At 54.7% G+C, this 109,785-nt stretch carries 83 protein-coding genes, 6 tRNA genes, 1 other RNA gene and 11 pseudogenes; 49 read left to right on the plus strand and 52 right to left on the minus strand.

Annotated elements, in window-relative coordinates:
* Window positions 1-183: 183 nt before the first annotated feature.
* The gene (locus HA48_RS04430) at window positions 184-1,440 is read left to right on the plus strand and encodes a tyrosine-type recombinase/integrase (protein ID WP_128599961.1); all 1,257 of its coding nucleotides are present in this window, start codon (window positions 184-186) and stop codon (window positions 1,438-1,440) included.
* 268 nt (window positions 1,441-1,708) lie between these two features.
* A complete protein-coding gene (locus HA48_RS04435; RefSeq protein ID WP_244182798.1) occupies window positions 1,709-2,212 on the plus strand; it encodes a plasmid partitioning protein RepB C-terminal domain-containing protein in 504 nt (167 codons plus the stop codon).
* Window positions 2,213-2,528: 316 nt separating this feature from the next.
* Here the strand turns inward: HA48_RS04435 and HA48_RS04440 are convergent, their stop codons facing one another.
* From HA48_RS04440 to HA48_RS04470, 7 genes are all read right to left on the minus strand, one after another.
* A complete protein-coding gene (locus HA48_RS04440; protein WP_158086956.1) occupies window positions 2,529-4,718 on the minus strand; it encodes an AAA family ATPase in 2,190 nt (729 codons plus the stop codon).
* A 79-nt stretch (window positions 4,719-4,797) separates the two neighbouring features.
* The gene (locus tag HA48_RS04445) at window positions 4,798-5,079 is read right to left on the minus strand and encodes a hypothetical protein (RefSeq protein ID WP_128600037.1); all 282 of its coding nucleotides are present in this window, start codon (window positions 5,077-5,079) and stop codon (window positions 4,798-4,800) included.
* Between the two features lie 56 nt (window positions 5,080-5,135).
* Window positions 5,136-5,774 (minus strand): His-Xaa-Ser repeat protein HxsA, encoded by a 639-nt coding sequence (hxsA, locus tag HA48_RS04450; protein WP_128599963.1) that lies wholly within the window; start codon window positions 5,772-5,774, stop codon window positions 5,136-5,138.
* Window positions 5,771-6,883 (minus strand): His-Xaa-Ser system radical SAM maturase HxsC, encoded by a 1,113-nt coding sequence (gene hxsC / locus HA48_RS04455; RefSeq protein ID WP_128599964.1) that lies wholly within the window; start codon window positions 6,881-6,883, stop codon window positions 5,771-5,773. Before hxsC ends, hxsA begins: the two co-directional genes overlap by 4 nt.
* Window positions 6,876-8,270 carry a His-Xaa-Ser system radical SAM maturase HxsB gene (gene hxsB, locus HA48_RS04460; RefSeq protein ID WP_128599965.1) on the minus strand — a complete coding sequence of 465 codons (1,395 nt, stop codon included), beginning with the start codon at window positions 8,268-8,270 and terminating at the stop codon, window positions 6,876-6,878. Before hxsB ends, hxsC begins: the two co-directional genes overlap by 8 nt.
* Window positions 8,267-8,539 carry a His-Xaa-Ser system protein HxsD gene (gene hxsD, locus HA48_RS04465; RefSeq protein WP_128599966.1) on the minus strand — a complete coding sequence of 91 codons (273 nt, stop codon included), beginning with the start codon at window positions 8,537-8,539 and terminating at the stop codon, window positions 8,267-8,269. The genes hxsB and hxsD overlap by 4 nt, the downstream gene beginning before the upstream one ends.
* 552 nt (window positions 8,540-9,091) lie before the next feature.
* Window positions 9,092-9,955, minus strand: a complete 864-nt coding sequence (locus HA48_RS04470) for a helix-turn-helix transcriptional regulator (RefSeq protein WP_128599967.1) — start codon at window positions 9,953-9,955, stop codon at window positions 9,092-9,094.
* Window positions 9,956-10,136: 181 nt separating this feature from the next.
* Here HA48_RS04470 and HA48_RS04475 point away from each other — a divergent pair, with 181 nt between their 5' ends.
* Window positions 10,137-11,036: a DMT family transporter gene (locus HA48_RS04475; RefSeq protein ID WP_128599968.1), complete on the plus strand. Its 900-nt coding sequence runs from the start codon at window positions 10,137-10,139 to the stop codon at window positions 11,034-11,036.
* 34 nt (window positions 11,037-11,070) lie between these two features.
* On the opposite strand, the gene HA48_RS04480 is transcribed toward HA48_RS04475, so the two are convergent.
* Window positions 11,071-11,310, minus strand: a complete 240-nt coding sequence (locus HA48_RS04480; protein ID WP_128599969.1) for a hypothetical protein — start codon at window positions 11,308-11,310, stop codon at window positions 11,071-11,073.
* Window positions 11,311-11,592: 282 nt separating this feature from the next.
* On the opposite strand from HA48_RS04480, the gene HA48_RS04485 reads away from it, so the two are divergent.
* Together HA48_RS04485 and HA48_RS22165 are read left to right on the plus strand one after the other, a co-directional pair.
* The gene (locus tag HA48_RS04485) at window positions 11,593-12,810 is read left to right on the plus strand and encodes an L-lactate MFS transporter (protein ID WP_128599970.1); all 1,218 of its coding nucleotides are present in this window, start codon (window positions 11,593-11,595) and stop codon (window positions 12,808-12,810) included.
* Between the two features lie 281 nt (window positions 12,811-13,091).
* Complete coding sequence (locus HA48_RS22165) at window positions 13,092-13,238, plus strand: hypothetical protein (protein ID WP_167377137.1); 147 nt, start codon at window positions 13,092-13,094, stop codon at window positions 13,236-13,238.
* Window positions 13,239-13,305: 67 nt separating this feature from the next.
* Here the strand turns inward: HA48_RS22165 and HA48_RS04490 are convergent, their stop codons facing one another.
* From HA48_RS04490 to HA48_RS04505, 4 genes are all read right to left on the minus strand, one after another.
* Window positions 13,306-13,587 (minus strand): putative periplasmic lipoprotein, encoded by a 282-nt coding sequence (locus tag HA48_RS04490; protein ID WP_128599971.1) that lies wholly within the window; start codon window positions 13,585-13,587, stop codon window positions 13,306-13,308.
* Between the two features lie 252 nt (window positions 13,588-13,839).
* The gene (locus HA48_RS04495) at window positions 13,840-14,643 is read right to left on the minus strand and encodes a hypothetical protein (RefSeq protein WP_128599972.1); all 804 of its coding nucleotides are present in this window, start codon (window positions 14,641-14,643) and stop codon (window positions 13,840-13,842) included.
* Between the two features lie 9 nt (window positions 14,644-14,652).
* A complete protein-coding gene (locus tag HA48_RS04500) occupies window positions 14,653-15,105 on the minus strand; it encodes a universal stress protein (RefSeq protein WP_128599973.1) in 453 nt (150 codons plus the stop codon).
* 7 nt (window positions 15,106-15,112) lie between these two features.
* Complete coding sequence (locus HA48_RS04505) at window positions 15,113-15,898, minus strand: IclR family transcriptional regulator (RefSeq protein WP_128599974.1); 786 nt, start codon at window positions 15,896-15,898, stop codon at window positions 15,113-15,115.
* Between the two features lie 148 nt (window positions 15,899-16,046).
* Between HA48_RS04505 and HA48_RS04510 the strand changes: the two genes are divergently transcribed.
* From HA48_RS04510 to ypdK, 3 genes are all read left to right on the plus strand, one after another.
* The gene (locus tag HA48_RS04510) at window positions 16,047-17,648 is read left to right on the plus strand and encodes an MFS transporter (RefSeq protein WP_128599975.1); all 1,602 of its coding nucleotides are present in this window, start codon (window positions 16,047-16,049) and stop codon (window positions 17,646-17,648) included.
* A gap of 5 nt (window positions 17,649-17,653) precedes the next feature.
* A complete protein-coding gene (locus tag HA48_RS04515) occupies window positions 17,654-18,679 on the plus strand; it encodes an HlyD family secretion protein (RefSeq protein WP_128599976.1) in 1,026 nt (341 codons plus the stop codon).
* Window positions 18,680-18,881: 202 nt separating this feature from the next.
* The gene (gene ypdK, locus HA48_RS04520) at window positions 18,882-18,953 is read left to right on the plus strand and encodes a membrane protein YpdK (RefSeq protein WP_006120362.1); all 72 of its coding nucleotides are present in this window, start codon (window positions 18,882-18,884) and stop codon (window positions 18,951-18,953) included.
* 42 nt (window positions 18,954-18,995) lie between these two features.
* On the opposite strand, the gene alaC is transcribed toward ypdK, so the two are convergent.
* Window positions 18,996-20,231 (minus strand): alanine transaminase, encoded by a 1,236-nt coding sequence (alaC, locus tag HA48_RS04525; protein ID WP_128599977.1) that lies wholly within the window; start codon window positions 20,229-20,231, stop codon window positions 18,996-18,998.
* Between the two features lie 118 nt (window positions 20,232-20,349).
* Window positions 20,350-20,873 (minus strand): annotated as a pseudogene (locus HA48_RS04530) (GNAT family N-acetyltransferase).
* 203 nt (window positions 20,874-21,076) lie between these two features.
* Between HA48_RS04530 and HA48_RS04535 the strand changes: the two are divergent.
* Complete coding sequence (locus tag HA48_RS04535; protein ID WP_128600038.1) at window positions 21,077-22,768, plus strand: sensor histidine kinase; 1,692 nt, start codon at window positions 21,077-21,079, stop codon at window positions 22,766-22,768.
* Window positions 22,765-23,490, plus strand: coding sequence for a LytR/AlgR family response regulator transcription factor (locus HA48_RS04540; protein WP_128599978.1), 726 nt, complete (start codon window positions 22,765-22,767; stop codon window positions 23,488-23,490). Before HA48_RS04535 ends, HA48_RS04540 begins: the two co-directional genes overlap by 4 nt.
* 32 nt (window positions 23,491-23,522) lie before the next feature.
* On the opposite strand, the pseudogene glk reads toward HA48_RS04540, so the two are convergent.
* Together glk and HA48_RS04550 are read right to left on the minus strand one after the other, a co-directional pair.
* Window positions 23,523-24,487, minus strand: a pseudogene (gene glk, locus HA48_RS04545) (glucokinase).
* A gap of 153 nt (window positions 24,488-24,640) precedes the next feature.
* Window positions 24,641-26,302 (minus strand): alpha-keto acid decarboxylase family protein, encoded by a 1,662-nt coding sequence (locus HA48_RS04550; protein WP_128599979.1) that lies wholly within the window; start codon window positions 26,300-26,302, stop codon window positions 24,641-24,643.
* Between the two features lie 213 nt (window positions 26,303-26,515).
* Between HA48_RS04550 and mgrA the strand changes: the two are divergent.
* Window positions 26,516-27,504: pseudogene (gene mgrA / locus HA48_RS04555) on the plus strand (L-glyceraldehyde 3-phosphate reductase).
* Between the two features lie 156 nt (window positions 27,505-27,660).
* Window positions 27,661-28,017, plus strand: a complete 357-nt coding sequence (locus tag HA48_RS04560; protein WP_128599980.1) for a DUF2502 domain-containing protein — start codon at window positions 27,661-27,663, stop codon at window positions 28,015-28,017.
* 51 nt (window positions 28,018-28,068) lie between these two features.
* Here HA48_RS04560 and HA48_RS04565 read toward each other — a convergent pair whose 3' ends face one another.
* A complete protein-coding gene (locus tag HA48_RS04565) occupies window positions 28,069-29,349 on the minus strand; it encodes an Nramp family divalent metal transporter (protein ID WP_279626734.1) in 1,281 nt (426 codons plus the stop codon).
* 331 nt (window positions 29,350-29,680) lie between these two features.
* Between HA48_RS04565 and HA48_RS04570 the strand changes: the two genes are divergently transcribed.
* Complete coding sequence (locus tag HA48_RS04570; RefSeq protein ID WP_128599982.1) at window positions 29,681-30,871, plus strand: NupC/NupG family nucleoside CNT transporter; 1,191 nt, start codon at window positions 29,681-29,683, stop codon at window positions 30,869-30,871.
* 314 nt (window positions 30,872-31,185) lie between these two features.
* Here HA48_RS04570 and HA48_RS04575 read toward each other — a convergent pair.
* Window positions 31,186-31,261, minus strand: a tRNA-Ala gene (locus HA48_RS04575).
* 44 nt (window positions 31,262-31,305) lie between these two features.
* Window positions 31,306-31,381: transfer RNA gene (locus tag HA48_RS04580), tRNA-Ala, on the minus strand.
* Window positions 31,382-31,743: 362 nt separating this feature from the next.
* Between HA48_RS04580 and HA48_RS04585 the strand changes: the two genes are divergently transcribed.
* Together HA48_RS04585 and HA48_RS04590 are read left to right on the plus strand one after the other, a co-directional pair.
* Window positions 31,744-32,532: a formate/nitrite transporter family protein gene (locus HA48_RS04585; protein WP_128599983.1), complete on the plus strand. Its 789-nt coding sequence runs from the start codon at window positions 31,744-31,746 to the stop codon at window positions 32,530-32,532.
* 111 nt (window positions 32,533-32,643) lie between these two features.
* Window positions 32,644-32,997, plus strand: a complete 354-nt coding sequence (locus HA48_RS04590) for a YfeC-like transcriptional regulator (protein WP_128599984.1) — start codon at window positions 32,644-32,646, stop codon at window positions 32,995-32,997.
* 78 nt (window positions 32,998-33,075) lie between these two features.
* Here the strand turns inward: HA48_RS04590 and gltX are convergent, their stop codons facing one another.
* Entirely contained in the window at window positions 33,076-34,497 is a 1,422-nt protein-coding gene (gene gltX, locus HA48_RS04595) for a glutamate--tRNA ligase (protein WP_128599985.1), read from the minus strand.
* Window positions 34,498-34,781: 284 nt separating this feature from the next.
* On the opposite strand from gltX, the gene HA48_RS04600 reads away from it, so the two are divergent.
* From HA48_RS04600 to HA48_RS04625, 6 genes are all read left to right on the plus strand, one after another.
* Window positions 34,782-34,857 (plus strand) — tRNA-Val (locus HA48_RS04600).
* 37 nt (window positions 34,858-34,894) lie between these two features.
* Window positions 34,895-34,970: transfer RNA gene (locus HA48_RS04605), tRNA-Val, on the plus strand.
* Between the two features lie 41 nt (window positions 34,971-35,011).
* Window positions 35,012-35,087 (plus strand) — tRNA-Val (locus HA48_RS04610).
* A gap of 4 nt (window positions 35,088-35,091) precedes the next feature.
* A tRNA-Lys gene (locus HA48_RS04615) sits at window positions 35,092-35,167 on the plus strand.
* 44 nt (window positions 35,168-35,211) lie between these two features.
* Window positions 35,212-35,348: non-coding RNA, RtT sRNA (locus HA48_RS04620), on the plus strand.
* A 179-nt stretch (window positions 35,349-35,527) separates the two neighbouring features.
* Window positions 35,528-35,878, plus strand: coding sequence for a FlxA-like family protein (locus tag HA48_RS04625; RefSeq protein ID WP_128599986.1), 351 nt, complete (start codon window positions 35,528-35,530; stop codon window positions 35,876-35,878).
* Here the strand turns inward: HA48_RS04625 and HA48_RS04630 are convergent.
* A complete protein-coding gene (locus HA48_RS04630; RefSeq protein ID WP_128599987.1) occupies window positions 35,875-36,795 on the minus strand; it encodes a LysR family transcriptional regulator in 921 nt (306 codons plus the stop codon). The two genes, HA48_RS04625 and HA48_RS04630, sit on opposite strands and share 4 nt — an antisense overlap.
* Window positions 36,796-36,894: 99 nt before the next feature.
* Here HA48_RS04630 and HA48_RS04635 point away from each other — a divergent pair, with 99 nt between their 5' ends.
* A complete protein-coding gene (locus HA48_RS04635) occupies window positions 36,895-37,896 on the plus strand; it encodes a bile acid:sodium symporter family protein (protein ID WP_128599988.1) in 1,002 nt (333 codons plus the stop codon).
* 31 nt (window positions 37,897-37,927) lie between these two features.
* Here HA48_RS04635 and HA48_RS04640 read toward each other — a convergent pair.
* The 3 pseudogenes from HA48_RS04640 to zipA form a co-directional block, all read right to left on the minus strand.
* A pseudogene (locus HA48_RS04640) lies at window positions 37,928-38,145 on the minus strand (DUF3820 family protein).
* Window position 38,146: 1 nt separating this feature from the next.
* Window positions 38,147-40,164: pseudogene (gene ligA, locus HA48_RS04645) on the minus strand (NAD-dependent DNA ligase LigA).
* Between the two features lie 68 nt (window positions 40,165-40,232).
* Window positions 40,233-41,224: pseudogene (gene zipA / locus HA48_RS04650) on the minus strand (cell division protein ZipA).
* 217 nt (window positions 41,225-41,441) lie between these two features.
* Here zipA and cysZ point away from each other — a divergent pair.
* The 5 genes from cysZ to crr all read left to right on the plus strand — a co-directional run bounded on the left by cysZ (window position 41,442) and on the right by crr (window position 46,393).
* Complete coding sequence (cysZ, locus tag HA48_RS04655) at window positions 41,442-42,203, plus strand: sulfate transporter CysZ (protein ID WP_128599989.1); 762 nt, start codon at window positions 41,442-41,444, stop codon at window positions 42,201-42,203.
* A gap of 140 nt (window positions 42,204-42,343) precedes the next feature.
* Window positions 42,344-43,315 carry a cysteine synthase A gene (cysK, locus tag HA48_RS04660; protein WP_128599990.1) on the plus strand — a complete coding sequence of 324 codons (972 nt, stop codon included), beginning with the start codon at window positions 42,344-42,346 and terminating at the stop codon, window positions 43,313-43,315.
* 387 nt (window positions 43,316-43,702) lie between these two features.
* Window positions 43,703-43,960 carry a phosphocarrier protein Hpr gene (gene ptsH, locus HA48_RS04670; protein ID WP_007889063.1) on the plus strand — a complete coding sequence of 86 codons (258 nt, stop codon included), beginning with the start codon at window positions 43,703-43,705 and terminating at the stop codon, window positions 43,958-43,960.
* Window positions 43,961-44,119: 159 nt separating this feature from the next.
* A complete protein-coding gene (ptsI, locus tag HA48_RS04675; RefSeq protein WP_128599992.1) occupies window positions 44,120-45,847 on the plus strand; it encodes a phosphoenolpyruvate-protein phosphotransferase PtsI in 1,728 nt (575 codons plus the stop codon).
* 42 nt (window positions 45,848-45,889) lie between these two features.
* Entirely contained in the window at window positions 45,890-46,393 is a 504-nt protein-coding gene (crr, locus tag HA48_RS04680; RefSeq protein WP_128599993.1) for a PTS glucose transporter subunit IIA, read from the plus strand.
* 146 nt (window positions 46,394-46,539) lie between these two features.
* Here crr and HA48_RS04685 read toward each other — a convergent pair.
* From HA48_RS04685 to HA48_RS04730, 10 genes and pseudogenes are all read right to left on the minus strand, one after another.
* Window positions 46,540-47,900: pseudogene (locus HA48_RS04685) on the minus strand (ATP-binding protein).
* Window positions 47,897-48,577, minus strand: a complete 681-nt coding sequence (locus HA48_RS04690) for a response regulator transcription factor (RefSeq protein WP_128599994.1) — start codon at window positions 48,575-48,577, stop codon at window positions 47,897-47,899. Before HA48_RS04690 ends, HA48_RS04685 begins: the two are co-directional and overlap by 4 nt.
* 175 nt (window positions 48,578-48,752) lie before the next feature.
* Window positions 48,753-49,634 carry a cysteine synthase CysM gene (cysM, locus tag HA48_RS04695; protein WP_128599995.1) on the minus strand — a complete coding sequence of 294 codons (882 nt, stop codon included), beginning with the start codon at window positions 49,632-49,634 and terminating at the stop codon, window positions 48,753-48,755.
* Between the two features lie 72 nt (window positions 49,635-49,706).
* Window positions 49,707-50,795, minus strand: a complete 1,089-nt coding sequence (cysA, locus tag HA48_RS04700) for a sulfate/thiosulfate ABC transporter ATP-binding protein CysA (protein WP_128599996.1) — start codon at window positions 50,793-50,795, stop codon at window positions 49,707-49,709.
* Window positions 50,785-51,657, minus strand: a complete 873-nt coding sequence (gene cysW / locus HA48_RS04705; protein ID WP_128599997.1) for a sulfate/thiosulfate ABC transporter permease CysW — start codon at window positions 51,655-51,657, stop codon at window positions 50,785-50,787. Before cysW ends, cysA begins: the two co-directional genes overlap by 11 nt.
* Window positions 51,657-52,490, minus strand: coding sequence for a sulfate/thiosulfate ABC transporter permease CysT (gene cysT, locus HA48_RS04710; RefSeq protein ID WP_128599998.1), 834 nt, complete (start codon window positions 52,488-52,490; stop codon window positions 51,657-51,659). The genes cysW and cysT overlap by 1 nt, the downstream gene beginning before the upstream one ends.
* Window positions 52,490-53,506, minus strand: coding sequence for a sulfate ABC transporter substrate-binding protein (locus HA48_RS04715; RefSeq protein ID WP_128599999.1), 1,017 nt, complete (start codon window positions 53,504-53,506; stop codon window positions 52,490-52,492). The genes cysT and HA48_RS04715 overlap by 1 nt, the downstream gene beginning before the upstream one ends.
* Window positions 53,507-53,917: 411 nt before the next feature.
* The gene (locus HA48_RS04720; RefSeq protein WP_128600000.1) at window positions 53,918-54,814 is read right to left on the minus strand and encodes a Dyp-type peroxidase; all 897 of its coding nucleotides are present in this window, start codon (window positions 54,812-54,814) and stop codon (window positions 53,918-53,920) included.
* 100 nt (window positions 54,815-54,914) lie between these two features.
* On the minus strand, window positions 54,915-55,535 hold the full coding sequence (locus HA48_RS04725; RefSeq protein WP_128600001.1) for an RpoE-regulated lipoprotein: 621 nt from the start codon (window positions 55,533-55,535) through the stop codon (window positions 54,915-54,917).
* Between the two features lie 99 nt (window positions 55,536-55,634).
* Entirely contained in the window at window positions 55,635-56,060 is a 426-nt protein-coding gene (locus tag HA48_RS04730; protein ID WP_128600002.1) for a GNAT family acetyltransferase, read from the minus strand.
* Between the two features lie 210 nt (window positions 56,061-56,270).
* Here HA48_RS04730 and amiA point away from each other — a divergent pair, with 210 nt between their 5' ends.
* Window positions 56,271-57,122 (plus strand): N-acetylmuramoyl-L-alanine amidase AmiA, encoded by an 852-nt coding sequence (gene amiA, locus HA48_RS04735; RefSeq protein ID WP_128600003.1) that lies wholly within the window; start codon window positions 56,271-56,273, stop codon window positions 57,120-57,122.
* Between the two features lie 47 nt (window positions 57,123-57,169).
* The gene (gene hemF / locus HA48_RS04740; protein WP_128600004.1) at window positions 57,170-58,090 is read left to right on the plus strand and encodes an oxygen-dependent coproporphyrinogen oxidase; all 921 of its coding nucleotides are present in this window, start codon (window positions 57,170-57,172) and stop codon (window positions 58,088-58,090) included.
* 112 nt (window positions 58,091-58,202) lie between these two features.
* On the opposite strand, the gene maeB is transcribed toward hemF, so the two are convergent.
* The gene (maeB, locus tag HA48_RS04745) at window positions 58,203-60,482 is read right to left on the minus strand and encodes an NADP-dependent oxaloacetate-decarboxylating malate dehydrogenase (protein WP_128600005.1); all 2,280 of its coding nucleotides are present in this window, start codon (window positions 60,480-60,482) and stop codon (window positions 58,203-58,205) included.
* Between the two features lie 347 nt (window positions 60,483-60,829).
* On the opposite strand from maeB, the gene tal reads away from it, so the two are divergent.
* From tal to ampH, 3 genes are all read left to right on the plus strand, one after another.
* Window positions 60,830-61,780, plus strand: coding sequence for a transaldolase (gene tal / locus HA48_RS04750; protein WP_128600006.1), 951 nt, complete (start codon window positions 60,830-60,832; stop codon window positions 61,778-61,780).
* A 69-nt stretch (window positions 61,781-61,849) separates the two neighbouring features.
* Window positions 61,850-63,859 (plus strand): transketolase, encoded by a 2,010-nt coding sequence (gene tkt / locus HA48_RS04755; protein WP_128600007.1) that lies wholly within the window; start codon window positions 61,850-61,852, stop codon window positions 63,857-63,859.
* A gap of 145 nt (window positions 63,860-64,004) precedes the next feature.
* Window positions 64,005-65,174 (plus strand): D-alanyl-D-alanine-carboxypeptidase/endopeptidase AmpH, encoded by a 1,170-nt coding sequence (ampH, locus tag HA48_RS04760; protein WP_128600008.1) that lies wholly within the window; start codon window positions 64,005-64,007, stop codon window positions 65,172-65,174.
* A gap of 159 nt (window positions 65,175-65,333) precedes the next feature.
* On the opposite strand, the pseudogene HA48_RS04765 reads toward ampH, so the two are convergent.
* Window positions 65,334-66,382: pseudogene (locus HA48_RS04765) on the minus strand (DUF1176 domain-containing protein).
* A 490-nt stretch (window positions 66,383-66,872) separates the two neighbouring features.
* Between HA48_RS04765 and HA48_RS04770 the strand changes: the two are divergent.
* The 8 genes and pseudogenes from HA48_RS04770 (at window position 66,873) to HA48_RS04805 (ending at window position 74,794) form a co-directional block, all read left to right on the plus strand.
* Complete coding sequence (locus HA48_RS04770; protein WP_128600009.1) at window positions 66,873-67,703, plus strand: DeoR/GlpR family DNA-binding transcription regulator; 831 nt, start codon at window positions 66,873-66,875, stop codon at window positions 67,701-67,703.
* 12 nt (window positions 67,704-67,715) lie between these two features.
* Window positions 67,716-68,699: a substrate-binding domain-containing protein gene (locus HA48_RS04775; protein WP_128600010.1), complete on the plus strand. Its 984-nt coding sequence runs from the start codon at window positions 67,716-67,718 to the stop codon at window positions 68,697-68,699.
* A gap of 1 nt (window position 68,700) precedes the next feature.
* A complete protein-coding gene (locus tag HA48_RS04780; RefSeq protein WP_128600011.1) occupies window positions 68,701-70,206 on the plus strand; it encodes a sugar ABC transporter ATP-binding protein in 1,506 nt (501 codons plus the stop codon).
* Window positions 70,199-71,188 (plus strand): ABC transporter permease, encoded by a 990-nt coding sequence (locus HA48_RS04785; RefSeq protein ID WP_128600012.1) that lies wholly within the window; start codon window positions 70,199-70,201, stop codon window positions 71,186-71,188. Before HA48_RS04780 ends, HA48_RS04785 begins: the two co-directional genes overlap by 8 nt.
* A gap of 16 nt (window positions 71,189-71,204) precedes the next feature.
* Window positions 71,205-72,254 (plus strand): ABC transporter permease, encoded by a 1,050-nt coding sequence (locus HA48_RS04790; RefSeq protein ID WP_128600013.1) that lies wholly within the window; start codon window positions 71,205-71,207, stop codon window positions 72,252-72,254.
* Window positions 72,254-72,946, plus strand: coding sequence for a D-allulose 6-phosphate 3-epimerase (gene alsE / locus HA48_RS04795; RefSeq protein WP_128600014.1), 693 nt, complete (start codon window positions 72,254-72,256; stop codon window positions 72,944-72,946). Before HA48_RS04790 ends, alsE begins: the two co-directional genes overlap by 1 nt.
* Window positions 72,943-73,835, plus strand: a pseudogene (gene alsK, locus HA48_RS04800) (allose kinase). The gene alsE and the pseudogene alsK overlap by 4 nt, the downstream one beginning before the upstream one ends.
* Window positions 73,835-74,794 (plus strand): ribokinase, encoded by a 960-nt coding sequence (locus tag HA48_RS04805; RefSeq protein ID WP_128600015.1) that lies wholly within the window; start codon window positions 73,835-73,837, stop codon window positions 74,792-74,794. The pseudogene alsK and the gene HA48_RS04805 overlap by 1 nt, the downstream one beginning before the upstream one ends.
* 122 nt (window positions 74,795-74,916) lie before the next feature.
* Here the strand turns inward: HA48_RS04805 and nudK are convergent, their stop codons facing one another.
* From nudK to HA48_RS04845, 8 genes and pseudogenes are all read right to left on the minus strand, one after another.
* Entirely contained in the window at window positions 74,917-75,495 is a 579-nt protein-coding gene (gene nudK, locus HA48_RS04810) for a GDP-mannose pyrophosphatase NudK (RefSeq protein ID WP_128600016.1), read from the minus strand.
* A 125-nt stretch (window positions 75,496-75,620) separates the two neighbouring features.
* Window positions 75,621-76,205, minus strand: coding sequence for a cytochrome c-type protein NapC (gene napC / locus HA48_RS04815; RefSeq protein WP_128600017.1), 585 nt, complete (start codon window positions 76,203-76,205; stop codon window positions 75,621-75,623).
* 8 nt (window positions 76,206-76,213) lie between these two features.
* Complete coding sequence (gene napB, locus HA48_RS04820) at window positions 76,214-76,645, minus strand: nitrate reductase cytochrome c-type subunit (RefSeq protein ID WP_128600018.1); 432 nt, start codon at window positions 76,643-76,645, stop codon at window positions 76,214-76,216.
* Between the two features lie 11 nt (window positions 76,646-76,656).
* A pseudogene (napA, locus tag HA48_RS04825) lies at window positions 76,657-79,142 on the minus strand (nitrate reductase catalytic subunit NapA).
* Window positions 79,139-79,417 (minus strand): chaperone NapD, encoded by a 279-nt coding sequence (locus tag HA48_RS04830; protein ID WP_128600019.1) that lies wholly within the window; start codon window positions 79,415-79,417, stop codon window positions 79,139-79,141. The pseudogene napA and the gene HA48_RS04830 overlap by 4 nt, the downstream one beginning before the upstream one ends.
* Window positions 79,407-79,877, minus strand: coding sequence for a ferredoxin-type protein NapF (napF, locus tag HA48_RS04835; protein WP_128600020.1), 471 nt, complete (start codon window positions 79,875-79,877; stop codon window positions 79,407-79,409). The genes HA48_RS04830 and napF overlap by 11 nt, the downstream gene beginning before the upstream one ends.
* A gap of 164 nt (window positions 79,878-80,041) precedes the next feature.
* A complete protein-coding gene (gene ansP / locus HA48_RS04840) occupies window positions 80,042-81,544 on the minus strand; it encodes an L-asparagine permease (RefSeq protein ID WP_128600021.1) in 1,503 nt (500 codons plus the stop codon).
* A gap of 290 nt (window positions 81,545-81,834) precedes the next feature.
* Window positions 81,835-82,107 carry a YdgH/BhsA/McbA-like domain containing protein gene (locus tag HA48_RS04845; RefSeq protein WP_128600022.1) on the minus strand — a complete coding sequence of 91 codons (273 nt, stop codon included), beginning with the start codon at window positions 82,105-82,107 and terminating at the stop codon, window positions 81,835-81,837.
* 241 nt (window positions 82,108-82,348) lie between these two features.
* On the opposite strand from HA48_RS04845, the gene narQ reads away from it, so the two are divergent.
* From narQ to acrD, 3 genes and pseudogenes are all read left to right on the plus strand, one after another.
* Window positions 82,349-84,037 (plus strand): nitrate/nitrite two-component system sensor histidine kinase NarQ, encoded by a 1,689-nt coding sequence (gene narQ, locus HA48_RS04850; RefSeq protein ID WP_128600023.1) that lies wholly within the window; start codon window positions 82,349-82,351, stop codon window positions 84,035-84,037.
* Window positions 84,038-84,076: 39 nt separating this feature from the next.
* Window positions 84,077-84,709 (plus strand): response regulator, encoded by a 633-nt coding sequence (locus HA48_RS04855; RefSeq protein ID WP_128600024.1) that lies wholly within the window; start codon window positions 84,077-84,079, stop codon window positions 84,707-84,709.
* 196 nt (window positions 84,710-84,905) lie between these two features.
* Window positions 84,906-88,021: pseudogene (acrD, locus tag HA48_RS04860) on the plus strand (multidrug efflux RND transporter permease AcrD).
* Between the two features lie 187 nt (window positions 88,022-88,208).
* Here the strand turns inward: acrD and HA48_RS04865 are convergent.
* From HA48_RS04865 to HA48_RS04885, 5 genes are all read right to left on the minus strand, one after another.
* The gene (locus HA48_RS04865; protein WP_128600025.1) at window positions 88,209-88,691 is read right to left on the minus strand and encodes a hypothetical protein; all 483 of its coding nucleotides are present in this window, start codon (window positions 88,689-88,691) and stop codon (window positions 88,209-88,211) included.
* 15 nt (window positions 88,692-88,706) lie between these two features.
* Window positions 88,707-91,106 carry an RHS repeat domain-containing protein gene (locus tag HA48_RS04870; RefSeq protein WP_128600026.1) on the minus strand — a complete coding sequence of 800 codons (2,400 nt, stop codon included), beginning with the start codon at window positions 91,104-91,106 and terminating at the stop codon, window positions 88,707-88,709.
* A gap of 107 nt (window positions 91,107-91,213) precedes the next feature.
* The gene (locus HA48_RS04875) at window positions 91,214-95,368 is read right to left on the minus strand and encodes a SpvB/TcaC N-terminal domain-containing protein (RefSeq protein ID WP_158086957.1); all 4,155 of its coding nucleotides are present in this window, start codon (window positions 95,366-95,368) and stop codon (window positions 91,214-91,216) included.
* Window positions 95,369-95,575: 207 nt separating this feature from the next.
* Window positions 95,576-101,041, minus strand: coding sequence for a Tc toxin subunit A-related protein (locus HA48_RS04880; RefSeq protein WP_128600028.1), 5,466 nt, complete (start codon window positions 101,039-101,041; stop codon window positions 95,576-95,578).
* Between the two features lie 161 nt (window positions 101,042-101,202).
* A complete protein-coding gene (locus HA48_RS04885) occupies window positions 101,203-102,852 on the minus strand; it encodes a Tc toxin subunit A (protein ID WP_128600029.1) in 1,650 nt (549 codons plus the stop codon).
* A 662-nt stretch (window positions 102,853-103,514) separates the two neighbouring features.
* Between HA48_RS04885 and HA48_RS04890 the strand changes: the two genes are divergently transcribed.
* The 3 genes from HA48_RS04890 to HA48_RS04900 all read left to right on the plus strand — a co-directional run bounded on the left by HA48_RS04890 (window position 103,515) and on the right by HA48_RS04900 (window position 104,689).
* Window positions 103,515-103,904 (plus strand): helix-turn-helix domain-containing protein, encoded by a 390-nt coding sequence (locus HA48_RS04890; RefSeq protein WP_128600030.1) that lies wholly within the window; start codon window positions 103,515-103,517, stop codon window positions 103,902-103,904.
* Window positions 103,905-103,991: 87 nt separating this feature from the next.
* Window positions 103,992-104,294: a phage holin family protein gene (locus HA48_RS04895; RefSeq protein WP_158086958.1), complete on the plus strand. Its 303-nt coding sequence runs from the start codon at window positions 103,992-103,994 to the stop codon at window positions 104,292-104,294.
* A 5-nt stretch (window positions 104,295-104,299) separates the two neighbouring features.
* Window positions 104,300-104,689, plus strand: a complete 390-nt coding sequence (locus HA48_RS04900) for a M15 family metallopeptidase (RefSeq protein WP_128600032.1) — start codon at window positions 104,300-104,302, stop codon at window positions 104,687-104,689.
* A 625-nt stretch (window positions 104,690-105,314) separates the two neighbouring features.
* On the opposite strand, the gene ypfM is transcribed toward HA48_RS04900, so the two are convergent.
* Window positions 105,315-105,374, minus strand: a complete 60-nt coding sequence (gene ypfM / locus HA48_RS22910; protein ID WP_128600039.1) for a protein YpfM — start codon at window positions 105,372-105,374, stop codon at window positions 105,315-105,317.
* 393 nt (window positions 105,375-105,767) lie between these two features.
* Here ypfM and HA48_RS04915 point away from each other — a divergent pair, with 393 nt between their 5' ends.
* The 3 genes from HA48_RS04915 to HA48_RS04925 are packed head-to-tail and all read left to right on the plus strand — an operon-like array spanning window position 105,768 to window position 107,477.
* Window positions 105,768-106,136 (plus strand): ArsC family reductase, encoded by a 369-nt coding sequence (locus HA48_RS04915; RefSeq protein WP_128600033.1) that lies wholly within the window; start codon window positions 105,768-105,770, stop codon window positions 106,134-106,136.
* 1 nt (window position 106,137) lies between these two features.
* The gene (gene dapE / locus HA48_RS04920) at window positions 106,138-107,265 is read left to right on the plus strand and encodes a succinyl-diaminopimelate desuccinylase (protein ID WP_128600034.1); all 1,128 of its coding nucleotides are present in this window, start codon (window positions 106,138-106,140) and stop codon (window positions 107,263-107,265) included.
* A 23-nt stretch (window positions 107,266-107,288) separates the two neighbouring features.
* The gene (locus tag HA48_RS04925; protein WP_128600035.1) at window positions 107,289-107,477 is read left to right on the plus strand and encodes a YpfN family protein; all 189 of its coding nucleotides are present in this window, start codon (window positions 107,289-107,291) and stop codon (window positions 107,475-107,477) included.
* A 73-nt stretch (window positions 107,478-107,550) separates the two neighbouring features.
* Here the strand turns inward: HA48_RS04925 and ypfH are convergent, their stop codons facing one another.
* Together ypfH and HA48_RS04935 are read right to left on the minus strand one after the other, a co-directional pair.
* On the minus strand, window positions 107,551-108,246 hold the full coding sequence (gene ypfH / locus HA48_RS04930) for an esterase (protein ID WP_128600036.1): 696 nt from the start codon (window positions 108,244-108,246) through the stop codon (window positions 107,551-107,553).
* A gap of 73 nt (window positions 108,247-108,319) precedes the next feature.
* The coding region (locus HA48_RS04935) for a GNAT family N-acetyltransferase (protein WP_139807975.1) at window positions 108,320-109,785 on the minus strand (1,466 nt) is incomplete at its 5' end.

Consider the following 109,785-nt stretch of genomic DNA (forward strand, 5'->3'; position numbering starts at 1 on the left):
ACCAAATGTTAGCCCACCTAAGTATCTCAAAGTCTAGTCAAATCTTTAACTTCAAACACTTACCTCAAGTTAATAGCCCATTAACGTTCACCACTGTATTTCAAAATCCACTCTGTTTAGTTGGTACATATGTTGGTATGTTAAGTTCGATATTGCAGATACCATCATCTGAGGGTTTTTAGTATGGCGCTCACAGAGTTAAAAGTAAGAAATACAAAGCCTTCTGATAAACCTGTCAAAATGACCGACGGTAATGGTATGCACCTGTTGATCACCACAAGTGGTTCCAAGTACTGGCGTTTTCAGTATCGCTTCGCTGGTAAACAGAAAATTCTCGCACTGGGAGTTTATCCAGAGGTTTCATTGTCAGAAGCCAGACGAAGAAGAGATGAAGCCCGTCAGCTCGTTGCAAACCATGTAGACCCAAGTGAAAAGCGCAAAGCAGAAAAGATTGAGAACAAAGGCTTGCTAACATTTGAGCAAGTTGCACGACAATGGCATACCAGTAACAGAACCTGGTCAGACAGTCATAGAACCACCGTATTGAACAGCCTTGTTACCCATTTGTTCCCTGTCATCGGCAAACGTTATCTTAGCGATCTAAAGACTCGTGATTTGTTGGTTCCGCTGAAAAAAGCAGAAGCATCAGGACACAATGAATTAGCTTCCCGATTACAACAACGCATTACGGCGGTGATGAGGTATGCCGTTCACAATGCATTGATTGAACAAAATCCTGCAAACGACCTCGCTGGTGCAGTTGTTTCCGCTAAAAGTGTCCATCGCCCTGCCCTTTCTCTGGAACGATTGCCAGAGCTTATGAACCGTTTGGAAGCATATAAAGGAAGAGGCATTACCCAAATTGCAGTGCAGTTAACACTCCTGACCTTTGTCCGTTCGAGTGAACTGCGATTTGCTCGCTGGTCAGAAGTTGATCTCAAAAATTCACTGTGGACTATCCCCGGAAAGCGACAACCTATGAAAGGGGTCAAATATTCTGCAAGAGGGGCAAAAATGAAAACGCCTCATTTGGTTCCATTAAGCTCACAAGCCAAAGCACTTATGGAAGAGCTTCATACGATCAGTGGTAACAAAGAACTTATGTTCATTGGTTTTACCGGGGACGACAAACCTATCAGTGAAAACACTGTCAACAAAGCACTTAGGGCGATGGGCTACGATACGAAAGCTGAAGTCTGCGGGCATGGTTTCAGGACTATGGCATGTAGTGCCTTAATCGAATCGGGATTATGGTCGAGAGATGCTGTGGAAAGACAAATGAGCCACCAGGAACGCAACAGTGTCCGGGCTGCTTACATACATAAAGCGGAGCATTTGGAAGAACGGAAACTCATGTTGCAATGGTGGGCTGACTACTTAGAAGCTTGTAAAGAAGAAGCACAGACACCTTTTTCCTTCTCTATTCAGCATTCAGAATAGTGAGTAACAAACGATACGTATTTAATATTTTATAATCGAGAACTCGATGTAGGCTGCGAATATCTATTAAGAATTCAAAGCTTCCTTTTGTAATATAAGTTCAATGGGGTTATTCATTAGCATATCGAAACAAATCTGAAATTTGTGGTAAGAAACTCCGCGATTTGGATCAATAAGTTCAAACCGTATAAGAGCCAGCAATCAATTCCTGGCTTTTATATTTTATAAAAAAATTACAGATATTGTTCGAGTAGGTGTCCCTGAAGACATGCTTTGTTCAGCTTTGAACATAAGTTCAGATTCATTAAAAAGTGATCTATCAGTTCTTAAAGGCATATGCCCTGAGGTTATAGAATTATTTAATGATAGAGATATACCTAAAAACACATTTATGATCATAAAAAGAATGTTCCCTTTTAGGCAAATAGAATGTGCAAACCTAATGATAAAATTTGATAATTATTCAAGGATTTTTGCTCAATCGCTTTATCACAGTTCATCACCTGGGCTTTTAAACGACAAAGGTAAACCTAACATTGATGAGAGATCTGGTAATAGAAAAGCAATTGAAAGGCTTGAAAAAGAGATGACTCAGGTCCATTTCGATACACAAAAGATAAAAGAAAACTACGGTTCCAATAGCTTGAAGCTAACGATCGTTATCTCTCACATAAAAAAATACTCGAAAACCCTAAGGTTTTCCATTGGCTTCTTAGGAATAAACAAGATTAACTTAGTGAACTTACCAAGATATCTGACATTGAGAAATTAGCTTAAAAAAGCATGATCATTCAGTTTAGTTAGTTCGAATCGAAAAATGCTTGCTTTCGTAATTTATTTTATTAAAATGCAGTCTACCACTGAGGCACTCTTTCCTGCCAACTCCCATAGTATGCTTGCTTTGCACATGGGGTGTAAAGGCTATCAGTAGCTGACTGAGATAAGATTGAGTAAAAACCATGAATAACAAATGTGTGCTGGTATGCCAGTATCAACGTTTTCGGTTTGGACGGTGGGAAACGGTGTGTCAGCACCTCCGTTCCCTACCTAACCGTTAATGATTGATGGTGCCTCAGTGGTAACCCTTTTTATTCTGCAATTTCTTTGTCAATTTCCACTCCAAACATTCGGTTGTAATGCGGTAAATCATCGGTTTTATTAAAGACATCCTTAAAGATATCGAAATATTTTTCAGTACTTCCCCTGCCTAAGTTATTTATATTTGAAGAATCTAAATGTGACCCTCTGTGCATATACCGACAGAAGGACTTATAAGTAATATCATTTTCTGATTCTGCAAGTTGTTCCAATGCTATTTTAAGGTTATCCAGCTTACAAGAAAAAGAAAAATAATACTCAAGGATGTTTCGCATTACATTCGGAAGAATAACAGGATTTACAATACCATCCTTCACATTTTTTAATAACTCCCAATAGGATTCATATTCATTTTTTATATCACCTTTAGACATAGTAATAACATCACTAAATTCATTCTTCACCACTCTCAATAAACTGTATTGCTTTTCAAAATTCTTCACTTTAGGAGGCGCTAACTTTAGAAGCTCCTGAAAGAAGAACAAATTATGTGTGAGTATCAGAATTTTAGCATCTGATGGCATACCTTGAATAATTCGATAATGTATTAATGACGATATCTCATAAATGTAATCATGTGATAAACTTGATATAGGGTCATCTATGACAATTATTTTATCTTTAAGATCTCCTTCTTCGAATTGACCTTCGCAACACTCTAAGAAATACAGGAAGGTTATTATTGTTTTCTCCCCTTCACTTAAAGATTTATAAATTTCAACATTGTCATTTCCTCTGTGTATTTGAAAGAAATTCCTTTCGTGTGCTTTTTTAATCTCTAAACCACTTAGGCCTAATCTTTTGAGTGAAGAATTTATTTTATCTACAGTTTCATCCATATTAGAAACTTGTTTTCTAAGTTCTGAAAGCCTATCTTTTTCCTGCTGAACTTCTCTTTCAATGACTGCCTTTCTTTCAAGCATTAAACTCTTATCACCATTCAACTCATCCATATTGACTTTATTATTATCAATTAAATCACCGCATAAATTCCTTAAGACCATCCAGAGTTTATTTGAAAGGTTAGAAACACTTATTTCATATTCATTTAATCTTTCATTGATTTCTTTTATTTCTCCATTCAAACTTTTTATTCTTGCATTTAACTTATCATGAATATTTGATGAATCAATAAGTGATATTACTGCTGATGGCTTTTCGATCTTTTCTTTGAGGGCGCTTTTGTTCAGTACAAGTGATTGCCCGATCTGTTTGATGAGGTTCCAGATACTATCGTCATTAGAAATATAACCCGAGCCATTCAATGAATCTTCTAAGTTTTTTATGTATTCATCACAAGCATTGGAGTAGTTATTATGGATACCTTTCAGATCATTTAATTTTTTTTCATATGTTTCGTCAAAGACATCTCTTATTGCTTTTAAGAAATCATTATTAACTGTATCACTTTGGCAAAATGGGCATCTCGTGTCACTAACATAACCTAATCCTAACTTGACCCAATCAGCATTGCCTAACTCTTCAATAACATTTGAAAGGTAACTATTAGATGATGGGATTAATGGCGTTAGGAGTAATTCTTCCTGCTGTATATTTAAGATAGGCATTGATGGGTGATAAATTGAACTGAAAGAAGAAGTTTTATTATTTTTTAATTTTTTATATTCATTTAAAACATCACCTGAACTATCCTCATCTTTTTTATCCTGTATGCATATTTTACTATACAGGCTATCTTTTCTTAAACTCTTTGTCATCAACTCAGTGAGTTCAGTTGTTCTAATGTGTGCTGTTTTTTTCCATACAGCTTCTTTGCAGCTATTCTCAAGCTTTATAAGCATTTCATCTTTTTCTTTAACTTCATTATCCAGACGAATTAGCCTACCTTTCAAACTTGCTATTTTTTTATCTGAATGTTTTATCTCCTCCATCACTTCTTTGTTACTTTGGCTTAGAGTAAAAACTCCTGGTTGTTCTGATTTATGATAAAAAGAGTCTTCTACGAACTGACTATTATAAACGATATAATTATAGTCACCTTCTCTACTAAAAGAGCATTCATTGTATGCCACATTAGATGGACTGTAAAAATATCCTGAGATAGTTGATTTACCACTTCCATTCTGTCCATAAATAAGATTAACTTTCTTACTCAAATCTATGTTAATGCTTCTTTCTTTAGAGTAGCTTCTTACATTTTTAATTACTAACTGTGCCATTGATACCTTCCTTTTATCCTGCAGGACACAAATATAATATTCAAAATGGCTCATTAATGAGCCATTTTATTGATAAGTATCAATAGTTATTCCAGTTATCTTGAAGCCACGAAGTGACATTCTTGTGACTTCTGACATCTCCCGGTAAATATTCTCTTATCATTTTCTCTGTTTTAAGTGCTGACTCTTTACTTTTAAAAGAATGCTTTTCTGCAAACCTATTTATGAAATGAAGAACTTCATATCCTTCGTTTCTGCTGAGCAATGTGCTGTCAGGCTTACCTGTTTTTTTAGGATCGTCATCACCTATAGCAGTCCAACTATATGTATATTGTAAATCAGATTTATTTATAAGGGTCATAATAACCTCCAAAATATAATTGATGATATTATCGGTTTGAGCACTATTTACTTCTTTCAACGAGCTAAAATACTTAATGAATTCAACAACTGAGTATCCAAGGTTTCCCTTACCGGTGTAGGCAATCCATTTGCAACTCTATAATTCTTAATAGCAGTTCGTGTCGCAGGTCCCATGCTCCCGTCAATATTACCGTTGTAAAAACCTTTATCGAGCAAGGCGAACTGCACTCTCATGATCAACCGCTTACGTTTTTCTGTATCCGAAGTCAGCCCACTACTTGCTCGATTAGCACCTGTGGTTCCTGCTGAGTTTGTTGTGGTTGTGCTATCTGTGTCATTAGAGCGAAGTGAACGGACAGAGGAGGAGGAGGAAGACGACGAACGAGTTCCTGAACTGGATGAGTCTGAAGTGCTAGGGGAACTGTATGTTTTTGGATAATAAGGAGTGCTTCCACCATAGTAGCCACCGCCTGATGAGGAACGGTGTGAGCTGTGGCTACGGTGAGAACTGTGACTTCTGTGTCCTGCAATGTAGAACGGCACTTCGGTGTTGAGCGGGGCTATCACCAAATCATGTTCGTTCAATGTCATACCAGGTAAGTCACTGGCACCAGTAGACGAATCACTTGCCCAAACAGAGTTATTAAGAGCCAAAAAACCAGGAAGGAGAGCCGCGAAATTAAACTTTTTCATATTATTGGTCTCGGAGGTTGATGAAAACGGCCTTTTGATGAACTGAAATAACCAGCACAGGAAGACTTCTGAGTGCATTCATCACATTCTTTGGGATAGTAATTTTTCCAGTCAGAAATCGACTGAGTTGCAAAATTCCATGCCCTTTCAGGAAGGTGGCATAGTGGGTAATTGAAGATGGTAAGAGGGATACCTGACCTGTGTGCAGTGTTTACAGCCGAAAGGATTTGTTCGCTGTAGTTGTCGTGCTCTATGAAGATTGATGACCAGTTCTTACGGGCCCATCCAATCGACTCCAGTCCCATCAGAGAGATTTGGTTAATGTTCGAGAACACACGGCCAGCAAACTCTACAAGGTCATCAAGCTCTGTATAGTTCGCCTGAGTAGGAATGACTCTCAGTTCGATGTTGATACCTGAGTTACCGGCATTGATCAGTCCCCTGACTGTTTCATCAAAGGCTCCCTCGCTTCCGACCAGATAGTCGTGCACTGATGCTCTTGAAGAATAAAGCGGTATCCCAAACGTGATTTTGATCTTATCGCTTCTTTCCTTCATCTGCTGGGTAAAGCTGACATCCGCAAACTTCCTTCCGTTGGTTAGAACATGCAGTGCTGTGTCAGGGGAGTTTTCGATTATGAAGTCCAGAAAATGCAGGAAGTCTTCGCCATAGAGCAAAGGCTCTCCCCCGCTCACTCCCACTACTCCATTCAGAGAGAAAGAAGCTATAGCCAGAGCTGACTGGTTAAGAAGCCAGTCATCGTTTCCAGCTTTAGGAGGCTGAGAACAAAACAGGCAACTGTTGTTGCACCTTTCAGTGACCAGCACAGTGTTATGGTTTGCTCTACGGGACAGTATCACCCGGAGCATGTTGCCGTTGTTAATGATCCCAATGTCACCATCTTCTATGGAATCGAACAGTTCCTGGCTCACAATCGAGTCTGCAAAATATGCAGGCAGTCTGGAATTGAGTTGTGTCGCAGTGACAAGCAAATTTGGCAGATAGAATTGAGGATTCTCGGGCTTGGTTTTACATAGGCAATAGAAGCCTTGCTGAACTGGCAAGTCTGATGAAAACCGGAAAATATCGTTTCTCAGCACCTCAAACATAAGCCCACCTTTTGAGCATCTCAGCCATTGGTCCATTCTGAGAGATTTCATTCAGCAGGAAGCGGAACATCCCTTTGTGATACTGGCAGAAGGTAGACCGACTCTTGTCACCCACAGGCTCGCCCTGAACACTGATGTTCTGACAAGGATCTGCTCCACAGAAAGGTTGGTAAGCACAGGTATCACAACCGGGCATGGCGAAATTAAATGAAGATGAGAGAGCGGAACGGTAGTATTCGTTGCTACTGAATGAGAGTGAAGCAAACTCTCCTGCACTGAAATCTGCTTCGGGATTTACTTTCTGGAGCATACGGCTTTCGTCGCTGCCGTAGATCTTGCCGTCATAGTTAAACAGGATGCAGTTCAGCACGACTCCGCTTGGTGATTTCAGATCTGCATAACCACTGAAGCCCGAATTGAAAATTCGCTTTAGATGGATTGAAGCCGAATGCTCAACGACAGGTATGCCCTTCAGGTTCTGAAGCAACACTTCCTGCATTAACTTCTTATAAAACTCAAAATATTCAGGCATTGAAAAAGTGAAGCTCTGCTTCTGAGCAAACCCATAAGGACTCACTGGCCTGATAAACATGTCGGTTAGGCCAAGAGACAGATGAGCATCCACTATGGAGGCTGGCTCTTTTGTTAGCTCTTTTGTAACTGTGGTTACCGTAGCTACCCGGTTTGCTCCCAGCTCTTCTGTGATTTTTCTAATGCCCGTGACAGCTTTGTTGTGAGCCTGAGAGTCGGTGAGGATACGATTCTTGTTGTGGACGGCTTCATTACCATCCAGCGAGACGGAGAAAGTGATGTTCCGTCTTTTAACCCAAGAGAGGATGCTTTCATCGAGTATTGAGAGACTGGTGGCAATAACCATTTCGAAAGCATCACTACCTAATGAACTCTCGCATTCCTCATAAATTGCCCGAACAAGATCGAACCTGAGAAGCGGTTCTCCGCCCTGCACTTCTATCTTATATGGCGGAGTGCCAAGTTTCTTAATAGTGCTGACGATTTGCGGTATCAGTTCTGGGTTGAGGTCATAACCATCAGCGGTAACCGATGCTCTGCTGACCTGGCAATACTTGCATGTATGATCACACCTGAGAGTCGGCACAATCATAAAGATTGGTCTGACGGCCAGTTCGTTCATCAGTCGCTTGGCAAAGGCAGAACTCAGTGAGGCTTTTGAAACTGCCTGAGTTGCATCGTCTGCAATGAACAATCTGCTTTTGAGTAGCCGGGAGGTTGTTTGTTCTGGAGGGAATTTGTTATCGACAAGAAGATGTAGTTCTTCGTTATCGATGAAGCTGTGAAAGCCAGCAAGGTTGCTGATGAAGACTTTGCCATTGCTCAGGCGGTCAAAATTGAATGGCATCGTATTCATTCGGCAAGTCTCGAATCGATGCTCCTCAGAACATTGTCGATAATTGAAGTCCTTACCTGCACGGTATGGACCTGAAGCTTTTCTCTGAGCTTATAATCATTTAGCAGTCGCGCGAACTCGAACTCAATCTCGTCGTTCAAATGTTCGAACGACACCAGCCAATATTTATCGTCTTCATCAAGCTTCCAGTGGGCAATAGAACTCATCCAATAGAGGCTGTTTCGAAGCACCCATTCAGAATACATTGTTTTTAATATGTTTTTTTGCATAACATTACCACCCAGAAAGTATCAAAGTAGAAATACAATAGTTTTAATTACCTTTCAAAGAATGTAGCTAACCGCGAAAAAAATTATCAAAAACGGCAACAATCCATAAGCTGCTGTTTTAAAATGATTTTATTATGGCAGGATACAGAATATTCTTATTTCGCAATAATAATCATCGCGTATTGGAATGTAAATTTGTTTTGTGGATTTTTATGATACTTACCAAAGTGTTTACATTAATTTATAATTTGATTAAATTTCGAGCATCAAAGCTCATCAGCTAACTTATTGATTTAAAATCTAATAATGGATAATCGATCAACTGTCTGAAAAACCAGCGGAAGAGGTATGTTCAATATGTTAACAGTCACTTCATGATTGGGTGATCATTGAGAAAGGTGAAAGCCCTTGATTTAAATAATGAATTTAATGAAGGCTCACAAGATATCTAAAATATCCCGTGTTAGCTTTATCACTTCATATAAATTTTTGCTATCACACGGAGTAGATCACCTTACTGGTGCAATTCGATTCAGTCGCCACGAAACGATGTCAGCACTGCCGCCATACCGAAGGCGCAACGCCGTGCTGCTGGCGAAAGCGGTTACTGAAGTGGCTGGAGGAGTGAAAACCGCAGCGCAGTGCGATCTCGGTGACGGGCAAGGTGCTGAATTTAAGCAGTTGCTGTGCGGTCTCCATGCGGCGACGCATGACATATTGATGCGGCGCTTCGCCCATGCTGCTACGAAACATCCGCGCAAAGTGGTATTCGCTCAGCGCCGCCTCGGCTGCCAGCTGCGCCAGGGTGAGCGGCTGGTCCAGCTGCGCATCAATGTATGCCACTATCCGGCGCAGCACTGCCGGGGCCAGACCGCCGCGCACCTGCGGAGCCTGCCACTGCACATCGCTGTAACGCTGAAGCAAATGCGTCATCAGCAGCGTTGAGGCGCTGCTCAGCATCAGCTGATTTGCCGGCTGCTGCCAGTCAGCGCTGAGCAGAAAATGGCGATACAGCTGCGTAATGCGATCGTCATCCGCAAAGATCTTCTCATGCAGCGTGAGCTGTGCCGGGCTGCGATCCCACACCTGCTCGCCGAGGTGGCGCAGATGGGCATCCGTGCAGTAGAGATGAACAAAGGAGAGATCGGCGCGCAAATCCCAGGTGGATTCGGTGCCCGATGGCATCAGGCAGAAGCGATCCGGCGCGCCGCCGTTACGCCAGCCGTGCGGCGTTTTGTGCCAGGTGTCGTAACCATCCGCCGTATAGAGGCTCAGCGTGTGGTGATCGCTCAGGTTGGTAACCCGATCGCCACTGTTGAACCACGCCGCCAGTTTGATACCGCTCGACAACTGTACGCTGTCACGTAGCTGTGCTTTGTGGCGTTGCAGTAGAGTGAAGGTTTGGTATTCAGGCATGAGGCGGCATCGCAGTAACCAGATGAGCCTACAGTTTACGCATCCTCACGGACAGAGAACAGGCCAGTGCCGGACATCCGCGGAAAAAGCGCAAGATTTTGCAAGTCGCGCGCAAACCTGTGCAAGCGGCGCTGCCCGCTGCCGGTCACACTGTTCGCCTGTTTTTGCCGGAGAGCGCATGATGAATCTGATGTTATACCTCGCCGTGGTGCTGATTTGGGGCACCACCTGGATTGCTATTTTTTTACAGCAGGAAGCCGCTGCTACGCCGGTCTATGTCGCGGTGTTCTGGCGCTTCCTGCTGGCGTCAGTGGTGATGCTGGTAATATTGAAACTGTTCAAACGGTTACGTTCACTCGATAGACGCGATCACCTGTTTTGCATGGCGCAGGGCTGCTGCGTCTTCGGCTTCAATTTTGTCTGCTTTTATCATGCGGCCGCGCTAATCAGCACCGGACTGGAGTCGGTCATTTTTTCCATGGCGGTACTGTATAACGCGCTGAACAGCTGGATCTTCTTCCGTCAGCGCCCCTCAGCGCGCCTGCTGCCCGCCGCCGTGCTCGGCCTTGGCGGCATTGTGGCGCTGTTCTGGCATGATATTCAGGCGGCGCACCCGGCACCGCAGCTGCTGTGGGGCGTGGGCTTGAGCGCACTGGGCACGCTGGGCTTCTCATTCGGCAACATGATCTCAACGCGTCATCAGCGGCGGCAGCGTGATGTGCTTACTACCAATAGTTACGCCATGCTGTATGGGGCAATAGTGATGCTAATGATGGCGCTGCTGCAGGGCGATGCGCTGGCCCCGGCGCTCAATCTGCAGTGGCTGGGCGCCATGAGCTATCTGGCCCTGTTTGGTTCGGTATTAGGTTTTGGTGCGTACTTTACGCTGGTGGGACGTATCGGAGCCAGCCAGGCAGCGTACAGCACATTGCTGTTCCCGCTGGTGGCGCTAACGCTCTCGACGCTGTACGAAGGATATCAGTGGCACAATAATGCGATTGTGGGATTGGTAATGATCCTGGCAGGCAATATGGTGATGTTTGTTCGCTGGCCGGCGAATCGCAAGGTGCGTCTGGCCTAGCAAGAGCGGGCATTGCGCCCGCTCCCTTGCTCCTCTAGCGCCAGCCGCCGACACCGATATTGAGCTGGTGAGGTTTATTTATGGCTTTTCTGGCAATCCAGTAAAGCAGAACGCGGTCATCATCTCTGTCGCGATCGGCCATAGCCAAAAGTTTTAGCGACAGCGTGGACTTGTTCACAGGCTGATGTTCATCGCTTAACTCGATCACCGCCTGACCGATGATGCAGCAGACTTCATTCTCGCTGGTCGCGGATTCATATGCTCGGTCTTTCATATTTCCTCCTGTTGAATGAGTCTTAAGCCTGGCAAAGATGCGGGATTCTGCAGCGAAAAGGCCGCCTGAAAAACAGATTGTTACATACGCTCATCTGCAGCAACGTCGTGCCATGTATTGACATCACCGTTTCGCTTATCCGGCCGGCGGGCAATGCCATTCATACCCGTTTCGCTGCATTTCATTCCCAGCTATTGACCCTTCATGCCATCGCGCACCCCCTGCGCGTGCGAGGTGTTTATTATCGCTGCAGATTCCGTATTCCCGGATGGGAGATAAAAAATGACCACTGCTACGACTCCGCAACACCAGCGTACCCGCATGCTTACCCTCACTGGCACCATCATCACCCAGTTTGCCCTGGGCTCAGTTTACACATGGAGTTTATTCAACGGCCAGCTGGCGCAAAAGCTTGATGCACCCGTTAGCCAGGTCGCCTTCTCTTTTGGTCTGCTAAGCCTGGGTCTGGCGATAGCCTCTTCGCTGGCGGGTAAATTGCAGGAGCGCTTTGGCGTGCGTAACGTTACCATTGGCGCAGGCCTGTTAATGGCGGTAGGTTTCTGGCTCACCGCGCATGCGGACAATCTGATGATGCTCTATCTCAGCGCGGGCATTCTGGTTGGCCTTGCGGATGGGGCTGGCTATCTGCTGACGCTCTCAAACTGCGTGAAGTGGTTCCCCGAGCGTAAAGGGCTGATCTCTGCCTGTTCGATTGGCGCTTATGGTCTTGGCAGTCTTGGCTTTAAGTTTATCTGCGGAGCGTTGCTCAGCACGCAGGGGCTGGAAAACACCTTCATGATCTGGGGCGTGCTGGCGATGAGTATGATCATCATCGGGGCGCTGATGATGCGTGATGCGCCAGTGCAAACTTCGCAGGGCAATGCGCAGCGCGCCGTGCAGGATTACACGCTGGCGCAATCGGTGCGTTTGCCACAGTACTGGATGCTGGCGCTGATGTTCCTCACCGCCTGCATGAGTGGTCTGTACGTTATTGGAGTAGCCAAAGATATTGGTGAGGGGATGGTGCGCCTGAGCACACAAACCGCAGCCAATGCCGTAACCGTTATTGCTATCGCCAACCTTAGCGGCCGTCTGATCCTGGGCGTACTCTCCGATAAAATGGCACGTATCCGCGTAATTTCGCTGGCGCAGCTTATTTCGCTGCTGGGGATGAGTATCCTGCTGTTCACCCACATGAACGAGACGACCTTCTTCCTGTCGCTGGCCTGCGTAGCGTTCAGCTTTGGTGGCACCATCACCGTGTTCCCTTCCCTTATCAGCGACTTCTTTGGCTTAAATAATCTCACGAAAAACTATGGTCTGATCTACCTGGGCTTCGGTATCGGCAGCGTACTGGGTTCACTGGTTGCGTCGCTGTTCGGCGGCTTTACCGTGACCTTCAGCCTGATCATGACGCTGCTGGTGATCTCCTTTGTGCTGTCACTCAGCATCCGTCTGCCAAATCGTCAAAATGTTCCTCAATCTCTGCTGCATAATTAATGCGCCAGCGTGCCGCGTCAGTACGGCACGCATTTTCTCTTCTTAATCGCCGCTATTATTCTCTGATGAGAACGACTATTATTTAAACTTGCCTTTCGGAGTAATCGGGTTATTATTACTGCGCATTCAGTTTATTCCGATTGGTTTACTCCCCGCTTTTTAATTTTTAGCTTTAAATTGACACATCCGGAAATAGTTGCAGAAATAACTCTACATTCGCTGCATCTTCACTCCACTTTTCCTGGTTAATCTGACTGCATTGGAAAAGAGGAGGACTCTCCATGAAGAAGTTAATAAAGGTGGCATCAGTTGTCGCCATTATGACGATGCTAAGCGGTTGTATTATCGATCGTGGACACGGTGGCGGTTGGGGACATGGACACGACCGCGGCTGGCATCACGGACATGGCGGATGGCATCACCGCTAATCGGGCAAAGCACACACAGCACATAATAAAAAAAGAGAAAGGGCGGGAAATTATCCCGCCCTATTTTTTAACTCTTTACTGCGTAATTACACTGATACCAGGCTTTCTTTAATCCGGGCAGGTGGCTATCTTCCACCGGCAGTGATTCCACTTTATCAAATCCGCGCTCGCTACAGTAATTTGCCAGATCGAGCTCCAGCGCATCTTTATTTAACGTGTGCGGATCGTAACGGTACTGCACGGTATTTGAGCTATGGTCTTCATCAACACGCTCAAATCCCCCTGGTTTACTGACGCTGCAACCGGCCAGCATAAAAAGCGCCATCGCGCTAATAACGATTTTTTTCATTAGGGTGTCCTCATCAGGCGTAGCACTTTACGAGCCAGCGCCGGGCGCTTCTATAGGAAAAAGCGCGAAATGTCTTATAAAGCTAAAGCTTTTGCCAATCAAATCAATAAAACTAAACGGTTTTTCTTATCACAGAGAGCATGAGAGTATGCCTTCAGACAATACGAAGTCTGCACCACACCAGGTGATACACATAATAGACATATCTAAAGTGACCTTTATGCCCGTGCTGAGCGGGCTTTTTTTTGCCCGCTATCCGGTCAGGCTGACCATCTTACGCAAAAGATTGGCGGCGTGTTTGTCAGGCAATGCCAGAATGCCGCTATAGAGATCAATCGACATCGCGCACATCGCACTGCGATCCACCGCCGTATCCGCCGGCATATTCAGCTGCTGCAGCTTATCGCCCCACTTGCTATACAGCGTTTCCACAACGTGTTGAAGATCGCGCTGCGCCATCGCCTGATCGACCGGCAGCTCCGGGCCTGTGCTGGCCTGCAACAGCTGTTCCAGCGCCTGACCGTCCTGTTGATTCAGCTCCGGCGAGAGCACCTGCTGCAGATTGACGCCACCGCTGACCTGGGGATAGAGAAAACGGAAACAGCGCTGCGGGTCCTGCTGCTGCAGCGCCTGCATCTCCTGTACCGACACGCGAATATAGTGGATGACGGCTTCGTCGCTGGCGTGCGTCATGCGCTGATTCACCAAATCCATCAACCAGCCGCGCATATCGCCCAGCGCCTGATCGGCTGGTACACCTTCGCCCAATTTATGCAGCAGTTCACGGTTGAGCAGCTGCCACAGCGCAGGCTCCTGCATCTTAAGCACGCGATAACCCGGCGCCTGGCTCAGTTGTGAGGTCACCTCTGCCGCCAGCGCCTCACGCTGCTGGCGCGGGTGCAGCCAGCTGAACCACAGCAAGTTTGCCAGAACCAGCGGCAACAGGAATAGAATCACGCCCTGCCAGGCGCGCAGCGCAGTGGTGCGCACCAGAAGTGTGATAAGGATGGCCAGCACGACAAATGCGGCCAGCGTAAGCGGAAAAAGCGAAAGCATGGTGCGGGATCAATCCTTGCGAACGTCAATCAAAACCGGGCAGTGAGCACGCTCAATTACTGCAGCGCTTACTGACCCTTTCAGCAGGCGGTTAAACGGCGAGAGCGGACGGCGTCCCATAATAATCATGCTGGCATGCAGGGCCGCAGCTTGCGCCACAATCGTCTCTGCCGCTTCACCAGCCACAATCAGCCCTTTCGCGTCAATGCCGGCACGTAATAACGGTGCCAGCGCATGGCGCACGACCCGTTCTGCGGTGTTTTGCTCATCTTTTGCCACCAGAAAATCATCCGGATCTTCACCGGCATCAATCTCCATGGGCTGATTGCAGGAGGAGTACGCCGGGTCAATACAACACAGCACCCTGACCTGCGCCTGTTGCGCCAGCGCCTGCTCGATAGTTAAGGCGATCACTTTCTCTGCCACCGGCGAATTATCAATGGCCATCAGCAAGGTTTTCATCAGTTGGTTATCCCTCCACAGCAGTTATTTTGCCAATTTCGCGAATCAGCGCCTCTTTGCACTGCATGATTGCCTCGCGGTAGCGCGTCTCATGTTTAGGGAAGCGTGCGGAGGGCACCAGCAGCGTAATGCAGAAGCGTCCAAAGAGCGTATCAATCGCCACCGCCATCGTGGTGATGCCCTCCAGCGTTTCACCCCGATCGATCGCCAGTCCACTGGCGCGCACTTCAGCGATCAGCGCCAGCAGCTGCGGCAACGTTTTCACCGTTTTATCGGTCAGCTCTTTATACGCTTCACCTACCAGCAGCCGTACATCTTCGTCGCTCTCCATCGCCAGCAGAGCGCGACCACCGGAGGTGCTGTAGAGCGGCAGATTGAGGCCGATACGCGGCACAACGCGCAGCTCACGCGTAGCCACCACATAGTGGACGATGGCCAGCTGCGTGCCGCTGGCGCGCGCCAGCGAGACCGTTTCATTGATATCCGCCGAGAGTTGTTCAAGGAAGGGCCGTACAATCTCAACCACATCGCTGTGCACGCTGGAGATCAGCTTAAGCAGCGCCGGCCCCAGGCGCAAACCGCCTGCTCCGCTGCTGCGTACCAGCTGCGCGCTGTCCAGCGCTGCTACAATGCGTTGTACCGTTGAGCGCGGCAGATCAACCACCTGCGCGATCTCACCGAGACTCATGCCGCCCGGGTGTTCGCCAAGGGCATTTAAAATTTTTGCCGCACGCGCAATGACCTGAATGCCACCCGCTTTTTCATCCTCACGGCTTGAGGGAGTATCCACCATGATGCGTTCCTTTTTGGCCTGCCCTACTTTAGCGCGAATGATCGCACTTTTACACCCTGTATCACATTGCAATACATCATATCGGGATGTAAGATGCGAACCTGTATCACATCGCAATACACTGCATCAATATAACGAGACACCTGCTATGAACGCCCAGCCTGCTGCGGCGCCGGCACCCCATCCGTTTACCCTGCGCCTGGCGCTTGGGCTGGCTGGCGTGCTGATCGCCGCGCTCACTTCCGGTTTAAATGACCGCGTAACGGATATCGCGCTGGCCGATATTCGTGCTGCGATCGGCATCAGTTACGATCAGGGTAGCTGGATCATCTCTGCTTACCAGGCGGCGGAAGTGGCCGCAATGATGATCGCCCCCTGGTTTGCGGTCACCTTCTCCCTGCGCCGCTTTGCATTAGCGGTCTCTGCCGGCTTTATGTTGTGCGGCCTGCTGTTGCCGTTTGCGCCCGACGCCCCGCTGTTTATCGCCCTGCGCGTGGTGCAGGGTCTATTTGGCGGCGCCCTGCCGCCGTTGTTGATGACGGTGGCGCTGCGTTTCCTGCCGCCGCCAATCAAGCTTTACGGTCTCAGTGCCTACGCGCTTACCGCCACCTTTGGCCCGAACATGGCCGCGCCGCTGGCCGCCTTCTGGACCGATGATGTTGGCTGGATGTTCGTCTTCTGGCAGGTGGTACCCGCCATGCTGATCGCCATGCTGCTGATTGGCTGGGGCCTGCCGCAGGATCCGCTGCGCATTGAGCGCTTTAAGCAGATGGACCTGTTCGGCATGCTGACGGGCTGCTCGGGGATGGCGCTGCTGATCCTGGCGCTGACTCAGGGCGAACGGCTTGACTGGCTCAGCTCGCCGCTGTTCATCGCGCTATTATTCAGCGCCCTGGCGTTGCTGATTGTGTTCTTTATTAATGAATGGTTTCACCCGCTGCCGCTGTTTAAGTTGCAGATGCTGCGCCGTTCCAATCTGGCGCATGGCCTGCTGGCGCTGGCGGGCGTCCTGATTCTGGCGCTCTCGGGTTCGGCATTGCCCTCGGCGTACTTCGCTCAGGTTGAGGGATTCCGGACGCTACAGTTCGCCCCACTGGCGCTGACCATCGGCCTGCCACAGCTGCTGATTGCGCCGCTGGTTGCTGCCCTGCTGAATATTCGCTGGATCGATTGCCGCTGGGTACTGGCGGCGGGCGTAACGCTGTTGATAATCGCCTGCCTGATGGGCATGCACATTACTACAGACTGGGCGCGGCAGAACTTCTGGCCGATTCAGGTGCTGCAGGCGTTCGGTCAGCCCATGGTGATCCTGCCGGTATTGATGAGCGCCACCAGCGTTGTGGCCCCGCCGGAAGGGCCCTTTGCGTCAGCGATGTTCAACACCGTGCGCGGCTTCTCCAGTATTGCTGCCGGCACGCTGGTGGAGTGGTTTATCAGCCACCGCGAGCAGTTTCACTCCAGCGTGCTGGTGGATCACGCCGCCAGCCGCAGCTGGCTAATGACCGCGCCGAACAGCGCCCAGGCCAGCAGCAGTTTGCCTCTATTACCGGACGGCAGCGCCAGTAGCGCGGAAAATCTGAGCGGCTTTGCGACGCTGCTGAAGCATCAGGCTATGGTGCTAAGCCTGAGCGATGCCTGGCTGATGCTGATCGGTTTTGGCGTGCTGCTCCTGCTGCTGACGTTGTGCCTGGCGAAACGCGTCTGGCCGCCGCAAACCCTGATTCAACCTGTTAAGACCACCCCGGGATAACTGTTATGCAAGTTACAACGAAAAGAACGGCGCTGTTAAGCGCCCTGCTGGTGATACTGCTGGCGATGGTATTTGCTGTCTGGTCAGCGATGAGCGGCAACGATCACCGTACTGACGATGCGTATGTCAACGCGGATTACACGCTGGTGGCGCCAAAAGTGTCAGGCTATATCGCCAGCGTCAACGTGCAGGATAATCAGTACGTGAAGGCTGGCGATGTGCTGGCCACGCTGGACGATCGCGATTACCGCGTGGCGCTGGAGACGGCGCAGGCCACTTTGCAGGTCAGTGAAGCGAAGCGACTCAGCGCCCGGGCCCAGCTGGACCAGCAGCAGTCGACTATCGAACAGGCCAAAGCCACACTCGCCGCCAGCCAGGCGTCAGCGCAGTATGCCGGCCAGAGCGCGGCGCGCTATAACCAGCTGTACAAAAGTGGCACCATCGCCGCTGACGATCAGCAGAAAGCCAACTCAACGCAGCGCTCAGCTTCGGCGGCAGTGCGCCAGAGCGAAGCTGCGGTGGCCTTTGCATTGAAGCAGGTCGGCGTGCTGCAGGCTGCATTACGCGAGGCGGACGCAGATGTCGCCGCCGCCCAGGCCAGCGTCGATCAAGCGAAGCTGAATCTCTCCTATACGCGTATTATCGCGCCGGTGGAGGGCATGGTCGGCCAGCGCGCGGTGCGCACGGGAGCGTATGTCAGCGCGGGCACGCGTTTGCTGGCGGTGGTGCCGCTGCAGCAGACCTACATCACCGCGAACTATCTGGAAACGCAGCTGGCGGATGTGCGTCAGGGGCAGAAGGTGACCATCAATATTGATGCGCTGCCCGGCAAGACGTTTACCGGCCACGTTGATAGCATTGCACCGGCCACCGGGGCGACTTTTTCAGCCATCTCTCCCGATAATGCGACAGGCAACTACACTAAAGTGGTTCAGCGTTTGCCGGTCAAAATTGTCCTGGATGCGGGTCAACCCAATCTGGCGCAGTTGCGTGTCGGCATGTCGGCGATTCCGCACATTGAGACCCGATGAAAATGTGAGCAAGTTCTCAGAAGTGACCTATTTATTTTCGGATCGATTACGCGTAAATTAGCGCTCGATCCTGTTCCGGGGCAGCCCGGAGCGACCTGAGTAGAAAGCGTGTAGCGATGATGAACTCCACCTTTCTCTTATTCTGTTCGGGTTACGCTGGTTTGGGATCGCCATTATTGTAACCGCTCAGAGGAGTTGTTTTGTGAAATACGCTTTGATGGGAATCTCTTTCTTCGTCTTACTTTGGGTCGGCACCTTTGTGCTGATGCTCTAGAGCCGCCAGGCGGGGCGACCTCTCAGTCGCCCCGATTTGCGCTTACTCTGCTTCTTCCAGTGCTTTCACCGTTCCCGGCAAAATGCCGTCGGCGCGGAACATCGCTTTAATGCCACGTACCGCCTGACGAATACGGTCGCTGTTTTCAATCAGTGCAAAACGCACGTGGGTATCCCCGTAGTCCCCGAAGCCGATGCCCGGCGACACGCACACCTTCGCCTCCTGTAGCAGCAATTTGGCAAACTCCAGCGATCCGAGATGCGCATAGTGGTCAGGGATTTTTGCCCAGACATACATGGACGCCTTAGGCAGATCCACCATCCAGCCGGCTTCATGCAGCCCTTTCACCAGCACATCGCGCCGGCGTTTATACTGCTCAGCAATATCACGGACGCACTGCTGATCGCCCTCCAGCGCAGCAATCGCCGCCACCTGCAACGGCGTGAACGTGCCGTAGTCGTGGTAGCTTTTGATGCGTGCCAGCGCGGCTACCAGCTCTTTATTGCCCACCATAAAGCCGATACGCCAGCCCGCCATGTTGTAGCTTTTAGACAGGGTGAAAAACTCTACTGCCACGTCGCGTGCGCCGGGCACCTGCATAATGGATGGCGCTTTCCAGCCGTCATAGGTGATATCGGCGTAGGCGAGATCGTGAATCACCAGCACGTTGTACTGCTTCGCCAGCGCAATCACCCGCTCAAAGAAGTCCAGCTCAACGCATTGTGAGGTTGGATTGGACGGGAAACCGAGAATCATCATCTTCGGTTTTGGATAGCTCTCACGGATAGCGCGTTCCAGCTCGTTAAAGAAATCGACGCCTGCTACCAGCGGCACGGAGCGAACCTGCGCGCCGGCGATCACGGCGCCGTAGATGTGAATCGGGTAGCTGGGATTGGGCACCAGCACGGTATCACCGTGATCGAGCGTTGCCAGCATCAGATGTGCCAGCCCCTCTTTCGAGCCGATGGTCACGATCGCTTCTGATTCGGGATCGATCTCCACCTGATAGCGGTCAGCATACCAGCGTGAGATGGCCCGACGCAGACGCGGAATGCCGCGTGAGGTGGAGTAACCATGCGTATCTTCGCGCTGCGCCACCTGGCAGAGCTTCTCTACGATATGCGGCGGCGTGGCACCATCGGGGTTGCCCATGGAGAAATCGATGATGTCTTCGCCGCGCCGGCGCGCAGCCATCTTCAACTCAGCGGTGATGTTAAATACATACGGGGGCAAGCGTTCAATACGCGAGAAACGACGGGGTGTGCTGTTATCAGCCATGATGTCCTCTGGATTACGTGAGCGCCCGGACCGTCCGAGCGACGCTGGTCACTGCGGTGACCTAACCAAGAACATAACGTGCTGATAACAGGATTGTCGAGAGTGGCAGAAAATTTTTTTAATTTTGCGTATTCAGCCGGCCAAACACCCAATCGTTCACCCATTGGTCTTTTAGCAGATAATTATCCCGCAATGTTCCCTCAAGCACGAAACCGTTCTTCTCCAGAATGCGGCGCGAGGGCCAGTTTCCCTCGATCACCAGCGCTTTGAGCTTATGAAATTCAGCGTCAAGCAGAAACGTGCTGAGCGCCGCCAGCGCTTCGCTGCCATAGCCCTGACCGGTAAACGCATGACGCAACATATAGCCCACTTCCGCCTGCCGGTACGGATGCCACTCGGCGCTACAGCCAAACAGACCAATGGCTTCGCCGGTTTCCCGCACGCGGCGACCAGGCACAGCATGTGAAAGCTGGTCGGCAGCCAGGGCGCCAGCCGTTCGGTAAAGCGCTGGCGAATGTCGTTTTCGTCGGGTATCTCGCTAACCCAGGTCATGGTGGCGGCATCTTCATGTACCGCTTTGAAGATCTGCCAGTCTTCCGCCTGCAGGCGACTGAGGATAAGACGAGGGGTAAATAGTTGCATTGCTGCGCTCCGCTATTTTGCATAGGGCAACATAGCAAACAGCATTCGTGACAGCCAGTGGCTGGCGCACGGATCCGGTAATCCTCTTTTTTACCGTCAGGATTTCCCTATTTACCCGGCAGTGCTGGCGGATCGCGATCACATTTTTTATCATAGCTGCACTGATGTCTTGCCTGAGAACGCCCGTGCCCTCCCACTTCGACATGCTGTTAGCGGTGTTTGATCGCGCCGCGCTAATGCTGATCTGCCTGTTCTTCCTCACCCGCACGCGCGTTTTCCGTCAGCTATTACAAAAAGATGAGCACTCGCCCGGCGAAAAAATTGTGGTCACGGCCATTTTCTCGCTGTTTGCGCTGTTCAGCACCTGGTCCGGCATTGACGTTGATGGCTCGCTGCTTAACGTTCGCGTGATTGCGGTGATGGCCGGCGGGATTCTGTTTGGGCCGTGGGTGGGCATCGCCACCGGCGTCATCGCCGGCGTGCATCGCTTCCTGATTGATATGGATGGCGTCACCTCCGTGCCCTGCCTGATTACCAGCATCATTGCCGGCATTGCAGCCGGGATGATTAACCGGCGCGTGAGCAAAGAGCAGCGCTGGCGGGCCGGTATCCTCGGCGGCATGCTGTGCGAAAGCCTGACCATGGTGATGATCGTGCTGTGGGCCAAACCGATGACGCTTGGCCTGACCATTGTGTCAGAGATTGCGCTGCCGATGGTGCTGGGCGCCTCAAGCATCGGTTTGATTGTGCTGCTGGTGCAAAGCGTCGAGGGGGAGAAAGAGGCGATTGCGGCGCGCCAGGCTAAGCTGGCACTGGAGATCGCCAACAAAACCCTGCCGCTGTTCCGCCAGACCAACAGCGACTCATTGCGTCAGGTATGTGAAATTATCCGCAGCGATATTCACGCCGACGCGGTAGCGATAACCAATACCCGGCAGATCCTCGCCTATGTTGGTTACGGCGAGCAGAACTATCACAACGGCGACGATGGCATCAGTCCGACCACCTCACAGGCCATTAGCAGCGGCAAAATCATCATCAGGAACAATGATGAAGCGCACCGCACCAAAGATATCCACTCAATGCTGGTTATTCCCCTTTGGGAAAAAGGGGAAGTAACGGGCACGCTAAAAATTTACTATCGCCGCGCCCACCGCATCACTGGCTCACTCAAAGAGATGGCGATTGGCCTGTCGCAAATTATCTCCACCCAGTTGGAAGTGTCACGCGCCGAACAGCTACGCGAGATGGCGAATAAAGCTGAACTGCGTGCGCTGCAAAGTAAGATCAATCCGCACTTCCTGTTCAACGCCCTCAACGCGATCTCCTCCTCTATCCGCCTCAATCCGGATACGGCGCGTCAACTGGTGATCAATCTCTCACGCTACCTGCGTTATAACCTGGAGCTCAACGACGATGAGCCTATCGACATCAAGAAAGAGCTGTGGCAGGTGAAGGATTACGTGGCGATTGAGCAGGCGCGCTTTGGCGATAAGCTCTCAATGATTTTTGATGTGGATGAGGATCTGCACATTACCCTGCCAAGCCTGCTGATTCAGCCGCTGGTGGAGAATGCGATTGTGCATGGTATCCAGCCGTGCCGGGGCAAAGGTGTGGTCACGCTGAGCGTCAAAGATTTGGGCGATCGCGTGCGCGTGGCGGTACGGGATACCGGTGCCGGCATCAGTGAAGAGGTGATTGAACGGGTCGCTCGCAATGAGATGCCAGGCAACAAGATTGGCCTGCTTAATGTGCACCATCGGGTGAAACTGCTCTCCGGCCAGGGACTCCGCATTACCCGCCTGGAGCCGGGTACAGAGATCGCCTTTACCCTCAGCAAAAGTGGTCAGCGGCTGCCCGTGCCGTTAAGCCGTCAGACGGAAACCTCAGCGTGAAAGCCATTATTGTCGAAGACGAATTTCTTGCGCAGCAAGAGCTAAGCTGGATGATTCAGCAACACAGCCAGATTACGATTGAAGCCTGTTTTGATGACGGGCTGGATGTGCTCCGGTATCTGCAAACTCACCGGGTTGATGTCATCTTCCTTGATATCAATATTCCGTCGCTGGACGGCATGTTGCTGGCGCAGAACATCAACCAGTTTACGCATAAGCCGCTGATTGTCTTTATCACTGCCTGGAAAGAGCATGCGGTAGAGGCATTTGAGCTGGAGGCTTTTGACTACATCCTCAAGCCGTATCATGAGTCGCGCATCGTCACGATGCTGAATAAGCTGGAAGCCACCGCGCAGCAGCAGGCACAGCAGCCCAATCCCGCCGCCGGTACGCCGCAAACCGTTAATCTGGTCAAAGATGAGCGCATTATCGTGACCGATATCAACGATATCTACTACGTTGAGGCGCATGAGAAGCTGACGTTTGTCTATACGCGGCGCGAAGCTTACGTCATGTCGATGGCGATCAGCGAGTTTTGCAGCCGGCTGCCTGAGCAGATGTTTTTCCGCTGCCATCGGTCGTACTGCGTCAACCTGAGCAAGATTCGCGAGATCGAACCCTGGTTTAACAACACTTATCTGGTGAAGCTGCGCGATCTGGATGCGCAGGTGCCCGTGAGTCGCAGCAAAGTGAAGGCGTTTCGCCAGCTGATGCACTTATAAGGCGAACGGCAGGCGCCGTTCGCCCGCGGTAATTACAGGATACGGCCGAGCACCTGACGCAAGTGCGCGCCGGCGCCAAGCAGGCCTGGCTGATCGTGCGTAATCATGTAGACCGGGATATCAACCAGATAGTCGCGGAAGCGGCCCTTATCTTCAAAGGCGGCGCGGAAGCCTGACGCTTTAAAGAACTCCAGGAAGCGCGGCACAATGCCACCCGCGATATACACGCCGCCAAAGGTGCCGAGATTCAACGCCAGATTCCCGCCAAAGCGGCCCATGATGACGCAGAACAGCGTCAGCGCGCGGCGGCAGTCGATACAGATATCCTGCAAGGCGCGTTCAGTGACATCTTTAGGTTTGAGGTTTTCCGGCTCACGCTGATCCGATTTCACAATCGCCCGGTACAGATTGACCAGCCCGGCACCTGAGAGCACGCGCTCTGCAGAGACGTGACCGAGCTCAGCGCGCAGCACTTCCAGAATCGCATCTTCCTCTTCACTGTTCGGGGCAAAATCAACGTGACCGCCCTCGCCCGGCAGACTGACCCAGCGCTGCGCCACGTGCACCAGATGCTGACGCCAAGACCGGTACCCGCGCCATAGATGGCAATCGGCTTATCTTTCACCGGCGTTTTGCCGCCGAACTGGATGACATCACTCTCTGCCAGCATCGGAATCGCCATCGACACGGCGGTGAAGTCGTTGATGATCTCCAGCGTCTCAAAGCCAAGGCTCTGTTTCATCTGGCTGGCGGAGAACGCCCAGTCATGGTTGGTCATCTCCACCCAGTCGCCGGTAATCGGGCAGGCGATGGCGATACAACCGTGGGTGATATCCTGTTTCTGCTCGTCGAGATAGTGACGAATTACCGCTTCCAGGTTGTCGTAGTCTGATGTGGAGAATGTTTTGGCCTGGGAGATGGTGCCGGTTTCCACCTCACACAACGCGAGGCGAGCGTTAGTACCGCCCACATCGCCGACCAGGGCGTATTTTGTCATTCTTCTGCTGCTCCGCTTGGGTCATAAACAATTGCAGGACACTATAAGAGCCTGCCAATAAAACAACAACGCCCACCAGCACGATGAGCGTTGTTCAGTGAGTGCGTTGCACAGCCTGGCGATTGCGCGCGCCGCTGTATAGAGGCAACTGTCCTAAACTGTGCGGCTATTCCGCTGATGCAGCGCCGCCGTCACTTTACGCAGCAGCGGCGGCAGGTCCTGTTTGTCCATCACCACCTCAATCAGTGACAGGCAGCGCTGCTGCGCCAGCAGCGCCAGCACGCCCTCCAGCTGCGCCGTTTCACTGATGCGCCAGCTTTGCGCACTGCACTGCAGGCTCATCGCCTGCGGCAGTGCTGTCCAGTTCCAGCGGGCAATATCGTTATAGCGCTGCTCTGCGCCATGAATGGCTCGCTCAACCGTATAGCCATCATTATTCAGCAGGAAAATGATCGGCTGCAGTCCGTCACGCTGGATAGAGCCCAGCTCCTGAATTGTCAGCTGTGCCGACCCATCCCCGATGATCAGAATCACCCGACGATCGGGCTGCGCCGTTTGCGCGCCAAAGGTGGCGGGTAAAGTATAGCCAATCGATCCCCACAGCGGCTGAACGATCAGCTCTGCCCCCTGCGGCAGCCGCAGGGCGGCGGCACCAAATGCAGCAGTGCCTTGATCGGCAAGGATAATATCACCTGGCTGCAGAAAGCGCTGCATCGCCTGCCAGAATGCCTGCTGACTGATTACCGCTGCAGCAGTGGGCGCCGTTTCCTCATACAGCGCGGGCGGCGCGGTGTGCCAGTGCGCGCAGTGGCGTTGATAAATCGGCAAAAGTGCGGTCAGCGCCTGCGCCATGCTCAGCGGTGCAAAGGTTTCGCCCGCCACGGTGGCGTGAAACGGCTGCAGATCGATCAGGCGTTCAGCCGGCAGCTGCTGGGTGAATCCGGCGGTGAGCGTATCGGTAAACCGCACGCCTGCGCAGATGGTCACATCCGTCTCTTCAATTGCGGCCCGTACCGCGGCTGTGCTGCCTTCAGCGGCATAGGTTCCGACATAGCCTGGCTGTTGCTCATTTAGCACGCCTTTCCCCATCAGCAGCGTTGCGGCGGGAATCGCGCGCAGTTCACGCAGGTGCGCGAGTGACGCCTGCAACTGCCAGCGGCCGGCCAGGAAATCCGCCAGTAACGCCACGCGCTGTGCCGGTGCCAGCAGTCGCTCCGCCGCCGCCGCAAAGGCTGCGGCAGCACAGGCATGCACGACCGGCGCTTCCGGCGATCGCTCTGCGGGCAAGGTCACGTCCGCCGCAGCGACATCCACCGCCAGCAGCAGATAGCCCGGACGGTGCTGGCGCAGCGCCTCATCAATCACCCGATCAATCTCTGCCACAGCATTGTCCACCGTTAACACCGCCGCGGCAGCGCTCACCTCTTGCGCCATACGCAAAAAATGGCGGAAATCGCCATCGCCAAGTGAGTGATGCACGCAATCACCCTGACGCTGCGCTGCGCTGGCCGGTGCGCCGACAATGTGAATCACCGGCACATACTCCGCATAGCTGCCTGCAATACCGTTAATGGCGCTGAGTTCGCCAACGCCAAAGGTGGTGAGCAGTGCCGCCGCACCGTTACAGCGTCCGTACCCATCGGCAGCGTAAGCGGCGTTGAGTTCGTTGGCGCAGCCTACCCAGGCGATGTCAGGATGATCGATGACGCTATCAAGAAACTGCAGGTTGTAATCGCCAGGCACGCCAAACAGATGACGGATGCCAGCCTGGTGTAAACGGTTTAACAGATAGTCGCCAACATTGAGGGTTTTCATCGCAAGCTCCAGCGCAAAGGGTTATCTGGAGTATTAGCGAGGTGGCTGATTTGGCGAGATTTTCACCATCATCGCACGCTCATCGTTGGCAAGGATTCGTTACGACGGCAGATAATTCTGTAAGTTGCGATCATTGCCGCGTTTCACCTTGGTGTAAACGCATACACTGATAAGCTGTTGCCACTTTCTCCCCCTTTGAGACAGGAATGCTGCATGAGTACTTTTCCCCATCCCGAACGTTATCAGCAGATGCAATACCGTCGTAGCGGCCGGAGCGGTCTGAAGTTACCCGCTATTTCGCTGGGTTTATGGCACAACTTTGGCGACAGCACGCGCGTTGACAATAGTCGTGCGCTGCTGCGCCATGCTTTTGATCGCGGTATCACCCACTTCGATCTCGCCAACAATTATGGGCCGCCGCCGGGCTCGGCCGAGAGCAACTTTGGCCGTATCCTGCGCGAAGATTTCCACGGCCTGCGGGATGAACTGGTGATCTCTACCAAAGCCGGTTACACCATGTGGGAAGGTCCGTACGGCGACTGGGGTTCACGTAAATACCTGATCTCCAGCCTTGATCAGAGCCTGAAACGCATGGGCCTGGAGTACGTGGATATCTTTTACCATCACCGTCCGGACCCGGAAACCCGCTTGAAGAGACCATGTGTGCGCTGGATCAGGTGGTGCGCCAGGGGAAAGCGCTCTACGCCGCTCTCTCCAACTATCCGGCAGATCGCGCTGCAGAGGCGATCGCCATTTTGCGCGATCTCGGTACGCCATGCCTGATTCACCAGCCGCGCTATTCGATGTTCGAACGCGCGCCGGAGCAGGGTTTGCTGGATGTGCTGGGCGATAACGGCGTGGGCTGCATTGCCTTCTCCCCGCTGGCGGGCGGCGTACTGACCGATCGCTATCTGCAAGGCATTCCGGAGGATTCACGCGTTGCCAGCGGCAGCAAGTTCCTCAATGAGAATCAGCTGACGCAGGAGAAGATGGAGAAAGTGCGTCAGCTACAGGCCATTGCCCAGCAGCGCGGCCAGAAACTGGCGCAGATGGCGCTGAGCTGGGTGCTGCGCGATGCGCGCGTCACGTCGGTGTTGATTGGTGCCAGTAAGACGACGCAAATTGATGATGCCGTTGAGATGCTGGGTCAATCCGCTCTGAGCCAGCAAGAGATCGACGCCATTAGCGCAATTCTGGTGTAAGCGTTTACCCGCCCGGCCTTTATCGGGCGTTTCCTCCAGCACAAAACTCTGCTTAACCCCTCTTCTGCACTTTTTCAGAATAAGTCTCAAGGTAGGGCTGGTCCGATGTGGCACACTGGCGCAACGGTAGCCTCGATGCTGCCGCAAGGAGAAACGATGAAACGTGCCATTTTATTTGCCGCTTTGCTGGCAACCTTATCCCCCCTGGCGATGCACACAGCTGAAGCCAATAGCGCCACCATTAACCTTGCTCCTGGCGTGACACTGCACCTCGGCGATCGTGACCGTCGCGGCTACTACTGGGACGGCGGTCGCTGGCGTGAACCGCGCTGGTGGCATGACCGTTACCAGTACAACGATCACCGCTGGTGGCGCCACGCCGAGTGGAAACGTCACCGTGCCTGGGAGCGCGAGCGCGAACGCCGCTGGCATGAGCGCGAGCGTCATGAACACTGGCGCCACGATCATCGCCATGATCGTCACCACGATCGCCACGACCACCATCACCACTAAAAAAAATCCCGGCGCGATAACCGCACCGGGATTTTTTTATCTTGCGCGTTTTTACCAGCCCAGCGCTTCGCCCACCAGCAGGTAGAGGTTAAGCGCCACCACCAGCACCACAATCAATCGTCCGGCGTTTTGCATCAGACGTGAATTCACCAGCTCATCTCCCATGATCTCGCGGTTGCCGGTAAACGACAGCAGCGGAATGAGCGCCAGCGCGATACCAAAGCTCAGCAGTACCTGACTCATCACCAGGATGCGCGTCGGGTCCCAGCCTGCCCAGATGACGATGAAGGATGGCAGCATAGTAATAGTACGGCGAAACCAGAGCGGAATGTGAAAGCGGATAAAGCCCTGCATAACCACCTGCCCGGCCAGCGTGCCCACGACGGTGGAGGACAAGCCTGCCGCGACCAGACTCAGACCAAATACTATTGCCGCAGCTTTGCCCAGCAGCGGTTGCAGCGTCAGATAAGCCTGATCAAGATCGACGATGCTGGTGTGGCCGCTAAAGTGGAACGCAGCCGCCGCCGTCGCCATCATCGCCAGATTGACGAAGCCTGCGATGGTCATGGCAATCGCCACGTCGAGTTTGGTTGAGGAGTAACGCTCCGCCTTGCTGCCTCTGTTACCGTGCTGCGTCAGCGCCGAGTGCAGATAGATAACATGCGGCATGATGGTCGCACCCAGCACACCAGCGGCAAGGAATACCGCGTCAGAGGTTGGCAGAGAAGGCAGCGCCATACCCACCATCAGCTGGCTTACTTTTGGCTGCGAGAAAAACAGCTCGACAATGTAAGCCGCCGCGACAAACAGCAGCAAACCGCCAATCACCAGCTCCAGCGGCTTTTGCCCGCGGCTTTGCAGCATCAGGATCAGGAAGGTGGCAATACCGGTTAATACCGCACCCTGCAGAAGCGAGATGCCAAGCAGCAGCTTGAAGCCCAGTGCGGCACCAATAAACTCCGCCAGGTCGGTTGCCATGGCGATGATCTCCGCCTGCACCCAATAGAACCATACTGCCGGGCGCGGAAAACGGTCACGGATATGTTCAGCAAGGTTTTTACCGGTGGCAATGCCCAGCTTGGCGGACATCAGCTGAATCAGCATGGCCATGATATTGGCCCAGACCACCACCCACAGCAGCTTGTAACCGTAAGCGGCGCCGGCCTGAATATTGGTTGCGAAGTTGCCGGGATCGATATAACCAATGGCCGCGATGAAGGCCGGTCCCAGCAGCGCGAGTTTGATCTTTCTGGCTCCGCGAGCAGCGCGCTCGGCGGTGCGACTTTCTGACATAGTAGATACCCTGTCCTGACGCTTGTTTGACCCATGCAGCTTAACGGCCCTACAAGGCAAGTGAAATTTGATTATAGTTATCGCAGTAATAGATGGTGCTATAAAGTATAGCCATTGCTATACCTCAGAGTAAATATAGCCCTTGCTAAAAAATGTGCAACAGCAATCACTCTACTCCCGGGTCAAATTATAGACAATCTCTTTGTGGATATTTCTTGTGAAGGATTTGTGAAGAGGTTGTGAGTGCTGAGACTATTCTGAGAAAAAAGGCGATACTGAATACTTATATTGCGGGTTTGATCTCGTTTTTAAGTAACGCGTTACATAGAATACGCACCAAAATACAACCCTCCTCAAATTTGGAGCCGCTATGTCCCATATTTTGCACTTCCTGTTGGCACTGGCCGTGGTCGCCGTGCTGGCGTTGCTGGTCAGCCACGATCGCAAGAGTATCCGTATCCGTTACATCGTGCAGCTGCTGGTGATAGAAGTCCTGCTGGCGTGGTTCTTCCTTAACTCTGAGGCGGGCCTGGGCTTCGTTAAAGGGTTTGCGGGTCTGTTCGACCACCTGTTGAAGTACGCTGCCGAAGGCACCAATTTTGTGTTCGGTAATATGAATGAAAAAGGCCTGGCCTTCTTCTTCCTCAATGTTTTGTGCCCTATTGTCTTTATCTCGGCACTGATCGGTATTTTGCAGCATTTCCGCATTCTGCCGTGGGTCATCCGCGGTATCGGAACCGTACTGTCAAAAGTGAACGGCATGGGCAAGCTGGAATCCTTTAACGCCGTCAGCTCTCTGATTCTGGGACAGTCAGAAAACTTCATCGCCTATAAGGATATCCTTGGCAAGATGTCGCAGCGCCGCATGTACACCATGGCAGCCACAGCGATGTCGACCGTTTCGATGTCGATCGTGGGTGCTTACATGACCATGCTGCAGCCGAAGTATGTGGTCGCAGCGCTGGTGCTCAACATGTTCAGTACCTTTATCGTATTGTCGCTGATTAACCCGTACCGCGTCGACAGCGAAGAGGATTTGCAGCTGCAGGACCTGCATAAAGGGCAGAGCTTCTTTGAGATGCTGGGCGAATATATCCTGGCCGGTTTCAAAGTGGCGATTATCGTTGCAGCCATGCTGATTGGTTTCATCGCGCTGATTTCAGGCCTGAATGCGCTGTTTGACTTTATTTTCGGCATCAGCTTCCAGGGCGTGCTGGGCTACGTGTTCTATCCGTTTGCCTGGGTGATGGGCGTTCCATCAGGTGAAGCCCTGCAGGTGGGCAGCATCATGGCGACCAAGCTGGTTTCCAATGAATTTGTTGCAATGATGGACCTGCAGAAGATTGCGGGACAGCTGTCACCGCATGCGGAAGGGATTCTGTCTGTGTTCCTCGTCTCCTTTGCTAACTTCTCTTCAATCGGCATCGTGGCCGGTGCGATCAAAGGTCTGCATGAAGAGCAGGGTAACGTGGTATCCCGCTTCGGCCTGAAACTGCTGTACGGTTCAACGCTGGTGAGCGTGCTCTCTGCTGCCATTGCCGGTCTGGTATTGGCCTTCTGATGCAAAAAGGGCGAGCTGCGGCTCGCCCTTCTCTTCTGATAACCTTCTGCTTTATCACCCCGGTTTGCTACCGGCTCTGACGGGTCGTCGCTATCCCCTCTTTTTATTCCCCGTACAGCATCGCAGTGGCAGATGTAACGCATTCCCATACTCCGATAGCCCGGCGCATAGCGGCAACACAACGTGTCAGTGACGAAAGTCAGGCAAACGCCTTTAGCATGAATACGCCAGGCGCAACGAGAAGCCATAGCTGGCTGCTATACAAAAAATGTCTGGATTGGATAAACAACGAATGTTCAGGATGAACAGAGAATTGGTGGAGATAAGCGGGATCGAACCGCTGACCTCTTGCATGCCATGCAAGCGCTCTCCCAGCTGAGCTATACCCCCACATCTGGAACGTATTTCTTCGGTTCAAACCGTTGGGAGCGGTTTGGTGGAGCTAAGCGGGATCGAACCGCTGACCTCTTGCATGCCATGCAAGCGCTCTCCCAGCTGAGCTATAGCCCCGTACCGAAAAAACCGCCGGGTTAACCCGACGGACGGCATAATATGAAACGGCTGTTGGAGTGTCAACGGCAAATTCCTGTTCTGTGTTCGATCGCTGAAAAAGGCGGCAACCCGATGCCACAATGGCCTTTTTTCCGCCGTATTACGGCGCGCCTGCCCTTCTCTGTCCGATCTTCATTAAACAGCAGCTCAACAACCGCTCACCCTGGGGTTAATTTCAGGTTAAAGATGTTAGCGCCAGGCTTGTTTTCGTTAATGGTGCGTGTAAAACTTAGCGCGCTAATTAACCGGACAACCCTCCAGGGTTAACACTCGTTGCCCGGTCAGCACTTCCTCCTTGTTTAATAAAAGAAAAGTGAATTATGTCTTTGCATACACCAAAAGAGATCGCACAGCTGGCGATTCAGTCTGGCGTGGCTAAAAGCCGCCTGCCGGTTTCCACCTTATTAATTCTTGGCTTTATGGCCGGTGCATTTATTGCTACCGGGTTCCTGCTTGATCTGCACGTTATTAACCAGTTACCGGCTGAGTGGGGATCGTTCTCCAGTTTCCTCGGCGCGGCGGTGTTCCCGGTTGGCCTGATTCTTACCGTGCTGGCCGGCGGCGAACTGCTGACAGGCAATATGATGACGCTGCCAATTGCCTGGTTTGCCCGTCGTATTAGCGGTTTCAGCGTGGTGCGTAACTGGTTTTGGGTCACCGTCGCCAATTTTATTGGCAGCGTTGCGGTAGCATGGTTCTTTGGACATATGCTGGGCATGACCGAAGGGGACTACCTGAAGAAAACCGTCGCCATTGCCCATGCGAAAGTGAATGCTGACTTCCTGCACGCTTTCATCTCAGGCATTGGCTGTAACTGGCTGGTCTGCCTGGCGGTATGGCTGGCTTTTGCCAGTAAAGATATGGTCGGTAAAATTATGGGTATGTGGTTCCCGGTAATGGCGTTTGTGGCCATTGGCTTCCAGCACGTTATCGCCAACATGTTCATCGTGCCTGCGGCTATTTTTGCCGGTCAGATGAGCTGGGCAGAGTTTTTACCCAATGTTATTGCGGTATTTTTAGGAAACGGTGTGGGCGGTGCGATCTTTGTTGGCCTCACCTATTTCCTCGCTTTCCGTCCGGAGCAGCCGGCCGTTAGCGAAGCGCAGTAATCTAAATATGCCTTTTGTCACCCCGCAAAAGGCATTTTCTGCCTGGATTACTTCTCCCCGTAACGTTTTGTTGTAATATGTAGAGCTAATGTATTTAACAGGGACAGCATCGTGAAAAAGGAATGGCTTACCCCCGAAGAGCTCGCGCTGGAAACGGGCTACAGTCGGCAGACGGTGAATAAATGGATCAAGCGTGAAAACTGGACAACCACGCCCAAGCCCGGTGTACAGGGCGGTAAGGCGCGATTGATTCATATTGATGAACGCGTAAAGAGCTTTATTCAGTCCACTCGCCACGCGAGCGAACCGGCGGCTAATTACGGTGCGCAGCAAAATACGTTACCTGCGTTATTAATAAATTCTGTCCAGCAAATGACGACTGTCGAACAGGAACAACTGGCGGCACTGCTGTTACGGGAAGGAATCAGGGGCGTGCTGGAGAGACTGGGAATCCAGGAAGAGTAAAAAAGCCGGGAGCGTGAGCTTCCGGCTTTTTTGTTACTGGCACGGATAACAGCAGCCTGCTGGCTGCCGTCTGCCTGCTTATGCCTGCGCTTCGCGCTCTGCAATAAAGGCCAGCGCTTTTTCGATACGCGCCACGCTACGGCTGCGGCCAATGGCTTCAACCGTGACATCCAGCGCAGGGGACTGGCCCGCACCGGTTACGGCGACGCGCAGCGGCATACCCACTTTACCCATGCCCAGCTCCAGCTCGTCCGCTGCCGCCTGAATAGCATGATGCACATTTTCCGCACTCCATGCGCTGTCACTGATGGCCGCCAGCTTGTCACGTACCACTTCCAGCGGCTGACGCGCTACCGGACGCAGGTGCTTCTTCGCAGCATCGGCATCAAAGGCCTCAAACTCTTCATAGAAGTAACGGCACGACGCCGCGATTTCGACCAGTGTCTTACAGCGCTCGCCCAGCAGTGTAACCAGCTTCGCCAGCTCCGGACCGGTACGGGTATCGATCTTCTGCTGCTCAATGTGCCACTGCAGCTGCGTTGCCACATACTCTGGCGGCAGCGTATTGATGTAGTGGTGGTTCAGCCACTGCAGTTTTTCCGTGTTGAATGCGCTGGCGGACTTGCTCACTGCATCCAGCGTAAACAGTTCGGTCATCTCAGGTACGCTGAAGATCTCCTGATCGCCATGTGACCAGCCAAGACGCACCAGGTAGTTGAGCAGCGCTTCCGGCAGATAGCCGTCATCACGGTACTGCATTACGCCCACGGCACCGTGGCGCTTGGAGAGCTTCTTCCCGTCATCGCCCAGAATCATGGAGACGTGCGCATAGGTTGGCACCTCTGCACCGATCGCTTTCAGGATGTTGATCTGACGCGGCGTGTTATTGATATGGTCTTCGCCACGAATAACGTGCGTGATCCCCATATCCCAGTCATCCACCACCACACAGAAGTTATAGGTTGGTGAGCCGTCGGTACGGCGGATAATCAGATCATCCAGCTCCTGATTGCTGAACTCAATCGGGCCACGGATCTGGTCGTCAAAGATCACCGAGCCCTCCTGCGGATTGCGGAAACGCACTACGCAGGGTTCATTATCAGCGTGATGGTCATGGCTATCGCGGCAGCGGCCGTCGTAACGCGGCTTCTCACCCTTCGCCATCTGCTCTTCACGCAGGGCTTCCAGGCGCTCTTTCGAGCAATAGCATTTATAAGCTGTACCGGCTTCCAGCATCTCGTCGATGACATGGTTGTAGCGATCAAAACGTTTGGTCTGGTAGTACGGGCCTTCATCCCAATCGAGGCTCAGCCAGTTCATGCCATCCATGATGGCTTCAATGGCTTCCGGGGTAGAACGCTCCAGATCGGTATCTTCAATACGCAGGACGAATTCGCCCTTGTTATGACGCGCATAGAGCCAGGAGTAAAGCGCAGTACGCGCACCGCCGACGTGCAGGTAACCGGTCGGGCTGGGTGCGAAGCGGGTTTTGATTTTCATTCAGCATTGCCTTAAGTGCGCAGGTTTTATTGTCTGGATGACAAAAAAACGGGTTAACGCGAAAAAACAGTGCGCATATTCTAACAGGTGAAGCTGATTCCTCAATCATTGTCACGGCCGCAGCGTGGAGAGGAAGAGGTTTTTCTGCTAATAAAACCAGCACATTGGCTAAAAGCACTGCATGATGTCTAAATTTAAAGCGAACGCGCAGTTAACTTTTAAAAAGCTTTTAAAAAGCGTTGACTCACTTTGAAGGATCCCTATAATGCGACTCCACACAGCGGGGGTGATTAGCTCAGTTGGTAGAGCATCTCCTTTACACGGAGGGGGTCGGCGGTTCGAGCCCGTCATCACCCACCACTCTTAAAGTGGTCCGCAGTGTGCAAGAGTAAAATATGGGCGATTAGCTCAGTTGGTAGAGCATCTCCTTTACACGGAGGGGGTCGGCGGTTCGAGCCCGTCATCGCCCACCATATCTTAGTCAGATGACACTCTTGTTAAGCAGTTCCGAAGTGGGCGATTAGCTCAGTTGGTAGAGCATCTCCTTTACACGGAGGGGGTCGGCGGTTCGAGCCCGTCATCGCCCACCACTTCGGGTCGTTAGCTCAGTTGGTAGAGCAGTTGACTTTTAATCAATTGGTCGCAGGTTCGAATCCTGCACGACCCACCAAATTCAGAAAGAAGCGCCCTCAGGGCGCTTTTTTCGTTTCTGTGCGCCGTAGCGTAACGTGCAGGATGAGAACCTGCAGCAGGTTCGACTGAATCGCCGGGAGCGATTCAGGCTGATGCGTCAGCATCACCCGCAGGGCGAGGCCCCGGATGGGCCGAGGCATATCCTGCACGACCCACCAAATTCAGAAAGAAGCGCCCTCAGGGCGCTTTTTTCGTTTCTGCTCTGCCCTATTTTGCTCTGCTATGCCAATCCTTCCCGGATGGTGACAAAACATTTTCGCAACCTTAACACTCCCTGGCATCAAGTCCCGCTCCGGTATTTCCGATAACAGAGAGGCACATTTGCAAGGAGAACGTAATGACTACCATTTCAACCAGTACCACAATTGGCAGCGGCAGCACTTCAGGCTCCGGCAGCACGTCTGACAGCAGCGCATCAAAAATCGCCAGCCTGACAAAACAGATCACCAGCCTGAACGATGAATTAAAAGATGTGGCAAAAGATAAAACGTTGACCGACCAGCAGCGCACGCAAAAACAGGAGACGATCAACGCGCAGATCCAGATGCTGCAGGCGCAGATTCAGCAGTTGCAGCAGCAGGAAAAAGAGAAAACCGAACAAAAACAGGAGAAGCAGGAGATTACTGAGGTAAAAGCCGACGGCATCAATCGCCCGACAGACACTAACCAGATCAATGTCTACGTTTAAAACGCCGGATTAAGCGTGCGGCTTTGCGTCAGCAGCGCGGCCTGCTGGCGCACCTCCTGCCAGATGGCCTCAGCCGCTGGCGTCAGCGAGCGGTTTTTACGCTTAATCAACATCAAACTGCGGTTGATCTCTGGATAGAGTCGGCGCACCGTCAGTCGGCGTCCGGAAGGCAAAGGCAGCGCCAGCGCGGGTAAGATACTGATACCGATACCGGCCTCTACCATCGGATAGAGCGTTGCCGGATGGCCGATCTCTTGCACCACCTCCACACTCAGCGCCAGCTGCTGAAGCGCGGCATCCACCAGAATGCGGCTACCGGAAGCGTAATCCTGCAGGACCAGCCGACGCCCGGCCAGCATTGACCACTGCGCCTGCTCAACCTGTGCCAGCGCATCATCCTGATGGCATAACAGCAGGAAAGGCTCCTGCAGAATCTCTTCACCATCGAAATCTGCATCACGCAATGGCCCGATCACGATGCCAAAATCTACTTCGGCATTGCGTACGCTTTGTAGCACCCACTGCTGCACCCTATCATGCAGGATGACACGAATCTCCGGGTAGCGCTGCTGGCTGCTTGCCAGGCACTGCGGCATCAGGTGTGCAGAGGGCGTCTGGCTGGCCGCAACGCGCACCGTTCCGCTACGCTGTTCGCCATAGCTGCGCACATCCTGCACCGTGGTGCTCAGCTCCTCCAGCTGCCGCTCCAGACGCGTTGCCAGCTGCTGACCGGCTTCCGTCAGCATCACTTCACGCGTCGTGCGGTCCAGCAGGCGTACCCCCATCTCACTCTCCAGCTCTTTAATGCTGTGGCTGACGGCAGACTGACTCAGCCCGATCACCTGCCCTGCCTGGCTAAAACTGCCGTGTCGCGCTACCGCCACAAAAGTACGTAACTGTCGTAAGGTGTAATTCATCGAAATCGCTCATAGATTGATGCAATAAATCAATTTTATTTCTAAACCTGCCTGACGCACAATCAGCAACATCTTTTTATATTTAACCGGATTGTAACAATGGGCTTTTTACGACTTGACCCGATGATGGTCAAACTCATCATCACGGTACTGCTGGCGAGCTTCTTCCCGGCAAAAGGCGGATTTGTCGATTTCTTTGAATACCTGACCACCGCAGCCATCGCCCTGCTGTTCTTTATGCACGGCGCCAAGTTATCGCGCGAGAAAATCATCGCCGGCAGCAGCCACTGGCGTCTGCATCTGTGGATTATGTGCAGCACCTTTGTCATCTTTCCGCTGCTGGGCTTGCTGCTGGTGTGGTGGCATCCGGTGAATGTCGGGCCTGAAATTTACACCGGCTTCCTCTATCTCTGTATTCTGCCGGCGACGGTACAATCGTCTATCGCTTTTACCTCAATGGCCGGTGGCAATGTCGCCGCGGCAGTTTGCGCCGCCTCGGCTTCCAGCCTGCTGGGCGTGTTTATCTCGCCGCTGCTGGTCAACCTGGTAATGAACGTGCACAGCGAAGCACCCGGCAACGGGCTGGAGCAGATTGGCAAAATCATGCTGCAGCTGCTGGTGCCATTTGTTATCGGACACCTGTCGCGTCGCTGGATTGGTGGCTGGGTCGAGAAACATCGCGGTCTGATTGGCAAAACGGACCAGACATCTATCCTACTGGTGGTTTACTCTGCCTTCAGTGAAGCGGTAGTGAACGGTATCTGGCATCGCGTGGGCGTGGATACGCTGCTGTGGATTCTGGCAGGCAGCGTGCTGATTCTGTGCATCGCACTGCTGATCAACGTCGGTGCCTCACGGCTGTTTGGTTTCAGCCGCGCCGATGAGATTGTGGTGCTGTTCTGCGGCTCGAAAAAGAGCCTGGCGAATGGTGTACCGATGGCGAACATCTTGTTCCCGGCCAGTGCCGTAGGGATCATCGTACTGCCGCTGATGATCTTCCATCAGGTGCAGCTGATGGTGTGCTCCTTTATTGCCCAGCGTTATAAAGCCGGTAATGCCAAAATCCTGGCAGAGCAACAGGTGACGGTTCAGAAGTCCTGATCGTTAAGGCCCGCACAAGCGGGCCCTATTTTTATCCGCTGCGCTTCAGCGGCTTCACTAGCCCCTGTAAACCCTCGATTTTAATCGCCAGCGTCAACTGCATGAGTTCGCCCAGCTTACCGGCCGGAAAAGCGTCTTTGCGGGCAAACCACAGCAAATACTCCTCCGGCACATCGATCAGCATCTGCCTTTATATTTGCCAAACGGCATGGCGGTATTGGCAATCTCAACCAGCTGATGTTTGTCCATCTCAGGCCCCAAGCAGGCGAATCATCTCTGCCTCATCGATGACCGGTATCCCAAGCTCCTGCGCCTTCGCCAGCTTAGAGCCCGCCGCTTCACCGGCAATAAGCAGGTCGGTTTTCTTCGAGACGCTGCCGCTGACTTTGGCACCCAGCGCGGTCAGGCGCTCCTTTGCGTCATCGCGGTTCATCTGCGAAAGTGAACCGGTCAGCACCACGGTTTTACCGGCAAACGGGCTGTCGATCTCTTCAGCTTTCACTACTACTACCTGCGGCCAGTGCACGCCCACTTCCTGGGTCAGCTCGCGGATCACCTCGCGGTTGCTCTCCTCTTCCATGAAGTTGCGTACGTGAGCGGCCACGATTTTGCCCACGTCCTGCACCGCGATCAGCGCATCCAGATCGGCATCCATCACCTTCTCCAGTTCACCAAAATGGTTCGCCAGATTTGCCGCCGTGGCTTCCCCCACTTCACGAATCCCCAGCGCATAGAGGAAGCGCGGCAGCGTGGTCAGTTTAGCTTTCTCCAGGGCATCAACGACATTTTGCGCCGACTTTGGCCCCATACGATCCAGCCCGGTCAGCTTGCCGGCCGTCAGGCGGAACAGGTCGGCCGGGGTTTTGACATACTCTTTTTCCACCAGCTGATCGATAATTTTGTCACCCATGCCGTCAACGTCCATTGCGCGACGTGAGACAAAATGCTTGAGCGCCTCTTTACGCTGCGCCCCACAAATCAGGCCGCCGGTGCAGCGCGTAACCGCTTCACCTTCAACGCGTTCAACGTCCGAACCGCAGACCGGACAGTGGCTGGGGAAGAGGATTTCGCGCGTCTCCTGTGGACGCTCCGACTCCACCACATTTACCACCTGTGGAATCACATCGCCGGCGCGGCGGATGACCACTTTGTCGCCAATGCGCAGACCCAGACGCGCGATCTCATCGGCGTTGTGCAACGTCGCATTGCTCACAATGACACCTGCAACCTGCACTGGCTCCAGCCGCGCAACGGGCGTAATGGCGCCCGTGCGGCCAACCTGGAACTCGACATCGCGCACAACCGTCATCTGCTCCTGCGCCGGGAACTTGAAGGCAACCGCCCAGCGTGGCGCGCGGGCCACAAAGCCCAGCTTCTCCTGCAGGGCCTGCGAATCGACTTTGATAACCACGCCATCAATATCAAAACCCAGCGACGGGCGATCCTGCTCTACCTGACGGTAGAACGCCAGCGCTTCCTCAGCGGTATGCACCAGGCGGATACGTCGCTGACCGGTAATCCCCACGCCTTAAACTGCTGCAGACGCTGCCAGTGGCTGGCAGGCATTTCGCCGCCCTCCAGCAGGCCAAAGCCGTAGCAGAAGAACGTCAGCGGACGTTTAGCGGTAATGCGGGGATCAAGCTGACGCAGCGAACCTGCCGCAGCATTACGCGGGTTTGCAAACACTTTGCCCCCGGTACGGCGCGCCTCTTCGTTAAGTTTTTCAAAACCCGCTTCGGTCATGAATACTTCGCCGCGCACTTCAACGCGCGCCGGAATGTTGTCGCCGTGGAGGCGCAGAGGGATAGCATAAATAGTGCGCACGTTAGCCGTGATGTTCTCACCGGTAGTGCCATCACCGCGCGTCGCTGCCCGCACCAGCAGCCCGTTTTCATACAACAGGCTGACCGCCAGGCCATCCAGCTTGAGTTCACAGCAATAGGTCAGGTCGTCGGTGCTCTTCAGGCGATCCTGCACGCGCTTATTGAAAGCAAAAAACCCGGCTTCATCAAAGGTGTTGTCCAGCGAAAGCATGGGTACTTCATGACGTACCTGCTCAAACGCCGTTAGCGGCGCCGCTCCGACGCGTTGCGTAGGCGAATCCGGGGTAATGAGATCCGGATGGGCGCTCTCCAGCTCACGCAGCTGCACCATCAATCGGTCATACTCTGCATCCGGAATTTCCGGCGTATCCATCACGTGGTAGAGATATTCATGGTGACGTAACGTGGTGCGCAGCGCGGTGATCTGCTCCTGAACCGATTTCATAATGTCTCATCCGATAAAAAACCCCCGACTAGCGGGGTTTAGTTGATATTCTTCGCTATCGGCCGCTGTCAGCCAATAACCTCGCGAATGCGCGCTTTATAGGTTTCCAGCTTCTGTGGCGTCATCATGCGACGCTCATCATCCAGCACCACGCCACCAACATCATCAGCGATACGCTGGGCGGACTGCAGCATCAGCTTGAAGTTCTGATTCGCGTCACCGTATGACGGCACCATCATAAAGATGGAGATGCCCGGGGTAGTAAAATCGCCCATTTCATCCGGATTAAACGAACCGGGTTTAACCATATTCGCCAGGCTAAACAGCACCGGGCCGCTGCCGGCCGGGCTGAGGTGACGATGGAAAATGTTCATCTCACCAAACTGGAATCCCGCCTGAAGAATACCCTGCAACAGGCTTCGCCGTTCAGCGCGCCACCCGCATGGGCGGCAACGTGCAGCACCAGTACGGCCTCTTTTTTACTGCCCGGCGCCGCAGGCTGCTGAGGCGCAGAGGCTTCCGGCGCCTGAACCGGCACGGTCTCTTCTTTGATTTCAGGCTCTGGCGCGTCAGCAGCGCTGAATTCTGGCGCGGGCTGAATCGCCGGGAGCGGCTCATTATCCAGTAACGGATCGGCCTGAACAGGTTGTGGCTGCGGCTGCGGTTTAGGCGGTGCAGCAGCGGGCTGCGGTTGCGGTGCAGGCTGACGAACAGGCTCATCGTCCAGCAGCGGATCGCCTGTCAGCGGCGTCTCATGACGTGGGAATGGCTGGCGTGGTGCTTCCGCGACGCGCGGCGCAGCCGGTTTAGCAACCGGCGCATCAAATGGCGGCTCTTCTTCGGCATCACGATGACGACGGACACGCACTTCACCGACGCCTTCATCTTCGTCGCTCAGCAGATCTTCATCCGCTTCTTCGCGCTGTTTCAGACGTTTGTGCGGGCGATCGCGAAACACGGAAGAGCGCTCTTTACGGCTGGTCCACAGTCCGTGAAGAAGAAGCGCTATTATGGCGATCGCGCCAACAACGATTAATATCAGACGCAAATCCTGCATCATTGTATTCTCTGTTGTTCCAATACCTTGCCACCACGGCAAACTTTATCCTCTAACTGTATTTGCCCAGCTACACAAGTGCAAGTCTGTGCAGTATTTTCTGACAAATAAGATAGCTGACCCACGCTTTTTTGCTGTTTTTTCGCGCAAAGTGCGCCTGTCACCGATAAAAAGCCAGGTTATGATGTTCGCGCCGCCACATTCAGGAGAAAGGCTCGTTATGCCCGCAGAGAATTCGGTCTCTTCATTTAATGGTATTCACTACTTTGCCGAGGGCTGGAAGCTGGTGCGTCTGCCCGGCATTCGCCGCTACGTTATCATTCCGTTACTGGTCAATATCGTGCTGCTTGGCGGTGCGTTTATCTGGCTGTTCCGGCAGCTGGGCCACTGGATTCCGCAGCTGATGGCACACATTCCGGATTGGCTACAGTGGCTGAGCTATCTGCTGTGGCCGCTCTCGGTTATCTCGATTGTGCTGGTGTTCAGCTACTTCTTCTCTACGATTGCAAACTGGATTGCAGCGCCCTTCTGCGGTTTGCTGGCAGAGCAACTTGAGGGCCGGCTGACCGGCAAACCGCTACCGGATAGTGGCTGGATGGGCATGATGAGAGATATCCCGCGCATCATGAAACGTGAATTACAGAAGCTGGGCTACTATTTGCCGCGCGCGCTGGGGTTACTGCTACTCTACTTTATCCCCGGCTTTGGTCAAACCGTTGCACCGGTGCTGTGGTTCCTGTTCAGTGCGTGGATGCTCTCCGTACAGTATTGCGACTACCCGTTTGACAACCACAAAGTGAGCTTCCATCAGATGCGTAGCGCGCTGCGCCAGCACAAAACCGCTAACATGCAGTTTGGCGCGATGGTAAGTCTGTTTACCATGATTCCGATTCTGAACCTGGCGATCATGCCGGTGGCCGTGTGCGGCGCGACGGCGATGTGGGTTGATCGCTATCGTCATCAGCATGCGCGTCACCCTTAATGCATCAATCAGCCTTATGCATTTTTGCGTGGGGCTTATGGTTGCCGGCTATATAGATATACGATTTCTTTCCTTCCGCCGAAGGTCAGAACAGGTATGCTCTGATGGTTCCCAATATTTCATACAGTTAAGGACGGGCTATGAGTAAGATCTATGAAGACAACTCTTTGACAATTGGTCATACGCCGCTGGTTCGACTGAACCGCATCGGTAATGGACGCATCCTGGCGAAGGTCGAATCGCGTAACCCGAGCTTCAGCGTCAAATGCCGCATCGGTGCCAATATGATTTGGGACGCAGAAAAACGCGGTATTCTTAAGCCGGGCGTTGAACTGGTCGAACCGACCAGCGGCAATACCGGGATTGCCCTGGCCTATGTGGCCGCGGCGCGCGGTTACAAACTGACGCTGACCATGCCAGAAACCATGTCGATTGAGCGTCGCAAGCTGCTGAAAGCGCTGGGTGCCAACCTGGTGCTGACCGAAGGTCCGAAAGGCATGAAAGGCGCGATCGCCAAAGCGGAAGAGATTGTCGCCAGCGATCCGGACAAGTTCGTCCTGCTGCAGCAGTTCAGCAATCCGGCTAACCCGGAAATTCACGAAAAAACCACCGGCCCGGAGATCTGGGAAGATACCGACGGTGACGTTGACGTGTTTATCTCTGGCGTGGGCACCGGCGGTACGCTGACGGGCGTAAGCCGCTACATCAAAAATACCAAAGGCAAAAAAGATCTGATTACCGTTGCCGTAGAGCCCACCGATTCACCGGTGATTGCCCAGGCAATCGCGGGTGAAGAGATTAAACCGGGTCCGCATAAGATTCAGGGTATCGGTGCCGGCTTCATTCCGGGCAACCTGGATCTTAAACTGGTGGATCGCGTTGTGGCGATCACCAATGAAGAGGCCATCAGCACTGCGCGCCAGCTGATGGAAGAAGAGGGTATTCTGGCGGGTATCTCTTCCGGTGCCGCCGTGGCTGCTGCTCTGAAACTGCAGGAGGATGAAGCGTTCGCGAACAAGAATATTGTGGTGATCCTGCCCTCTTCCGGTGAGCGCTATCTGAGTACTGCCCTGTTTGCCGATCTCTTTACCGAAAAAGAGCTGCAGGCCTGAGTGCCATAGTCTGAAAGTGACGAAAAAAGCACCCGAATGGGTGCTTTTTTGTGGCGCAGATCTCACTTTCATCACCAGGCAGATTGATTTCGGTGATACGGCTCTGGTATTTAAGCTTCCAATTATTTCGGTGCCTGAAATTAATCTGCCTTTGAAGTGGATCAAGCTGAATCGATTTACTGATTTGGTGAAACGGCGAATCACGGCATAATTAGCAAAGTGACGAAGTCGCACAGTTTTTGACGCGTCATCGAAAATGACTTATTCATTCAGGCGCTTTATTGGTTCGCATGATGCCATAGCAGCGTACCTGGACAGGCTAAAGTTACGGCTCCAGGCTAGACTTTAGATCCATAACACCAAACCTGATCAAGTTGGGGAAATAGAATGTTCCAGCAAGAAGTTACCATTACCGCACCTAACGGCCTTCATACCCGTCCTGCAGCGCAGTTTGTTAAAGAAGCTAAGGCTTTCCAGTCTGAAATCACCGTGACTTCAAATGGCAAATCTGCCAGCGCAAAAAGCCTGTTCAAACTGCAAACACTGGGTCTGACTCAGGGTACGGTTGTTACGCTCTCTGCCGAAGGCGAAGATGAGCAGCAGGCAGTAGAGCACCTGGTCAAGCTGATGGCTGAGCTGGAGTAATTCCGCTCAGGTAAGCAACTAAACCGACTCCTTTGCCCCATTGAGTGCAAATATCTTGATCGCGGACAACCTGTCCGCGTTATTGCTTCCTTAGAGTACTGCTCCGCGACAGTGGCAACGCATTGGGTCAATGAGCCATCGTGATTAAAAGGTAGGGTTATGATTTCAGGCATTTTAGCATCACCGGGTATCGCTTTCGGCAAAGCACTGCTGCTGAAGGAAGACGAGATCGTCATCAGCCGTAAAAAGATTACTGACGACCAGGTTGAGCAGGAAGTCGCACGCTTCCTCGATGGCCGCAGTAAAGCAGCCGAACAGCTTGAAGCCATCCGCGTGAAAGCCGGTGAAACCTTCGGGGAAGAGAAAGCGGCGATCTTTGAAGGTCACATTATGCTGCTCGAAGACGAAGAGCTTGAGCAGGAAATCATCGACCTGATTAAAAAAGATCACTTAACCGCTGACGCTGCCGCTCACTCGGTGGTTGATGGTCAGGCAAAAGCCCTGGAAGAGCTCGATGATGAGTATCTGAAAGAGCGTGCTGCCGATGTGCGTGATATCGGTAAACGTCTGCTGCAGAACATTCTTGGCCTGCACATCGTTGATCTGAGCGCCATTGCTGACGAATCCATTCTGGTGGCCAAAGATTTAACGCCGTCAGAAACCGCACAGCTGAACCTGAAGAAGGTGCTGGGCTTTATTACCGATCTGGGTGGCCGTACGTCGCACACCTCGATCATGGCGCGCTCGCTTGAGCTGCCGGCCATTGTGGGTACGGGCACCGTGACCACTACCGTGAAAAACGGTGATTTCCTGATTCTGGATGGCGTAAACAATAACGTTTATGTCAATCCGACTGAGGATGTACTGGAAGAGCTGAAAGCCATTCAGACCCAGTATCTTTCCGATAAACATGAGCTGGCGAAGCTGAAAGACCTGCCTGCTATAACGCTGGATGGTCATCAGGTTGAAGTGTGCGCCAACATCGGTACCGTGCGCGATGTCGCGGGTGCTGAGCGCAACGGCGCGGAAGGCGTGGGCCTGTACCGTACCGAGTTCCTGTTTATGGACCGCGATTCACTGCCTACCGAAGAGGAGCAGTTCCAGGCCTATAAAGCCGTTGCGGAAGCGATGGGCTCCCAGGCAGTAATTGTACGCACCATGGATATCGGCGGTGACAAAGACCTGCCGTACATGAACCTGCCGAAAGAGGAGAACCCGTTCCTCGGCTGGCGCGCGATCCGTATTGCCATGGATCGTAAAGAGATTCTGCATGCCCAGCTGCGCGCCATTCTGCGTGCATCCTCCTTTGGTAAACTGCGCATCATGTTCCCGATGATCATTTCGGTGGAAGAGGTGCGTTTCCTGAAGGCAGAGCTGGAGATGCTGAAAGCGCAGCTGCGTGAAGAGGGTAAAGCTTTTGATGAAACCATTGAAGTGGGCATCATGGTTGAAACCCCAGCTTCTGCAGTGATTGCTCGCCATCTGGCGAAAGAGGTCGACTTCTTTAGTATTGGGACAAATGACCTGACGCAGTATACTCTGGCGGTCGATCGTGGTAATGATTTGATTTCACACCTCTATAACCCAATGACGCCATCTGTTCTTGGCCTCATCAAGCAAGTGATCGACGCATCACATGCCGAAGGGAAATGGACCGGCATGTGTGGTGAGCTGGCTGGTGATGAACGTGCTACACTACTGTTACTGGGAATGGGGCTGGACGAATTCAGCATGAGTGCCATTTCAATCCCAAGCATCAAGAAAATTATTCGTAATACCAATTTCGAAGATGCGAAGGCATTGGCGGAGCAGGCTCTGGCTCAACCCACAGCGGATGATTTAATGAACCTGGTGAACAAGTTCATTAAAGAAAAAACGCTCTGCTGATCCACGAGATGCTGGCCCCAAATTACTGCTTAGGAGAAGATCATGGGTTTGTTTTCTAAACTTTTTGGCGAAAAATCAGAGAGCGCGTCAGGGACTATCGATATCGTTGCGCCTCTGTCAGGCGAAATCGTGAATATCGAAGACGTACCTGATGTGGTTTTTGCTGAGAAAATCGTGGGTGATGGCATCGCTATCAAACCAAGTGGCAACAAAATGGTTGCACCGGTAGACGGTACTATCGGCAAGATTTTCGAAACCAACCACGCGTTCTCAATCGAGTCTGACAACGGTATCGAGCTGTTTGTCCACTTCGGTATCGACACGGTTGAACTGAAAGGCGAAGGCTTTAAACGCATCGCTGAAGAAGGCCAGAAAGTGAAAAAAGGCGATGTGGTGATCGAGTTTGATCTGCCACTGCTGGAAGAGAAAGCGAAATCCACGCTAACGCCGGTTGTGATCTCGAACATGGATGAGATCAAAGACCTGATTAAGCTCTCCGGTCAGGTAACTGTGGGCGAAACCCCGGTTATCCGTATCAAGAAGTAAGCGGCGCTTGCAGCATAAAAAACGGCACCTGATGGGTGCCGTTTTTGTTTTGTGCGGACGAAAAAACCGGACAACGCGCGCGCCGGCACAGACGTGGCCGCTCCCCCTTTCAGTCTCAGCAGTGCCGTGGTTAAAAGCCCCGTATATCACTCCGGGCGCCAGCGCGGCAGCCGCAGCGTAAGTTCCAGCCCGCCTTCCGGGCGATTCACCGCCTTTACTTCGCCGTGATGCGCCAGAATCACCTTGCGCACAATTGATAGCCCTAAACCGTAGCCTTTGCCCATCAGCGGCGAATTGACCCGTACAAAGGGATCAAAGATGCTGGAGAGCTTCTCTTCATCCACGCCGGGGCCCTGATCGCGCACGCGAATCGCCAGCCACTGATTCTCCGCCTGCAGCAGCACACTAATGTGCTGCCCCTGATGCGAAAAACGCAGCGCATTACGCAGAACATTCTCCACCCCGCGGCGAATCAGCTCGGCGTTACCGCGCACCGTATAGTCAGCGTGCTCATCCACCTGAAACGCTATCTTCACACCAGGAATCTGCGCTTCATAACGTACGTCCGTCACCACCGCATGCAGTAAACCCGTCAGATCAAAATATTGCTCACCCGGCATGCTCTCATGCTCGGCACGCGATAGCGTCAGCAGCTCACCAATCATCTTATCAAGACGTCGCGCCTCTTCGTCGATACGGTTCAGCGATGAGACCACCGATTCCGGCGTCTGTCGTGCCAGCCGGTAGCCAGCTGCAGTCGAGCCAGCGGAGATCGCAGCTCGTGCGAGATGTCGTGCAGCAGCTCCTCACGCGCTTTCACCAGCGTATCAAGACGCTCGACCATGGCATCGAAATCCTTCGCCACGATTGAGAGCTCATCGTGCCGCTTACGCATGACCGGATAGAGCCGTACCGATAGATCCCCGCTGGAGACGCGGGCAAAGCCCTCACGCAGCTGGCGCATTGGCCGCGTCAGATTCCATGCCAGCAGCAGGCTGAACAGCAAGCCCAGCGCGCCGGCGAAAGTAAACATCGGCTCAGGAATATTGAGAATACGCCGCGGCCCGCCGCCGCCCATTGAGCTGTCTTCACGCAGGCCTTTCACATCATAGCGCAGCTCGTAGGTTTTCCCGTCCGCACCCCGTACCCAGCGCACAATCACATTCGGGAAAGGGCCGTGGAAGGGCTGATTAAAGGTCTCGGGCGGGGCATTAACTGGCGTGGAGTCCGGCTTCGCATGCTGAATCACTGAAAAGAACTGGCGATCGTTTGGCTCCCAGTCTGCCATCATATCGTCAAGCGAGGCGGGCCCACCGCGCTCCAGCACCGATACCGCCGAAGCCATCTGCAGATTCACGATCCGCCGAATCGCGACAATCTCCGGGGGTTCATGGCGATTACCGGAAAGGGTAAAACCGAGCCACAGGAGCTGGCTGATAATCACAAACACGATCCAGAAGCCCAGCAGGATCTTCCAGAACATGCGGCCGCGATAGCTGTGCTTCATCGAATACGATAACCGATACTGCGCACCGTTTCGATATTCACGCTGTCGGCGGTTAGCGCAGCCAGCTTCTGGCGAATATTGCTGATATGCACGTCAACGCTGCGGTCGTAGGCTTCACGCGGGCGGCCAAGCCCCTTCTCCGACAGCTCATCTTTCGACACCACGCGATCCGGCGCACGCAGTAGCAGATCAAGCAGATTAAATTCAGAGGCCGTCAGGTCAAACGCTTTGCCCTGCCACTCGGTGATGCGTGTTGCCGGATTGAGACTGAGATCGCCCCACCGCAGCAGCTCTTTTTTATCCAACACGGGTGCCTGATCTTCAAAACGACGCAGCACCGCGCGCAGACGCGCCACCAGTTCGCGCGGGTAGCACGGCTTTGGCATATAGTCGTCGGCCCCCATCTCCAGGCCAATTACCCGGTCAATATTGTCGCCTTTGGCCGTCAGCATGATTACCGGCAGCCGGCTGTTCTGCCGCACCTGACGTAGCACATCAATGCCGCTCATATCCGGCAGCATAATGTCGAGAATCATTGCGGTATAGTTACCGGAAAGCGCCCCTTCGATTCCGGCGCTGCCGGTTAAAACTAATTGCGTTTCAAAGCCTTCCGCAATCAGGTATTGGCTTAGCATGGTGCCAAGCTCGACATCATCATCAACAAGCAGAATTTTCATCATTATCTCTCGGGCTACATTGCCGCTATTTTGGCCTGAGTACGCTGCGAACGCAGCCGCTTTTACGCGATCCTTACAGTGACCGCATCAGAACATGCTCAGCGAGACTATAGACAAAAATGGCCCGTCACCGCGTTAACGATCGCACAGGCCCGCTAAAAGGCAGGAGATGAACTTAGTGGAAAACGCCGGTAGAGAGATAACGATCGCCGCGATCGCAGACAATTGCCACGATCACACTGCCCGGCTGTGCGGCCGCAACGCGCAATGCGCCTGCTACGGCACCACCAGAACTGACGCCGCAAAAGATGCCTTCGCGCTGCGCCAGCGCCCGCATCGTCGCTTCTGCTTCATGCTGCGCCATATCGATCACCTCATCCACCAGCTCGGGCCGGAAAATGCCTGGCAAATAGGCTGCCGGCCAGCGTCGAATACCGGGAATGCTGCTGCCCTCCTGCGGCTGCAGGCCAATCACCCGCACCGCTGGCGCGCACTCTTTGAGGTATCGCCCTACGCCGCTGATGGTGCCGGTGGTGCCCATGCTGGAGACAAAGTGGGTCATACGGCCCTGCGTCTGCTGCCAGATCTCCGGGCCCGTGGTGAGGTAGTGACCCAGCGGGTTATCGGGATTGTTAAACTGATCGAGCACCCTGCCCTCACCGCGATCCGCCATCGCCTGTGCCAGATCGCGCGCCCCTTCCATGCCCTGCTCGCGTGATACCAGCACCAGTTCGGCACCGTAGGCACGCATGGCGTCCTGCCGCTCCTGGCTCATGTTCTCCGGCATCAGCAAACGTAACTTATAGCCTTTCAGCGCCGCAATCATCGCCAGCGCAATGCCGGTATTGCCGCTGGTGGCTTCAATCAGCCGATCGCCTGGCCGGATATCGCCACGCTTCTCCGCCTGATGGATCATCGACCAGGCCGCTCTGTCTTTCACCGATCCTGCCGGATTATTGCCCTCCAGCTTAAGCCAGATTTCGCTGCCGTTGTCCGGCGTCAGGCGCTGCAACTTAATCAGCGGCGTATTGCCGATGGTATTTTCCAGAGTGGTCACGGTGTCATTCCAGACGAAAGAGAAACAAAGAAATCGGGCGGGAAAATCCCGCCCGAAGGAGTGTCAAAAATATCAGGCGCTCTCGGCAAAGGCAACCGGGCGCAGCGGCGTTGTGCCGTGGTAGAGCCGGGCCTGTTGCAGGCCGATAAACAGGCGCTCCCCGCGTACTGGCGCAGTGTGTTCGCCATCATAGACCACGGAGAATGCCTCGCCCGTCCAGCCCATCGGCTGCACCACCAGCTGCCAGAAGTGCCCGCGTGGACTAATCTCCAGCACCTGCACCGGCAGTGGCGTCTCCAGGCTGCTCTGGCGCGACACGTCCACTTCCCACGGACGCAGGAACAGCTCAACCTCACCCTGATGTGCCGGCGTATAGCCCAGCGGCCAGCGATGGGCAGCAACGTGGAACTGCGAGCCGTGCACTTCACCCTCAAAGCGGTTCACTTCACCCAGGAACTCCAGCACAAAGCGCGTCGCCGGTTCGCGCCACACATCATCTGGCGCGCCCACTTGTTCGATATTGCCCTGACTCATCACGACCACGCTGTCCGCCACTTCCATGGCCTCTTCCTGGTCGTGCGTCACAAATACGCTGGTGAACTTCAACTCTTCATGCAGCTGACGCAGCCAGCGGCGCAGCTCTTTACGCACCTGGGCATCCAGCGCACCAAAGGGCTCATCCAGCAGCAGGATCTGCGGTTCAACCGCCAGCGCACGTGCCAGCGCGACACGCTGCTTCTGCCCGCCGGAGAGCTGAGCCGGATAGCGGTTAGCCAGATGCGCCAGCTGCACCATCTCCAGCAAGCGCATCACGCGTTTTTTGATCTCAGCCGCGTTGGGGCGCTCACGGCGCGGCAGCACCGTCAGGCCAAATGCGATGTTGTCGAACACCGTCATATGGCGGAACAGCGCATAGTGCTGGAACACAAATCCCACCTGGCGATCGCGCGCGTGCATGCGGCTTACATCTTTACCGTGAAAATTGATCTGGCCGCTATTCTGATGTTCCAGTCCGGCGATGATGCGCAGCAGCGTGGTTTTACCGGAGCCGGAGGGGCCCAGCAGCGCCACCATCTTGCCGGAGGGAATATCCAGAGAGATATCGTTCAGCACCGGGGTGCGGCCAAACGCTTTGTTAATCTGTTTGATCTCAATGCTCATGATTTTCCTCCTGTTGGCGCTTCTGCTGATGCTCTAATCGCCACTGCACCACGCTTTTCAGAAACAGCGTCACAATTGCCATCAGGGTCAGCAGCGCGGCAGCGGTAAAGGCGCCGACGGTGTTGTAGTCCTGATGCAGTAATTCAACCTGGAGCGGTAAGGTGTAGGTCTCACCGCGAATCGATCCGGAGACCACGGATACCGCGCCAAACTCACCGATGGCACGCGCGTTGGTCAGTACCACGCCGTACAGCAGCGCCCAGCGAATATTGGGCAGCGTGACGCGTCGGAACATCTGCCAGCCGGATGCGCCCAGCAGTACCGCCGCTTCATCTTCATGGCTGCCCTGACTCAGCATCACCGGTACCAGCTCACGCACCACAAACGGACAGGTGACAAAGATGGTTGCCAGCACAATGCCCGGCCAGGAGAACATAATCTGGATGTTGTGTGCATCCAGCCAGCCACCGGCCGGACCGTTAACGCCCCAGAACAGCAGGTACATCAGGCCCGCCACCACCGGCGATACGGCAAACGGAATATCGAACAGCGTCAGCAGCAGCTGGCGCCCGGGGAAGGTAAAGCGCGTGACCAGCCACGCCAGCAGCGTGCCGAAAACCAGGTTAACCGGCACGGTGATCAGCGCCACCAGTACCGTCAGCCAGATAGCGTGCAGCATGTCGCTATCCTGCAGGTTGCTGAAGGTCTGCCCGATCCCCTGATTGAGTGCTTCCCAGAAGATGGAGATCATCGGCACCACTAACAGCAGGATAGAGATCACTGCGCCAGTGCCGATCAGCAGCCACTTGCCCCAGTTTACCGGCTGGCGCTCCGCATGATTGATCTGCGAAATCTCAGCCATTAGTGGCCTCCTAAGCGACGGCCAAAGCGGCTTTGCAGGGTATTGATGGCAAACAGCAGCAGAAGCGAGGCAGCAAGAATCACCGAAGCGACAGCGCTGGCAGCCGGATAATCAAACTCCTGCAGGCGGACAAAGATCATCAGCGAGGTCACTTCCGTTTTCCAGGCGATGTTGCCGGCGATGAAAATGACCGCGCCAAACTCGCCGAGGCTGCGTGTAAAGGAGAGCGCCGTACCGGCCAGCAGCGCCGGTGCTACTTCCGGCAGCACCACACGGCGGAAGCTCTGCCACGGGGTAGCGCCCAGCGTTTCGGCTGCCTCTTCATACTCCGGCCCCAACTCCTCCAGCACCGGCTGTACGGTTCGCACCACAAACGGGATGCTGGTGAACGCCATCGCCACGGCAATACCAAGCCAGGTGTAAGAGACTTTAATATCAAAATGTGCCAGCCACTGACCGTACCAGCCGTTGATGGAGAACAGTCCGGCGAGCGTCAGGCCCGCAACCGCGGTAGGCAGCGCAAACGGCAGGTCCATCAGGCCATCCAGCAGCGTGCGGCCCGGGAAACGGTAGCGTGTCAGAATCCATGCCATCAGCATGCCAAACACGGCGTTAAACAGTGATGCCACGCCCGCTGAGAGCAGCGTCACTTTATAGGCGGCGATCAGCTGTGGATTGGTGATCACATCCCAGTATTGTGCCAGCGTCATTTGTGACAGCTGCATCAGCAGCGCGCTGATGGGCAGCAGCAGGATCAGGCATGTGAACAGCAGGCTGGTGCCCAGGCTCAGGCCAAAGCCCGGCAGGACACGTTTCTGTGCGGAAGCGAACATCAGCCACGCCCCGCTGCCAGCAGTTTGTCCAGCTCACCGCCGCTGGCAAAATGCGTTTTCATCACGTTATCCCAGCCGCCGAAAGCGTCATTGACGTTGAACAGCGCAGTCTGCGGGAAGCGATCTTTTTGCGCCGCCATCAGCTGCGGGTTGTTCACGCGGTAGTAGAATTGGGTGATGATCTTCTGCGCATCCGGCGTGTAGAGATAGTTCAGGTAGGCTTTTGCCGCCTCGGTCGTGCCATTGTGTTCGACGTTTTTGTCGATCCAGGCCACCGGAAACTCAGCCAGGATATTGGTTTTTGGCACGATCACATCGTACTCATCTTTGCCGTACTGGTTACGGATGTTATTCACTTCTGATTCAAAGCTGATCAGCACATCGCCTAACCCACGTTCCGCGAAGGTGGTGGTCGCGCCCCGCCCGCCGGTATCAAACACTTCGACGTTACGCAGGAATTTCGCCATGTAGGCTTCGGTTTTGGCTTTATCGTTGCCATCAGCCTGACTGGCCGCGCCCCAGGCTGCGAGATAGGTATAACGGCCATTACCGGAGGTTTTGGGATTAGGGAAGATCAGTTTTACGTTGTCGCGGGCCAGATCGCGCCAGTCGTGGATCTGTTTTGGATTTCCCTTGCGTACCAGGAACGCCATGGTGGAGTAAAACGGTGAGCTGCTGTTGGGCAGGCGGCTCTGCCAGTCAGCCGGTATCAGGTTGCCTTTATCGTGCAGGACCTGCACATCAGTGACCTGGTTATAGGTCACGACGTCAGCACGCAACCCCTGCAAAATCGCCAGCGCCTGTTTAGATGAACCGGCGTGCGACTGCTTGATAGTGAGCTTATCGTTCGGATGCGCCGCATCCCACTGCTGCTCGAACGGCGCATTCAGGGCAACAAACAGTTCACGCGACACATCATAAGAGCTGTTTAGCAGCTCCGTCGCCTGTGCCGCCGTCACTAACGAGAGCGACAGCGCGATACCGCCAAGCCATTTTTTCGAAACCGGAAGTGTCATGCTGCACCCTGAGAAGTGGAGAACGAGCCTTGTCATTAGATGCAGTCAGTGTATTTATAACTCAGGGTAAAGCTGTAACGGTTTTATATATCGTTTAGGGATTTCAAAGTCTAAAAAGGCATAAGAACACGGCAGAGTTTATGCGTCAGGCGGGAATGAATTGCCACGGGTTAGCGCGCTGGAAAACTGCGTTTTTTGCACCAAAAATGGGGGCGTGGCTACAGAAAGTGAGCCCGGTCAGGAGGGAGTGTGAGCACGCCCGGAGCGGCACAATTTATTGCGCCAGGCAAACAAGGCAGATGTATAAGCGCGATGAATCGCGCCGCTACGGGTATATGCCGGCTGATGATGGCCCCGCCAAACACACGCTTCGTAGCGGCGCAATTTATTGCGCCAGGCAGCCGTAGCGCCTCACAGCGCCTGTAACGCGCTGAGTGAAGGAGCAAAGAAATAGCTGCCGGTCACCGGCCTGGTGAGGCGCAGCATGGCATCCATCTTGCCGTCGCGCTCGCCAAACATACTCAGCAGCTGCTGCTCAATGTTATACAGACGGTGGCAGTAGGAGATAAAGTAGAGGCCGTGCGTGCCGCTGGCGGTGCCGTAAGGCAGGCTCTGGCGCAGAATCTTCAGGCCTTTCCCCTCTTCTTTCAGATCTACCCGGCTAAGGTGCGAAGTGGCAGGACGCCGATCGCCCGGCAGCTCTTCGTTATCCACTTTGGTCCGGCCGATAATCGCCTCCTGCTTCCCGACATCCATCCGGTTCCACAGCGTAAGGTTGTGCTCCCAGCGCTGGGTAAACACATAGCTGCCGCCGGCGTCCGGGCCCTCAGCGATGATCGCCACCTGCTGGCGCGCCTCGCCCTGCGGGTTTTCAGTGCCGTCCACAAAACCGGAAAGATCGCGATCTTCCACCCAGCGAAAGCCGTGGGTCTCATCTTCAACGTGGAGCGCGCCGGCAAATGCGGCCAGCGCCTGCTGCGCCAGCGAGAAGTTGACGTCATGGCGCAGCGACTGGATATGTATCAGCACATCGCGCTGCGTGGCCGGCGCGATGCCTTTTCCGAGCGGCGTAAAAGCTTTGAGCTCAGGCGCTGAATCCCCACCCCGCAGATCCCGCCACAGCGCATCACCAAAAGCGATTACTGCGCCCAGACCGGCATCGGGAAATTGCTGTTGCAGCGCAGCCAGCTGCTGCAGAAGGGTTTTGCTGCCCTGGCGCAGCGCGTTGAGATCGCCCGTGGCACGGGCTTCAAGCCAAATGGCGAAACGGCGGTGTTCCGGCAGAATTCCGCTTTGAAAGTGAGACATTGCAATGCTCTCCGGCAGGATAATTAAAGGCGTTTTTTTGCGCCCGTATCATACCGGAAAGCCCCGGGCAGAAGATGCGTTAGCGCAACTTTTTTGCCGGTTAACGCTGCCAGACGATGCGACTGATTTTCCAGCCTTTTAACGTCTCATCCGACGGCATCAGACCGGCCGGGCCGTGCCACTCGCCGCTGTAGATATAGGCGATATGCTGGCTACCCGGCGCGCGGCACTCAACGTCATGCGCATCAAGACCGGCGACCATTTTGCAGTTGTCGAAGGCTTTACTGTATTTATCACTGAAGCGATCGCCGATTTTACTGCCGTCGGCGCTGGTGGCATCGGCATCCTGCACCTCAATGCGCTCAACGCGCTGCTTGCCGCTGATAACCAGCTTCACGCTGCCATCATCCAGTGCCTGCCAGAAATCCTCTACCTGGCCACCCTGGGTGCGCATGCCCTGACGCAGCTGATAGTCATTGTTCAGCGCCTTACTGATTGTCGTCTCTGACATCGCCGTGCTGCTGTTCAGCCCCGCTACGCCCTGCTCAGTTACGGTCAGTGAACCGCCGAACCAGCTGAACGGGTTGAGCGCCGACCAGTGATAGCTGAGCGGGTTATACCAGTGGCTCTCCTCCGCCCGGGAAGAGGAAGAGGAGCCGGAACTGGCACACCCGGCCAGAATCATTGCGCTTGCCAGCAGGGCGGGACGAACAACTTTCATGCTTACTCCTTGATCTTTTGTGCCGGTTGGCGTGCCTGTTGGAGTCACAAACCGGCAAAAAGTTTAGTTGTTTTGCGCATACGCCACGCCGGCGCTCGCTTAATACTCGCGATCTTCAATCAGCCGCTTGCCCAGCAGCACTGAATCAACCGGCTCGTAGTCGAGTTTTTCGTAGAAGGCGCTCACCTGCTCGTTCTCTTCACGCACCATCAGATTGATTTTCGGACAGCCGCGCGCAATCAGTTTCTTCTCCAGTCGGTTCATCAGCGCGTTGGCAAAACCACGCCCCTGATAGTCAGGGTGCACCGCCAGATAGTAGACGGAGCCGCGATGGCCGTCATAGCCGCCCATCAGCGTACCGACCACCACGCCGCCCACCTCTGCCACCAGGAATAGCTCCGGGTCGTGGTTCATTTTGCGTTCAATATCCAGTTCCGGATCGTTCCACGGACGTAACAGATCGCAACGCTCCCAGAGCGTGATCACTTCTTCAAAATCTTCCTGGCGGAAAGAGCGGATTTCCATCGGCGTTACCCTGCAATTTGGCACAATTCGCTGATTATCACGCATTCTTTGCCTGGCGCAACCCTCACGCTATGCAACGGTGGAAAAAATCGGCTAAATAGCCGTTAGCGAGATGAAATACAAAGTAAAGACCTGAAATGATTGCAGGGTCGCCGGGGACTTATTGTTACGCTATAACACGGGGCTGGTTTACCTGTCAGGGACACGTTAATGAATAAGATTTCACTGCTGAAGCGGCTGACCAATCGCCGCCAGCTGATCCTCTCCGGACTGGCGCTGGCCATTCTGTCGCCGCGGGCCATTCAGGCAAAAGAGGAGCAGGCTACTTTGCGTCCGCGCCATGCGCCGCCAAAGCCTGCCAGCAACGGTAAACGTATCGTGATGATCGATCCTGGTCACGGCGGCATTGATTCCGGTGCGGTGGGGCAGGAGGGATCGGAAGAGAAGCACATTGTGCTGGAGATCGCTAATACCGTGCGCACGCTACTGCAGAACCATCCGAAAGTGGAGGTCCGTCTGACGCGTGACAGCGACCACTTCATCCCGCTCTATCAACGCGTGGAGATCGCCCATCAGCATGGCGCCAATCTGTTTATGTCCATCCATGCCGATGGCTATACCAGCCCGGAAGCCAACGGCGCTTCGGTGTTTGCGCTGTCAAATCGCGGTGCCAGTAGCGCGATGGCGCGCTATATGTCGCAGCGCGAGAACGATGCCGACAAGCTGGGCGGCGCGGAGGTGCAGCAAAAAGATCACTATCTCAACCAGATTCTGTTCGACCTGGTGCAGACCGACACCATCCGTAACAGCCTGACGCTGGGTAAGCATGTGCTCGACCAGATTCGCCCGGTGCATCATCTGCACAGCCAGCACACTGAACAGGCGGCATTTGCGGTACTGAAATCGCCCTCCATCCCTTCGGTGCTGGTCGAGACCTCATTTATCACTAACCCGCGCGAAGAGCAGCTGCTGGGTACGCATGCGTTTCGTCAGAAGATCGCCAGCGCGATTGCCGATGGCATCGTCAATTACTTTGATGAGTACGATCGACGCCAGGCATAGCCTTTTCCTGTGGTAGAATCGCGGCAAATTTTTGCAGTGAGTGACTCATGAGTAATCCCGACATTTCGCGCGTCAAAGCCTTTCTGCTGGCGCTGCAGGACGATATCTGCGCCCGACTGGCGGCGGCAGATGGTAGCGCCACCTTTGCCGAAGATGCGTGGCAGCGCCCTGGCGGCGGCGGCGGACGCAGCCGCGTACTACGCAACGGCGCGGTGTTTGAGCAGGCCGGCGTAAACTTCTCTCACGTGCACGGCAGCCAGATGCCGGCCTCTGCCACAGCCCATCGCCCCGAGCTGGCGGGCCGCAGCTTCGAGGCCATGGGCGTATCGCTGGTGGTGCACCCGGAAAACCCGTACGTGCCAACCAGCCATGCGAATGTCCGCTTTTTCATCGCCGAGAAGCCGGGGGCCGATCCGGTGTGGTGGTTCGGCGGCGGTTTCGATCTCACGCCCTACTACGGTTTTGCCGAGGATGCGCGGCACTGGCACCAAACCGCGTTCGATCTCTGCCAGCCGTTCGGCGAGGATGTTTATCCGCGCTACAAAAGCTGGTGTGATGACTACTTCCACCTCAAGCACCGTAATGAGCAGCGCGGCATTGGCGGGCTGTTTTACGATGATCTGAACACGCCGGATTTTGCGCACTGCTTTGATTTTATGCAGGCGGTAGGCAACGGGTTCAGTGAGGCTTATCTGCCGATAGTGGAGAAACGCAAAGCGCTGCCGTGGGGCGAGCGCGAGCGGCAGTTCCAGCTCTATCGCCGCGGTCGCTATGTAGAGTTTAATCTGGTGTGGGATCGCGGCACGCTGTTTGGCCTGCAGACCGGTGGGCGCACCGAGTCGATATTGATGTCAATGCCGCCGCTGGTGCGCTGGGAGTATGACTACCAGCCAGAAGCGGGATCGCCGGAAGCTGCGCTGTATACCGATTTCCTGCCGGTGAGAGACTGGCTGGGCGTGCAGGCGTAAATCCCACGCCGTCCGGTTGGTATGCCGTGTGCGGCCAGGTGCGCATTAATGCGCACTATGTGGCCCAGGTCGCCATTCATGGCGACCTGGGCCATTAAATGTGACATGCCGCTTACAACGGCTCGGTCTGCGCCTCCACCACCGCTAACGCCACCATATTCACAATCCGCCGTACCGACGCGATGCGCGTCAGCACATGCACCGGCTTGCGGATCCCCATTAATACCGGTCCGACGGTCACGCCCTCGGAACAGGAGACGCGCAGCAGGTTATAACTGATACGCGCCGCCTCAACGTTGGGCATAATCAGCAAATTGGCGGTGCCTTTTAGCGGACTGTCGGGCATCTGCTCGCGTCGAATGCTCTCCACCAGCGCGGCATCACCGTGCATCTCCCCGTCCACCTCCAGATCCGGTGCGCGCTGCTGAATCAGCGCCAGCGCTTCACGCATTTTGCGCGCGCCCGGCGCGTTCGAGGTACCAAAACTGGAGTGCGACAGCAGCGCCACGCGCGGCTCAATACCAAAACGCCGCACCGTCTCTGCCGCCAGCAGCGTAATGTCCGCCAGCTGCTGGGCGCTGGGGTCCTCATTAACGTAGGTATCCGCAATAAATGTGTTGCCGCTCGGCAGCAGCAGTGCATTCATCGCGCCGGCCACTTTCACATCGTCACGGAAGCCAAACACTCTCTCTACCACGTCATAGTGCTCGCGGTAATCGCCGATGGTGCCGCAGATCATCGCATCGGCTTCACCGCGGTGCACCATGATCGCGCCAATCAGCGTAGGATTACCGATCACCGCCCGCTGTGCGGTTTCCGGCGTCACGCCGCGGCGCTTCATCAACTGATAATATTCGTTCCAGTAGGCTTTAAAGCGCGGGTCGGATTCATTATTCACAATCTCAAAATCCTTACCGGCTTCGATTTTCAGCCCCTGCTTTTGCAGGCGCATGGCGATCACATTTGGCCGGCCAATCAGAATCGGTTTCGCCAGCCCGAGCGACACCAGCTCCTGCGTCGCATGCAGCACGCGCACCTCCTCCCCTTCCGCCAGGACTACGCGCTTTGGCGCCTTACGCGCCTGCGAGAAAATCGGCTTCATGAACAGATTGGTTTTATAGACGAATTCGGTGAGCTGCTCGCGGTAAGCCTCGAAGTCCTCAATCGGCCGCGTCGCGACGCCGGACTCCATCGCCGCCTGCGCAACGGCGGGTGCAATCTGCACAATCAGCCGTGGGTCGAAGGGTTTCGGAATCAGATACTCCGCGCCAAAGCTTAAATCCTGATCGTCATAAGCTGATGCCACCACATCGCTCTGCTCCGCCTGCGCCAGCGCGGCAATGGCGTGTACCGCCGCCAGTTTCATCTCCTCATTGATCGCCGTGGCACCGACATCCAGCGCGCCGCGGAAGATGAACGGGAAGCAGAGCACGTTGTTAACCTGGTTCGGAAAATCAGAGCGCCCGGTGCAGATAATCGCATCCGGCCGCACCTGCTTCGCCAGCGGCGGCATGATTTCGGGTTCCGGGTTGGCAAGCGCCAGAATCAGCGGATCCTGCGCCATCTTCTGCACCATCCCGGGCGTCAGCGCCTTTGGCCCGGAGCAGCCAAGAAAGATATCCGCGCCGCCCATCACATCATCCAGCGTGCGTGCGCCGCTGTCCGCAACTGCGTAGGCGGCTTTGGTGGGTGCCATATCCGGTTCGCGATCGCGGTAAATAACGCCTTTGGAGTCGCACACCACGATGTTGTGCTGCTGCAGACCGAGCGCCACCAGCAGATTGAGGCAGGCGATCGCCGAGGCGCCGGCACCGGATACCACCAGCCGCACCTCAGCGATCGATTTGCCCACCACCTGCAGGCCATTCAGTACCGCCGCCGTGCAGATAATGGCCGTGCCGTGCTGATCGTCGTGGAACACCGGAATCTGCATGCGCTCACGCAGCTTCTGCTCGATGTAGAAACACTCGGGTGCTTTGATATCCTCCAGATTGATGCCGCCGAACGTGGGCTCCAGCGCGGCGATCACCTCAATTAGCTTATCCGGATCGTGCTCATCAATTTCGATGTCAAACACATCAATGCCGGCAAACTTCTTGAACAGTACCCCTTTGCCCTCCATTACCGGCTTACCGGCCAGCGCACCAATGTTGCCCAGCCCCAGCACGGCCGTGCCGTTAGAGATAACCGCCACCAGATTGCCGCGCGCGGTGTATTTATGTGCGGCCAGCGGATCGGCGGCTATCTCCAGGCACGGCGCCGCCACGCCTGGCGAATAGGCCAGCGCCAGATCGCGTTGTGTTGCCAGTGGCTTGGTAGGAGAGACCTGGATTTTTCCGGGCGTGGGATATTGGTGAAAATCGAGTGCGCTCTGCTTGAGTTGGTCGTCCATTCGGCTTCCTTTTGCACGGCTGAAAGCCCCAGTATAGGAACGCGCGGCGCAAAAGAGGGTGAAGGCGCTCAAAGAATGCACAGCCATAAGGGCACAGATTGCCACCGTCTCGCCTGCGGCTTTGGCACAGCCTGCTATTCTTTAGGATGGCAAAACGCAGAGCTGAACCGATCAGGCAGTCCAACCCGCACAAACGCATCCGGACACCACAATCAGAGAAAACGCATTTTCTTCCCCTGACGTCTGTTGCACTGTGTGGAACCTGCATTCCCGGCAAACGGTGCACATAAGGCAGTGACGCCCCGGTTCCCTTTTGCCCACATTATTGCTAATCAAGGAGTTAAGCGATGAACCAGCTAGATGCATTAAAACAGTTCACCACCGTGGTGGCGGACAGCGGCGATATCGAATCTATTCGCAACTACCATCCGCAGGATGCTACCACCAACCCCTCTCTGATCCTGAAAGCTTCCGGTCTTGACGCTTATAAACACCTGATTGATGACGCCATCGACTATGCGAAAAAACAGGGCGGCAGCAAAGAGACGCAAATTATCAACGCCAGCGATAAAGTGGCGATCAATCTCGGCATGGAGATTCTGAAAAGCGTACCGGGGCGTGTTTCGACCGAAGTAGATGCGCGCCTCTCTTTCGATCGTGGCATGTGCGTAACCAAAGCTGAAAAGCTGGTACGTCTGTATGAAGAGCACGGCATCGATCGCTCGCGCATTCTGATCAAGCTGGCCTCGACCTGGGAAGGCATTAAGGCAGCCGAGGAGCTGGAGAAGAACGGTATCCAGTGTAACCTGACGCTGCTGTTCTCCTTCGCCCAGGCGCGCGCCTGTGCCGAAGCCGGGGTTTACCTGATCTCGCCATTCGTGGGACGTATCTTCGACTACTACAACTCGCGCAAGCCTATGGACCCGTATGTGGTTGATGAGGATCCGGGCGTGAAATCGGTCCGTCGTATCTATGACTACTACAAAAAGCACCGTTATAACACGGTGATCATGGGTGCCAGCTTCCGTAAAGTGGAGCAGATTCTGGCGCTGGCCGGCTGCGATCGCCTGACCATTTCACCGAATCTGCTGGAGGAGCTGGCGAACAGCGACGCGCCGCTGGAGCGCAAACTGGAGCCATCCACCGAGGGCTTCCATCAGCCAGCCTCGCTCTCTGAAGCCGAGTTCCGCTGGGAGCACAATCAGGATCCGATGGCGGTGGAAAAACTGTCGGACGGTATCCGTCAGTTCGCCGTTGACCAGCAGAAACTGGAAGACGTGCTGGCTGCCCGCCTGTAATGCCTCAACCCGCTTAAGCCGGACGGGCGTTTGCCCGTCCGCTGTTGCCCAATCACAAGGGAGACCTTTATGTCATCACGCAGAGAGCTGGCTAACGCGATTCGTGCCCTGAGCATGGATGCGGTACAGAAAGCAAATTCCGGACACCCAGGTATGCCGATGGGCATGGCCGATATCGCCGAAGTGCTGTGGCGCGACTTTCTGAAGCACAACCCGACCAATCCGGCATGGGCGGATCGTGACCGCTTTATCCTCTCTAACGGCCACGGTTCGATGCTGCTGTATAGCCTGCTGCACCTCACCGGTTATGATCTGCCGATGGAAGAGCTGAAAAACTTCCGCCAGCTGCACTCAAAAACCCCTGGTCATCCGGAGATCGGCTACACGCCGGGCGTTGAGACCACCACCGGGCCGCTCGGTCAGGGGCTGGCAAACGCCGTTGGCCTAGCCATCGCTGAGCGCACGCTGGCCGCGCAGTTTAACCAGCCGGGCCACGACATCGTCGATCACCACACCTATGTGTTCATGGGTGATGGCTGTCTGATGGAGGGGATTTCGCATGAGGTCTGCTCGCTGGCCGGTACGCTGGGCCTCGGCAAACTGATCGGCTTCTACGATCACAACGGCATCTCGATTGATGGCGAGACCGAAGGCTGGTTTAGCGACGATACCCATAAGCGCTTTGAAGCCTATAACTGGCACGTTGTCGGCAGCAAAGAGGGCATCGACGGACATGACGCGGACGCCATTGCTGCAGCGATCAAAGAAGCGCAGAGCGTCACCGATAAGCCTTCACTGATTATCTGCCGTACGGTGATCGGTTTCGGTTCACCGAACAAAGCGGGTAAAGAGGAGTCGCACGGCGCGGCGCTGGGTGACGAAGAGATTGCGCTGACGCGCAAGCAGCTGGGCTGGAACTACGGTCCGTTTGAGATCCCGCAGGAGATTTATCAGCAGTGGGATGCCAAAGAAGCCGGTGCGCAGCATGAGAAATCCTGGGATGAGAAATTTGCCGCCTATCAGCAGGCGCACCCGGAACTGGCTAAAGAGTTCAGCCGTCGTCTGAACGGTGAAATGCCAGCGCAGTGGGAGAGCACCACGGCAGAATTCATCCGTAATCTGCAGGCCAATCCGCAGAAAATTGCCAGCCGTAAAGCGTCGCAGAACACGCTGGAAGCTTTTGGCAAGCTGCTGCCTGAGTTCCTCGGCGGCTCGGCGGACCTGGCGCCCAGCAACCTCACAATCTGGTCCGGTTCAAAATCGATCAAAGAGGATCTTGCCGGTAACTATATTCACTACGGCGTACGTGAATTCGGTATGACCGCTATCGCCAACGGTATCGCCCATCACGGTGGCTTTGTACCCTACACCGCGACCTTCCTGATGTTTGTGGAGTACGCGCGTAACGCAGCGCGTATGGCTGCCCTGATGAAGGCGCGTCAGATCATGGTGTATACCCATGACTCCATCGGTCTGGGCGAGGATGGGCCTACACACCAGCCGGTGGAACAGCTCGCCAGCCTGCGCGTGACGCCAAACTTCAGTACCTGGCGCCCGTGCGATCAGGTGGAGACGGCCGTAGCGTGGAAAGCGGCAGTTGAGCGCCATCACGGCCCGACCGCGCTGATTCTGTCCCGTCAGAATCTGTTGCAGCCGGAGCGTACGCCGCAGCAGGTAGAGAATATTGCGCGCGGCGGTTATATCCTTAAGGATTGCGACGGCACGCCGGATGTCATCCTGATCGCCACCGGTTCAGAAGTGGAGATTACGCTGGGTGCAGAAGCGAAACTGAGCGCTGACGGCCATAAAGTCCGCGTGGTCTCGCTGCCAAGCACCGATGTGTTTGATAAGCAGGATATCGGCTACCGTGAATCGGTGCTGCCGTCTACTGTGCGTGCGCGCGTGGCGGTCGAAGCCGGCATCGCCGATTACTGGTACAAGTATGTGGGCATCGACGGCAAAATTGTCGGCATGACCACGTTTGGCGAATCAGCGCCGGCCGGTAAGCTGTTCCCGGCCTTTGGTTTCACCGTTGAAAACGTGGTGAGCCAGGCAGAATCGTTACTTAAACCGGCATAATCATCCGGCCCTTTTCCGCTAACGGGAAAGGGCCGTCTTCTCTTCACAGCCTGATACAGAAAAAAACCCGCACCGCCCCCTTCCCGCTTCGCGCAAACTGATTACTATAAGGTTTCCTCCGATTCTTATAGCGGACGTCTTCCTGTTGAAAAAACGTACTCCTTTACTTTTGGCTTTACTGGTTTCTGTACTGCCGCTTAGCGCTATGGCGCAGGTCTCGCCAAATCCTCTGCTGGCATCCCAGGTGGTTGATCGCTATGCCGAGCACATCTTCTACGGCAGCGGCGCGACCGGCATGGCGCTGGTGGCGATTGATGGCAACCAGCGCGTATTTGCCAGCTTTGGCGAAACCCGCCCCGGTAACAACGTTCGTCCACAGCAGGACTCGGTGATTCGCATCGCTTCGCTGAGCAAGCTGATGACCAGCGAAGTGATGGTGAAAATGGCCGAGCGCGGACAGATCCGGCTGGACGATCCGCTAAGCAAATATGCGCCGCCGGGCGCTCGCGTGCCGAACTACAATGGTCAGCCGATCCGCCTGGTCAACCTTGCCACTCACACTGCCAGCCTGCCGCGTGAGCAGCCGGGCGGTAAACCGCACCGCCCGGTGTTTGTCTGGCCAACCAAAGCCGACCGCTGGCAGTGGCTGCGCGGCGCCACCCTGAAAGCCACGCCGGGAACCCAGGCGGCTTACTCTAACCTCGGGTTCGATCTGCTGGGTGATGCGCTCTCTAAAGCGGCGGGCATGCCCTATCCGGCGTTGCTGCAGCAGCTGGTGACGCGCCCGCTCGGCATGAAAGATACGACGTTCACGCCTTCACCGGATCAGTGCCAGCGCCTGATGATTGCGGAAAAGGGCGCCAGCCCGTGCAACAACACTCTGGCGGCCATCGGCAGCGGTGGCGTCTACTCGACGCCGGATGATATGGGCCGCTGGATGCAGCAGTTCCTGGACTCGGCGGTGAACCATCGCACGCCGCAGATTGACCGCCTGCAAACGCTGATCTATCGCCGTGACCAGCTGACGAAAGTGGAAGGCATGGACGTACCCGGCCGTGCCGATGCGCTCGGCATGGGCTGGGTCTACATGGGGCCAAAAGCGGGCCGGCCGGGCATTATTCAGAAAACCGGCGGCGGCGGCGGCTTCATCACCTATATGGCGATGGTGCCTCAGCAGAATGTAGGGGTTTTCGTGGTGGTGACGCGCTCGCCGCTGACCCGCTTCACGCCCATGAGCGATGGCGTAAACGATTTACTCACCGAACTGGTAGGAAATAAAACCGGATCGCCGATGATGATCAAAGCCATCCGCTAAACGGTTTGCAGTTCTAAAGCCAACGAGAATAAATAATCCCCTAAATCATTCCCGTTGCAGGAAGGCGGTAAGTGATTGAATCCCCGGGAGCTTACATCAGTAAGTGACCGGGGTGAGCAGCCGCAGACAACGCACCTGCAACGCGAAGGATGACGGGGATTATTGGGTAACCCAGAGGGTGGGCCAGTCATCGCTGCTATGCCACGCATCGCATGTTTTCTCCTCCGCATACTCAGCCAGTACAAACTCACTGCCATCGAACTGCCAGCGCGTGGCGATACCGCAGTCGCCCAGGCCGCGTCCTTTGCTGAAGGTGTAGAGCAAACCGTTACTGGCATCGAACTCCGCATTCATCAGCTCCAGCTGATTATCGCTGCGCGCAGGCGGCGTGAAAGGCAGCGTCAGCGTTAGCCCGCGTGAGACATAGGGTTGGCTGCGCGTCACCTCAAAAGCCAGATCAATGACGTTATAGCGCCGGTTTCACAGCTGATCAGCAGCAGCGCTTTGCTGCCGGTCAGCGGGGCCACGCTCACTTCACGCCGCAGCGGATCAAGCGAACAGTTATCGATATTGACCCGCCACGTGCCGTAATCTATCAGCCCGGTGGTCTCCTCCTGCGTCAGCGGCGCGGGTGCGGGCAGCGGTGCCGGCAGCTGCGGAAGCGCCGGCGGCGGCGGCACATCCCACTGTATGCGATCGCCACGTTTTACCCAGGCACTGGCGCCATTCACCCTGCCCTGTACATCGTCCATCAGCAGCAGCGCGGCTTTCATGCCGCGCAGTGGAATCGTGGCTTTGGCCTGATAGGTGAGCTGTAAAGTGCTGGCATCCAGCGTCTGCGCAAGGAATTCATCAATGGCGATAGCATTGCTGGTGGCGAGATGGTGCGGCTCCACCGTCCAGTGTTTGAGGTCCGGATTCAGACGGCGCTGATCCAGCAGTAGATTGTCTTTTAACGGTCCGCCGGGCAGCTCACCGCTATAGGCGCTGCCGTAATCAATCCGCAGCAGCGGGCGATCGTTCACCCCGGCATGGCGCGCGATGGTCATGACCAGGCCATTATCACCAGGAAAACTGCGTGCCACGCAGAAAGCCGCATTGTTACAGGTGATCTGCCAGTCGGAAAACGACTTTTGCAGCGGTTCACCCTGAACGCTGGCAATCAGCAGAGAGGGCAACACTAGCAGCGACTTCATCCAATACGACATTAAACAGACCGATCCCTAAATTCCTGGAAAGAAAATAATAGCGCATCAACGGCACGGTCAGCAGGCCGAATCTGTGAAGTGGCCTGAAAAGCGAAGTTAACTGCTGAAAAAGCCGCCGCCCTGCGCACGCGTAACCGGGACGACATCGCTCTCTCATCTTCCGTTTCGCCTGAATTGTGCTCAATCGGATTCGTCGGACAATGTATCCCTGCACAGAAACGGTCAAATACACATAAACGGTCACATACGGTCAAGCCAGGGTGTAAAATCGTGACCGCTATTTTTTGTCGCACTTCTTACGCTTTCGCATATAGCTGCGAATTTATGTGAATGCGATCACCATTAATTGTTTAAGTGAGATCGCATTTACATAAAAAATTCGACTTTAATCACTTTAACGCAGCCAGGCATTTTTACGGCTGCGGACTCGTGCGCAGTCCACATTTTCCCGCTGCGCCATCCAGTACTTTATTCCCATCGGAGGGCAGTTATGTTGCCGATTGAAAGACAGCAGCGAATTATTGACGAACTTAATTTAAATGGTCGGGTTATTGTCGCTGAATTAGTCACGCTGTGTCAGGTTTCTCAGGAGACCATTCGCCGTGATTTAACTCAGCTGGAGAAACGTGGCTTATTACAGCGCAGTCACGGTGGCGCAGTACCAGCAAAACGACAGGCCGCTAACATTCAGGGAAATACACGTGGCATTAACGAGTATGAATTATCTTTCCGTCAGCGCATGAATGAACATGTCGAGGCAAAAATGGCAATCGCCAAACGTGCACTCGATTTCATCAGCCCGGGCGACTGTATATTACTCGACAGTAGCACCACCTGCTGGTATCTGGCGCGACAGCTGCCGGACATTGAATTAACGGTATTAACCAATTCCATCAGGATTGTGCAAACCCTTGCCGCGCGCGGCAGTATTCGCACCATCTGCCTGGGCGGCGAGTATTCAGACCGTTATGAAGATTTCCACGGCGTAGTCGCTGAGCAGCCTCTGCGGGAATTTCAGATTAATAAGATCTTTTTTTCCTGTAGCAGTTTAGGCAATGACGGTTATTTACGTGAAGGTAATGAAAACAACGCACATTTAAAACAGCAAATGCTGTTAGCAGCAGAAAGAAAACATCTTCTGCTGGACGGCAGTAAATTCCTGCGGCCCTCATTCGCGCGTATTTGTCACTACCGCGATGTGGACTTTCTCATCACTGACCAATTAAAAGACAAAGAGCTGGAACAGGAGTTGGCCTGGAACGGCGTCAATATTATTGACTGTTCCCAGCGCAACAATTCAATGCAGCTAATAAAAAATTAATCCGGAGTCTTTATGAAAAAACATCTTATCGCCTGTTCTCTGCTTGCCCTGTTTGCCGCCACGGGCGCGCAGGCTGCTGACAAACTACGCATGGGCATCGTGGTGAAAATTGGCGGTATTCCGTGGTTCAACGCCATGGAAGCAGGGATTAAAAGTGAAGCAGCAAAACGCGGTATCGATGCGTGGATGGTGGGGCCGACGGCCGCAGATCCGGCGCTGCAGGTGCGCGCGATTGAAGATCTGATTGCGCAGAAGGTGGACATCATCGGCGTGGTGCCCAATGACCCGAAAGTGCTGGAGCCGGTACTGAAACGCGCACGCGAAGCCGGTATTCAGGTGATCACCCATGAGTCTCCCGGCCAGAAAGATGCCAACTGGGACTTCGAGCTGGTTGATGCGCCAACCCACGGTATTAATCATATGAAAGCGCTGGCGAAATGCATGCACGAAGAGGGCAAGTACGCCATGTACGTCGGTAGCCTGACGGTCCCACTGCATCAGGAGTGGACGGACGCAGCGCTCAACTATCAGAAACAGCACTACCCGAAAATGCAGCTGGTGACCGACAAGTTTGGCGTCGGCGAATCGCTGGATGACTCCATCCGCACCACCAATGAGCTGATGTCTAAATACCCGGATCTGAAAGGGATCATGGCGTTTGGTTCACAGGGCCCGATCGGCGCCGGCCGTGCGGTGCTGAACCGCAACAAGATTAACCAGGTGTGCGTGATTGGCGCATTTAGCCCGGGGCAAGGTGCATCGCTGGTGCAGCGCGGCGCGATTAAGGGCGGCTACATCTGGAATCCGCAAACTGCCGGCGAAGTGTTCGTGCGTATCGCCGACATGATGCAGAAAAAAGAGCCTATCACCGATGGCATGACCATCGACGGGCTCGGCAAGGTGAAAGTGGATGAGGCGACGCACACCATCCTCGGCAACAACACCGAGAGTCTCGACAAAGAGAACCTGCCAAAACTGGTGAAAATGGGGCTGTAATATGAAAGAGGTGATTCCACAGACGCTAATTGCGCTCGACAATCTGTCGAAAACATTTGGTGGCAACCGCGCACTGAGTGATATCTCGCTGACCTTGCTGGCTGGCGAAGTGCACTGTCTGGCTGGCACTAACGGCTGTGGCAAGAGCACCTTAATCAAAGTCATCTCCGGGGTGCACGCCCCGGACAGCGGCAGCCGCATTACTCTTGGCGATGGCGCGGCCTTTCCGCGTCTGACCACCCGCCAGGCGCGTGACTTCGGCATTCAGGTGATTTACCAGGATCTGTCACTGTTTCCCAATCTGAGCGTGGCCGAAAACATCGCCTTTGAGCATAACCTCAAGGGCCTGCTCGGCTGGCACCGCAAAGCGACGCTGCGCGACACCGCGCGCGGTATCATTGATGAGCTGAAGTTTGACCTCGATCTGGATGAGAAGGTCGCGGCGCTATCGATTGCGCAGCGCCAGCAGGTCGCGATTTGCCGGGCGCTGGTAGCCGATGCGCGCCTGGTAATCATGGATGAGCCCACCGCCTCACTCACGCGCACCGAAGTGAACCAGCTGCTGCGCACCGTGCGCTACCTGAAGGACAAGAACATCTGTGTGGTGTTTGTCAGCCACCGTCTGGATGAGGTGCTGGAGATCTCTGATCGGGTAACCGTTATCCGCGACGGGCGCAAAATGGGCTGCTGGGCCGCCCGCGAGATGACGCCGCACCACCTCACCGAGCTGATGACCGGCCTGAAACTCGACTACCAGCTAAAAACCCCGACCCGCAACACGGCGCGCACGCTGCTTGAAGTGGAGAGTCTCAGCCGCGCCGGGCAGTATCACGACGTCAACTTTACGCTGTACGAAGGGGAAGTGCTCGGCCTGTGCGGCCTGCTCGGCTCCGGCCGCACCGAACTGGCGCTGTCGCTGTTTGGCATGACCAAACCCGACAGCGGCAAAATCTGGCTTGATAGCAAGCCGGTGCGGTTTCGTGGCCACGAGGATGCCATCAAAGCGGGCATCGGCTACGTCTCCGAAGATCGCCTGACGCTCGGCCTGGTACAGCAGCAGTCGGTGGCCGACAACATGGTGCTGCCGATTCTCGATAAGCTGCAGAACCGCTTCCATATCATTGATGAATACCGCAAAAACAAACTGATTCTGCATTGGATTCAGCAACTTGGCGTGCGTGTGGCCGATCCTGACCTGGCCATCTCTACCCTCTCCGGCGGCAACCAGCAAAAAATTGTGCTGGCAAAATGGGTGCTGACCCAGCCGCGTATTCTGATCCTCGACTCGCCGACGGTGGGCGTGGATGTGGGCGCCAAAGCCAGCATCTATCAGCTGATCCATGAACTGGCGAAGGAGGGCTTATCGATCATTCTCATCTCCGATGAGGTGCCGGAGGTCTGGTACAACTGCGACCGCATTCTGCACTTCCGCGATGGCACCGTTCATGCCGAATACCAACCCGATACCGTTGAGCAGCAACAGCTGGCAGAGGTGATCAATGCCTGATTTTTCTCGTTTACGCCCGCACTCCAGCCAGGGCTGGCTCGCCTGGGTACTGCTGGCTTTTATCCTGTTCTTCTCTGTCGCCAGCGACCAGTTCCTGACAGTACAGAACCTGCTGGACCTGGCGGAGAGCTACGCCGTAACCGGTATTTTTGCCCTCGGCCTGTTTGTGGTGCTGGTGACCGGCGGCATCGATATCTCCTTTGCCGCCGTGGCGTCGGTGGTGCAGTACCTGATCGCCTCGCTGTTTGTGCAGTTCCAGTTCGATAACGCGCTGCTGAGCATTCTGCTGGCGATTGTTTGCGGCACGCTGTTTGGCGTGATCAACGCCCTGCTGATCACCTCGCTGCGCGTGGTGTCGATCATCATCACCATCAGCATGCAGTCGCTGCTGTTTGGTCTGCTGATGTGGGTTACCGGCGGACGCAGCCTCTACTCGCTGCCGGAGTGGTGGATCACGCTGCGCAGCGTGCTGCCGTTTGATATGCAGGGCAACAGTTTCCAGCTGGGTCTGCCGCTGGTCATCATGCTGGTGATTGCCGCACTGACCGCGCTGCTGCTGAACAAAACCAACCTTGGCCGCCAGCTCTATGCGGTGGGCGGGGATGCTGAATCGGCGCGGCGTATCGGTATTCGCGTCGGCCTGATCCACGTATTTGCCTACGGCTGGCTGGGCGCGATGGCGGCGATTGGCGGTCTGGTGCAGGTCTACCGCATGGGTGAAGTGGTGCCGAATGCGCTGGTCGGCGGCGAGCTGGACGTGCTGGCAGCTACCGTGCTGGGCGGCGCCAGCCTGATGGGTGGTAAAGGTACGGTAAGCGGCACGCTGATGGGCGTCTTCCTGATTGCCATTCTCAAGAACGGCCTCAACCTGGTCGGCGTCTCCAACTACTTCATGAACATTGTGGTGGGCGGCACGATTATGGTGGCGATTGCCGTTACCCATTACAAAAAACGTAAAGAAACTGACGTCAGTTTCGTCTGACGCAAGGAGCACTTATATGAAATCTCTCTCTGCTCTGCGCCCGGACGGCACCAATATCGGCCTGATGCTGTTGATTGCGCTGGCGCTGGCAGCCTTCACCGTCATGCTGCCGGGGCGCTTTCTCACTGACTCCACTTTTATGAGCATGGCATTTCAGCTGCCAGAGCTGGGGTTGCTGACGCTGGCCATGTTTATCGCCATCCTCAGCGGCGGCCTGAATCTGGCGATCATCGCCACCGCTAACCTGACGGCGCTGTTTATCGCCTGGACGCTGATGCACGCCCTGCCCGCCGATGCCGGCACCGGCCAGCAGCTGCTGTGGCTGTTCATCGCCATTATCGGCGCCATGCTGATCGCCGCGCTGATTGGCGTAATTACCGGCGTAATGGTAACGCGCATTGGTGCACACCCGATTCTGGTGACGCTGGCGACCATGATGACGCTGAACGGTATCGGCATCTGGCTGACCAAAGGTGCAGCCGTGAGCGGCATGCCTACCGTCGTGCAATCCCTGGGTGCTGATACGCTGCTGGGTATGCCGCTGCCGCTATGGGTCTTTCTGATTGCCGCTGCGCTGCTGGCGCTGTTCCTCGGCAAAACCCGCGCCGGTAAGTGCATTTATATGGGCGGCAGCAATATCAACGCCACCTGGTTTAGCGGCATCAACACCCATCGCATGGTGATTCTGGTGTATGTCATCTCCAGCCTGCTGTGCGTACTGGCCGGATTGATCATGATGGCGCGCTTCAACTCGGCGCGCATGGGCTACGGCGATGCATATCTGCTGCTGACCGTGCTGGCGATCATCCTCGGCGGGACCGATCCGAACGGCGGTTTCGGCCGCGTCACCGGCGTCGTGCTGGCGCTGATCGCCCTGCAAATCCTCTCTACCGGTTTCAACCTGATGAACATCAGCCAGCACGTGAGCCTGGCGATGTGGGGCGCGGTGCTGATTGTGGTGCTGGCCTTCAAACAATTTAAAAGCCGTTTTAACGAACACCGCGCCGTAAAGCTCAGCAGGCTGGCGGCGGCGCTTAAACCTCTGACCGAAAAAAAGGAAGTATGATGCGTATTCAAGTCTCCCCGTCGTTGATGTGTATGAATCTGATGGAGATTAAGCACCAGCTGGAAGTACTGGACTCCCGCGCCGACTTCCTCCATATCGATATCATGGACGGTCATTACGTTAAGAACATTACGCTGTCGCCGTTTTTTATTGAGCAGATTCGCCCGCACACCAAAGTGGCGCTCGACGTGCATTTGATGGTGGAACATCCCACTGATTTCATAGAGACGATCGCCAAAGCCGGGGCCGACTACATCTGCCCGCACGCCGAGACCATCAACCGCGATGCCTTCCGCGTGATTAACCTGATTCGCAGCTTTGGTAAAAAAGTGGGTGTGGTACTCAATCCGGCCACGCCGGTCTCTTTCATTCATCACTATATTCACCAGCTGGATAAAATCACCGTGATGACGGTGGATCCGGGCTACGCCGGTCAGCCATTTATTCCGGAGATGGTGGAAAAAGTGAAGGAGCTGAAAGCGCTGAAGCAGCAGCACGGCTACAAATACCTGATTGAGATTGACGGATCCTGCAACACCCGCACCTACAACACGCTGGTCGGCGCCGGGGCGGAAGTGCTGATCGTCGGCACTTCCGGCCTGTTCAATATTCACGATGACCTGGCGACCGCGTGGGAGATGATGCGCGACAGCATTGATGAGGCGCAGGGATTAACCCGGGTGTCCGCATGACTAAACGCTGGCTCGGTATCGACATTGGCGGCACCGGTACCCGTCTGCAGCTGATGGAGGAGGGCCGCATCTGGTCCGGTTTTCGCAAGGTGCCGACGGCCAGCTGGGCGCAACAGCCTGATGCGCTGGCGGCGCTCGGGCAGTTAATCAGCGAAACGCTGGAGCAGCAGCCGGTTAGCGGCGTGATGCTCGGCCTGCCGGGTATTCTGAGCCGCGACCGTCAGCAGGTGATCTCTTTGCCGTTTATTCAGGCGCTCGATCACCAGCCGGTTGCCACCCTGCTCAGCGCGCGGCTTGGCGTACCGGTCGCGATGGATAAAGACGTTAACCATCTGATGCTGTGGGATCTACTCCAGCTGGAGCAGCTGCCGGATAATGCGGTTGGCCTCTATCCCGGTACCGGTATGGGCAACAGTTTATGGCTGAACGGACGCTTCTACCACGGCCAGCACGGCGGCGCCGGTGAACTGGGCCATGTACCGATTGCCGGCAACGACCTGCCCTGCCCGTGCGGCAATCACGCTGCGCGGAGACGATGACCTCGGGCAACTGGCTGAGCCGCTGGGCGCAGACGCACGTGCCGGAAACCGCGATGCCAGCGCTGTTTACCCGCCACGGCGAGCACCCCGAGCTGCAGGCGTTTGTACAACGTCTGGCACGGCTGATTGCGACCGAGATGAATATTCTCGACCCGGAGTACCTGATTCTTGGCGGCGGCGTGCTGGCAATGGCGGATTTCCCGCTGGCGCAGCTGCGCAGCCAGATTCAGCAGCACTTACGGCCGCCCGCCACCCGCGACGGTCTGAAGATTATCTTTAGCCAGTCTACCGATCACACCGGCTGTCGCGGTGCCTGCCTGGCCGCTGAACGGCTGTTCAGGAGCGCATGATGAAAGGAAAAGTGTGTGTGTTTGGATCGTTCAATCTCGATATCGTGGCGGTAATGAGCCGTTTTCCGATGCCGGGTGAATCGCTGACCGCGCAGCACAGCATGATGGGTCCGGGCGGGAAAGGCGCCAATCAGGCCACCGCCGCGCTGCGTGCCGGCGCGCGCGTGCACTACATTGGTAAAGTGGGCAATGATGACTTCGGTACCTTTGCGCGTCGACATCTGGAGAAGACCGGTTTCGATGCGATTACGCTCTTCACCTGCAAAGAGAAGCCCACCGGGAATGCCCTGATTTACGTCGCCGGGAATGATGCAGAGAACATGATCTCGGTTTATCCCGGGGCGAACACCACGGTGACCGCCGCTGAAGTGACGCGCTGCCAGCCCACCGTCGCGGCGGCCGATATTTTGCTGGTACAGCTGGAGAACAACCTCAGCGCGATTCAGCGCATGATTGATAACGCGCGGGCGGGCGGAACCTTTGTGATTCTGAATCCGGCGCCGTGGCAGAGAGTGAGCGATACCCTGCTGGCAAAGGTGGATTTACTGACGCCGAACAGCACGGAAGCGATGCAGCTTACCGGTGTGAGCGTGACGGATTTTGCCAGCGCGCAAAAAGCGGCAGCGGTACTGCACCGCAAAGGCGCACGTCAGGTCATTATTACATTGGGCATGGCGGGGGCGCTGCTCTCAACGGAACAGCAGCAGTTGCGTATCCCCCTGTTTCCGGCCCAGCCGCTGGATACCACCGGCGCGGGTGATGCCTTCAACGGCGCGCTGGCAGCACGGCTGGCCTCTGGCGATGATCTGCCGCAGGCCGCGCTGTTCGCTTCAGCATTTGCTTCGCTGTGCGTTGAGCGTTCGGGTGCGGCGAATTCGATGCCGTCGTACGCCGAAGCGCTGACGCGTCTGCAGGCGCATCCTGAGTGCGTGCCTGAGCCTTTAGCCGTTTGCGTGTAACGGTGCGCATGAATGCGCGCCCTACAACGTCCGGAATGGCGGTATGCATGCGCCCCGTAATAATAATATTTATGCACGCCCCGCCCTATCCGTAGGGTCGGCATTCATGCCGACCAGGTTAATCAGGCTGTTAACCAACCCGCCAGCTGCGCATACTGCAGCAGCATAATGGCTTTGCCATCGCGGATGCGGCCATCTTTCACCATCGCCAGCGCCTGCGGGAACGGCAGCTCCAGCACGCTGATCTCTTCATCTTCTACGCCGCCACCGTCGTTCTTACGCTGAGCATCGCTATACTCGGCCGCAAAGAAATGAACAATCTCCGTCACGCCGCCGGGCGACATATAGGCCTCAAACAGCTTCTCAACTTTTCCCACCTGATAGCCGGTCTCTTCAACCGCTTCTTTACGGATGCAATCTTCCGGCGTGTCGTTGTCGAGCAATCCGGCGCAGGTCTCAATCAGCTCGCCGCTGGCGTTGCCGTTAACATAGGTGGCGATGCGGAACTGGCGAATCAGCACAACGCTGTTTTTTTCGCGGTTGTAGAGCAAGATGGTGGCCCCGTTGCCGCGATCGTAGACTTCGCGTTTGTGGCGCACGATGTCGCCATTGCTGCGGGTTAGCTCGTAGGTGAAGTTGCGCAGGGTAAAGTAATTATCCGACAGTAACTTATCTTTGATGATAGTGATCTTTAACGACATGACCGCTCCACTGCGTAAATGAGGGAGCCAGGAATAATAGGCCGAAGCGGCGGGGAAAACTATCTGAATTGTGAAGCGGGTCGGCAATTATGCCGACCCTGGTACAGGTATCGCTCGCCTGCCAATCAAAAACCGTTGGGCTGGTCTTTCATATCCGGCAGATGGTGCGCAATCCCTTTATGGCAATCGATACAGGTTTTACCCTCATCGACCGCCTTTTTATGCATCTTGCCGGCCACGGTTTTCTGCGCGGTGAAATCCATATAATCGAAGTTGTGGCAGTTACGACACTCCTGCGAATTGTTGTTTTTCATCCTGCGCCACTCATTCTGCGCCAGTTCAATGCGCGTCTCTTCAAACTTCTTCGGCGTATCAATCAGACCAAAAATCTTGGCGTAAACCTCTTTGCTTGCCTGCAGTTTACGCAGCATCTTTGGGCCCCACTCATGCGGCACGTGACAATCCGGACAGGTGGCGCGCACGCCGCTGCGGTTGTTGTAGTGCACCGTCTGCATGTACTCCTGATAGACGTTGTTGCGCATCTCATGGCAGCCGATACAGAACTGCTCGCGGTTGGTCATCTCCATCGCGGTGTTAAAACCACCCCAGAAAATAATGCCGCCGGCAAAGCCCAGAATCAGCAGCGTTCCCAGCGCCAGACGGCTGGGACGCCGCCACCAGCGCCAGATACGTAAGAGTTTCTCTTTCATCGCGCCCCTCACTTACCAAAGCCGTTTGCCGGTTTAAAGGTGTTTTCCACCACCGGTTTGGCATCGGTTTGCACCACGTGACACTGCAGGCAGAAGTAGCGACGCGGTGAAACGGTGCTGCTCACCAGACCGTCACGATCGGTGAAGTGCGTGGGGCTGACGCGCGGTGCGCCGGTAGTGAGATAGCTCTGCGTGCCGTGACACTGCAGGCAGCGATTGATGTTTTTCGTCACCTGATAGCCATCCACGCTGTGCGGAATCACCGGCGGCTGGTTCACGTAGTTCAGCGGCTGACGGCTCTGCTCTTTCGGTTGATGGATGGTGCCCTGCTGCGTCGCGGTCACCTCCGGCGACTGATTGAGATCGACGCCGTTACCGGCGTATACCACGCCGCCCAGCATCAGGGCGGCAACGGTTATAAGGGTGATTAAGCGTTTCATTGCATCCTGCCTTAAATTTTAACCAGCTTAACGGCGCATTTTTTGTAATCGGTCTGCTTCGACAGCGGATCGGTTGCGTCCAGCGTGACATTGTTCGCCAGCACGCCCGCATCGAAGAACGGCATAAACACCAGCCTTTCGGCGGCTGGTTGCGACCGCGCGTCTCAATGGTGGCGATGGTTTCACCGCGGCGTGATACCACGCGCACTTTCTCGCCACGGCGGAAGCCACGATCTTTGGCATCCAGCGGATGGATATACAGCAGTGCCTGCGGAACAGCGCGATGCAGCTCCGGTACGCGCCGCGTCAGGGTGCCGGTGTGCCAGTGCTCCAGCACGCGACCGGTGCAGAACCACAGGTCATACTCTGCATCCGGCGCCTCTGCCGGTGGCTCATATGGCAGCGCGAAGATAGTCGCTTTGCCGTCTGCTTTGCCGTAAAAACGCACGCCCTCACCCGCCTTCACATAGCTGTCGTAGCCTTCGCGGTAGCGCCAGCGCGTCTCTTTGCCGTCCACCACCGGCCAGCGCAGGCCGCGCGCCTGATGGTAGGCGTCGAACGGCGCGAGATCGTGACCGTGGCCGCGACCAAAGCTGGCGTACTCTTCAAACAGCCCTTTCTGGATGTAGAAGCCAAACTCACGCGCTTCATCGTTCAGCTGGTCGTCCGCCACTTCGCTTAGCGGGAACTGATTTACCTGACCATTGGCATACAGCACGTCATACAGGGTTTTCTCTTTCAGCTCCGGATGCTGCGCAATCAGCGCCTGCGGCCAGACATCGGCCACGCGGAAGCGTTTTGAGAAGGTCACCAACTGCCACAGGTCAGATTTGGCCTCGCCCGGCGCTTTCACCTGCTGATGCCAGAACTGTGTACGGCGCTCGGCGTTGCCGTAGGCGCCCTCTTTCTCAATCCACATGGCGGTTGGCAGAATCAGGTCCGCCGACAGTGCGCTAACGGTGGGGTAAGGATCGGATACCACGATAAAGTTGCGCGCATCGCGCCAGCCTGGCATACGCTCCTGCGTCAGGTTCGGGCCGGCCTGCATGTTGTTGTTGCACATCACCCAGTAGGCGTTCAGCGTGCCATCTTTCAGCGCCCGATCCTGCGCCACGGCGTGCAGGCCCACTTTGGCCGGTACCGTGCCCGCTGGCAGCTTCCACAGTTTCTCTGCGGTGGCGCGGTGTTTATCGTTGGTCACCACCATGTCGGCTGGCAAACGGTGAGAGAAAGTGCCCACTTCACGTGCCGTACCGCAGGCCGATGGCTGGCCGGTCAGCGAGAAAGGCCCGGTGCCCGGACGGGAGATTTTGCCGGTGAGCAGGTGCAGGTTGTAGCACAGGTTATTGGCCCACACGCCGCGCGTATGCTGATTGAAACCCATGGTCCAGTAGGAGACCACCTTGATGTCAGGATTGGCATAGAGCTCCGCCAGCGCGATCAGCTGATCCTGCTCAACGCCGCTCATGGCGCTGGCTTTCTCAACTGTGTACTCCGCAACAAACTTCGCGTACTCATCAAAGCTGATCGGCGTTGATTCGCCGCTGTCCGGATTCTTCGCGGACGCCTGGCGCGGATCGGTCGGACGCAGGCCGTAGCCGATATCGGTTACGCCTTTGTGCAGCGTGACGTGATTTTGCAGGAAGGTTTTATCAACTTTGTTGTTCTGGATGATGTAATTGGCGATGAAGTTAAGGATCGCCAGATCGCTCTGCGGCGTGAACACCATGCCATTGTCCGCCAGCTCAAAACTGCGGTGGCGGTAAGTGGAGAGCACCGCCACTTTGACGTTGTCGCTGCTCAGGCGACGTGCCGTGACGCGTGACCAGAGAATCGGGTGCATCTCCGCCATGTTGGAGCCCCACAGCACAAATGCATCGGCCTGCTCGATATCGTCATAGCAGCCCATCGGTTCATCCATGCCGAAAGTACGCATGAAACCCACTACCGCCGATGCCATGCAGTGACGCGCATTTGGATCCAGATTGTTAGTGCGGAAGCCCGCTTTCATCAGCTTGGAGGCCGCATAGCCCTCCCATACCGTCCACTGACCGGAGCCGAACATCCCGACGGAATCCGGGCCGTTGGCTTTCAGCGCGGCTTTGAACTTCTCCTCCATGATATCGAACGCCTGATCCCAGCTCACCGGGGTGAACTCGCCGTTCTTATCAAATTTACCGTTGGTCATGCGCAACAGCGGCTGCGTCAGACGATCTTTCCCGTACATGATCTTCGGCAGAAAATAGCCTTTGATACAGTTGAGGCCCCGGTTCACCTCGGCCTGCGGATCGCCCTGCGAGGCCACTACGCGCCCATCCTGGGTACCGACGAGCACGCCGCAGCCGGTTCCGCAGAAGCGGCACGGCGCTTTCTCCCAGCGAATCGGTGCCGCCAGTGAGCCGGCCGCTTGGGTGACGGTAGGAATGGTTAATCCGGCAGCCGTTGCAGCAGCAGCCGCCGCATTGGCCTTCATAAAATCACGACGACTTAAGTTCATGACGCTTCCTTACAAGGTTCTTCAATTTCATCCTGCTGGTGATAAACCAGCGATACCGCCAGCACATCCGGGATGTTGCGGGTGGCTTCAATATTTTTCAGCAGCGCAGCGCTGTCAGCAGCGCCCAGCGTCACGGCCAGCGTGCCGCGTGCCGCGTCTTCAGCGGCGATATCGCTCTCGGGAAAGGCCAGCAGCGCCTGTTTTACGGCCGGGATCGACGCCGGACGCGCCTGAATCACCAGGCCACACACGTGCCAGCTTTCGTTATGGTTCATGATGTAATCCTGTGGCTGAGACCGGGCACGGCGCGATACAGGCGCCGCAGCCGGTGCAGTGCTGCGGAAGGGTTTCTGGCTGTGCTATGCCGTTTGGCATCAAATGGAAACGGATGGCCTGCTGTTCACAGCTCTCCTGACAGCTGCGACAGCTCACACCGGCAAAGGTGATGCAGCGGCTGTCGATGCGGATGCGCTGCGTAAATGGCTGGCTTTCACGCGCGTGGAACAGCGGCTGGGGGCAGGCCCCGACGCAGGCGGCACAAAACGTGCACTCGCCCTGCAAAAAATTGAGCTGCGGTGGTTCGCCTGCGCTCAGCGTAATGATGCCGGTTTCGCAGGCATCAACGCAGCGCGCGCAGCCGTCGCAGCCGCGATCCCCCCGCCACCAGGGCAAAGCTACGCCGCCGGCAGGCATAACGCGCTGGCCGGTAAAGAGTTCACGTCGCGACAGCGCCATCAGCTCACCTCAATGCGGGGAATAGATCGATGGCGCGTAAAATAACCTGACGTTATTAAGGGCTATATCACCCGAAAGGCGTAATTGCCGACGCCGGATCAAGGGAAAGGTAAATGAAATAAAAACGGGGGCCGAATGGCCCCCGCAGATGAGAATGGCTGCGATTAACGCGAGCTATCTTCCGCCAGTTTGCGTGATGCATCATCCTGATCGTCATGATGATGGTCGTGCTCTTTCAGCGCTTCGGCCTGCACGCGCTTGCGCACGCCAAACCAGCCCAGCACCAGCAGCACGGCGATCAACGGAATAGAGGCGATGGTGTAGGTTCCGTTCGGATAGTCAAACGCCATCAGCACCAGCACGCTGACCAGGAACAGCAGCGTCAGCCAGGAGGTAAACGGTGCCCACGGCAGCTTAAAGCCGACATCTTCCGCCTTGCCCTCTTTAATCGCTTTGCGCAGACGCATCTGACACACCACGATAAAGCCCCATGACGAGATGATGCCCAACGACGCCACGTTCAGCACGATCTCAAATACCTGCGACGGCACATAGTAGTTGAGCACCACGCCCACCACATAGACGGCAATGGTGACCAGAATACCGGCGTACGGCACCTGCTGTTTGCTCATCTTCGACATGAACTGGGGTGCAGAGCCGCCCATCGACATGGAGCGCAGAATACGGCCGGTTGAGTAGAGGCCCGAGTTGAGGCTCGACAGTGCGGCGCTCAGCACCACAATGTTCATGATGCTGCCGACATACGGCACGCCCAGCTTCGAGAAGAAGGTCACAAACGGACTCTGTCCTGCCTGATAGGCGTTCCACGGCAGCAGCAGCACCAGCAGCACCACTGAACCAACATAGAACAGGCCGATACGCCAGATCACGCTGTTGATGGCTTTAGGCAGCATGGTTTTCGGGTCTTTACATTCGCCTGCCGCCGTACCCACCAGCTCAATCGAGGCGAACGCAAAGACGACCCCCTGTACCAGTACCAGCGCCGGCAGCAGACCGTGCGGGAACAGGCCACCGTTGTCGGTGATCAGGTGGAAGCCTGTGGTATTGCCATCCAGCGGCTTACCGCTGCCGAGGAACACCACGCCGACGATGAGGAAGATGACAATCGCCAGTACCTTAACCAGCGCAAACCAGAACTCCATCTCGGCGAACCACTTCACGCCGATCATGTTCATGGTGCCGACAATCGCCAGCGCGCCGAGGGCAAACACCCACTGCGGCACATCGCCAAACGCGCCCCAGTAGTGCATATAGAGCGCTACCGCGGTGATATCCACGATCCCGGTCATTGCCCAGTTAACGAAGTACATCCAGCCCGCCACGTATGACGCTTTTTCCCCAAGGAATTCACGCGCATAAGAGACAAAGCTGCCGCTGGAGGGACGGTGTAACACCAGTTCACCCAGCGCACGGAGAATAAAGAAGGAGAAGATACCGCATACCAGATAAACCAGTGCCAGTGCCGGACCGGCCATTTGCAGACGCGCGCCGGCGCCTAAAAATAGCCCTGTACCAATAGCACCGCCGATAGCGATCATTTGTACCTGACGGTTACCCATAGCTTTGTGGTAACCGGTGTCGTGAGAGTTAAGCCAGCGCCTTCTCGCAGCACGCTGTTCGGCTGGAGTTTTTTTAGTAGATTTCATAGCTTTCCTGTTTGTCCTGACCATCAATCACCGTGTAACCAATCGATTGCGCCCGACGGTGCGAAATGGGGTAAAACCCACTGCCCACGCGGCAGAACGATGTCGCGCGGCGAACCGGGAAATTACGGCGATGAATCCTACCCGTTCTGCATGAACGAAGCAAAATATACTGGCTGGCTGCACGGGATGATTTGTAATAATCCATCGCGACGCACAAAAAAACCGGCCAACAGGGTGGCCGGTAAAAGAGAGGGCTACAGGAAAATTTTACTCAGAGGGTAATACAGGGCTTAACGGTAAATCTCAGCGCTGCCGCTCCACATGCTGGAATCGCCTGGATTCTGTACGCCAATCACGCGATAGTGGCTGGCGCCCTGCTCTTCCGCTTTTTGCGACAGATGGCGGGTGGCATCGTCCAGCGAACCGCGTACGCCGCTAATAGTGACGGTACCGGCGCTTTGCAGATTTTGCGCTTCGCGCTCACTAAGCGGTGACGCGGCAAACGTGGTAAAACTTGCAGTAGCAAGCAGTGCAGCACTCATAATGGCATAGCGTGTCTTCATCAGATGCTCCTGTTCTTGCGGGATAAAAGCCGTTTACGCCTTAAAGTATTCATGAAAGCGTGCAAACCAGGCTGCGCCTGCGGTAAAGGCGTTCAATAAATCGCCAGTAAAGCGCAAAAAGTCCAGGGAACCGTAAAGAGATATGGATTTCTCTGCGAAAAGTAACCTGATGTGACGATTTCAGGCTCGCCGTAACTCTGCGGCTGGCTTATAATCCCCCGCTCTTTTAAGGGTTATTGCCGTGATAGTAAAACGTCCTGTTACCCGCACCATGGCCCGGGCCCTCAGCGTTGTCGTGTTACTTTCGTTGCTGACCACCGGACTGGCGCTGCTAACGCTCTCAAGCAGTCTGCGCGACGCCGAAGCGGTAAATGTCGCCGGTTCACTGCGCATGCAAATCTATCGCCTGGCGTGGGACAGCACGCGCGATCCGCAGCAGCTGGCGCAACACATGCAGGACTACCAGCAGACGCTGGAATCGCCCGCGCTGCGGCATCTGGAACATTTTTGGGTACCGGCGGAAGTGACCAGCCGCTATCGCTATCTGCGCGATAGCTGGCCGCGATTGCAGCAAACTCTGCAGCCGGGTCATGCGCAGGTTTATCAGCAGCGGGTAGCGAGCTACGTCAGCGAGATAGACCGCTTTGTGCTCGCGGTGCAGCACTACGCTGAGCTGAAAATGCATCTGGTGGCTGCCAGCAGTCTGTTTGGCCTGCTGGCGATTGTCGCGCTGGCCCTGTGGACCATCCGCTTTATTCGCCGCAATGTAGTGCGCCCGCTGGATGCGTTGGTGACAGCCAGTCAGTATATCGAGCAGGCCAATTTTAATTTTCCGGCTCTGCCGGTTGCGCAGCCCACTGAACTCGGCGTGCTGGCGCAGGCCTTTACCACCATGGCAGAGCGACTGCACTCGCACTATCGCCTGCTGGAGCTGGCGGTACGCAATAAAACAGAAGATTTAACCCAGGCCAACCGCACGCTGTCGCTGCTCTATGAGAGTTCGCAGGTGCTGACCAGCAGCCCGCTCAATCCGGAACTGTTTCAGGGGTTGCTGCGGCTGGTACAGCGGCGTGAAGCGCTGGTGGTGCTAAAAATCGTTAGTGACGAGATGAGCTTTCAGGCTGGCGTGGCCGAAGAAACGCTGAGCTGGCAGCGTCTGCCGCTGCAGCAGGAAGATCAGCGCCTTGGCGAGCTCTGCTGGCAAACGCGACGCATGCCGCCAGCCGACGAGCTGATGCAGAGCCTGGCGAATATGCTGGCACGCGCCGTATGGATCTGGCAAACGCAGAAGCAGTATCAGCAGATGATGTTAATCGAAGAGCGCGCAACCATCGCCCGCGAACTGCACGATTCGCTGGCGCAGTCGCTATCATTCTTACGCATTCAGCTAACGCTGCTGCGCCGCAACGTCGATGACAGCCAGCCACAGGCTCAGGCGATCATCGCCGATTTTGACCGGGCGCTGGCGGAGGCGTATCAGCAGCTGCGCGAACTGCTTACTACGTTCCGTCTGACCATTGAACAGGCCGATCTGGCGCAGGCGATGCAGGCGATGATCGCCCCCCTGCAGGAGCAGTCGCAGGCGGTCATTACATTCGACTACCAGCCGGGCCTGCAAACGCTGGATGCACAGCAGCAGGTACATGTGCTGCAAATTGCCCGCGAGGCGCTGCTCAACGCGATTCGTCATGCACAGGCGCAGCAGATTCAGATTTGCTATCAACGTGTCGCTGATGAGGAGCACGTGCTCACTATTGACGATGATGGCTGTGGCATCCGCAGCGTGGAAGAGCCGCCGGGCCACTACGGCCTGACGATTATGGCCGAGCGCGCCGCGCGCCTGTCCGGCACGCTGATGATTACGCCTCAGACGCAGGGTACGCGCGTCACACTGCGCTTTCCTGCCCGCCCCGCACACCGGCTGGCTTAACGCACTACACGACTACATGGACCGATGACTGGAGAATCTATGGCTCACCCTTCCCTGACAATCATGATCGTTGACGATCATCCGCTGATGCGCCGTGGCATCCGCCAGCTGCTGGCGCTGGAGCCGCGGCTGGAAGTGGTCGCCGAGGCCAATAACGGCACCGAGGCGCTGGCCGAAGCCCGCCGTCTGGCGCCCGATGTCATTCTGCTTGATCTCAATATGAAAGGCATGTCCGGTCTCGATACGCTGAAAGCGCTGCGCCATGAGGGCATTGCGGCACGCATTCTGGTGCTTACCGTCTCCGACGCGCGCAGTGACATCTACGCGATGGTAGATGCCGGTGCAGATGGCTATCTGCTTAAAGATAGCGAGCCGGAGTGTCTGCTGGCGCAGGTGATGCGCGGCGCGCTGGGCGAGAGCGTGTTCAGTGACGTGGTGGCAGAGTATCTGGCTATCCGCCAGCCCAGCGCCAACCCCTTCAAACAGCTGACAGAACGGGAGCTGGATGTGCTGCAGGAGGTGGCGCGCGGGCTCTCCAATAAAGAGATCGCCGCCACGCTGCATATCTCTGAAGAGACGGTAAAAGTGCATATCCGCAATCTGTTGCGTAAACTCGACGTACGCTCCCGCGTGGCGGCTACCGTGCTATGGCTGGAGAGCCGCCATGTGTAGCAGTGCACATAAAACTGCCGTGAGATTTACACTTTCTCCATAATTTATCCACGATTCTCTAATTTGCGCCGCGTAGAGTAGACAGCAGCAGGAGTTTTCAGGATCGCCCCTTGCACTCCGCCAGCGTGAAGCCGCCCGCGCCTCACGCTTCTTCTATAAAAAGTAAAATAATACGCAGCTGAGGAGTGTCGGTTTCATGTCGAACTTTTTTATCGACCGCCCCATTTTTGCCTGGGTGCTGGCTATTTTGCTGTGCTTGTGCGGCACGCTGGCCATCATTGCGCTGCCGGTTGAGCAATATCCTGACCTTGCGCCACCCAATGTGCGCATCACCGCCAACTATCCGGGCGCCTCGGCGCAGACGCTGGAAAACACCGTTACGCAAGTTATCGAACAGAACATGACCGGCATCGATAACCTGATGTACATGTCCTCTAACAGCAGCAACACCGGTCAGGCGCAGATTACCCTTACGTTTACCGCCGGTACCAATCCGGATGAAGCCCGTCAGCAGGTGCAGAACCAGCTGCAAAGTGCGCTGCGCAAACTGCCGGCCGCGGTGCAGTCACAAGGGGTCACGGTGAACAAAACCGGTGACAGCAACATCCTGATGATCGCCTTCGTCTCCACCGATGGCAGCATGGATAAACAGGATATTTCGGACTATGTCGCCAGTAATATTCAGGACCCGCTCAGCCGTATTGATGGCGTCGGACAGGTGGATGCCTACGGTTCGCAGTATGCGATGCGCATCTGGCTCGATCCCAATAAGCTGATTAACTATGCGCTGACCACGGATGATGTGGTGAGCGCAATTGAAGCGCAAAACACGCAGGTCGCGGTGGGCCAGGTTGGCGGTCTGCCTGCAGTGGATAAGCAGGCGCTTAACGCCACGGTAAATGCGCAATCTATGCTGCAGACGCCGGAGCAGTTTCGCGCCATTACGTTGAGAACCAATACCGACGGCTCGGTTGTGACGCTGGGCGACGTGGCGGATATCGCCATGGGCGCAGAGAAGTATGACTATCTCAGCCGTTACAATGGTCAGCCGGCGTCCGGTCTTGGTATCAAGCTGGCTTCCGGCGCGAACGAAATGAACACCGATAAGCTGGTACGCGCGCGCGTGGAGGAGCTCTCCCGCTACTTCCCGCACGGGCTGGAAGCCAAAGTGGCGTTCGAAACCACCCCGTTCGTTAAAGCCTCAATTAAAGACGTAGTGAAAACCCTGCTGGAAGCGATCCTGCTGGTGTTCCTGGTGATGTACCTGTTCCTGCAAAACTTCCGGGCAACGCTGATTCCAACCATTGCCGTCCCGGTGGTGCTGCTTGGTACTTTTGCCGTGCTGTATGCCTGCGGCTTCAGTATTAACACGCTCACCATGTTCGCCATGGTGCTGGCGATTGGGCTACTGGTTGATGACGCTATCGTCGTGGTAGAGAACGTCGAGCGCATCATGAGCGAGGAGGGTTTGTCACCGCGCGCGGCCACGCGCAAATCAATGGGGCAGATTCAGGGCGCGTTAGTCGGGATTGCCCTGGTGCTGTCGGCGGTTTTTGTACCGATGGCGTTCTTTGGCGGCACCGTCGGCGCTATCTATCGTCAGTTTTCCATTACCATCGTTTCGGCGATGGTGCTGTCGGTACTGGTCGCCATGGTTCTGACGCCCGCGCTGTGCGCCACCCTGCTCAAACCGCTGCAGCAGGGTGAACACCATGGTCGCCGGGGTTTCTTCGGCTGGTTTAACCGCACCTTTAACAGCAGCGCTGACCGTTACGAGCGTGGCGTGGCGCGCATTCTGGTAAAGGGCGGCCGCTGGTTGCTGATCTATCTCGCTATTATTGGCCTGATGGCGTTTCTGTTTATCCGCCTGCCCACCTCGTTTCTGCCGCTGGAGGATCGCGGCGTATTCCTGACGCAGGTGCAGCTGCCGCCGGGCTCCACGCTGCAGCAGACGTCGCGCGTGGTAGCGAAAGTGGAGAACTACTACCTGACGGAGGAGAAAGAGAACGTGCTGTCAGTGTTCTCCACTATCGGGGCAGGTCCGGGCGGGAACGGGCAGAACGTGGCGCGCCTGTTTGTGCGGTTAAAGGATTGGGAGGCGCGCCCCGGCAGCGATCGCACGTCGTTCGCCATTATTGACCGCGCAACCAAAGCCTTTCAGAAGATCAATGAGGCGCGTGTTATCGCCAGCAGCCCGCCCGCCATTACCGGCATGGGCAGCTCGTCCGGTTTTGATATGGAGCTGCAGGATCACGGCGGCATCGGGCACACGCAGCTGATGGCGATGCGCGACAAGCTGCTGGCGCTGGCGGAGAGCAATCCGGCGCTGTCACGCGTGCGTCACAACGGGCTCGACGACAGCCCGCAGCTGCAAATTGATGTCGACCAGCGTAAAGCGCAGGCGCTGGGCGTCTCGCTGGATACCCTTAATGACACCCTGACGACCGCGTGGGGCTCAACCTATGTTAATGATTTCCTCGATCGCGGCCGCGTGAAGAAAGTGTACGTGCAGGCCGCGCCAGAATTCCGCATGTTGCCGGGTGATATCAATAAATGGTACGTGCGTAACAGCAGCGGCGGCATGGTGCCCTTCTCGGCGTTTGCCACCAGCCGCTGGGAGACCGGTTCACCACGTCTTGAGCGCTACAACGGTTACTCTTCGCTGGAGATCGTGGGCGAAGCCGCGAATGGCGTCAGCAGCGGCACAGCCATGGATGTGATGGAGAAACTGGTGGGCCAGCTGCCGCTCGGCGTCGGCTTCCAGTGGACCGGCGCTCCTATCAGGAGCGGCTCTCCGGTTCACAGGCTCCGGCGCTGTACGCCATTTCGCTACTGGTGGTGTTCCTGTGTCTCGCCGCCCTGTATGAGAGCTGGTCAATTCCGTTCTCCGTGATGCTGGTGGTGCCGCTTGGGGTGTTTGGCGCGCTGGTCGCGACCTGGCTGCGCGGGCTGGAGAACGATGTCTATTTCCAGGTGGGGTTATTAACCGTCATTGGTCTTTCGGCCAAAAACGCAATATTGATTGTGGAGTTTGCCAACGAAATCAACAGCAAAGGACGTGAACTGCTGGAATCAACGCTGGAGGCATCGCGCCAGCGCCTGCGTCCGATTCTGATGACCTCACTGGCCTTTATCTTTGGCGTACTGCCGATGGCGATCAGCAGCGGCGCCGGCTCCGGCAGCCAGCACGCAGTGGGTACCGGCGTAATGGGCGGGATGATTTCGGCCACGGTGCTGGCAATTTTCTTTGTGCCGCTGTTCTTTGTGCTGGTGCGGCGTCGCTTCCCGCTGCGGGAGAAGCCGAAGGATTAGCGTCAATAAAAAGCCGCCAGGGGTGACCGTGGCGGCTTTATTGTTGCACCTTCTGACCAAAAAGAGGCCGCAGTGAGAAAGTGAAACTATTAATGATTCAGGTAATGTCATCTATCAGCTAATGAAAAGAAATGTACCCTGCTTATTAAGCCTGATACTTATAAACTTATAGAAAGTAATTTTAGCTTTACATACATGGCCATATTCTTAATGTCGGACTCGTAACAGAAGCACCCCTTGGATCCCTATCTTTGAATAACGGACTGGGAGGATTGGTTGTATTTAAATACAAATCACTACTTGCATCCACTTCATATGTATACATACTCATACTATTATTCTCTTCAACGCCGATCACTCCCTGTGAAGCACCCCACTTTGAGGATTTTTCGATCATAAAATCGTATGCTTTTCCCCAGTCAGTTTCCGCTTGCGGCGCATACTTTTGTATGACATGGTAACTTTGATGTAATGTGTTTTCGGGTGGCGTTACGCTATTAATACCACTCATGTTCCCGGATTGGTAATCCAGCACACCTAAAGAACCCGAGTAGTCCCTCATTACCACGACAACATGTCCGGCGCTGGGTGAATAGGTATTTTGAGCCGTATTCGGCGGACGCACGTAAGCCAGCCCTAATGCCTCCATACTCGATAAGGCCTTATCCATGTAATCGTATGTTTCTTACCAGGCTCCAGCCGCACCAGTGAAACTGCTATTAAACTCTCGTGATACCGGCATGACACCCACACGCATCATTAAAGTAAGCATCTCATCTATACTGGCCGAATCCTGCTGCATATTTTGCGTCTGAGAAACTAAATCCTGGACGGTCTGATTTGTTAGTGCCGCCGCGGTGCAGTAATAACAGTTTTGATTTAATCCATAAGGGTTAAGGCTGTCAGATGCACCCTTAAAACTGGAGTAAGTATTCATTCCATATTGCGTTGTAAAATTCATGCGAGCTGGTGTATAGCCCCTAGTTTTGGCAGCAGCGTCCATCTTATTTTGCCAATCCAGCTCAGTAAACATTCCAGCATTATCCCGGAATGTCACCGGGTTGTTCATAACCATTTTATATAGGTTCAGCCCATCCACTGTCCCTGCCGGATCAGTACTAAGCCAGCGTCCTGCCCAGGGCTGATAATATCTGTAACCGTAATAATATAAACCCGTTGCGTCGCGCTCTTTCCCTGAATAACGCGCCATCTTGTAATCCATTTCTACCCGGTTACGTCCTGCTTTAACAGCGGTGCCGCCGTATGGGTAATACTCTTCAACGCTGATAACATCGCCGTCACCATCCAGCTCAAGCGTACCGCTGCCTACCAGGTCATTATAGCCGTAGCGTATCTGGTTATTACTGATTTCAGCCGGGCAACCGCTTTCCCAATGCAAAACACGCGCGTCTGCCCGCCCCGCCTTACCCATATTAATGATCTGTAGCATCTCTGTTTCAGTACTTCCAATCGTGGTGGTGCGTAGTTCCAACCCGGGCAGATAAAGCACCCGCTGCGTCTGTGTAGTGCTGCCTTTTTTTTGTCTGGACAATTTAATCACGCGCTGGCTATTGCCATCGTAGCGATACACCTCCTGGTCAGAGGCATCGCCATCGCGTGCCACAGGGGTGACTTGCTGCAACTCATTACGATGTGTCCAGACAAGCTTCTGACCTGGCATCAGCCATGACTGTTGTCCGCCTGCAGTGAATAACGCATCCACTTCTTCTGGATTTTCAGTAAGCGTACTCAGTACCCCCCGATTGCTGTGGTTACTTATCGTGAAATTCTTCGTATAGCAGTTATTGGCAGCAGGAGCATGATGCTTTATTTGTGTCAGATTCCCGGCTTCATCATAGCTATAGTGACGCAGGTAGTGGGTAAGGGCAGAGCTATCGGTAAAAGCGGCCGTAAAGGGTGAGCGGCTGCTCTGCTGGCCTGCATCAGCCATTTCACGCCCTGTCGCACTGACAAGCTGGTATAGGCTGTCGTAAATGTATGCGTTTTTCGGAACTATTTTCTGATTACGCCAGAAGCGGGTTTCTTCCGCGTCATTACTGGTATGCATTACGTTACCCACCGGGTCATACTCAAAGCGCAAATCCTGTAACAATTTCTGGCCAGAGGGATGCCCAGCCAGGCGCTCCGTTCTGACACCAGCCAGACGCTGTGTATCCGCAAAATAGCTGTAGGTGGTCACTACACCATTGCCGTGCTCTTCACGCTGCTTCTTTCCATCAGCAGTATACTCTACTGATTTTATAACCATTTTCTCCGTGTCGTTCTTCAGTTTTAGTCCGCTGCTGGCCAGTCTGCCCGCCACGTCATAAGTGACCCGCTGAATGTTATCTTTAGCATCAAAAATGAGCAGCGGCTCCCCGGCAGCATCCACCGTCGTTCGGGTAGTGAAAGTTTCTACCTGCAGTCGTTTATTCCATTCTGACGCATCCTGCCCCTGCCAGTCGGCCATGGTGGCCGAAGCATCCGTATCCTTTAAAAATCGGCGGGTAACAGAACTCGGTACCCCCGTCAGAGTAATGCTTTCCGTCTTCACGAGACCGGCGGTATCGTAATGACAGACAAGGGCTCCGGCCAGATTTCGCACCTTATTTTCAACACCGCCTCTGCCATAAACGAAGCGCTCTGTGATACAGGCAGCTTCATCACCTATACGCTCTGTGACAGAAAGCAGGCGCCCGGCCAGAGTTCTCTCCTCATAAGTAAAATTTTTAGTCACGGCACAGTTTGTACTTTCATCCGCAACATCGATGTTACTGATGACAAGGAGCGGCTGGCCGGTAACGTCACTCAGTGAGAGGGAAGTACCTGCATCAGCGCTCTGTGTGAGCAAAGGCGCCCCGTTCAGGCCCGTCAGATACCTGAAATTCACATGTCCGGCATGGTGCAGACGGGGGTCGGCGCTCTGGGCTGGAAATCCACGCTCGTTAAAAGCATGGCGGGTAATACGCTCACAGGTAATATCTGGCGTGTCCGGATGTCGGTGATACCCAATTTCGCGAACGATTTGAGCCCGATTATCGAATACATTGACGGAGGGGGTTCTGCTGAACAGAGATACATTCATGGGGGGCTCCCGGTTATGTTGTGTCGCCATCAGAGCTATGTATGAAAGCCACACAACAGGTTCACGTTATATAGGGTGGTAATCCTGAAATTTAGCTGTGATTGTCTCTACACCTGCCGGTTCAAGACTTCCTCTGCCAGATCATTCTCATCATACGCAACAGTAAACCAGGGAAAGTACTGTGTACGCTGCTCCCAGCCTGCGGCTTTTATTACCTTTATCACCCGCCCAAGTGCATCATAGATATGAGTATCCGCATAAAGACCTTCGCGCGCGCTGTCGTCATAGACCGGACGCCAATCATTCAGGTAAAACGGCAGCCAGGTTTGCACCGGCTGTCCCTTGTTGTCATATACCGTCTTGCCTGTTACCGCCCAGCGCGTATTTGCATGCGCTGTAACCGCCCTACCTTTTTCATCAACAACCAGTCCCCCGTTGGCTGAGCGTAAAAACGCCTCACCTGCAGGATTCAACACGGACGTTTGCAACTGTCGACCTGCACCGTCACTGTAGGTAATCCTAATGCGCACCTTTTGTAATGGGTCATCGTCGTAGCGATCGCTTTGCAGGCTGATGATATGTACGGGCTCACACCCTTCGCGGATATTGATCTCCCGGAGGCCGTGCTCCCGGATAAAGCGCCGCAGCGCCAGTTCGCCCGTACGCTCTGTTCCCGGGATGCTGCCATCCGCGTTTCTTTTGAGCGGCATCCAGCTGTCTGCAACGATATGCTGCGCGGTGGCAATAGGGATATTTTTCAGCTTCAAAAAGCCGGCGACGTCGGCAGGCGGCGTGAAGTCGCCCTGGCTGTAACCCGTCTCTATCACTTTATTCTCTTCGATACTGAACTCGGTTCCACGGAAGCGGCCATACGAAAAGCGCCCCCACACATCCAGTGCCACACTCTGCACGTTATCATTTGGGTCAGTAATGGCTGTCACGCTCCAGGTGCGCCAGTCATACTCATAGGTGGACGTAAGCCCTGCCGCATCTCTGAGGGTGTGAATAACCTGGTAATTCTCATGCCAGGCGATCTGCGTTTCACCTGACAGTTCACTGGGGCGAAAAGCGATCTGGCGGAAAAATGCCCGGGCGCTGCCGTACCGCGCCAGGTTGTGTCTGCCACTCCATAACGCTTTCCCATCCAGCTGAATCTGTCTGTATCCTCCCCGGAGCAGGAGTTCGTTAAGCTCACTCTCTCCCATCATGCTGCTGAACATGCCGAGCGATTCCGGCTCCAGCATGGCCGTTTCGGTATAGGCCACCAGTGCCTGCCTGGTGGGCAGCCCGGCGATTGTCTCATCGTCCGTATACCATGCGGTGCGCGTATACCCGCCCAGCGTCGCATCAGTCGGAACCTTGGGCAGTGTCTCCACGCTGAATCCGCCTTCCGGCACCTGACCGGGCGTGAGCTGAACGATATCCGAGCGCTGACTCTGGATCACGCCTGTTAAGTGGCAACTGCCGGTGCGCAGGTTACAGATTTCATTGCGATGATGCGTCAGCCATAGGGTATTTTGCTGTTCATCACGGCTTGCGCTGACCAGACCCGCCGGCAGCGAGTCCGGATAAACGTCAGGCTGTATTAGCGAAGGCAGTCGCGGGTAGCGCACATCAGCCTGATGCAGGATGCCGCCATATTCATCCTGCTGAAGTACCAGCGACTGCGAAACCACGGGATCGGAGGCAATCCGTTCCATAGTGAAGTTGAGTGATTCAATTGAGGTAATCAGTGCCGCCGGTTTACGGCTGTCGCGGGTGGCGCAGGCTCGTACCTGCCAGCGCTGACGGCTGATGCTGTAAGGAATCGCCTCAAGTGCTGAGCCATCAAGGCCATAAACCTCGGTGCGCACAGCAGCGCCTTTTAGCGCTCGCTGCAGCCAGCGGCGGGTCTCTGCATCCGGCGTATACTCCACCTCATTACCTGCGGCACTTATCTGAGTGAACCGCAGGGGGCGCAGGGAGAACTGTGCTTCAGCCGAATCGCTGGCATCAAAGGCTCCGGAGGTTTCTGTGTCGAACGCCTCTATTCCGCTCAGGAACCAGCTACGGATCTCAATCGGTGGCGTTTGACAATGTTCATTCACTTCACTGTCATGCTGGATCAGCCGGGTAAAACCACGGAATTCACGCTCGTGACCGTCCCAGATCCCGCGCTGATACTGCATTTTCCTTATCGTCACCAGACCACTGATATCATCAATACTGGTGATCTTACTCAGCATATGCACCGGGAAAGGCAACTGGCTGACAGCAGGCTTGCCGGCAGCCAGCAGCGCGGCTTTCTCATCCAGCCAGCCCTGCGCTGAGCTACGGTACTCCAGCAGCGTGCGGCCGCCAGCGTTGGTACACACTTCAGACAACAACCACGGACGAACATCGTTGAAGCGGTATAGCCAGCTGCGCGGTGACATATGCGGCAGGGTCAGCAGCAGCTCCGCAGTTCCCTGCCCCCGCATATCGGTCAGTTGCACTATGCAGGTGTCATCCAGCTTTACGCCTGCCGGCGCGCTGATCGGCTCAGCTTCGCTGAAATAGTTACCCGAATGGTTAACAAAAACGCGGATTTGTCCAGGCTCAACGTAGAGAATATCGGTGGTCCCTGAACCATCCGTATCTCCCAGATAAACGCGACTGGCGACAAAATTCTCCACGCTAAAGCCGGGCAGCGTAATGGCTTCAGCAAAATGGCCATGACCGAGCGACGGCCAGCAGGTCACGCCCTCGCCCGTGATCTCAGCAAGCTGCACCTGCCCGCTGCCTGCAAAGTCGGTAAATGCCACCAGCCGCTGCTCAGAACTATCGGCAGGCAAAGGCTGTTTACCTTTATAGTCAACCGTAGCGGCACGGCGCCAGCCGCTGGCCGCCGCAGAGGGCCAGAGACGGACGCTGCGCGGGCCAATCATGGCAATATCCTGCAGGCCGCCGCCAGAGAGATCGACCAACTGCGCCGAAGGATGCTGCAGTTCTGCCGGAATCGCGGCCAGCGGAATAAACTGGCTCCAGCGTTGATCGGGAGAGAGCGTAAAGCATCCGCTTAGTCCCTCAACATTGACCAGCCACTCAGGGCATCCGTCACCGTCAATATCGGCCAGGCTTCCCGGGTTCAAACCCGGTACCTGCGGCAGGCGCTGTGCGCTGCCCCACGTGACCTCCTCTGTTCCCGGTTTCGCCCGCTGCGGTGCCCGAAACCACCAGGCGCCCTCATCCTGATAAAGCAGGCCGGGCAATCCTTCACCATAAAGGTCTGCCATTTGCCATCCTGGTGGACAGAATCCATTAAGGGCGGGTACCGGCTCCCAGCCAGGCTGCTGGCTCCCCGGCTGGCTGAGCGCGAACTCAACCGGCGGCAGCGGATACGTCTCAACCTCCGGGTTACGCACCGCCACCGATACCAGTTCGCTGGTGCGGCCGGTTGATACGTAGCTGAACTCCATACGGGTTATCGGTGACAAAGGGGCACCTGGTGTGGGCCGGCGTGAAACCGTTACATGCTCACACAGCCGCCGGGTGCGCACGTTAAAACCGTAACGCCAGGAGGAGAGGCAATCTGAGCGTAGCCGGTAGCAGAAGGTTGTCACATCCTGAAAGTCCTCCTCCCGGGCGCTCAGTTTATCGTCAGCGACAACGTTACCTGACCAGATACTGCTGAGATAAACATTGCTGACGTGAGGATGCTGACGTTTCTCCTCTGCGCTAAGCCCGTCGTCAGACTCACCGCCGTAGCGATACAGCACCTTTTCACCCAGCGCATTGACGGTGAGTTCCAGATACCAGCCGGCCACGCGTGAGGCATCCTGCGGGTTTGCCAGTCGGGCAGTTGCCGAGCGGCCAAAGAGCGACAGGCTGCCATCCGCATGCCACTGCACCCATACCCCTGGCGACGCTGGTGCCGCCGTTTCTACCCAGTGTTCCAGCGTATCGGCGCGGCTCCCGCTACGTGCTACCCAGCGAGTAACGGTATACGCTACGCTGTCGGTGCCGAACGGCAATCCGCTCTCCTGCCGCGATGCGGTGTTATCGGGCAAAATCTCTTCACCGTCCGGCCCCGCCAGGCGATCGTCTGCGGTATAGCGTGGGACGCCGAAGCGGGTCATGCGGAAAATACCAGGAAGAGAGACGTCCCAGCCGGCGCCATACGTCCCGTTGCCGCCGCCAGAGTGATAAGAGAGAGTTAGCGCCGGAGAGAGTTTCAGCCCGCCGGGGGTCGGTAAAGGGAGCGACCAGCCGGCAGCGCCATCGGGCCCACCCACGGATAACATTCCGCCTCCTGCTGATACAGTCCCGCCCCCTTTGGGTAATGAAGGCGGCGTAAAAAGGGGTCCTGCGCGGTCAGGCGTCGGCGTTGAAGCGGGCTCAGAAGTAGTTTGCATTGTGTTCATCAGAAATCCTTTTTCAGTCTTTACAGCGCGCACGCGCTTGCTGTGTAGAAAAAGGCGGCCGATCGGGATGAGCAGCCGCCCGGCCTGTTAATTTGCGGTGAACTGCACGTGAATGATCACGTCGCTCAGGCTTTCCAGAAGCGTTTTCTGGTCATCCAGCGCGCCCTGAAAACTCAGCGTCATACCACTATCATCGTCGACAGACAGGCCTTCAAACGGCAGCCAGCGGGCTCCCGAGCGGCCATCATTGAGGTTATCGCGGAACAGACCGTTATCCTGTAACGCATGAGAGAGCGCGATCTCATTGCAGCCAACCGGCAGCTTCCCGACGCCGCTATTCGTAAACAACCGACCCCGGATATTCTGATACGGTCCCAGCAGTGCCGGTAACGTCACCGCCAGGCTGCGTATACGGCAGGTTTTACCGCTGAAATCCTGCGTCAGGCCCAGATCCTTCAGGTTGAAGTGCACGGCCAGCTGGTTTTGATTCAGCTCGGCCTTGTTTTTTCCACTCCCGGCATTCACCGGCTTTTTATTCAGCAATGCGTTAATCACCTCAGGCAGGCTGAACGCGTTTTCGCCCTGCAGTTTGCTAAAGAAGGTTTTCAGCGATACCGTACGCGTCACTTCCAGCTCGCGCTTCTGGTACTTCATCCATGCCATCTCCATCTGCGCCAGCGACAACATCAGCCCTTCACCACACATCAGACCAGCCCAGGCGCCGCTCCAGGTGCCGGTACGCAGGTAGGTTGTGGTATCGCCCATCTCCCACTGCAGGGCTCGCTCCGCCATCAGGCAGCAGGACGCCGTCAGGTCATAGTATTGATAGAAAATGGTTGCCAGACGGGCACGCAGCCAGCTGTATGTTCCCTTCACGCTAAACTGCCCCAGCAGCAGCTCAAGCTGCGCGCTGGCTTGCGCACTCTGCATCTCCATCTGCGTTAACAGCATGTTTGCCGCCGTCACGCGCGTTTCCAGCGCCGCGTACTGTGCTTCAAGCATGCCGAGCTCTTTATCTGCGGTTTTGTACTGGATCTCCCACTCCTGACGACGGCGGCGATACTGCTCCTCCTGGCCGATGCGGTTCGCGGTCATCTGCAGTGCCGAAGAGTAGATTTCGATGGCGTCACCGGCCGCTCTGAGCGGCCCCTCATACTTCATACCGCCCGCCGCGAAGCCAAATATATTGGGGGCCATACCGGCTATTGCTGCTGCTACGTAGAGCGGCTTGATCCCGGTCGACAGTGCGTTTGAGGCGGCAATCAAATCCATGGCCGATTGTTCGCCCGCGTTAATATTCTCCTCATACAGCGCGGCATAGTGATCGCGGCGGCCGATAATCATTTCGCGGTTTTTATCAAGGGTTATACGCTCAGCAGCAAGCTGATCCAGCGTCTGCCGCTGTAATATCAGGCTGCTGTTCGCCAGATCGGCCCCCTGCTCGTTCAGCAACTGCGCCATCGCCGCAGCATCATGGCTTTGCAAAATCTGCTGCATGCTGCTGCCAAACTGTATGAGCTGAGATGCCATATTGCGGGCGCTCTCCAGCAGCGGGGTAAAGCGCAGCGCAGGGGTGGTATTGATCTGCGGCAGCGTTGCGCCCGCCCCGGCTTCCGCGGCTACGGCAGCGGCCAGCAGCGCTTTAGGATCCGCAGCAAGCGCATACAGCGGCAGGTTCAGAGGCTGACCGTCAATGGACAGATTGTGCCGCAGGTTAAACATCCTCAGGCGTAGCGTGTCCCAGTAGGCCAGCATGGCGGCGTTGACTTCCATATTGAAATGGCTGCCGGCCACTTCACCTGCCACCTGTAGTACGTGCGGACGCGGCTCACCCGCCTGCAGCGCGCTCAGATTATCCATGTGCGCCTGCTGGCGCGCCTTATCGCTAATCTCTTTTAACTGCGGATTGCGCCAGCCGCTATTTTGCTCAATCCACGGCCTGTCACCCAGCAGATTCAGCGCCCGCGAGTACCATACTTTGGCCTCGGCCAGTGCGTCACGATCCAGCTTGCGATAGGCTGCATCGCCGCGGCTGATAATAATATCCAGCAGGCGCATAAAGGCGTGGAGCTTGTAGTGCATCGGATCGTTCTGCGCCACCGCGTCCGGATCGTAAGACTCCAGCGGACGATCGTTCCAGCTGGTATCCTCATGCAGCGGCCGAACGTTCCAGATGCGTTCGCTGCGATTCAGGTTCTCTATATACGCCGGGTTAAAGACGTACTGCAGCCAGTGCTCGGCGAGGTCATACTGCTCCTCCTGCAGGAAGCGCTGCATCACCAGCATCGGCGTGTAGTAGAACAACTCCCAGAAATAGATGCCATTGGCCCCGGTAAAGTCCATTTTTGCTTTACCGCTGCCATTCATGTCAGGTTCTGGCGTCTCATTTTGCGTTGCCCAGTTCAGAATGGTAGCGATGCCGGTAACGGCTTTCCGCGTCAGCTCACTGGCAAACAGGGTGTTGAGGCGAGTCAGGTGAGCTTTTTCATCACCATATTTCATGTACTGGGCGCCCTGTGTTTCACTGACGTGCAGCGAAACAGGAAAGACAGTGGCTCCCTGGCGCTTAACCTTAACGGTATATTCGCGAGCAGGTTCATTATGGAATTTATTAATTTTAAATTTAATTTTATGGTGGTGATAATCTTTTCCCCAATCACTAACAGCCAGATTAGTTACCTTTAAATTAAAAACGCCGGTCCAGTTATTATTGACTTCCCAGTCGCTACTGGCAGTAACGGAATTGCCTCCGTCCAGCTGAAGCATAAGGCGATCTTTCGTTACCGTGGTTAACAAGTTGTCATCGAAATTAATGCACCGATTCTTCCTGGTTCTATTCGTGGTCAAGTTTATACGTAAATTTTTAAAATCCTGACTTTTAAAATCAATCAACCTATAACCGCTTTCCATACCTCTCTTAATTACAGATGCATCTTTATCATTAACTTTCAAAGTGCCATAGTGAACAATAACTTTTGAATTAATTTCTTTAGTCGTGAGAGGGCAAGAAAAAGTCTTATCAGGATATTTATAAAACCACTCTCGCCAGTTTTTAAAACCCATATAATTTTTATGTAAAAAATAGACTTCATTATTATCAGTTAATGCAATCATTAATTCTGGCATACCATCAGAACCCACCCCCTGATAGATAAAGCTAGCCCTTCCGGTATAACCCTTAAGCTGCGGGAAATATTCAACTAATCTATTGGCAGGTGATATATAACTATAATCATAGCCCTTAATATTGGTACGAACTTGAATATCAAGAGTGTACGTTTTATCATCTTCACTGGTAGGCGTATCAATCGATTGCAGCTCAAGCTCAAACGTACCAAAATAGTCAGGTGTGTTATTATTACTTTCCCAGTTACTTTCCGGCACCACTCTTGCCCCGACAAATTCATTAATCACCGGGTGATAACCTGTCGATACCAGCTGTTTGTTTTTATGCAACAGCATAAGCTCTGAATTTACTTTATGGGGTTGAATGGCCATATCCGAGCCCACGGTCCATGCAATATTCTTCCGCTTTTCCTCATCTGTGGGATTCATTTCATAAAGTGAAATGATGATGGATTCCGTACTTCTCCAGGTCGCGGCGTAAAAGCCGATATCCTGATATTTGTTATAGTGCAGGTCAATGCCGGACGCCCACATCGCTGCGGTAATATCCCGCTCCACCGGCTCCTGCCAGTTACCGTCATAGCGCAGCCCCGAAACTTTCAGTTGCCAACTCCAGACATCACGAAGTTTCCCATCATCCCCTATATCCTTGGTTGCTTTCATCTCAATCCAGATGAGATAGAGGCGGGATTTATAGACCACCGGACGCAGGCAGTTATTCCAGACCTGCGGGATACAGTTAATTTTCTCCCAGGCAGACCAGGCGTTGGCCGGCAAAAATTTAGTGCTGTCATCCCGTTTATCTTCATCTGCGGTACGCCACCAGTATTCGCGAGTACCCGCCTGACTATGCCCGATAAAGTAGGTCTTTCCTGATTTCGGATCGGGATTATCATGATAAGCACAGAAGGTTGTCAGGTTTGCCACCTCTTCAAAACTGGTTAAATACCCCATGAAGGCGTCACCTACGGTATCTTCATTGATCTGCGCCTGGCCCAGCGCCTGCAGCATCTCATCCATCATCCGCGTCTGACCAAGGCGCGTGGTGGCATCAATGTAATTCTCCGGGAAGTACATCAGCTTGCGGTAGGCCTGCCAGTGGCTGTAACGTGAGTTCCAGCGCTGCCACTCCAGGAAAAACTGGTCGGCAGGAGCAGCCCGGTCCAGCACCGACGGGGCTTCAGGAGCCGTCAGGGTGCGGTGGATAAAGGTCTGCAGGGCGCTGATGGCATCGGCAATGCGTGACGTTTTCAGCTGCGCACCGTTCAGGTTGTCCGCCAGCAGATATTGATAGAGCCCCTCACGATTAGTAACGAAGTGGCCAAAATCGCTGTCACTGTTGAGCAGAAAGCCGCAGAGCGCTGCACTGCACTCCTCCTGCACGATGCCTTCAGCTACCCGGGCTTCGACTGGCGTCAGCCCTGCGGCGAACGCATCGGCTAACTGCTGCCACGCCTGCCAGTCAGTTGCCGGGTCAGCGTCGCCGCGATAATGGGTAAAATTGGTGGTCAGCAGCTGGCCAAACATCTCGGGCGTTACGCTGAACGCCTCGCTCACCTCAACCCACTGCATAACCATACGGATTTCAGCATAGCTGCCAATAGTCTCTGCAGAGAGCAGCAGTTTGTGTTCATATGCCCGGCGCATGGCCTGGGTAATCAGCATCACGCTGGAACCGGTTAAGCTGGCCAGCTGCGCCGCCGTCAGGCCCTTTCCGGAAAATGCGGTTACCAGCAGGCTGGTGGCTTCGTCAGGCGCCGGCAAGGTTCTCAGCCAGTGGCCGAAATGTTGCGCCATGCGGATACTGTAGAGGCTGCGTTGCAGTACCGACCTGTTTCCCGAAGCGGCTTCCGGGCCCAGTAGTCGGGGATTTTTCACAAACAGTCCCAAAGAGGTAACAGGTAAGCCTGTTTTTTTATAAAACAGTACCATCTGTGAGAGACCGCAGGCGAAGGCAGTGGCACGGCTATCCTCTGTGCCGCCTGCTTTGCTCAGCTCGGCCCAGGCGGTGTTGATACTCCAGCCGCCGGGTTGCGTTTCATCGGCCCAGATAAGCAGCATCTCTGCCACAGTATCACTGCTCAGGGCAAACGCACCGCTAATGAAAGGTGCCAGGCGCATAATCTGATCCTTCGCGACAACCTGCCCCGCGCCAAGGATAAAGTCCCGCAGCTGACGCAGGAAAGTGACGATCTCACTTCCTGCCGCGATCTGATTTTCCGGCCGGGTAAGCAGAAACAGCTCGGTGAGATCCCAGCGGTACTGCTGTAGCCAGCAAGTGGTACGGTAGAGGCTCTCCAGCATCCCCTGCCAGACATTTTTCTTCGCGGAGGCAAAATCTGCCGGCAGCTTAAGCAGTTCCAGAATCTGCTGCAGTTCGGCAGGCTTGAGCCCATGGTATTTCGCCCACAGGCTCAGCGCATACATGCCGGAAACCATCTTCTGCGATAACTGCAGGCTGGCCTGCGGATCGCTTTTTTTCAGGATCTGCTTCAGGCAGTAGAGCCCGTAATCATCGGTCTGCAGGGCACGTTTGAGGATAGCTTTGATATCTGCGTCTTCACCGGCCTTGTCAGGAAGCAGACTGATTATTTTGTCTGAAGGCCCAAATAGCTTCCGCCCTGCTCTGCTGAGTTAAACAGGCGATCCCAATGCGATATACCGCTTTCCCCGGGTTTTAACGAGATATTCCCGCCGGCAATGATCAGTGCACTTTCACGCGGAATAGCATAGCGCTGGGTTAAAACGGCAATTTGCGACAGCAGCGCCAGCGTCTCTTCAGAGATGGTTAGATCAGCGCTAACGCTCTCTGAAATGTCTTCCAGTTCGCGCGGTGATAAGCCCGTGGCTTTGTACAGCCGAATCGCTTTATTCAGTTTAAGGGCGTATAGCTCAATGGATCCCAATGAAACGCTATTCCATTCAACAACATTAAACTCTCCGTCAATGCTAGAGGTGCCCGGCCACCATTTACCAATACGCAGTGAGTCCGGTCCATTAAGTTTGAAAGTGGAACCTGCATGCGCGCCCTCTGCATCCTTCATATTGAGAGTAATACTGAAAGGTTGATTGTCGTTGTACTTTTTTTGATCCTTCTTCCATCTGATTGCTGGATTCGTCGCCGTGTATCCCGGACAAAGTGCATAACCTTTCGAAGAGGCTTTGAAGCCAGTACTTCCTTCAATCTTTAATGAACTATTCGATAAGGGATAAACTTTTATGGAATCATTATTGGTGTGCCGGGTAAGCGTAACGCGATAAAAGATGTTATCAATGACAGTGGTCATTGTGCCGTTCTGGTAAATGTTAAGTTCTTCCATCAGATGAAACCTCTGCATCTCTTCATCAGTCAGGCTGTACCAATCCCTGATAAATCTCGGGTTAAGGAACTGCTCGGGTGCCATAGCAGAAAAGTATTTTTTATACAGTAATTGAGCATTACTTTGCGTGAGCTTTTCGGTCAGCAACTGATGCATTGCAGGCGCAATGTTGAAGTGCAGTGCCGAACGCGCGCCGCCACCTATATGTTGAGTAACTTCAGATGCAGCCAGTAATTTTTTTAACTCTGGATCTTTTTGCAAAATGCTCTGCCGCAGACGGGCATAGTGGTAGTGCCACGGGGTATTCACACTGCGCATGTCTTTAGCCAGCGCCTGCAGGACGGCATCATCTGAGTGCGTGTTTTTCTCATCCAGCAGCGATTGCTCCACCAGCTGCTTGCGCACGTGCGGCAGCAGAATTTGATTGGACAACTGCAGCGCAGACACCTCTTCATCCATATGCTTCTGACTCAGTACCAGCTCAGCAAGATCGGGACGACGCGTATCAATATTCCAGCGCGATTTTTCAGGATAGAGCTTGCGTGCGGCCTGATACATCTCAGCCAGATAGGCTGCCGGTGAAAATACTGAGCTGATATCGCCAGGATTCGCATATTTTACCTGTCGCTGAAACCACTCTTCATAATCCAGCAAACTAACTTCAGGATGGCGTAATCCCAGGCGAACCGCCTTAGGTAATACCGGCGATCCACGTGTAAGGACATTTTTTTCCAGAATCAGTAAGTCGTTTCGCTGTTTGCGGGCTTCCAGCCAGGCGTTATGAACATCATTTTCAGCAGCGCTGCTATCCATCTTTTCTGCGAACTCTGGCAACGACAGCAGGCCGGCACTGGCCGCAGAGTGCACACCGGCACGCTGTGTAACGTCTTTCAAGTGTTGTTTAGCTATTTTGCGCATGAACAATCCTGTTTATTGATGGAGATTAGGTAGGTACCTGTTAATGAAACCCAGAATCAAAAACATGAAATTTAAAAGGATGCTTATCAGCAGAACGCTATAGCTAAATAAAGCAACGTGACCTGGTTGCGTTCAGGCATACATCTATAAAAGTCCGCTTTTTTCTGAGCACGCAAAACTTAACAACACTCGAAACAAAACCCCAATTAAAAAGCATTACTCTTGCATTTGCATTAACCAAACAAAGATGAAAACAATGCCGCAATAAATAACAGCAATATTTAAACCCTGTTATTTTTACCGCCTGTGAATTAATTACCGTCCGTAAGCAGGAAATTTCCTCTATAAGGCATTAAGCGTAAGGAGAAACCATTAGCATTACATTTAATACAATTAATAGAAGCAGTAACAACCTTACGATAAAACGGAGTGAAACTCACTCTTCAGGCTCACGTTTACTGAGCTAAAACTGTGCAAATATTGTCATTAACCTTTGAATATCACTTTCCCAAACCAACATAACAACAACTTATAATCGCTAACAAAATACCAGTAATAAGACTTAAGTCATAGTTAAACCAAAATTAATCTTTAAGAGCTTTTTATCTTTTAAGCTGCATGCAAGAATAGTCTTTATCAATAAAAGGACAAGGAGTCATTATATGATTATTTTTTCTGATATCGAAAAGGCCGCTATTTACTATAACGGCAAGAGTGTTTCCTTCACGCCAAAGGAGCATCAGTTTTTTCTTATCATGATCCAGCAGCAGGGCCAACGCCTTGATTCTCAAATGGTTATCGCTAACATATGGGGAGATCGCTCAGATATTATTGTTCAGAACAATCTGTCTCAATTAGCCTTCAGGGTCAGAGATAAATTAAAGAGGGCCGGTGTACCGGTAACGATCTGTGCCTCATTTAAACGAGGATGCATACTCAAGACAGAGAAAAAAATCTTCATTCTGGAACATCGTAATCATTTTATCAGAATCCTACTGGATGTGATTCAGTTCCTTTTTAATCCGACAAAAAGCCAGCCTGAAAAAAGGTAGTTACCGCACTTATTAATCCTTATTAACACGACACCGCTGTAAGATGTTGCCACATTGTTGCTGATTAAAATGACATGGGGAGAGGTGATGATTTTACTAAATCCTGAAGAGGGCCAGGCTCTACTCTGGCTTTTGATTGGTGGAATATCAGCATGGGGAGGGCTAGTCAACTACATCCTCAACAAGAAGTCGCCTGATAATAAAATCAAATCTTCAGATATCATTAGCAACATCTTAATTTCCAGCTTTGCAGGATTAATGGGAGGGTTAATCAGTTCTGAAATTGGGCTCACCGAACACATGACATTAATTATGTCAGGGCTATTTGGTTCGATGGGTGGCTCAGTCATTTTAATCTTACAAAACCTGGTCTCCAAACATCTTAGGTGAAGAGCATGACACATTATAAATTAAGCGCTATAAGTGAAAAAAATTTAAATGGTGTTCATCAGGATCTCATTAGCGTGGTTCGCTTTGCGCTAACTCTGACATCCATTGACTTTCGGGTGATTGAGGGTGTGAGAAACATGGCCCGGCAGCGCCAGCTTGTCAGAAATGGTAAGAGTCAGACGCTGCGCAGCCGACATTTAACCGGACACGCCGTCGATATTGTTCCTTTAATTAATAATCAGATCCCCTGGGAAAACTGGCGTGCCTTCGAGCACGTCGCCTGCGCCATGAAAGTCTCTGCAGTTGAATTAAATATCCCCGTTAAGTGGGGCGGCGATTGGATTAATTTCAAGGATGGCCCTCATTATGAGCTTTGCCGGTTAACCTACCCCTGAGATTAATTATTACGTAATTAACTGAACGACCAGAAGCATACGTATTCAACGTGACCTAAAAGAATATGTTAATTAAGAGGTATTGTAATGAATAAATTAAAATCTTTGAGATCTTCATGCCGTCATATCATACTTGTTAGCCTCTCAGCCTTAGCGTTATCCGGCTGTACACAACACGTACCTCGAGGAGACGATGCCTCTTTTCCGCCCCACTTACTGCCTTTAGCGCCGCTGCCAAAAGTAACAATACCAAAATGGCAGGACTTTTTACCCTATACCTTCCATTGGAAAAATGTGCTGAAGCAGTGTGCCCGGGGTGAATTATTGATAGCAGATTCTGTGCGGGTAACGCAGTCGGCCACGGCAGGGAGGACATTACCTACAATCCAGTAGCTATGTGATGCACTCTGGCGCACGGCAAATCCAGCGCTTACTCCGGATGACTTCAGCGGTGACTTCTTTGTGCCGCTGTTCTTTGTGCTGGTGCGGCGTCGCTTCCCGCTGCGGGAGAAGCCGAAGGATTAGTGTCAATAAAAAGCCGCCAGGGGTGACCGTGGCGGCTTTATTGTTGTGTGTGGTAAGAATAACAGCAAGTTGGGGATTGCCCTGCTTTTCTCTTCACGCGTTACTTGCGTAACATCGCTTCGATGAATTCTTTCCAGTTCCCCAGTTCGAGTTCAACCATAATACCCTCTCTTATTGTAGTGGCGATATTACGCCGTTTTTTTCTGTAGGTGAATACGTTTCCACCTCTTATCACTATCGGCAAAAGCGTATAAAAGCTTCAATCTTTCGGATCTGATTGCTGACGCACATTTCAGCAACCCTTTAAAGCGACAGGAAAAAGTCACTTCTTAAATGCAGTAGCACGAAATTGCACTTTAGGATAATCCTTAGTTAGCTGATGATGCCGAAAGGTATCATTTCCTGCGTTAATGAAAGCGCTTTCTGGTACTAATTAATGGAATTTATGGCAGAGAAAAAGTCATGAAATATGCATGGGGTTTAGCGCAATTTTCACCGTGGTAATGCGGCTATGGTAAACTCGCGCTCTAATTTTTAAGTATGGGAAGAAGTGATGGCAGCGCAGTGGGTGATGTACGGCATTAAAAATTGCGACACGATTAAAAAAGCGCGCAACGCGTTAACCGCGGCTGGCATTGACTATCGTTTTCACGACTATCGCGGTGACGGCATTGATGACGCACTGCTGCAGCACTTTATCGATCGGCTGGGCTACGAGGCGCTGCTCAACACGCGCGGCACCACCTGGCGCAAGCTGCCGGAAGCGGAGCGTGCAGCCATCAACGATGCCGCCAGCGCCAAAGCGCTGATGCTGGCACAGCCGGCGATAATCAAACGTCCGGTGCTGGCGGCACCGCGTGGCGAGCTGCTGGTCGGTTTTAATGATTCCCTTTATCAGGCCTTTATTCAGGAGAAGTCTTAACATGTTCTGTCCGGTCATTGAGCTGGCTCAGCAGCTTATACGTCGCCCGTCTCTCAGCCCGGATGATGCCGGTTGCCAGGCCATGTTGATTGCGCGCCTGGAAGCGATCGGCTTTCAGGTTGAGCAGATGCACATCGGCGATACGCTTAATTTCTGGGCAACGCGCGGCCAGGGCGAAACGCTGGCGTTTGCCGGCCATACCGACGTCGTGCCGCCGGGTGACGCGAACCGCTGGATCAGCCCGCCTTTTGAACCCTCTATCCGGGACGGCATGCTGTTTGGTCGCGGCGCAGCAGATATGAAAGGCTCGCTGGCGGCCATGGTGGTGGCGGCCGAGCGCTTTGTTGCCGCACATCCTCGCCATAAGGGCCGCCTGGCGTTCCTGATTACCTCTGATGAAGAAGCCAGCGCGGTGAACGGTACGGTGAAAGTGGTTGAGCGCCTGATGGCGCGCAACGAGCGCATGGATTACTGCCTGGTGGGCGAGCCGTCGAGTACGGAAGTGGTTGGCGATGTGGTGAAGAATGGTCGCCGCGGCTCAATGACCGCGAATCTGACGATTCACGGCGTGCAGGGTCATGTCGCCTATCCGCATCTGGCGGACAATCCGGTGCACCGCGCGATGCCGGCACTCAATGAGCTGGTCGCCACTGAGTGGGATCAGGGCAACGCATTTTTCCCGCCAACCAGCATGCAGATTGCAAATGTGCAGGCCGGCACCGGCAGCAACAACGTGATTCCGGGCGAGTTTTTTGTACAGTTCAACTTCCGCTTCAGCACTGAATTGACGGATCAGATGATCAAAGAGCGCGTCGCGGCGCTGCTGGATCGTCACCAGCTGCGCTATACGCTGGAGTGGAATGTTTCCGGGCAGCCCTTCCTGACATCACGCGGCAATCTGGTTGATGCCGTGGTTAACGCCGTCGCGCACTATAATGAGATCAAGCCGCAGCTGTTAACCACCGGCGGCACCTCAGACGGACGCTTTATTGCCCGTATGGGCGCGCAGGTTGTGGAGCTGGGCCCGGTGAATGCCACTATTCATAAAATTAATGAGTGTGTGAAAGCATCAGATCTGCAGCTGCTGAGCCGCATGTACCAACGCATTATGGAACAGCTGATCGCCTGATCTTACGCAAAAGGAGACGTGTCATGGAGTGGTTAAAAGAGTACTGGTGGGTGCTGATTATCCTGCTGATGGTCGGTATTTTGATGAACGTTTACAAAGACCTGAAACGTATCGATCATAAAAAATACATGGATAACAAACCGGAACTGCCGCCGCATCGCGACTTTAACGATAAGTGGGACGATGAAGACGACTGGCCGAAGAAGAAGTAATCACGGCCAGATATATTGCAAAACACAGGGGCGCTATGCAGAGCGCCCCTGACGCAGGCCGTAATCCACCCAGCTATATCATCATGATCACATCATCATCGCCGGGCTTCGCGCCGCTGAGCGCCTCATCAAAATAGCGGCGCGGCACGGTGTAGCGCAGATGATCCAGCGCCAGCTGCATGCTCCGATCATCAATGGCGTGCGGTAAATCGTCCACGATATCCAGCGTCACATCACCGCCAAGCGCGGTTAAGCGCTGCATCGCCTGTTGTGCGTGCTGTAGCGGCACCTGCTCATCATAATCCCCATGAATCAGATGAATGGTATTACGCGTAGTGGCGCGCTCCGGCAGCGTGGCGTAGCGCCCGCTAAAGACAATCGCACGTCCGGCAAGGTCCGGCTGCGCTTTCACCCCTTCCAGCACCATCATGCCGCCCTGTGAGAAGCCCACCAGCGCGGTCGCTTCCGGACGCACACCCGTTGCCTGCTGCCAGTGGTGGACCGACTCAATGAACGACGGCATTACGGCATTCACGCCCTGCTGCTCGGAGCGGTCGTGTGCCGGGATATCCGCAAACCACTGGCGCCCCTGCGGCGCACTGCCGGCATGGGGCGCGCCAACCGCGACAACCTGCGCCTCAGGAAACGCTTTGGCGAACCAGCTGCCAATCTGCGCCATCGAATTCGGGTTATCGTTAACGCCGTGGTACAGCAGAAACAGCTGCGCGGGGTTAGCCGGCTGCTGAACAATCACATAATGTAGTGCCATAAGATCCTCCTTACATCACTATACGCCGCTGGTCTCAGAGTGATATTGGGAAAATTTGAACGAGATAATGGATTTATTGCAATGATGCCAGCCGTTGCTGCCAGTGCACCGCTGCGCTGGCATCCAGCTGCGTGAGCGCGGCAGCCGCCTCAGCACGCAGCTGCAGCATGAGCGCCTTACGCCCGCCCAGCCCCCTCTGGTGGGCCACTTCACTCAGCGCTTGTTTTTGCACAAGTAGCGCCTGTAACAGAGGCGACGGGGCGTGCCTGACCAGCCTTTGCAGGGCGGGATAGCTGGCTTCAAAGGGGCGTTGCGCCCAGGCAAATCCGGCCAGCAGAGGCCAGTCGTCAGCGTTTAACCGCTGATCTGCCGTCTCGTTCAGCTGCTGCGGCAGGTCGATAATCTGCCGCAGCCAGTGTCCGTCACGCGCCAGTCGCTGCGCCGCCTGCTGTTGCAGCTGCAGGCCAGCTGGCGTAAGCGCCAGCATCGCCATGGCCGCATAGCAACCGCTGCTGGCTTCACGCTGCGAACCAATGCGCGCCAGGGTAAAACCGCAGGCGCGCCAGAACTGCCACAGCGGTTCGGTATAACCAAAACTGACCGACAGGTAATCACAGCCCTGCGCCTGCTGCCGGGCAGCGCGCACCAGTGCTTTGCCCAAACCGCGCTGGCGTTGTGCTGCAGCTACGGCAATCCGGCTGATGCGCAGCGAACGCAGCGTAGCCGCCCGGGTAAAGCCGGCATGCGCCGCCAGCGATTGCGCCACCAGATTGCCGCGCGGGCGCCGCCATCCGGCCCAGACGGCATGGGCTAACGCGGCATCCAGTCCGCCCTCCTCCACCAGCCACAACGCGCCGGTCACCGCGCCCCCCTGCGCGGCAAGCCAGACATGCATCCCGGGCGCATCCAGCAGCCGGCGCAAATCGAGCGGCGAGGTGCGATAGTGCGCGCTCGCCAGCAGACGATAGCCAGCGTGCAGCTCGCTCAGGTGCTGCTCCGGCGTTGCAGGGAAGAGCACCACATCGTCCTGCTGCGGACACGCCTGCGCATCCTCAAACAGCAGTGCCCGGCTCAGCCACTGCTCCAGCGGATCGTGCACAGACCAGCGTAGCGGCTCATCGAGCTGGAAATGGCGCACATCCGGCAATGTCGCGCAGAAGCGCAGCATAAATCCGCGCCCGGTGCCCTCATAGCCCTGCACCGTGGTGGTCAATAATACGCGCGGAAAACGCTGCACCAGCTGCTGTAACAGCGGTGCCGGAATGGCCGCCGCTTCATCCACAATCAGCCACTCTGCCTGTGGCGTCTCCGGCGCGGCCAGAATGGCGTCCGGCGCCATAAAGTGAAAGTGATCACCGGCAAACGCTGCCAGCACAGCAGTCGACACTTTGGCCGGCGCGGTAACCAGTGCACGCGCATGATGGCGCGCCAGCATGCCGGCCAGCGCCGATTTCCCCCGGCCACGCGCGGCCGTGATCACCGCTACGCCAGCGGGCATCGCCAGCAGTTGCTCAAGGATATGCGCCTGCTGCCGCGGCG

Source organism: Pantoea wallisii (assembly GCF_002095485.1).
Taxonomy (GTDB): Bacteria; Pseudomonadota; Gammaproteobacteria; order Enterobacterales; family Enterobacteriaceae; genus Pantoea; species Pantoea wallisii.

What these genes read in the sequence shown, in the direction of transcription:
- HA48_RS04430 (WP_128599961.1), top strand. Translation starts at nt 184, where the DNA reads ATGGCGCTCACAGAGTTAAAAGTAAGAAATACAAAGCCTTCTGATAAA.
- HA48_RS04435 (WP_244182798.1), top strand. Translation starts at nt 1,709, where the DNA reads ATGCTTTGTTCAGCTTTGAACATAAGTTCAGATTCATTAAAAAGTGAT.
- HA48_RS04440 (WP_158086956.1), bottom strand. Translation starts at nt 4,718, where the DNA reads ATGGCACAGTTAGTAATTAAAAATGTAAGAAGCTACTCTAAAGAAAGA.
- HA48_RS04445 (WP_128600037.1), bottom strand. Translation starts at nt 5,079, where the DNA reads ATGACCCTTATAAATAAATCTGATTTACAATATACATATAGTTGGACT.
- hxsA (WP_128599963.1), bottom strand. Translation starts at nt 5,774, where the DNA reads ATGAAAAAGTTTAATTTCGCGGCTCTCCTTCCTGGTTTTTTGGCTCTT.
- hxsC (WP_128599964.1), bottom strand. Translation starts at nt 6,883, where the DNA reads ATGTTTGAGGTGCTGAGAAACGATATTTTCCGGTTTTCATCAGACTTG.
- hxsB (WP_128599965.1), bottom strand. Translation starts at nt 8,270, where the DNA reads ATGAATACGATGCCATTCAATTTTGACCGCCTGAGCAATGGCAAAGTC.
- hxsD (WP_128599966.1), bottom strand. Translation starts at nt 8,539, where the DNA reads ATGCAAAAAAACATATTAAAAACAATGTATTCTGAATGGGTGCTTCGA.
- HA48_RS04470 (WP_128599967.1), bottom strand. Translation starts at nt 9,955, where the DNA reads ATGCCTGAATACCAAACCTTCACTCTACTGCAACGCCACAAAGCACAG.
- HA48_RS04475 (WP_128599968.1), top strand. Translation starts at nt 10,137, where the DNA reads ATGAATCTGATGTTATACCTCGCCGTGGTGCTGATTTGGGGCACCACC.
- HA48_RS04480 (WP_128599969.1), bottom strand. Translation starts at nt 11,310, where the DNA reads ATGAAAGACCGAGCATATGAATCCGCGACCAGCGAGAATGAAGTCTGC.
- HA48_RS04485 (WP_128599970.1), top strand. Translation starts at nt 11,593, where the DNA reads ATGACCACTGCTACGACTCCGCAACACCAGCGTACCCGCATGCTTACC.
- HA48_RS22165 (WP_167377137.1), top strand. Translation starts at nt 13,092, where the DNA reads ATGAAGAAGTTAATAAAGGTGGCATCAGTTGTCGCCATTATGACGATG.
- HA48_RS04490 (WP_128599971.1), bottom strand. Translation starts at nt 13,587, where the DNA reads ATGAAAAAAATCGTTATTAGCGCGATGGCGCTTTTTATGCTGGCCGGT.
- HA48_RS04495 (WP_128599972.1), bottom strand. Translation starts at nt 14,643, where the DNA reads ATGCTTTCGCTTTTTCCGCTTACGCTGGCCGCATTTGTCGTGCTGGCC.
- HA48_RS04500 (WP_128599973.1), bottom strand. Translation starts at nt 15,105, where the DNA reads ATGAAAACCTTGCTGATGGCCATTGATAATTCGCCGGTGGCAGAGAAA.
- HA48_RS04505 (WP_128599974.1), bottom strand. Translation starts at nt 15,898, where the DNA reads ATGGTGGATACTCCCTCAAGCCGTGAGGATGAAAAAGCGGGTGGCATT.
- HA48_RS04510 (WP_128599975.1), top strand. Translation starts at nt 16,047, where the DNA reads ATGAACGCCCAGCCTGCTGCGGCGCCGGCACCCCATCCGTTTACCCTG.
- HA48_RS04515 (WP_128599976.1), top strand. Translation starts at nt 17,654, where the DNA reads ATGCAAGTTACAACGAAAAGAACGGCGCTGTTAAGCGCCCTGCTGGTG.
- alaC (WP_128599977.1), bottom strand. Translation starts at nt 20,231, where the DNA reads ATGGCTGATAACAGCACACCCCGTCGTTTCTCGCGTATTGAACGCTTG.
- HA48_RS04535 (WP_128600038.1), top strand. Translation starts at nt 21,077, where the DNA reads ATGCTGTTAGCGGTGTTTGATCGCGCCGCGCTAATGCTGATCTGCCTG.
- HA48_RS04550 (WP_128599979.1), bottom strand. Translation starts at nt 26,302, where the DNA reads ATGAAAACCCTCAATGTTGGCGACTATCTGTTAAACCGTTTACACCAG.
- HA48_RS04560 (WP_128599980.1), top strand. Translation starts at nt 27,661, where the DNA reads ATGAAACGTGCCATTTTATTTGCCGCTTTGCTGGCAACCTTATCCCCC.
- HA48_RS04570 (WP_128599982.1), top strand. Translation starts at nt 29,681, where the DNA reads ATGTCCCATATTTTGCACTTCCTGTTGGCACTGGCCGTGGTCGCCGTG.
- HA48_RS04585 (WP_128599983.1), top strand. Translation starts at nt 31,744, where the DNA reads ATGTCTTTGCATACACCAAAAGAGATCGCACAGCTGGCGATTCAGTCT.
- gltX (WP_128599985.1), bottom strand. Translation starts at nt 34,497, where the DNA reads ATGAAAATCAAAACCCGCTTCGCACCCAGCCCGACCGGTTACCTGCAC.
- HA48_RS04625 (WP_128599986.1), top strand. Translation starts at nt 35,528, where the DNA reads ATGACTACCATTTCAACCAGTACCACAATTGGCAGCGGCAGCACTTCA.
- HA48_RS04630 (WP_128599987.1), bottom strand. Translation starts at nt 36,795, where the DNA reads ATGAATTACACCTTACGACAGTTACGTACTTTTGTGGCGGTAGCGCGA.
- HA48_RS04635 (WP_128599988.1), top strand. Translation starts at nt 36,895, where the DNA reads ATGGGCTTTTTACGACTTGACCCGATGATGGTCAAACTCATCATCACG.
- cysZ (WP_128599989.1), top strand. Translation starts at nt 41,442, where the DNA reads ATGCCCGCAGAGAATTCGGTCTCTTCATTTAATGGTATTCACTACTTT.
- cysK (WP_128599990.1), top strand. Translation starts at nt 42,344, where the DNA reads ATGAGTAAGATCTATGAAGACAACTCTTTGACAATTGGTCATACGCCG.
- ptsH (WP_007889063.1), top strand. Translation starts at nt 43,703, where the DNA reads ATGTTCCAGCAAGAAGTTACCATTACCGCACCTAACGGCCTTCATACC.
- ptsI (WP_128599992.1), top strand. Translation starts at nt 44,120, where the DNA reads ATGATTTCAGGCATTTTAGCATCACCGGGTATCGCTTTCGGCAAAGCA.
- crr (WP_128599993.1), top strand. Translation starts at nt 45,890, where the DNA reads ATGGGTTTGTTTTCTAAACTTTTTGGCGAAAAATCAGAGAGCGCGTCA.
- HA48_RS04690 (WP_128599994.1), bottom strand. Translation starts at nt 48,577, where the DNA reads ATGAAAATTCTGCTTGTTGATGATGATGTCGAGCTTGGCACCATGCTA.
- cysA (WP_128599996.1), bottom strand. Translation starts at nt 50,795, where the DNA reads ATGAGCATTGAGATCAAACAGATTAACAAAGCGTTTGGCCGCACCCCG.
- cysW (WP_128599997.1), bottom strand. Translation starts at nt 51,657, where the DNA reads ATGGCTGAGATTTCGCAGATCAATCATGCGGAGCGCCAGCCGGTAAAC.
- cysT (WP_128599998.1), bottom strand. Translation starts at nt 52,490, where the DNA reads ATGTTCGCTTCCGCACAGAAACGTGTCCTGCCGGGCTTTGGCCTGAGC.
- HA48_RS04715 (WP_128599999.1), bottom strand. Translation starts at nt 53,506, where the DNA reads ATGACACTTCCGGTTTCGAAAAAATGGCTTGGCGGTATCGCGCTGTCG.
- HA48_RS04720 (WP_128600000.1), bottom strand. Translation starts at nt 54,814, where the DNA reads ATGTCTCACTTTCAAAGCGGAATTCTGCCGGAACACCGCCGTTTCGCC.
- HA48_RS04725 (WP_128600001.1), bottom strand. Translation starts at nt 55,535, where the DNA reads ATGAAAGTTGTTCGTCCCGCCCTGCTGGCAAGCGCAATGATTCTGGCC.
- HA48_RS04730 (WP_128600002.1), bottom strand. Translation starts at nt 56,060, where the DNA reads ATGGAAATCCGCTCTTTCCGCCAGGAAGATTTTGAAGAAGTGATCACG.
- amiA (WP_128600003.1), top strand. Translation starts at nt 56,271, where the DNA reads ATGAATAAGATTTCACTGCTGAAGCGGCTGACCAATCGCCGCCAGCTG.
- hemF (WP_128600004.1), top strand. Translation starts at nt 57,170, where the DNA reads ATGAGTAATCCCGACATTTCGCGCGTCAAAGCCTTTCTGCTGGCGCTG.
- maeB (WP_128600005.1), bottom strand. Translation starts at nt 60,482, where the DNA reads ATGGACGACCAACTCAAGCAGAGCGCACTCGATTTTCACCAATATCCC.
- tal (WP_128600006.1), top strand. Translation starts at nt 60,830, where the DNA reads ATGAACCAGCTAGATGCATTAAAACAGTTCACCACCGTGGTGGCGGAC.
- tkt (WP_128600007.1), top strand. Translation starts at nt 61,850, where the DNA reads ATGTCATCACGCAGAGAGCTGGCTAACGCGATTCGTGCCCTGAGCATG.
- HA48_RS04770 (WP_128600009.1), top strand. Translation starts at nt 66,873, where the DNA reads ATGTTGCCGATTGAAAGACAGCAGCGAATTATTGACGAACTTAATTTA.
- HA48_RS04775 (WP_128600010.1), top strand. Translation starts at nt 67,716, where the DNA reads ATGAAAAAACATCTTATCGCCTGTTCTCTGCTTGCCCTGTTTGCCGCC.
- HA48_RS04780 (WP_128600011.1), top strand. Translation starts at nt 68,701, where the DNA reads ATGAAAGAGGTGATTCCACAGACGCTAATTGCGCTCGACAATCTGTCG.
- HA48_RS04785 (WP_128600012.1), top strand. Translation starts at nt 70,199, where the DNA reads ATGCCTGATTTTTCTCGTTTACGCCCGCACTCCAGCCAGGGCTGGCTC.
- HA48_RS04790 (WP_128600013.1), top strand. Translation starts at nt 71,205, where the DNA reads ATGAAATCTCTCTCTGCTCTGCGCCCGGACGGCACCAATATCGGCCTG.
- alsE (WP_128600014.1), top strand. Translation starts at nt 72,254, where the DNA reads ATGCGTATTCAAGTCTCCCCGTCGTTGATGTGTATGAATCTGATGGAG.
- HA48_RS04805 (WP_128600015.1), top strand. Translation starts at nt 73,835, where the DNA reads ATGAAAGGAAAAGTGTGTGTGTTTGGATCGTTCAATCTCGATATCGTG.
- nudK (WP_128600016.1), bottom strand. Translation starts at nt 75,495, where the DNA reads ATGTCGTTAAAGATCACTATCATCAAAGATAAGTTACTGTCGGATAAT.
- napC (WP_128600017.1), bottom strand. Translation starts at nt 76,205, where the DNA reads ATGAAAGAGAAACTCTTACGTATCTGGCGCTGGTGGCGGCGTCCCAGC.
- napB (WP_128600018.1), bottom strand. Translation starts at nt 76,645, where the DNA reads ATGAAACGCTTAATCACCCTTATAACCGTTGCCGCCCTGATGCTGGGC.
- HA48_RS04830 (WP_128600019.1), bottom strand. Translation starts at nt 79,417, where the DNA reads ATGAACCATAACGAAAGCTGGCACGTGTGTGGCCTGGTGATTCAGGCG.
- napF (WP_128600020.1), bottom strand. Translation starts at nt 79,877, where the DNA reads ATGGCGCTGTCGCGACGTGAACTCTTTACCGGCCAGCGCGTTATGCCT.
- ansP (WP_128600021.1), bottom strand. Translation starts at nt 81,544, where the DNA reads ATGAAATCTACTAAAAAAACTCCAGCCGAACAGCGTGCTGCGAGAAGG.
- HA48_RS04845 (WP_128600022.1), bottom strand. Translation starts at nt 82,107, where the DNA reads ATGAAGACACGCTATGCCATTATGAGTGCTGCACTGCTTGCTACTGCA.
- HA48_RS04855 (WP_128600024.1), top strand. Translation starts at nt 84,077, where the DNA reads ATGGCTCACCCTTCCCTGACAATCATGATCGTTGACGATCATCCGCTG.
- HA48_RS04865 (WP_128600025.1), bottom strand. Translation starts at nt 88,691, where the DNA reads ATGGATAAGGCCTTATCGAGTATGGAGGCATTAGGGCTGGCTTACGTG.
- HA48_RS04870 (WP_128600026.1), bottom strand. Translation starts at nt 91,106, where the DNA reads ATGAATGTATCTCTGTTCAGCAGAACCCCCTCCGTCAATGTATTCGAT.
- HA48_RS04875 (WP_158086957.1), bottom strand. Translation starts at nt 95,368, where the DNA reads ATGTTATCCGTGGGTGGGCCCGATGGCGCTGCCGGCTGGTCGCTCCCT.
- HA48_RS04880 (WP_128600028.1), bottom strand. Translation starts at nt 101,041, where the DNA reads ATGTATGCGCTGAGCCTGTGGGCGAAATACCATGGGCTCAAGCCTGCC.
- HA48_RS04885 (WP_128600029.1), bottom strand. Translation starts at nt 102,852, where the DNA reads ATGCGCAAAATAGCTAAACAACACTTGAAAGACGTTACACAGCGTGCC.
- HA48_RS04890 (WP_128600030.1), top strand. Translation starts at nt 103,515, where the DNA reads ATGATTATTTTTTCTGATATCGAAAAGGCCGCTATTTACTATAACGGC.
- HA48_RS04895 (WP_158086958.1), top strand. Translation starts at nt 103,992, where the DNA reads ATGATTTTACTAAATCCTGAAGAGGGCCAGGCTCTACTCTGGCTTTTG.
- HA48_RS04900 (WP_128600032.1), top strand. Translation starts at nt 104,300, where the DNA reads ATGACACATTATAAATTAAGCGCTATAAGTGAAAAAAATTTAAATGGT.
- HA48_RS04915 (WP_128600033.1), top strand. Translation starts at nt 105,768, where the DNA reads ATGGCAGCGCAGTGGGTGATGTACGGCATTAAAAATTGCGACACGATT.
- dapE (WP_128600034.1), top strand. Translation starts at nt 106,138, where the DNA reads ATGTTCTGTCCGGTCATTGAGCTGGCTCAGCAGCTTATACGTCGCCCG.
- HA48_RS04925 (WP_128600035.1), top strand. Translation starts at nt 107,289, where the DNA reads ATGGAGTGGTTAAAAGAGTACTGGTGGGTGCTGATTATCCTGCTGATG.
- ypfH (WP_128600036.1), bottom strand. Translation starts at nt 108,246, where the DNA reads ATGGCACTACATTATGTGATTGTTCAGCAGCCGGCTAACCCCGCGCAG.